Below are 109,669 nucleotides of genomic sequence, written 5' to 3' on the forward strand. Positions count from 1 at the left end.
GCGGCTGCAGACAGTCCTGCTGCCCGCGCGAAGCTGGAGAGCAAGGCAGAGGCCTGGGTCTGGGCTGTCTCCGCCCTGGCCACTGCCGCCTCGACGCTGCTGTTCGCAGCAGGCGGCTTCATGCTTCTGTCCGGTGTCTCGATCGCGCTGGCCGTACCGACGCTGGTCGCCGTGCTGACCTACCGCCCAGGCTCACCGCGAGCAGTCACTAGCCTTGCTGGATGCCAGCAACAGAAAGCTTCCGTGCCTTGCAGCCCGGACCTGTCCGGGTCGACGACGAGACCTGGACTCTGACCGTCCACGACCTCGGCGTACTGCGGGTGCCCAGCGGCAAGCTCGAGGCCAGTGACCCGTTCGTGAACCTCGGTGAGGGCCAGATCATCGACGTGCCGCCGGGCGACTACCCGGTCCGGGTGACGGTCGCGGACGTGTCCGACAAGCAGGACGGCAGCCACCTACGCGAGGCGTACCTCAGTGTCGTGCTGGCTGAGGGCGAGGTGGCGTCGGTGGGACCGGCCACGCGGGTTGCCGAGGAACTGCCGGCCGACGAGTACTGGGTCGTGCCGGTCGACGCCGGGACCGTAGGGTTCGCCGATGCCGACGCGATCCGGAGCGGGATGCCCGGGGACGACTGGTACGACGAGGTGTTCGACAACGGCAAGGACGACAGTTGGTTCGCGCTGATGGACTCCGCGGAGCACCTGCGCGCGGGGTGCGCCAACATCGTGTTGCCGGCCGCGACGGCGGGGGAGAACGTCGTACTGGCCCATTCCGGCTGGGGTGACGGGGTGTATCCGATCCTCAGCACCCTGGATGCGACCGGGCGGTCGCTCGCGATCCACATCGACCTGCTCGTGGTCGGCGGCTCGGACTCCGACGACGCGCCGGAGGCCTGAAAGCAGTCCCGCTGAGCCTGAGCAGACCTGTGGATAGTGGTCAAGAGCACGTCCGGACGCTGGTATTCTGTCAGTGTTGGCCCGGTCCTTCGACCGGGCTTACTGCTTGAGCCGACGGCGATTGTCGGCGAGAGCGCACCGCATCGCCCTCCTGCCACGGAGAGACCGTGGCCGCCAAGTCCGAAGGAGGTGGAGTTCGCGCATGCGTCGTTATGAAGTCATGGTGATCCTCGACCCTGAGCTCGAAGAGCGTACCGTCGAGCCGTCGCTGGACACGTACCTGAACATCGTCCGTAAGGAAGGTGGGACGGTCGAGAAGCTCGACATCTGGGGCCGCCGCAAGCTGGCCTACGACGTCAAGAAGAAGTCCGAAGGCATTTACGCCATCATCGACCTGACTGCCGAGCCGGCAGTGGTGAAGGAACTCGACCGTCAGCTCACGCTGAACGAGTCGATCCTCCGCACGAAGGTCATCCGTCCGGACCAGCACTGATCCCTGGGGTCGTCAAACAGCTTCAGTGTCGGTCCTGACCGCTATTGATAGCTGTAGACACAGACACACCCGAATGCAGGAGGAACGGCAATGGCAGGCGAAACCGTCGTCACACTGGTCGGCAACCTTGTCGACGACCCTGAGCTCCGGTTCACGCCGTCCGGCGCGGCCGTCGCGAACTTCCGGATCGCGTCGACCCCGCGGACGTACGACCGGCAGTCAGGTGAATGGAAGGACGGCGAGTCGCTGTTCCTGAGTTGTTCCGTCTGGCGGCAGGCCGCGGAGAACGTGGCCGAGTCGCTGCAGCGCGGGATGCGCGTGATCGTGCAGGGCCGGCTCAAGTCCCGTTCGTACGACGACCGTGAGGGCAACAAGCGCACAGTCTTCGAGATCGACGTGGACGAGGTCGGCCCGTCCCTGCGCAGCGCGACCGCCAAGGTCACCAAGGCCATGCGGTCCGGCCCTGGCGGCGGCGGTGGCGACTTCGGTGGTGGCGGTGGCGGGAACTCCGGTGGTGGTTTCGGTGGCGGCGGCGGCCAAGCCGGCGGCGCCCCGCAGAACGACCCCTGGGCGACCCCGCAGGGTGGGGGCGGCCAGTCCGCCCCGCAGAACGACCCCTGGGCAGGTCAGGGTGGCGGCGGCTCGATGGAAGAGCCTCCGTTCTGATCCGCGGCAGGACAATTTTCCGAGTGACCATTCCGGCAGTAGCCGGGCTCTAGTAGTAGGAAGAGAGCACCACAATGGCCAAGATCATTCGGAAGCCGAAGAAGAAGGTCTGCGGCTTCTGCAAGGACAAGGCAACGTACGTCGATTACAAGGACACCGCGCTGCTGCGCAAGTTCATCTCCGACCGCGGCAAGATCCGCGCGCGCCGGGTGACGGGCAACTGCGTGCAGCACCAGCGCGACGTGGCCACCGCTATCAAGAACGCTCGCGAGGTGGCTCTGCTGCCTTACACGAGCACCGCTCGCTGAGGGAGGTCTGAGACATGAAGCTCATCCTGGCGCAGGAGGTCGAGGGCCTCGGAGCCCCCGGCGACATCGTCGAGGTCAAGGACGGCTACGGCCGGAACTACCTCGTACCGCGTGGTCTGGCCATCGGCTGGACCCGTGGAGCCGAGAAGCAGATCCAGTCGATCAAGCGGGCGCGTGACGCCCGGGCGATCCAGGGCAAGGAGCACGCGAGCGAGGTCAAGAACCAGCTCGAGCAGCTCACTGTCTCGCTGGACGTGAAGGCCGGCGACACCGGCCGTCTGTTCGGCTCGGTCACCCCGGCGGACGTCGCCGGCGCGATCAAGTCGGCCGGCGGCCCGCTGCTCGAGAAGCGGGTCATCAACATCGGCTCGCCGATCAAGACCACCGGCAAGCACGCCGTGTCGGTCCAGCTGCACCCAGAGGTGGCCGCCACGGTCCGCCTCGAGGTCGTAGCAGTCTGACCCAGCACCACCAGCCCGGCCCGCTTCCTCTCCGGAAGCGGGCCGTTCTGCTGCCCTGCCCGGGCGCGTGGAAAGCAGCATCCCCCAGCGCTGGACCAGCCGGTACTACGTAACGCCAGCCACCCCGGCTGCTCGTCGTCTCGCCCGACGTCGTCCACCTCGAGCTCGCTCCCGCGATCCAGCCACCGTGCTCGCCGTCGCTCCGTCGCCTTGCTTGCCCGGCGAAAGAAGGTTGATTGCGGTCGGCGCGCGTGGGCCGCAGGATTGGGCCGGTGAGCATCGCCCCTGCTTTCGCCCAGTTGTTGCGCCGGTTCCGCTCTGACAACGGCCTGACCCAGGAACGCCTGGCTGAACTTTCCGATCTCAGTATCGAGGCCGTGAAAACCCTGGAAAGCGGTCGCCGCCGCCATCCCCGCCCCGCGACGGTCGAGCAACTGGCAGCAGCCCTCGCGCTCGACGACGCCGAAGGCGACCAACTGAGGAAAGCCGCTCGGCGTACGAAGATCGGTAAAGCTCCATCCCTCGGCGTACGACGACAGCTTCCACCCCCGATCACGGACTTCACTGGCCGGTCGCAGCATCTCGACACCTTGATCGAGCTGCTCGAGAAACCGGACCGCGAGTCTCCCGGCATCGTCGTGTCCGCGATCGGCGGTATGGGCGGAATCGGCAAGACCACCCTCGCCGTCCAGGCGGCCCATCAGGTAGCTGAGATCTTCAGAGACGGACAGCTCTACCTCAATCTGCGCGGAGCGAGCCCTGACCCGGTCAGCACAGAGCAAGCGCTGGACACGCTGTTGGAGGCCCTCGGCCTGGCGCCCGCAGCAGCAGCGGACGACCTGTCGTTCACCGCCGGCCGCTATCGCACCGCCCTTGCTGGACGAAGCATCCTCCTGATGCTCGACGACGCGGCGAGCGTCGAGCAGATCGTTCCCCTCCTGCCGGGGACCGCCGGGGCAGTCGTCATCGTGACCAGCCGTTCTCCGCTCGCGACCCTGCCCGGTGCACGCCGCCTGGCGCTGGACGTCCTGACCGAGAGCGAAGCCCTGGATCTCCTGGGAGAGGTCGTCGGCGCGGACAAAGTGGCCGCAGAGCGATCAGCTGCCATCGAGGTGGTCCAGTACTGCGGGCTGCTGCCGTTGGCGATCCGGATCGCAGCAGGGTACGCAGGGACGAGTCCGCTGTCGGCTCTGGCCGCCCGGCTGGGCGACACTGACGGGATCTCCGACGTACTGACGGGCCCGCACGGCGAAGTACGGCGTATTCTCTCGCTCTCGCTGGACCGGTTGGCCGGCAGCGATCGCCGAGGCGACCAAGACGCGGCGACGGCCTTTCCTGTCTTGGCGCTCTTCGATGGGGACCACTTTCCGCTACGCGCGGCGGCGGCCGTACTCGGCCGATCGCTGGACGACACCGAGGACCTGCTCGACCGTCTGTTCGACGCCTGTCTGCTGGAGAGCCCGGCGATCCACCAGTACCGGATGCACGATCTGGTCCGCGAGATCGGCCGAGCCCTCGCGATCACGAAACTGTCCGAGCACGATCGCCAGGAGCTCAAGCTCCGCGAGCTTGCTTGCTACAGCTCCGTGCTGTGGCGGCATACGGAGCTGCTCACCCGGGCCGATCCGTACGGGTCCCGGGCGCAACGCTGGTCCGAGGGCGCAGAGGATCTGGCCGACCCGACGCAGATGACCGGTTGGCTCGAGGCGGAGCTGCCCAACCTCCGCCGACTCGTCCACTCGTCCACCGACGACGAAGCGCTGCGGCTGCTCGCGGTCCGGATCGCCCTCGGCATGTCATCCCTCGCGGTGGCGTTGATGAGGTTCGCCGAGGCCAGATCGGCGTTGACCGCGATCGCGCTGCTCCCGATCGAACTGCCCGCCGAGATGGAGATCGGCAGGCTGTACCACACAGCCTTGATGTGCAGCAGTCTCGGTTTGACCCAGGAGTGCCTGGATTGGCTCCGTCGTGCCACCGCGGTGGCTCGCGAACGCGGCGGACCGGAGCAGCTGGCGCGCTGCCTGCTCGACCTCGGCCAAGTACTCGGCCAGACAGGCCGTCCCGACGAGGGCATGCCGTACGCCGAGGAAGGTCGCGCCCTCCTCGACCAGGTGGCCGGCGGTTCCCGGTTCTTACAGGCCGCCCAGCTCATCACCGGGATGCTGGCCGGCCAACTGGGCGACCTGGACCGGCAGCGAGAGATCTTCGACGACTTGCTGACGCGGTTGCCGGGGACCGAGGAGCGCGGCCGCGACGCCAGCCACCTGGGAACCATGGCCCAGTCGCTCCGGACGAGCGGTCGGCACCACAAGGCGTTGGAGGTACTACGGATCGCTCTGGTCGAGGTCCGCGAACTCGGCTTCGAGGTGCTCGAAGCCCAGGCCCTGATCGAGCTCGCCTCGATCCACCTGGACCTGCACGACTTCCCGCCTGCGTTGGAGGCCATCGAAGCCGGTCTCCGCATCGCCTCCCGTTACCCGGCCGAGAATCGCGAGGCGCCGCTGCTGAAACTGCTCGGCGACGTCCTCGCTGCGACCGGCGAGCCGACGGAGGCCAGGAAGGCATGGGAGCAAGCGATCGTCCGCTACGACCGCGAGGCCGACCCCCGGGCGAGCGAAGTACGAAAGCTGCTGTCAGCCGACTGAGGCTCGGTCGCGAGAGCGGTCCGAACGGTCAGCTTTCGGTGGGGGCGGGCCATTCGGTGGGTTCGGGGTCGTCGGCGTTGCCGGGGTCGGGTTGCTTGACTGTGGGCATCTCGGTGGGTTCGGGGTCGGACTGGTCGGCGCCGCCCTCGGTCGGGGCCCGGACGGTCGGCCAGTTGGTCGGCGCTGGATCCTCGTCGTCCGCCAGCGCGGGCGTCACTCCGACTCCGTTCAAAAGCACCACGGCAGTCAGTACGCCGACCAGGCGGCGCCGCCGGCGCATCATTCCGACCAAGCGCAGCCGATGCACTACACCGACCAGGCGGCGCACCAGATGCTGCGGCGCCGCGCGGCGTACCGGTTTCACTTCTTGTCCAGGGCGTAGAGGACCGAGTCGTGGACGACGATGGCGTGGTCGCCGGCGACTCCCCAGGGGCGGGCCGTGTTGGGTTGGAGCTTGACCGCCTTGCTGCCGGGGACGATCGAGTACAGGTCGCCGCTGATCTGGCCGTAGATCGTTGTCTGGTTCACCGACTGCGGCTGGAACGCCGGCTGCAGGCTGGTCTTGCCACCGGTGAAGTTGATCAGGCACTCACCGAGGGCGGCCACCTTGCCCGCGTGGTCGGGCAGCCACTTCCAGCCGTCGGCCTGGTCCGGGCTGACCTTGGGGCAGGTCGCGAGCACGGCACCGTTGGCCGTCGAGTTCACCGTCACCAGTACTTCGTTGGTCTTGCCGGTGCTCCAGTGCACGATCACCCGGCCCGCGCTCGCCGCGACGATGTGGTCGATGCTCTTGGCCCCGCTCGGCGGCTTGAGTGGCAACTCGACCAGATCCTTGCCCGGCTCGCTCCAGTACAGTGGTCCGGCGTACCGCGCCATCAGCGCCCGGTTGCCCTCGGCAAGCAAAATCGTGGACAACCGCGGCTGGTTCGGTACGGCGTGCAGCTCGCCGCCGCTGACCACGCTGGCGCCCGCCTCGTCGCCCATGTCGATCAGCGGCGAGGAGCCGAAGAACTGCACCCGCGCCGAGTCGGGCAGCTCGATCTCGGTCGGCAGCGCGCCGTCGCCGGGCCAGTAGAACAAGGAACCCGGGGCCGTTGCCGCGAGCACCGGCTTGGAATCGATTGTGGTGTAGACCGGACTGGTGGTGTCGCGCGGAACCTTGTCCTGGTAGATCACCTTGCCCGCGCTGTCGAGCACGACGAGCTTCTGGTCCGGCGTGATCACCGCGACCTCGCTGCCGTCCGGCGACACGGCCGGGTGGGTGTCCGTTTTGATGTCGACGGTCCAGGCGGCGTTGGTGCTCCAGCCGGGCGGAGCCGGCCGGGCCGCGAACTGGTCCGACTTGACCTCGGGCTTCGGCAGCTCGGGCAGCTTCGGGGACTCGGTCGACGTCGGCTTGGCCGGCCCGTGATCACGGATCACCAGCAGATACACCGCAGTACCGCCGAGCAGTACGACGGCGAGCGCGGCCGCCGCGATGATCGGCCAGATCGGCTTGTTGTTCTTGGTCGAGACCTCGACCGCCTCGACCTGGCCGTCCGGGTGGATGATCAGCGGCCAGGAGGAGCCGTCGGACTCGACCGCGGTCGCCTTCACCGCGCGGCCGAGCTGGGCCGACCGCTCGGCCACCAGCGCGATCGCCGCCTGACGGGGATCGTGGTGGTTCACCGGGTGGCTGCGCCCGGCGATCTTCACCTCGGCGTTGTGGTCGTCGTACAGCCGGATCGTGACCTTCGGCCAGGACGGGATGCCCTTGTCAGCCACGGTCGCCCCTCGTCCCAGCCACAGAACTCCCTCGGTAGTCGGCTCTCAAGCCCTACGTTCTAGCATTTCTTCCGCCCGAAGACATGCCGTCCGCCCACAGGCATGACAATTCGCGAGCCTGCCCGGCTCGTCTGACCCCGACAAGGGGGTAGAAACATCCTCGCCTGTGGATGGGTCACGCCAGTACACCCGGATAGCGAGAGAATACTGTGGGCGACAGCCCGTGACACGCCGCGAGAGGAGGGGCCATGACGCAACCGCAGCAGAACCCGTGGACTCGGCAACAACCGCCGACCCAGGCGCCGCAACCGCACCAGGGGCCCCCGCAGCCGGTGAACCTGACGCCCCGGGGGCCGTCCGCCCCGCAGCACGGTGTGACCGCCCCGGCGGAGGACCAGCGGCTGCCGAAGTTCGCGATTCCCGCCGCAGACACGCTCTGGTGGGTCGGGGTGCACGGCGGCTCGGGTGAGACCACGATGTCGCTGCTGCTCCCCGGGACCAGGGCCGCCGGTCACCGGTGGCCGATCCCGCCGCCGCCGGTGCCGACACCGGTCGTGCTGGTCGCACGCACCCATGGCGCCGGCCTCCGGGCAGCGCAGCGGGCAGCGATCGAGTGGGCCTCCGGTGTGGTCCAGGGGATCGCCGTGCTCGGGCTGGTGCTGATCGCGGACGCTCCCGGCCGGTTGCCCCGGGTGCTGGACGACTTCGCCGACATCGTCGGCGGCGGGGTGCCGAGGGTCTGGGACATCCCGTGGATCGAGGAGTGGCGAAGGGGGGAGGACCCCACGCCGGAAAATACTCCCGACGAGGTTTTCGAAGTACTTGAATCCATCTACGCTCTTCGCGCGTCGAACCCAGCGGATTACCCCGCCCCTTACTGAGAGGTCCATTCTGATGTTCGCAAAATTCGTTCCGCTTCTTGCCCCCCTGGTCGGCGTCGAGCCGCCGACCGAGGCCTCCGGCGGAATCAAGACGGTGGTCGGCTGGGTGACCTGGATCGCCTTCTCCATCTGTGTTCTCGGTGTCATCATCGCCGGCGCCATGATGGCCATCGGCCAGCGTCGCGGCGAGGGTGGCGAGCACGCCGCCCGGCTCGGCTGGGTGCTCGCGGCCTGCATCGTGATCGGTTCGGCGTCGGCGCTGGTCGGGGCGCTGCTGAAATGACCACTCCGGCCACCGCCCCGGCCGGCGTACCGGCCGGCTGATCGGTCGTGGGACTGTTCAGCGGCCGGTCCGGCGACGGCGAGGACGACGACGCGGGCGAATCCACCTCTCCGTGGGAGAACCGCGGCTTCGTCGCTTCGGCGATCGTCATCGGGGCAGTGGTCGTGTGTGTGATCGTCTTCCTCGTGCTGGGCCGGACCGGTGGCGACGATCAGCCCGGCGCCGGGCAGAGCCCTTCGCCGGGCCTCACCGAGCCGACGGACCTGCCGAGCGACGAGCCGACCGAGCCGCCGGCGACGCCCGGGGACGACCCGACCAGTACGCCGGTGGTCACCCCGCCGCCGGTGAACAACGCCGCCGGCGGCTGCAAGGCGAAGAACCCGGACCAGCGCATCCCCCGGTCGGCGCCGCCCGCGGTCTCCTGGCAGTTCGAGACGGACATGCTGATCCCGCTGCAGGCACAGGGCGGTCCGGCGAGCACCGACGCGAACGGCCTGCGGTACTGCTTCGCCCATTCGCCGACCGGCGCGGTGCTCGCCGCGATGGTGACGCTCGGCCAGATCCGCAATCCCGACCTGACCACATCGGTCCTGCAGCACCGGATCGCGCCGGGCGCCGGCCGGACCAGGGCGCTCAACGAGAACAGGTCCTCCCCGTCGCCGTCGCACGACGCCGGCGATCCGTCCCAGTTCACCGGGTTCAAGGTCGTCGACTACCTGCCCAACCGCGCCATCGTCGCGCTCGCGGTGCAGGTCGACTACCGCAGCGTCGCCTCGTTGCCGATCACCCTGGTCTGGCAGGGCGGCGACTGGAAGGTGGTCCTGCAGCCGGACGGCAGTTTCAACGGTGAGGTCGCGCCGGACATTCTCGGATCGCTGGACGGCTACGTCCGGTTCGGAGGCAGCTGATGCTCGTCCTCGGTTGTTCGCTGGCGCCCTGGAACTGGGACGACTGCGCCCGCAAGTACCTCGGTGACGCGATCCAGGCGGCCATCGGCGGCCTGTTCGGCTTCCTCTTCGACACTTTGAAGAAGCTCATCGTGGACGCCGTCGTCGCCGTACTGAAAGCGGTCGGCACGCTCTGGGTCGACATCAAGACCCCGGGCATCGGCAACAACAGCGCGATCCTGTTCGTGCAGGCGTACACCTTCTGGATCCTGGTCTTCGCGGCGACCATCTCGGTCATCATCGGCGGCGTCCGGATGGCCGTCTCGCAGCGCGGCGAGCCGCTGCGGGACATCATGAAGAGCCTGCTGACCATGGTCGTCGTCTCCGGCGCCGGCGTCGCTTTCGCCTCCACCTTGATCACCGTGTCCGACGTCTTCTCCCGCTGGATCATCCAGCAGTCGATCGGCGAGTCGAACTTCGACGAGAAGCTGACCGAGAAGATGACGAACCCGCTCAAGGACAGCGGGGTCGGGTTGATGCTGGTGATCGTGATCGGCATCCTGATGGTGATCTCCGCCCTGGTCCAACTGGGGCTGATGGTGATCCGGTACGGGATGCTCGTGCTGCTGGTCGGCGTGCTGCCACTGACGGCGGCGGCCACCAATACCGAGGCCGGGATGATGTGGTTCAAACGGGCCGTCGGCTGGCTGGCCGGCTTCATCATCTACAAACCGGTGGCCGCCCTCATCTACGCGACCGCGATCTTCCTGATCGGCGAGCCCAAGGGCGGCCCGGACTCCACTCTGAAGGTCATCACGGGCGTCACCATGATGCTGCTCGCCATCGTGGCGCTGCCGGCCATCCTGCGCTTCGTCTCGCCGCGGACGGGAGGCTGACATGATCGCGATGTTCTGCGACGACGGCTGGGTCGAGTGCATCAAGAACATGATCCTGGGCACCGTCTCCTTCGCAATCGATGGGCTGATCAAAGTGATCTTCGATCCGATTTTCGACGCGCTGGCCAAGGCCGTCGGCAGCGTGATGGCCACCATCGGAACGTTCTGGGTGTACGTCGACACGCCGTCGATCGGGAACTCCAGTACCGGTAAGCCGGACTTCGCGATCGACTGGATCTGGCAGCACACCGCGTGGATCGCGGTCTTCGCGGCCACCATCGGGGTGATCGTGGCCGGTTGCCAGATGGCCTGGTCCCAGCGTGGTGAGTCGGCCCGTGAGCTGCTCCGGTCGCTGCTCACGCTGGCGGTCGCCTCGACGATGGCGGTCAGCGTCGCGCAGGTGCTGATCACGGTCGGCGACAAGTTCTCCGAGTGCATCGTGTCGACCTCGCTGGCGGAGAACGCGCAGGGCTTCGTCTGCAACCGGCACGACGCCAACGCGGCCGGCTTCGGCCGGGCGATGCTGGTGCTGCTGGGATTGAGCGCCCCGACCGGCACGCTCGGCGTCGGGTTGATGATCGCCATCGCCATCATCGCGTTGCTCGCCTCGCTGATCCAGGTCGTCTTGATGGTGGTCCGCTACGCGATGCTCATCCTGCTCATCGGGGTGCTGCCGATCGCGGCCTCGGCGACGAACACCGAGATGGGCAAGGGCTGGTTCAAGCGCATCATCTCCTGGCTGGTCGCCTTCATCCTCTACAAACCCGTGGCGGCCCTGATCTATGCGACGGCGATCAAGCTCACCTCGGCCAACTTCGAGAAGAACAAGCCGAAGACCGGTCCGCTGGCGTTCGCCGGCCAGACCGACGGCGACAAGATCATGAACATGGTCACCGGCATCACGATGCTGGTGCTCGCCCTGTTCGCCCTGCCGGCCTTGATGCGGTTCATCGCTCCGATGGTCTCGGCGACGGCCGGGTCGGCCGGGGCGGGCATGATGGCCGCCAAGCTCCTCGGTGCGGACAAGATCGGCGAAAAGGTCCAGGACTCCACCAAGGGCCAGAGCGAGAGTGACGGTCCCACCGGCTCGGAGAATCCCGGGCCCTCGCCACAACCGACCTCCAGTCCACGCGGTTCCGATTCACCGAGCGGCGGCGGGGGTGGCCGAGGTGGCGGTGGCGGCGGTAGCGGTGGCTCTGGCGGTAGCGGTGGTTCTGGCGGTGGCGGCGGAGGAGGCGCCGGCGGCGGTGCTGGTGGAGGTGCCGGTGGTGGCGCGGGCGGTGGTGCCGGTGCCGGTGCCGGAGCCGGAGCAGGCGGCGCGGCTGGTGGCGCGGCCGGCGGTGGCGCCGCGGCAGGTGGTGGCGCGGCGGCCGGTGGTGGTGCGGCAGCAGGCGGTGCCGCGGCCGGTGCGGGAGCAGCAGCCGGACCGGTCGGGATCGCTGTCGTCGCGGCCGCGGCAGCGGTCAAGAAGGGCATCGACACGGCCAAGGAGTTCACCGAGGACGTCGGCAAGGAAATAGACGGAATGGATGAGGGACCAAGTGGCAGCGGCTGACAGCGTGCGGAGCACGCCCAGGACCTACGGCAACTGGCGCCAGCCGGCGTCGGCGGGCATCGCGGGCCTGGGCACGCTCGGCACCATGATCATGATGGGCGGCCTGGTGGTGACGCTCATCGCCACCATGGCCGGCGGACTGCTCGGCGCGGTGATCTCGATGACGATCGTCGGGATCACCCTGCTGATGCTGATGACGAAGGACAAGCACGGCCAGTCCAGCCTGCAGAGACTCTCGACCCGAATTGGATGGCAGCGAGCAAAGATGGCCAAGCACAACATCTACCGTTCCGGTCCGCTCGGCCGTACGCCGTGGGGCAAGTTCCAGCTCCCCGGACTCGCGGCCGCATCCCAGTTGAGCGAGTACCAGGACTCCTACGGCCGCCCGTTCGCCCTGCTCTTCTACCCGAGCACCCGGCACTTCACCGTCGTCATCAACGCGGAGCCGGACGGCGCCTCGCTGGTCGACGAGGACCAGGTCGACAACTGGGTCGCGCACTGGGGCCAGTGGCTCGCGTCGCTCGGTCACGAGCCGGGCGTCGTCGCCGCCTCGGTGACGGTGGAGAGCGCACCTGACACCGGGATCCGGTTGCGCCGCGAGGTCACCCACAACACCCAGGACGGTACGCCGGCGATCGCGCGGGCGATGCTGGCCGAGGTGATCCAGACGTACCCGGAGGGGTCCGCGCTGGTGTCCGCCCGGGTCGCGTTGACGTTCAAGGGCACGGACCGGCAGGGCAAGCGCCGCAAGGAAGAGGACATGGGCCGCGAGCTCGCGTCCCGGCTGCCCGCTCTCACCCAGAGCCTGAACTCGACCGGCGCCGGTGCTGCCCGGCCGGTGACCGCGCAGGAGCTCTGTGAGACGGTCCGGATCGCGTACGACCCGGCCGCCGCAGTACTGATCGACGAGGCTCGTAGTCAGGGCATGTCGCCGGAGCTGCAGTGGACCGATGTCGGTCCGGCCGGTGCGCAGTCGTTCTGGGACAAGTACCGGCACGACAGTGCGTGGTCCGTGACGTGGCAGATGACGCAGGCACCGCGCGGTGAGGTGTTCTCGTCCGTGCTGTCGCAGTTGGTTGCCCCGCATCCGGACATCGACCGCAAGCGCGTCACGCTGCTGTACCGGCCGCTGGACGCGGCCACGTCGGCGCGCATGGTGGAGGCGGACAAGCGCAACGCCTCGTTCCGCGCGACCGCCTCGGCCCGCCCGTCGGCCCGCTCGCTGGCCGAAGCAAGGGCCGCTGACCGTACTGCGATGGAAGAAGCGCGCGGAGCCGGTCTGGTGAACTTCGGCATGGTCGTCACCGGCACGGTGATGTCCGCCGAGCAACTGCCCGACATGATCGCCGCGATCGACAACCTCGGTGCCACCGCCCGGGTGCTGCTCCGGCCGGCGTACGGATCGCAGGACTCCGCCTTCGTCGCGGCGCTGCCGCTCGGCGTCGTCCTGCAGAGCCACCTGTCGGTTCCGGCCGGCATCCGGGAAGCCCTATGAGCCAGCGGGAGGCCCTGTGAGCAAGAAGAAGAAGCCGGTCGACCCGATGCGGGGCGGCAAACGCCCGATGCCGCGCGGCTGGCCCGGTATGGCCGGCGGCTACTCGACCTACCTGCAGGCCCCGGCCGAGTGGCGCGGTACGACGGTGCAGGTCTGCGGGATGTGGCCGTTCGCGGCCGGCACCGGCAGCCCGATGGTCGGCGTACCGATCGGCCGCAACATCCTCTCCGGCGCGACCATGTGCTGCGACCCGATCAGCTGGTTCATGCGCGCCAAGCTGATCTCCAACCCGTCGGTCTTCGTGCTCGGCAAGCCCGGTCTGGGCAAGTCGACGATCATCCGGCGGATGGCCCTCGGACTGGCCGGGTACGGCGTGATGCCGCTCGTGCTCGGCGACCTGAAGCCGGACTACAAGGACCTCATCGAGGCGCTGGGCGGTCAGGTGATCCAGCTCGGCCGCGGCCGTGGCCACCTGAACGTGCTCGACCCCGGCGAGTCCCGCAAGGCCGCGTTGCGGCTGACCGGCAGTGCTCGGCAAGCGATCCAGGCGGACGCGCACGGCCGCCGTTCCACCATGGTGTCCGCGCTGATCTCGATCATGCGCTCGGCGCCACCCACCGACCGCGAAGAGACCATCATCGACGAGGCCCTGAAGGTCCTCGACGAACGCCACGACGGCACCCCCGTACTGCGGGACCTCCTCAAGGTGGTCCAGGAGGCCCCGGACCGGGTCCGCGACGTCGCCCTCGACCGCGGCAGCATGGAGCGCTACCGGCAGATCACGGAAGGCCTCGAAGCCTCCCTGATCGGTCTGGTCGGCGGTGGCCGGCTCGGTGAGATCTTCTCCGAGCAGACCGACCACCCGATGGCGATGGACCGGCCGGTCGTGTTCGACGTCTCCAACATCGACGACTCCGAGACGAGCCTGCAGGCCGCGGTGCTGCTGGCCTGCTGGTCGTACGGCTTCGGTGCTGTCGCTGTCTCGCAGGCGCTGGCCGATGCCGGGCTGGAGCCACGGCGGCACTACTTCGTCATCCTGGACGAGCTGTGGCGGGTACTGCGCGCAGGCCGCGGCCTGGTTGACCGGGTCGACGCGCTGACCCGTCTGAACAGGCAGCGCGGTGTCGGGATGGCGATGATCTCGCACACCATGTCCGACCTGCTCGCGCTGGAGCACCCCGAGGACCGGATGAAGGCGAAGGGTTTCGTCGAGCGCTCCGGCATGGTGATCTGCGGCGGGCTGCCGCGCGCCGAGATGGAGAACCTGACCGCCGTCGTACCGCTGTCGGGTGAGGAGCAGAACATGCTCATCGGCTGGCAGGACCCGCCGGCCTGGGACCCGGCCACCGGTGAGGAGGCGGCGCCACCCGGACGAGGGAACTTCCTGGTCAAGGTCGGTGGCCGCCCGGGCATCCCGGTGCATGTCGCGCTGACCTCGGTCGAGCGCGAGATCAACGACACGAACAAGCTGTGGAAGACCGGCGCGGACGGCCGGCCGCTGAAGGTGGAGATCGGCGACGACGGGACCGAGGAGGTCGTCGAGGAGTACACCTTCGACGACCCGACCATGCTGCCGCCGCCCGACCCGAGCACCCGGCTGGCCCCACCGCCCGACCCTGCCACCCGGATCGTCGCGAAGGCTGGAGTTGAGGAATAGTGGCCCAGGGCAAGAAGTCCACCGGTCCGGCCGGGTTGTCGGTCGAGTCGATCCTGGTGTTCGTCGGGATCGGCCTGTTCGTGATCGTGGTCGGTGGGATCTGGTCGTCGCTGAAGATCGCCGCCGCGATCAACAACACCCGCGACGTCGGCGGGAACCCGGTCGGCGCGATCACCGACCTGATCGACGGCACCCTGGAGTGGTCGGGCGCCGCGACCGGTGTCCTGCTGCTGGAGATCGTCCTGCTCGCCGTGCTCGGCGGTGGTGGGTACTACCTCGCCGTACGGATGGGCAGGCCCGGCTCCCGGGTGGACCGGTCCGCCCAGTTGATGTCGAAGCGCACGGAGATCTACAAGCTCACCCGCGAGGGGGCTCAGGAGATCGCCAACCGGCTCGGCGCCGGGCATGCGGGTCCGGGCGTCATGATCGGCCGCACGGTCCGCGACAACCTCGAGGTGTTCGGTTCCTGGGAAGACATGCACGTCGACGTCTGGGGCCCTCGGACCGGTAAGACCACGTCGCGCGCGGTGCCGGCGATCCTGGAGGCGCCGGGCTCGGTGATCGCCACCTCCAACAAGCGGGACATCGTCGACGCCACCCGCGATCCGCGCGCGGCCAAGGGGCCGGTCTGGGTGTTCGACCCGCAGGAGGTCTGCGGCGAGGAACCCGCCTGGTGGTGGAACCCGCTCAGCTACATCACCGACGAGACGAAGGCACGCCAGTTGGCCGAGCACTTCGTCGCGTCGCAGCGGTCCGAGTCGGCCCGCACGGACGCCTTCTTCGATGCCGCCGGCACCGATCTGCTGGCCGGTCTGCTGCTGGCCGCGGCAGTGGCCAAGCGCCCGATCACCCAGATCTACAGCTGGCTGGCGGATCCCCGCAACGACGAGCCGGAGCGCATCCTGCGATCCACGCCTGGGCTGCAGCTGTCCGCGGACGCACTCGCCGGTGTGATCAGCGCACCGGACAAGCAGCGCGGCGGCATCTACGGAACCGCCCAGCAGAGCGCGCAGTTCCTGATCAACCGCAAGGTGACCCGCTGGGTCATCCCGAACGGACCGAACGACAACCGGCCGCAGTTCAACCCGTACCAGTTCGTCCGCGAAGGCGGCACGCTGTACAGCCTGTCCAAGGAAGGCGCCGGTACTGCGGGCCCGCTGGTCACCGCGTTGACGGTGGCCGTGGTCGAAGCCGCCGAGGACTACGCGAAGACCTGTGCGGGCGGCCGGATGCCGAGTCCGCTGGTCGGCGTACTGGACGAGGCAGCGAACGTCTGCCGCTGGAAGGACCTGCCGGACCTCTACAGCCACTTCGGCTCGCGCGGCATCGTGCTGATGACGATCCTGCAGTCCTGGGCCCAGGGGGTCGAGTGCTGGGGCGAGCGCGGCATGGAGAAGCTCTGGTCCGCGGCGAACATCCGCGTGTACGGCGGTGGTGTGTCCGACGCGAACTTCCTCGAGCGCCTGAGCAAGCTGATCGGCGACTACGACATCACGTCGAACTCGGTGTCGTACAACAAGGGTGAACGCGGTACCAGCAAGCAGACCCAGCGGCACCACATCATGGAGGTCTCCGACCTCGCCTCGATGCCGCCCGGGCGCGCGGTCGTGTTCCCGTCCGGGATCCCGGCCACGATGATCAAGACGGTCCCGTGGATGGCCGGCCCGTACGCGGCGGCGGTGAAGGCCTCGTTCGCGCACCACGACCCGGGTGCGTCGGCTCCTGCCATCACCCAGGGCGGCGCGGGCGCGTGGATCGCCGCCGGCCGCAACCAGCCCACTGCGCCGGTCGCTCCGAGCGGACCGCCGGCACCGGTCTGGGAGCAGACCGAGGAGCAACGCCGTGGATGGTGAAGGCGAGCTCTTCTACCCCCACGTCGCCGCGTTCGTCGAGGACCGGCTGGTCTACCTGTACTGCCGGCGCATCGGGCAGCAGTTCGTCTGGTGCCCCGAGTGGTACCGGCACGCGGAGGCGCTGAGCCGGCTGGACTCGATCTGGCGGGCATGGGAGCACCTCCGGCTCGACCCGGCGACCGGGATGTCGGTGTGGTGGCGTGACCATGCCGACCCGCACATGATGGCGTTGCTCGACCCGGACGGGCCGTTCGCGGCCTGCCGTGGTTCGCACAGTGACTACCCGATCCCGCCGCTGCCGGTGCAGGAGCCACCGGCCGGCCTCTTCTTCGACCAGCGCCAGCCGAACCTGCGCGGCGTCTGAGATTAGCGGTGCGGGGTGATGACCGAGGAGCTGGCGGCGGGTGTCGCCGCTCCTCCCTAGGCGCTGGGTGCTGGTAGGCCGAGGGATTTGCCGAGGCGGGTGAGTTGATGGTCGAGGTGGGCCGGGAACTGGGTGACGGTGTTGGTGAACTGTCCGAACAGCTCCAGGCTCACCAGGCCGCAGAGCGACGAGAAGGCCAGCAGACCGCGCGCCAAGATCTCCGGCTGGAGCTCGCCGGGCAGTGAGGGCCTCAGCCGGTCCAGCTCACGCCGGAGAGCAGCCGTCATCGGTGGGTCGTCCTGAGACGGCTCCAGCTCGGCGTCTGCGAGCAGCCCGAGCAGGAGGAGGGGAACCCTGCTCCCGGCGGCAGTGGTCCGTTCAGGAGGCGCGTGGTACCCGGGGACCGGGCTGCCGTAGAGCAGGGCCCACTCTGCCGGATTGGCGACGGCCCACCGGCGTACGGCGCGTCCGATGGTCAGCCAGCGTCGGCCCAGGTCGCCGCGGTGGCAGCGAGCCTCGGCAGCCTCCACCGCGTCACCGAACGCGTTGTACGACTCCTCGATCAGCAGGGTGAGCAACTCGTCGCGGCTCGGCACGTACCGGTAAATGGCTGACGAGACCAGGCCGAGTTCGCGGGCGATCGCGCGCAGCGAGAGACCGGCCGAGCCCTCGGTGCGGAGCTGCTGGTGCGCGATCCGGAGGATGTCGGTCATCGTCTGCTGATGCGCGCGCTGTCTCGGCGTCGTCATCTGCTGATCATCACCGGTCGGTGGAGCAGTGGCAACTTGAGAGAGCACTGCTCTTGCTTTCTGCTGGCTGATCGCCAATACTGGAAGCAAGAGAGAGCGGTGCTCTCACAAATGTGAGGAGTGGGGACGATGCAGGAGATCTGGCGCTGGAGCAACCTGGGACTGGCGTTCGCGGTCGAGCTGGCCGGGCTCGGGATCTTCGCGTGGTGGGGCTGGCGGACCGGCGGCAGTACGCCGATCAAGCTGCTGCTCGCGATCGGGCTGCCGGTGCTGGCCGCGGTCGTCTGGGGCCTCTTCGCCGCACCGACGGCGAACTACGGCAGCCCGGTCGTCACCACGATCGTCAAGATCGCCTTCTTCGGCCTGGCCGGCCTGGCCCTGTGGAGCTTGGACCACTGGCTCCTCGGCACCGTCTTCGTCCTCGTCGTAGCCGCCAACCTCCTGATCATCCGCGTCGGCCACATCACCGCCTGAGCGCGCAGCTGCACCCGCCCCGCACGCCGGCCCCCGCGTGCGGGGCGCCCGGCGTACGGGCGGGTGTTGCAGGCGGCTCGGCGTGTTACTCGCCGAGGCCGAAGTCTCGGAGTTCCTTGGTTTTGGGTTTGCGGCTTCTGAGGTTCTTGCGGGCGCGCGGCGTTCGCTGCGGCGGGTTGCGGACGGCCTCCGCGGCGGGCGGTTGCTCGAGCCTTCGAACGTCGGCCTCGCGGCGGTGTTCGCGGGCGTCGGCGCTGTAGGTGTCGGCCGTGGCGTCGTCGCGGTTCGCCCGGGCGTTCTCGATCGACCCCGAAACCCGCGCTCGCCCCGCCTCGGCACGGTCCGCCTCGGCGGCAGGGTCATCCCGCCCGGCAGCACCTGATTCCAACCCGGCCGCGCGACCGAAGTCCTGCCTGGCAAGCCGGCGCTCCGAGTCCGCGTGCGAACGGAAGTTGTCGCGCCCGCGCTCGTCCACATGCGCCAGCCGCAACGCCTCCGCCACCTCGGCCTCCGCCCGGTTCACGTCGAGCCGCCGCCGGCTGTCGAGCCGTTCGCGCTCGTCCCGGGCGTCCTGCTCGGCGTCCTCGCGATGCCGCCGCGCCTCGTCCTCGTCGGCTTCCTCGTCCAGGCCGGCGCCCTCCGCCTGCGCCAGGTCGGCACCGGCCTCCCACTCCTTGGCACGACGATCCTCGCCGGCGGCTTCCGCGCCGGGTGCGCCCTCGTCCTCACCCTTGGCGTACGCCGGGTCCAGCCCGACGCTCTGCTCGTCGTCCGTGTCGGCCATGCCGCTCCTTCCGTTCAGGGCTCCACGATGCCGCACGGACAGGTCAGCTGAACAGCAGGCATCCGGGGAAGATCGCGCCCGGAGCCGCTGTTGGAGCCGGGTATGAAGATCGGCGCGGCCGCCAAGGCCAGCGGTGTGAGCGCGAGGTCCCTGCGGTACTACGAGGACGAGGGCCTGATCGTCCCCGGCCGGTTCAGCAACGGCTACCGCGACTACTGCCAGTCGACCATCGACAGGGTCGCCGTGATCCGCTCGCTGCTCGAGTCCGGGCTTCCGGTCCGGCTGGTGCGAGAGTTGCTGCCCCACCTCGGCGCCGGCTCGGTCTGCTCCGAGTTCGTGGACGAGGTCGAGCAGTACCGCGATCGGCTCGCACGCCGAGTCGCCGTACTCACTGCACAGCAGGCGGCGCTGGACGAGTACCTGCGCGAAGTCGGCCGCATCGCTTGACCTTGACGCCTGTGTGAGAGTTCTACGTTCCGCTGCATGGAGAGCAACGAGACGATGCGGGCGCTGGTCCAGCGGTCGCACCGGGGACCTGACGACCTGATCCTGACCGACGTACGCCGACCCTCACCAGGCGCTGGGGAGTACCTCGTGCGAGTGGGAGCCGCCGGGGTCAACTTCGCCGACGTCATGCAGACGTATGGGCGCTACGGCGGAGGGCCGAAGCCGCCGTACGCAGCAGGCTTCGAGGCTGCGGGGGAGATCGTCGGGATCGGTCCAGAGGTGCCCAGTGCGTTGCCGGTCGGCACACATGTCATCGGAGCGGGCACGGGAGCCTTCTCGGAGTACGTCGTCATGCAGGCGGCCGAGGTGCTTCCGGTACCGACGGGGTGGAGCGATGCCGAGGCTCTCGGGCTGGTGTTGAACTGGGCGACTGCGTTGGCGGCGTTGAAGCCTCTGGGCGGTCTGGAGCCGGGGGAGACGGTCCTCATTCACGCTGCGGCTGGAGGCGTGGGGCAGGCTGCTGTGCGCCTCGCTCGCCACTACGGCGCCCGCGTGATTGCCACAGCTGCGTTGGCGAAGCACGACACCGTAAGAGCGCTCGGCGCCGACGAGGTGGTGGACAGTGCATGCTCCGACCTCGCAGCCGAGGTCGCCCGCCTCACTGGTGGCGTCGACCTGGTCCTGGAATCGGTCGGACGCACTACCTTCGCGGCCAGCATGTCCGCCGCCAAACCGATCACCGGACGCGTCGTCGTGTACGGCGCTTCGTCCGGCGACGCTGCTGTGACTACTCACGACCTGGTCTTCACCAGTCCGGTGCAGCTCAAAGGGCTGCACATCGGCGCGTTCGCCGCCGCTGTGCCGACTGTCTATCGGTCCATGATCACAGAGCTACAGGAACTCGTTGCCCAGGGCGTCTATCCACCAGGCCGGTCGCAGCTTCATGCACTGGCCGACGGACCGGCCGTACTGCGTGAGCTCGAAGCTGGCCGGACCACTGGCAAACACGCGCTCGATCCCTGGCGCTAGCTGCTCACTGAGGCGCGGTGGTCAGCGGACGGCGCCGGTGACCAGCCAGCCGTCCCGGCGTTCTCGGAGCGTCAGCGTGAGGAACCGCAGCAGCATGTACCCACCGAACGCCCACCACAGCGCGACGATGCCACGGTCGAACCACTGCACGCTCAGCGCGAGCGGCGCGAACAGGAGCAGCGCGATGATCCCTGCCACCGCCAGATAGGGACCGTCGCCGGCACCGATCAGTACGCCGTCCAGCACGAACACCACCCCGTTGACCGGCTGCCAGATTGCGGCAACCAGCAGGATCGCGGCCAGCGTGTGGCGCACCTCGGGGTCCTTGGTGAACAGCGGCACGTAGAGGTCGCGCAGTCCCCACAGAGCCAGGCCGCCCACCACTCCCGACGCCAGCCCCCACCACATCATCCGGCGGGTGATCGCCCGGGTGCCGACGACGTCCCCGGCGCCCAGTGAGCGGCCGGTCAGGGCTTGAGCAGCGATGGCGATCGCATCGAGCGCAAGCGCAAGGAACGACCACAGTGTGAAGGCGACCTGGTGCGCTGCGACCGACGTAGTACCGAGTGAGGTGGCTACGAAGGTGGTGAGCACGATGGCTACGCGCAGCGTGAGCGTCCGTACTACGAGCGGTACTCCGGCGTGTGCGGAAGCGAGGATTCCCGGGCGATCCGGGCGGAGCTTGGCGCCGTCTCTCCGAGCGCCGCGGACCACCACGACGACTAGTGCTGCTCCGGCGGCTGTCTGGGCGATCGCCGTACCGAGTGCTGAGCCTGCGATGTTCAAGTCGAGGCCGTAGACGAGCAGGAAGTTCAACGCGATGTTGGCGAGGTTGGCCGAGACAGCGACCACCATGGGCGTCTTGGTGTCCTGCAGACCGCGCAGTACGCCGGTAGCCGCTAGCAGCAAGAGCATGGACGGGATGCCGAGACAGGAGATCCGCAGGTAGGTCACTGCGTAGTCCGCCACGTCCGGCGAGGGGTGGAACCCAGCTATGGCGAGCGGAGCAAACAGCAGCCCGGCAACAGCCAGTACGACGCCCAGCAGCAGGGCCAGCCAGAGTCCGTCGATGCCCTGCGCGAGTGCTCCCTTGTGGTCGCCCGCACCGATGCGTCTGGCCACCGCTGAGGTCGTCCCGTACGCCAGGAAGACGCAGATCCCGACCAGCGTCTGCAGGATCGTTCCGGCGACTCCGAGTGCCGCCAGCTGCGGCGTACCGAGGTGTCCCACGATCGCCGAATCGGCCAACAGCATCAGGGGTTCGGACACCAGCGCGAAGAACGCCGGCACGGCCAGCCGGAGGATCTCCCGGTCCTGGGTCTTCCAGGTAAGGGGCATGGGGATCATTGTGCCTGGCGGTGGCTGTGCACAGAGCAGCGGACCTGTGGGTATCGAATCTTTTTCTTCTCCACAGTTGTGGGTGGGGAAAACCGCAGGTCAGAGCAGGGTTGTGGATCTCTGTGCGCAGATATCCACAGGGATATGCCCAACCTGTGCACACCTGATCGGCGGGTTATGCACGGCTTGTCCACACCCCCTGTGGACGGCTGGCTACCAGGGTTCGGGGTGTCGGGCGTACGGTCGCGGGACTGACGCCGTCCGGCCGCAGTCTCGGGGTGAGAACGCCTGCGGATGCTGTCGGTGAAATTGTCGGTGCGGCTGATTACGATTCGATCAGTTGTTCGAACGGGCCGGATCGCAGGTGTGCGGTGGGCGCGTGCGGGTGCGATGTGGTTCGGGTGGCGGACGAGGAGGTCGGACGAGTGAGCGTTGCGGAGTTCCGCGGGGGGCCTGGCGGCGGGAACGAAGAGCGCGACCCCCAGCTGGGTTTCGACCGGACCCCACCGCAGGACCTGGCCGCCGAGCAGTGTGTGCTCGGCGCGATGATGCTCAGCAAGGACGCCATCGCGGACGTCATCGAGACCCTGCGCGGAACGGACTTCTACCGGCCGGCGCACGAGATCGTCTTCGACGCGATCACCGACCTGTATGCCCGCGGCGAGCCGGCCGACGCGATCACCGTCGCGGCCGAGCTGACCAAGCGCGGCGAGATGACCCGGATCGGCGGCGCGCCGTACGTGCACACCCTGGTCGCCTCGGTCCCGCTGGCGGCGAATGCGGGGTACTACGCGCACATCGTCCGGGAGAAGGCGATCCTGCGCCGGCTGGTCGAGGCCGGCACCAAGATCGTCCAGATCGGGTACGCCGGCGAGGGTGAGGTCGACGACGTCGTCGACCAGGCGCAGGCCGAGATCTACTCGGTCACCGAGAAGCGGACCACCGAGGACTACGCGCCCCTGAAGGACATCATGGAGGGCGCCCTCGACGAGATCGAGGCGATCGACTCCCGCGGTGACGCGATGGTCGGCGTACCGACCGGCTTCACCGATCTCGACGAGCTGACCAACGGCCTGCACCCGGGCCAGATGATCATCGTCGCGGCCCGTCCGGCGATGGGGAAGGCGCTCGCGCTCGACACCCCGCTGCCGACGCCGACCGGCTGGACCACGATGGGCGAGGTCGCGGTCGGCGACGAGCTGATCGACGCCGACGGCCGGCCGACCCGGGTGGTCGCCGCCACCGAGGTGCTGGACGACCGGCCCTGTTTCGAGCTCACCTTCTCCGACGGGACCGCGTTGGTTGCTGACGGCAACCACCAGTGGGTGGTCGAGGACGGCGGCCAGTCCGTCGTGTGCACGACGCTCGACCTGCACAGCGCGATGTCGGCCGACTCCGGGCTGACCCCGCTGGTTCCGCGGTCCGCGCCACGCGAGGTCGTCGGGCACGGGGTGTCGACCGGCGTCATCGGCGACGCCGACCGCCGGCTGGAGCGGGTCGTGCCGGTCGCGAGCGTGCCGGTGCGCTGCGTGGAGGTCGACAACGCCGACCACCTGTATCTGGCCGGCAAGTCGATGATCCCCACTCACAACTCGACGCTCGGGCTGGACTTTGCCCGGTCGGCGTCGATCAAGCACGGGCTGACCTCGTGCATCTTCTCGCTGGAGATGAGCCGCAACGAGATCACCATGCGGCTGCTGTCCGCCGAGGCGAAGGTGCCGCTGCACCACATGCGCAACGGCAAGATGACCGACGAGGACTGGGCCCGGCTGGCCCGCAAGATGGGCGAGGTCTCCGAGGCCCCGCTGTTCATCGACGACTCGCCGAACCTCACGATGATGGAGATCCGCGCCAAGGCCCGCCGGCTCAAGCAGCGGCACGACCTGAAGCTGATCGTGATCGACTACCTCCAGCTGATGACATCGGGCAAGAAGGTCGAGTCCCGCCAGCTCGAGGTCTCCGAGTTCTCCCGCTCCATCAAACTCCTCGCCAAGGAACTCGAAGTCCCCGTCATCGCCATCTGCCAGCTCAACCGAGGCTCCGAACAACGCTCCGACAAACGCCCCATGGCCTCCGACCTCCGCGAGTCGGGTTGCCTGACCGCCGACACCAGGCTGATGCGGGCCGACACCGGGGCAGAGATCAGCCTGGGCGAACTGCTCGCCGCCGGTGCGCGGGACATTCCCGTCTGGTCGCTGGACGATCGGTTGAAGCTGGTGCCGCGCACGATGACGCACGTCTTCCCGAGCGGGGTCAAGGAGGTCTTCCGGCTCAAGCTCGCCTCCGGCCGCGAGATCAAGGCGACAGCGAACCACCCCTTCCTGACGTACGACGGGTGGAAGCCGCTCGGCGACCTGGTTCCGGGCACGCGCCTGGGCTCACTTCGGCATGTGCCGCCGCCGCTCGACCTCAAGCCGTGGGACGACGACGAGGTCACCCTGCTGGCTCACCTGCTGGGCGACGGGTCGTTCGTCAAGCGGCAGCCGATCCGCTACGCCAGCATCGACGAGGCGAACGTCGCGGCGGTGGGGTCCGCGGCCCAGCGACGCTTCGGCATCACGCCGATCCGCGACGAGTACGCCGCTGCCCGGGTCACCACGCTGCGCCTACCCGCGCCGTACCGGCTGGCCCGTGGCAAGCGGAACCCGATCGCCGCGTGGCTGGACGACCTCGGCCTCTTCGGACTCCGCAGCCACGAGAAGTTCATCCCGGCCGGCGTCTTCGGTCTTCCCAAGGAGCAGGTCGGCGCCTTCATCCGCCACCTCTGGTCCACCGACGGCTCAGTCCGCTGGGACGCCAAGGTCAAGCAGGGCAGGATCTACTACACCTCCACCAGCCGCCGCCTCGTCGACGACCTGGCCCGTCTCCTGCTCCGCTACAACATCTTCAGCCGGATCAAGGTGGCGAAGAAGGCCGGCTATCGCGATTCCTACCACCTGTACATCTACGGCGTAGAGAACCAACTCCGCTTCTGCGACGAGATCGGCGTTCACGGGGACCGCGGCCTCAAGGTCGTCGAGGTCGCAACCGCGCTTCGCGATGTGCGCGCCAACACGAACCTCGACACGATTCCCAAGGAAGTGTGGTCCCAGGTTCGCCAGGTGCTGAGCGAGCGCAAGGTGTCGCATCGCGAGTTCGCCGCCGCGAGGGGCACTCAGTTCTCCGGCTCCACGCTGTGGAAGCACGCGCCCAGTCGGCAGCGACTGGCGAAGGTCGCCGATGTTCTCGACAACGCCGACCTCGAGGTCCTCGCCACCAACGACATCTTCTGGGACACGATCACCTCAGTCGAAAGCCTCGGCGACCAAGAGGTCTACGACGCCACCGTCCTGGGCACCCACAACTTCGTTGCCGAAGGCATCGCCACCCACAACTCGCTGGAACAGGATGCCGACGTTGTCATTCTGCTTCACCGTGAGGACGCCTATGAGCGGGAGTCCACTCGGCCGGGTGAAGCTGACTTCATTGTTGCCAAGCACCGGAACGGGCCTACGGCGGATGTGGTCGTGGCGTTCCAAGGGCATTACTCGCGGTTTGTGGACATGGCGCACGACGGCTGATCAAGGGGTGGTTGTGCCTGTGCCAGGGGGTTGGGTCCAGCGGTGGGCCGAGGTGGATTCCTGGGACAGGAGGCGGAGGGTGGAGATGAGGGTTTCGCCGAGGATGGTGCCGATGATGACGCTTTCGGCGATCTGGTCGGGGGTGGCGCGGTCGGGGCGGGACGTGACGGCCGCGAGTTCGAGAGTGGTGAACTTCTCGACGGCGTCGGCGTAGGTCTCCAGCAGGCCGACGAGGTGGTCCTGGTCGAGGGAGCGCATGACGGCGATCGTCTCGATCAACGTGGTGAGCGCCGGGGCGTCGGGGGCGACCTTCCAGCCGCGTGAGTCGATCAAGGCCTCGACCTGAGCGGTCGCCGCGTCGGTGGCGGCTTCCGGTGGGTGCGATGCGAGTTGGCGTCGGGCGGTGATCGCCCGGTGGGCGCGGCCGATCTGGTCGTGCAGGGACAACGTGTCCGAGTCCAAGCCGTCCAACACCTCCTTCACCTGGGCGACTGGTACGCCGGCCAGGTCCACCAGAGCGCGCACGAGCCGCAACCGGCGTACGTGGAGGTCCCCGTAGCTCGCCTGGTTCGGGCTGGTCAGCTCGCCTGGGGGCAGCAGGTTCTCGCGCAGGTAGTACTTGATCGTCGGCACCGGCACTCCGGAGATCCGGCTCAACTCTGCGATCCGCATAATCACTTGCCTCTCGCTCGCTTGTGATGGATAGTATCAGTATCCATAAACGGATAGTGCGACTATCCAAAGCTGAGGAGCGTCACCGTGACACTGAGCGACCCCTCCCGCATGATCGCGGGCGTCATCCTGCTGACCATCGCCACCATCGAGTTCGGTGGCTGGTTCATGACCAAGATCGTGCGCGGTGACGTGCCGATGACCGAGTTCCAGAAGTCGTTCGCGCGGGCCGGTCACGGGCATGCCGGCGTACTGGTGATCCTCAGCCTGGTCGGCCTGCTGTACGTCGACTCGACCAGCCTCGACGGATTCTTTCTCTGGGTCGGCCGGCTCGGCGTCCCGATCGCGGCGATCCTGATGTCCGGCGGCTTCTTCGCCTCGTCGGCGGGCAAGGACCGGACCAAGCCGAACCAGTTCATCTGGATCCTCGCCGTCGGCGCGGCCAGCCTCGCGGCCGGCGTCATCACCCTCGGCATCGGCCTCCTCACCGCCTGACCGAGGTGGTCAGCGCCGAAGGCCGCTCAACGTGACTGCGACCAGGCGGTGAACGGCGGCCTTCGACGGCAGGGCATTGGCGGCGCCAAGAGCATGAAGACAGTAGGTCGCGAGCTCCGTGGCGGGTACGTCGGTGCGCAGGTCGCCGGTTGACCCCGCCTCGACGAGCAACTCGCGTATCAAGGTGTGCAGGTGCTGCCGTGCCTGGCTCACGTGAGCGGCTCGGTGCAGAGAGTCGGCCAGTTCGAATCGCGGGTGTTGGTACGACAGCACGGCGTACGCCGTCAGTACTGCGTCCAGTCGCTCAGAGGGGTCGGCGCGGTCGCGGACCTGCGTGAGCTCGTCCAGGTGGGATCGGACCTGGCGCTCGTGCCAGGCGGTGAGGATCGTGTCGACGTCGGGGAAGTACTTGTACAGCGTCGCGCGGCCGATCCCGGTCGCCTTGGCGATCTGCGACATCGTCACCGCGGCCGGCCCGTGCTCGGCGACCAGGTCCGCGGCCGCGTCCAGGGTCGCAGCACGCACCGCGTTGCGATGCGCTTCGATCGTGTCGTTCCACAGCTTCGGCACGGCGACGACTCTACTCGTAGTAGACAGATCGTCGGGTAGTAAGACACTCTGTATTGCAAAAAGGAGCTGTCGATGACGACTGCGGAGGGTCTCGTGACGACCGGGCGGGCGGACCGCTATCTGGACCAGTTCGCCAAGCACCTGGCCCATCAGCCGGGTGGAATCCAGGCACGCTCCGACCCCGACGGCAGCCTGCTGGTCGACTTCGGCGGAGCGACCTGCCGCCTGCGAGCGACAGCCGACAGCCTGATCCTGTACGCCGAGGCGGCAGCCCCCGAGGAGCTCGGCGGACTCCAGCGCCGCCTCACCGAACGACTCGAACAACTCGGCCGACGGGACGGACTCGCCGTCCGCTGGAGCCCCGACTTCATCGCAGCAGCACCATCAGAAGCCGGCGATCATCGAGGTCACGGACACCACCGATGAGACGGGTTCCTCGAAGAGGCGACCCAAGAAGACCGCCGCGATCCGCAGGTTCGCCGAGGCGACAGCAGTCAGTTCTGCAGTTGGCGGCCGACGGTCTTGATGAGATCGGCGAGGTCTGCCGACGGCTCGAGAGTGTAGGGCGCGCCGAGGGCGGCGACGCCCGCGACGTACTGGATCAGGAGCGAAGGCGAGTCGGCGGAGATCCGTAGTACGCAAGCATCCTCGGTCGTCGGCGTGAGCTGGCCCGGGATCAGGCCGAAGAACGCCGACCGCACGACCGATGCCGGTAGCTCGACAGAGATCCGGACCGAGTGCCGGTAGGAGGCGGTCGCGAAGGACTCGGCCAGGTACGACGCCGCGTCCGCGGCCGGGAGCTCACGTGCTTCGAAGTGATGCCGGGTCGGGGCGACGTCGGAGATCCGGTCCACCCGGAAGGTCCGCCAGTCGGCGCGATCCGGGTCGTACGCGAGCAGGTACCAGCGGCCGCGCAACGTCACCAGCCGATGCGGCTCGACCCGCCGTCGCGACGGCTCCCGCCGCCGGGTCGAGTAGCCGAAGGCAACGATCTCGAGATCCCGGCAACAAGCGGCCAGGACGGCGAGCAGCCCGGGATCCACCTGGGGAAGACCGTCGCGCACCATCACCTCGGTCGCGCTCACCGCGGCCACCCGTGGACGCAACCGCGCCGGCAGCACCTGCTCCAGCTTGGCGAGCGCGCTCATCGAGCTCTCCTCGATCCCCGCTACGCCACCCGCCGCGGCGCCCGCGAGTCCGATCGCCACGGCGACGGCCTCGTCCTCGTCCAGCAGCAGGGGTGGCACGTTCTTCCCCGAAGCAAGCCGGTAGCCGCCGGCGGTCCCCGTCGTACCGGTGACCGGGTAGTCGAGCGCGCGGAGTCGGTCGACGTCACGCCGTACGGTCCGGTCGGTGACGCCGAGGCGCTCGGCCAGCTCGGCGCCGGACCACTCGCGCCGGCTCTGCAATAGAGCCAGCAGCCGGAGCAGCCGTCCGGGGAGATCCTTTCTCGCGCTCACAGATCCAAGACTGGCAGATCTTTAGGACAAGATGAGTCCGGAAGGCCGTCTAGCGTCGTTCGTATGACTACCGAACTCACCAACCTCGACGGTCCGGTCTGGACCCCCGACACGGACGGATATGACGAGGCCCGGCTGGGATTCCAGCGCCTCGATCCGCATCGCCCGGCGTACGTCGTGGGCGCTGCCAGCGCGAAGGACGTCCAGTCGGCCGTGCACTTCGCGCGGGAGAACGGCCTCAAGGTGGCGGTCAAAGCCAAGGGCCACGGTCACCTCAACCCGCTCGACGGAGGCGTCCTGATCACCACGGACCGCCTGAACGACGTCGTCGTCGATCCGGACACCAAGACGGCGTGGATCGAGGCCGGCGCGACCTGGAAGCAGGTCATCGAAGCCGCCGCACCCCACGGGCTCGCCCCGCTGTCCGGCAGCTTCCCCACTCTCGGTGCCGTTCCGTACATCCTCGGCGGCGGCCTCGGCCTGATGGCGAGGCAGTACGGGTACGCCGCCGACCACGTCCGCCGGATCGAGCTCGTCACCCCCGACGGCGTACTCCGGAACGCCGAGGACGACCCCGATCTGTTCTGGGCGCTTCGCGGCGGCATCGGCAATTTCGGCATCGTTACCCGGCTCCAGATCGACCTGTTCGAGGTGACAACGCTCTACGGCGGCAGCCTGTACTACGACCTCTCGGCGAACCCGGGGGCGCTCGAAGCCTGGCGCGAGTGGACCGAGACCGTCCCCGACAACGTCACCTCGGCGGTCGCAGTACTGAGGTTCCTCGACATCCCGCACGTCCCCGAGCCGCTGCGCGGGAAGCATGTCGCCCAACTCCAGCTCAGCATCCTCGACGGCGGTGAGGAGTTGGTCCGGCCGCTCCGGAAGATCGGTGAGCCGGTCGTCGACACCGTCGGCGAGTTGCCCTACACCGAGTCGGCCAAGATCTTCGCAGAGCCGGATCGCGCCGACGCCTTCAGCTCGCGCAACGTCCTGCTGAGCGCGCTCGACCCGCAGGCGCTCGACACCGTGCGGACCGGATCGGACGCGAACAAGTGCGTGCTCGCCATCCGGCACCTCGGCGGGGCGCTCGCCAAGGAGCCCGAGATCGCCAACGCGATGGGCCACCGCGACGCGCAGTACTCCGTGACCGTGCTGTCGATCGGCGAGCAGGACCAAAGCGTGCGGCATCGCGCGGTCCTCGAGCCGTTCGCCGATCAGGTGGTCGGCCGGCTGCTCAACTTCAGCAGCGCCTCGCTCGACGAGGCCGACCTCCGGGCCGCCTTCGACGAAGGAGACTACGCCCACCTGTGGGAGCTCCGGGCGCGCTACGACCCCGACGAACTCCTGCAGCCGAACCACCCGCTCTAGAGCGCAGCGGTGACGTCGATCTCGACAAGTTGGCCGGTGAAACCGAGCTGGGCGACGCCGAGCAGGGTGCTCGCCGTACTGAACGCCGGTGCGAGCGGCGAGTCGTTCAACCGGACCCACACGGCACCGAGGACGTCCCGATCCGGACTGGCCACGTAGATGACGGTCCGTACGACGTCCTCCGGGCGGGCGCCGGCCGACTCGAGAGCGACCAGGATGTTCCGCACCACCTGGTCGGTCTGCCCGTCGAACCCGCCCTCGGCCAACTGCCCGGACTCGTCCAGTGGGCACTGCCCGGCCAGGAACACCAGCCGTTCGGCCTCGACCGTGGTCACGTGGTGGTACCCGGGCGTCGCGTGCAGGCCGGCCGGGTTGGAGCGCTCAATGGTCACGCGCCGAGCCAACGGCACCACCCGGCCACCGTCAACAGAATATTCAGGCGAACTCGGCGATCGCTTCGGCAAGCCGGCGCGGCTGGTCGAGGGGGATGAGCGTGTAACTGTCGTCCACCTCGATCAGCTTGCCCTGGGGAAGAAGGTCCGCCAGCCGCCGACCGTGCTCGGGCGGCATCACGCGATCCTGCGCGGCCCACACCACCAGAGCCGGCCGATCGAAGCCGGGCAGTGCCTCGGCGGCCTTGAGCAGAAGGCGTTTGTCGGCGAAGGCTGCTCGCAGTACCCGTACTACGTCTCGTCGGATCGCGGCGTCGCGCAGTACCGGCTTCAACCACCGGACCGTAGCGGCGTCGCCTCGCTTGGTCAGCCAGCCGAACGTGATCGGCAACCGCCGCATCGCGCGCATCCGGAGCTGCTGCAAGAAGAGGCCGAGAATGCCCGGCGAGAGCTTGCCGACCAGTGCGAGCGTCCTGCCGGTGAGTCCGGGCGGCAGCTTGTCGAACGCCTCGCAGGACACCAGGACGATCCTGCCGACCCGTTCGGTGTTTGCCCGCAGCAACAACTGGACGAGCGCTCCACCGGTGTCGTTGCCGACCAGCGTGACGTCGTCGAGGTCCAGCTGCTCGAGGAACTCCGCGACCAGCTGCGCGATCCCGGGCAGGGACAAATCGGCCTCGGGATGCATCGCCTGCCGAGCGCACCGAGCGGAAGAGTCGGTACTACGCAGCGGTGGCCGGCCGACAACTCCGCGACCGTGCCGTCCCACAACGACGAGTCCATCATCAGGCCGTGCAGCAGGACGATCGTCGGTCCGGAGCCGACGTCGTCGTACTCGATCGTCCCGGCGGACAACGCGATCTCGTTCACGCTTGCAGCCGAAGGCGCGAAACCGCTGCGGGCTGGCTGAGCACGTGCTTGCGGAGGAAGTCGAGTTCGGCTTCGACGACCGGCTCGTGCTGGTCGAGGAAGGGGGCGTAGTGGCCGCCGGGGACGCGGACGAGCTCGGCACGGGGTGCGCGGCGAGCTGCGGCGATCGAGGGGGCTGCGAGGGCGGACTGGTCCTGGTCGGCGACGACCACGAGCAGCGGCACCTTCACCTTCGACGCATACCGGCCGGGTCGGTAGAAGGTGACTCGGAGAGCTGACCGCGCGGCGACGAGTTGCAGCCAGTCGGGGTACTTGTTGCCTGGGTTCAGCGCCTCGTTGGTCTGCTGCGAGTCCGGCGTGGTGAGCAGCGCGACCGTTCCCGGCTCGGCCACCAGTGGCACCAGGCGAGGCGGTCTGCCGACGAGACTCCCGAGCGCGTCGAGGAGCGCCCGACCGGTGAACCGCAGCATGGCCGACGGCTTCTGATGGCGGGCCGCGTTCCGGGCCGCGGCCGGGCCGTCGGCGTTGGGCGTCTGCGCGATGGCAGCCGCGAGCTGTGGATTCCGCGCCGCCAGCGGGAAGATGTAGCCGCCCGAGAGCGAGAACGCCCAGATCGCGATCTCGCCCGGGTCGACCTCCGGCAGCGTTCCGGCGTACTCGATCGCGGCCTGCCAGTCGGCCAGTTGCTCACTGACGCGAGCCACCTGCCGAGGCTCGCCGGCGCTCTCGCCGAGATGCCGGTAGTCGAAGGCGAGCACGGAGAACCCGGCCGCGTGGAACCGCCGCGCGAACACGTCGGTCCCCGGCTCCTTCGTCACGGCGAAGCCGCCCGTCATGATCACGCAGCCGCCATTCGTCCCCGGGTAGTGCCAGGCCACACATCCGTCCCCGAACCGCACCCGCACCCGCTCCTCCGACATACCCCACCAGCTCCTCTCAGCCCCGACCGTGGTTAAAGTGAACCACCCGGTTCGCAAAACTGTCCAGAGGCGTACCGACGGACAGGAGGTAGTCGGCCACGACCTAGTGCGTCCAGGCGCGACTGAGCACCGGCGTACGGCGTACAGGTGGTGCACTACCTGTCGGTCGGTACGCCGATGGCTCAGTCGGCAGCGGCTTCTTCGTGGGTGAGGGCACGGTCGAGCGCGGCGAAACCGGCCTCGATGCCGTCGCCGTCGCCGCTGGTTCGCCATTCGACCAGGAAGCCGCGGAGCACGCCGAGGATCATCTCGGCGACCTCGTGTTTGCGGCGCGCGCTCCACTCGCCCGGGAGGATCGAGAGCAGTGACGGCAGGTACTGCTTCGAGGCTTCCCGTGCGAGTTGGGCATAGCGCGCCGAGTCGTACATCGCGAGGCCGATCGCCTGGTCGAGTACCCAGGCCTCCTCGCCGACGAGCACCGGCCACATCGCGCGCACCCGGCCGGCCAGCGTCCGGCTCGCGGAATCCTCGGCGGCAGCGGCCATGCTTCGGTCGATTCGTCGGGTGCGAAGCCGGAGTACCGCCTGGGTGAGCAGGTCTTCGGGACCGTCGAAGTAGTAGAGCAGCACCTTGTGCGTGGTACCGGCCGCACGGGCAGCACGCCGAAGTGAGAAGTCCACGAGTCCGTTGGTGCCGAGGTCGTCGGTCACCCGTTCGAGCAGTTCGAGGCGCCGCGCCTCGCCCCGCGCCGACCCGGCCGACCGCCGGTAGCCCGCGCGCTCCTGCTCGGCTTCACCTTCAGACACGTCGACAGTATCCAGGTCGGAGCACTCGGGACCGCGTACCGACCGGGCTCAGCCGGCGAACCGGCGTACGAACCTCTTCTGCCAGAACGTCTCGACCGCTTTCGGATCGTAGTTCGCCCGGACGAACTCCACCGCTTCAGAAGCCGGTACGCCGTCGAGCACCGCAAGGCAGGCCAGGGCGGTCCCGGTCCGCCCCCGCCCACCGGCACAGGCGAACTCGACCCGCTCCGAACCGGCCCGGTCGAGCGCCTCCGCCAGCACGGAACGCGCCTCGGCCCGGTCCTTCGGCAACCTGAAGTCGGGCCAGACGATCCAGCGAGAGTCCCACTCCACCTGAGGTGGATGCTCACCCAGCAGATAGACGCCGTACGTCGGCAATTGCCCAGCGGGCAACGGATTCCGCAGGCCTCGGCCCCGCACCAACCGTCCCGACGGAAGCCGCAACACGCCGGCCCCAGCCTGGTCCCACTCGTCCGTCATCGGGCCACGGTAGCTCGGCAGCTAGAAGGCGGCGCCGGGACGGATCGAATCGCTCATCAGGTCGAGCAAGGCGGTCACCGCCCGGCTCGGACGCTTGCCGCTGAGCGTGATCGCAGACAACGTCCAGGTCAGGTCGATGTCGGTCAGCCGCAACCGGGCCACCCCAGGTTGGTTGCCGAGGTCAACCTCCGGTACGACGGCGACCCCGAGTCCGGCCCGCACGTACTCCGGGACGGTGCTCAGGTCGGGGACCTCCACCTGCACCCGGCGCGGGATTCCGGCGTTGTCGAAGGCGTGGTCGACGGTGGTCCGGTTGCCGAACCCGCGCAGTTGATCGATGAACCGCTCGCCGGCCATGTCGCGCAGTTCGATCCCGTCCCGGCCGGCCAGCCGATGAGCCGACGGCACCATCACCACGAACGGGACGGTGGCCAACTCGCGCGCTTCCAAGCCGGTCAACTCGGTGGGATTCAGACCGACCAGGGAGATGTCGAGCCGGCCGTGGCGGACGTCGTCGGCGAGCCCACTCGAACCGGTCGGCGAAGTGGTCACCTGCACCTCGACCAAGGGGTAGCGCTGGTAGAACGCTCCGAGCAGCGCGGCCAGGTCGACCAGCCCCAACCGGGTCATCGTGCCGATCCGGATGTTGCCACGCAGTCCGGTCGACGCCTCCTCGACCACCGCGCGTGCCCGGTCGAGCGCTTCCAGGGCCGCCTTCGCCTCCGGCAACAGCGCCTCGCCCGCGGCCGACAAGGTCACCCGCCGCGTCGAGCGATCGAACAGCGTCGTCTTGAGGTCGGACTCCAGCGCGCGGATGGCCGCCGACACGGTCGACTGGACCGCGAACTTCCGCTGCGCTGCCCGGGTGAAGCTCAGCTCCTCGGCCACCGCGACGAAGTACTCCAGCTGTCTCGAGTCCACAGCAGCGATTATCGGTCTGCTCGATAAGTGCATGCAAGAAGATTCGTTGGACTCGATAGATCAACCGAGACACCCTGAAGACATGACAACTCTGACCGACCGCCCCGGGCACCAGGTCGGCTCGCGCGTGCGCTTCGCTCATGGCACCGGCTTCTGGGTGATCGCCGCCGCCTTCCTGATCACGATGGCGTTCTCCACCGTGCCGACGCCGCTCTACGCGATCTACCAGCGCCGGGACGGCTTCCCGACCTTCATGATCACGGTCATCTTCGCCACCTACGCGGTCGGCGTGATGGCCAGCCTGTACCTCGCCGGTCACGTCAGCGACTGGCTCGGTCGGCGCCGGGTCGCGCTGCTCGCCGTACTGGCCGAGGCGGTGTCCGCGGCGATCTTCCTGATCTGGCCGGACGTCCCCGGGCTGCTGCTGGCCAGGTTCATCTCGGGAGTCGGTGTCGGCGCACTGACCGCGACGGCGACAGCGCACATCTCGGAGCTGCGCCAGATCGCCCGGCCGGACCAGGATCCGAGCCGGTCGGCGCTGATCTCCTCGATGGTCAACCTCGGCGGGCTCGCCTTCGGTCCGCTGGTCGGCGGCATCCTGGCGCAGTACGTGTCGGCGCCGTTGGAGCGCCCGTACGAGGTGTTCCTGGTTCTGCTGCTGCTCAGTGCGGTCGGGATCACGCTGGTGCCCGAGACCGTCGAGCGGCTGGAGGAGCGGCCGGCCTATCGCCCGCAGAAGGTGGCTCTGCCGAGTGCTGCGAAGCCGCAGTTCTTCGCGACGGCAGCGGGAGCGTTCGCCGCCTTCGCGATCTTCGGGCTCTTCACCTCGTTGGCCCCGACGTTCCTGGCCGGAACCCTGCACCACACTTCGCGGCTGCTCGCCGGAGTGGTGACCTTCGCGGTGTTCGTCGCGGGCGCGCTCAGTCAGGTCGTCTTCGTGCGACTCAGCAGGCAGCGGCAGTTGCAACTCGGTCTGGTGCTGATGTCGACCGGCCTGCTCGGTGTCGCCGTCGGCGGACTGGCCCCCAGCCTGTGGGTGTTCGTCACCGGCGGAGTCGTCGCCGGTGCGGGCGTCGGCCTGGTCTTCCGCGGGGCGGTCGCGACCGCGGCCTCGCTCGCGGACGCCGGTTCGCGCGGCGAGGTGCTCGCCGCACTGTTCCTGATCGCGTACGCCGGCCTGGCGGTCCCCGTGCTCTCCATCGGAGTCGGGATCGCCTTCCTCCCCGATCAGGTCGCGCTGCTGATCTTCTCCGCGATCATCCTGGTGATGGTGAACGTCGCCGGCGTACGGATGCTGAAGGCGAATCAGCACCAGGGATAGCCTCGCGGACATGAGTATCGAAACGTCGACTGTTTCCGTTGGGGATCTCACCGCTTATCTGGCCCGCCCGGCTTCGGCCGGTGCCGGGCCAGGGCTGTTGTTGCTGCCGATGATCACCGGGATCGGTGAGCAGGTCAGGGACTGGGCGGACGAACTGGCCGGCCGTGGCGTCACCGCGCTGGTCTGGGATCCGTTCAAGGGGCGCAGTACGGACAACTCGACCAGGGAAGAGCTGAGCGAGTTGCTGGCCGAACTCGACGACGACACCGCGATCGCTGAGCAGGTGGCGCTGCTCGACCATCTGCTGGGCGAACTCGGCTGTCCGAAGGCCGGGGTGATCGGCTGGTGCCTCGGTGGCCGGTTCGCTTTGTTGCTGGCGGCAAGGGATCACCGGCCGGCGAGCGTCACGGCGTACCACCCCACCACGCCGTCGGAGCTGCGGCCGAACCACTCGTACGACGCGATCGCCGAAGCAGCCGCGATCACCGCGCCGGTGATGGTGATCTACCCGGGCAACGACGCTGCCGTACCGGTGGCCGACTTCGAGGCACTGCAGACCTCGTTGCAGGGAAGGTCGACTGGCGCGACCATCACCCAGTTCTATCCGGGCGCCGAGCACGGCTTCTCCGACCGCTCACGGCAGGACAAGCAGGTCAACGCCGACGCCTTCACCCTTTCCTGGCCGCAAGCCCTCGACTTCATCCACACGACCACGACCTAACTGAGGCGTCAGGCCGACTGCAGGGTTGTGCGGCGGTGGGTGGTAGGGCTGGTGCCGCGGAGGCGTTTGAAGGCGACTGACAGGGCGAAGGCGTTCGCGTAGCCGACCCGGCGGGCGATCGCCTCGACCGTGTCGGTCGTCTCCCGCAGCATGTCGGCGGCCAACGCGATCCGCCAGCCGGTGAGGTACGCCATCGGTGCCTCACCGACCAGCGCACTGAATCGCCGGGCCAGACTCGCCCGGGACACTCCGGTGCGATCGGCCAGTTCGACAACACTCCACGGGTACGCCGGGTCTTCGTGCAGCAGCCGGAGCGCCAAACCGACGACCGGATCGCTCTGCGCCTGGTACCACCCGGGCGCATGCGACTCCGGCCGGGCGAACCATGCGCGCAACGTGGTGATCAACGCCAGGTCGAGCCATCTGTCCAGCACACTCTGCTGACCGGGCTCGTCGCGCTGGATCTCACCGAGCACCATCGACATCACATGGCCGGCCACCGCGTCAGCCGGTACGACCAGCACCGAAGGCAGGGCGGTCAGCAGCCGTCTGCTGACATCCCCCTCCAGCAGATAGGTGCCGCTGACAAGCATCGCGTCCCCGTCGAGACGGCCGCCGTACGTCCGTACGCCGAGGCGCGCGCTGTAGTCGACAGGTGCCCCAGGCAACGGTTCGCAGATGCCGCCCGGGTGGATCCGCAGTTGGGGCTCGGTGGCCGGGTCGTCGGCCACGACGTACGGCTCGGGACCGTTGAAGATCGCCACGTCGCCGGTCTCCATCCGGGTCGGCTCGATCCCGTCCCGGACGATCCAGGCGGAGCCCCGCACCAGCGTCGCCAGTGCCAGTTGTGCCCCGTCGCGGATGTCGAGCGCCCAGGGCGTGTCCATGATCGTCAGGTTGAACACGCCGCCCCGCGCGCGGGTGCCGGCGAGCAGATCGTCGAGCACGTCCATGGCGGCGAGCCTACCTCGGGGTGCTGAGACGCACGGACATGGAACTGCGCGGGACAACCATGGTTTGTCTCAGCGATCACCGATGAACTTGAGCCATGACCAACACACTGAACTTCACCAAGCTGCTCACCCTCACCGGCCTGGTCGGTACCGCCTTGATGGGCGGCGTCTTCTACGCGTTCGGGACGGCCGTGATGGGTTCGCTGCAGCGGATGCCGGCCGGTCAAGGGGCCGCCGCGATGAACCTGATCAACGTGCGGATCCAGAACCCACTGTTCCTGTTGATCTTCATGGGCACGGCGCTGGTGTGCGTCGCGCTCGGGATCATCGCGCTGGTCAAGGACGCGCCCGGCAAGTGGTGGCTGGTCGCGGGGGCGGCGCTCTACCTGGTCGGCGTGATCGTGGTCAGCTTTGCCGTCAACATCCCGCTGAACGACAAGCTGGCCACCTTCGACCCGAACTCGGCCGCCGGTGCCGCGGAGTGGCTGAACTACCTGGCCAAGTGGAACCCGGCCAACAACCTCCGCGCCGTCTCCTGTGCCCTGGGCGTCGTCGCCTTCGGCCTCGCCCTCGCCTCCGGCGCCGGCTCGAAGACGACCGCCGCCCCGGCGATCGGCGCCGGCTCGATCGCCCGCGCCGACGGGGCTCACCAAGGCGCCCGGCCCGCCGGCGCACCGCAGTACGGCTCGACGCAGGGCCACCAGTTCCAGCTGCCTAACCCGGGCTGGCAGACGCCGCAGCAGGTAGCTCCCCGCCCGCAGTCCTGGCAGTAGCCGTCCGTGCCCACAACCCACTGCCAGGCCGTCGCTCGCCGACCGGCCTGGCAGAGCCCTGTCTACAGTGGATCCACATCCACCGTGGGTACCGTCAGCGCTTCCCTGCTGAGGAGATGGTGATGGAGCAACTGCTGAAGGTGCGTGGCGTCGAGTTGTGTGTCGAGACCTTCGGGACGAAGGACGACCCGGCGATTCTGCTGATCCACGGCGCCTCCGCCTCGATGGATTTCTGGGAGACGCCGTTCTGTGAGCGACTCGCGGCAGCCGGCCGCTTCGTCATCCGCTACGACCACCGCGACACCGGCCGCTCGGTCAGCTACGAGCCCGGCAAACCGCAGTACACCGCGGCCGACCTCAGGGAGGATCCGATCGGCATCCTCGACGCTCTCCACCTCGGGCGCGCGAACATCGTCGGCCTCTCGATGGGCGGCGGCATCTCCCAGGCGCTGGTCCTCGACCACCCCGACCGGGTCGCATCCGCCACCTTCATCGCCACCAGCCCGATCGCCACCTCGACCCCGGTGGACCTCCCGCCGATGGCAGCTCACCTGCAGGAGGCGTTCGCGGCCGATCAGCCGCCGACCGACTGGTCCGATCCCGACGCAGCCCTCGACGCGTTCATCCAGGAAGAGCAGCTGTACGCCGGAACTTTCCCGTACGACGAACCGGCTCGCCGTGAGCTCGTCGCGCGGATGATCGCCCGCACGACCGACCTCGCCTCCGCCATGACCAACCCGTGGATCCTCGACGACGGCGACTCCAAGGACCGCGACCTCGCCGGCATCGCCGTACCGACGCTCGTCATGCACGGCACCGAGGACCCGATGTTCCGGCCGGCACACGCCGAGGCGCTCGCTCGGGAGATCCCGGGTGCGCGGTTGGTGCTGCTGGAAGGCGCCGGTCACGAGCTGCCTCAGCAGGTCTGGGACCAGGCGATTCCGGAGCTCGTCGGGATCAGTCGGCGCTGAGAAACCTCTGCCGGGACACGATCGAAATCTATGCTGACCGGAGTAGACATTCTCTGGAGGGCTGTGTAGTGTTCCTCGTGTTGACAGAGAAGAAGAGCGAAGCTGACGTGGACAGCTAACGACCTGTCCAAAAGTGTTTGTGCAGTGAGTGGGACGGCGGATCCCGCCGGGCCGATCAGTGAAGGGGCTCGGGTTTCACGCCAGGGTCAGAGTCGCGGAGCCGGTGGTAGGAAAGGGTTCCGGGCTTGACGAAGGAAGTAGTAGTTCGCAGTGCTGTAGTAGCAGTTCGTAGTTGTAGTTCGCGGTAAGAGCAGTTGTAGTTCGCAGTTTGTAGTTGCAGTGCAGCAGTTGTCAGATGCAGTAGTAGTTCGAGACAAGAAGGGGAGGGATTACACCGTCGGATCGCCCGCCAGTGCCAGTACTTCGCCGGGCGGGTGCCGTAGTTCCATCAGTAAGGAAGGTGGTCTTCGGTTACGCATTCAGCGATCCCCGTAGTGGCAGCCTTCACGTGGCGCGCTACGGACAGGTAAGTCCGGCCTCACGGCCGGTAGATGGTGGAATATTCCCGACCCTGGGCCCCGGTGCTACGGCACCGGGGCCCGTCGGCATGGAGGCGCGATGACCCCAGATGTCCACACGGAGACACCGATGAGTTCAACCCCGACGACCGGCCCCGCCAACTTCGACGACGACGACTATCCCGCCTTCACGATGGGCCGGGCCGCGGAGATGCTCGGGACCACGCCGGGATTCCTGCGCAGCCTGGACGAGGCGAAGCTGATCACCCCGCAACGGTCCGAGGGTGGTCACCGTCGCTATTCCCGGTACCAGTTGCGGCTGGCCGCTCGCGCTCGCGAGCTGGTCGACCAGGGCACCGCGCTCGAGGCCGCCTGTCGGATCATCATCTTGGAAGACCAGTTGGCCGAAGCGCTGCGCATCAACGAGGAGATGCGCGAGAAGGGCTAGCTACCTGCATAAGATTTGCCCAACCCTGATGGACCCGGCCGGTAGCGTGGCCGGGTGATCACCATTGAACGTGCCGTCACCGTGGAGAAGCCCGTCGAGACAGTGTTCGCCTACCTGTCCGACTTCGAGACCACCGTCGACTGGGATCCCGGGACGGTGTCGACGGTGCGGCTGGCGGGCGACGGCGGCGTCGGCACGAAGTACCGGAACAGGTCCTCGTTCGCCGGCCGCGAGACCGAACTGGAGTACGTCGTACAGCGGTTCGAGCCCGGCCGGATCTTCCAGGTGCGCGGCGAGAACAAGACCGTGGTCGCGCTCGACACGATGACGTTCCGCGAGACCGGCAGCGGTACCGAGGTCACCTACCGGGCCGAGTTCGAGTTCAAGGGCGTTGCCCGGGTGATCGAGCCGCTGTTCCGCGGCCAGTTCAAGAAGCTCGGCGACGAAGCCGAATCCGGACTTCGCGCCGCGCTCCTCGAACTGTAGGTCGTTGACGATCTAGCCGGCCGACCGCACCATCGTCCGGATGCCCACCGTCAGCCCGGCCGCCGCGGTGACGAGCGCGGCCAGCCAACCCCACAGCACAGCCGTCGAGCTCACATCACCCGCGAAGAGCGCGCGCTCGGCGTCGACCAGGTAGGCCAGCGGGTTGAACTTCGAGGCCACCTGCATCCATCCCGGTCCGGTCTCCAGCGGCAGCAGCATTCCCGACAGGATCATCAGCGGGAACAGGAAGGTCTGCTGCACCACCCAGAACAACCAGTCCTGCTTGCGTACCGCGATCGCCAGCGCATAACTGAAGGCGCCCAGCCCGATCCCGAACACGGCCAGCAACGCGAGCCCGACGACCGCGCCGCCGACATGCAGGTCGAAACCGAACGGCGTCATCACCGCGATCACGATCAGCGCCTGCCCGAACAGCGGCACCATCTCCTTCAGCGCCCGGCCGATCAGCAGCGACGAGCGGGACAGCGGCGTCACCATCATCCGTTCGTGCGCACCGGTCTGGAACTCGGACAACAGGTTCGCGCCGGTCGTCGAGGTTCCGAACAGCGTCGTCATCACCAGGATCGACGGCACGAACCACTGCCAGACGCCGTCGCCGAACGCCGCGCCCATCGAGCCGCGGAGCAACGGCCCGAACAGGCCGAGGAACACCAAGGGCTGGATCATCCCGAACAGCAGCGAGAACGGATCCCGCAGTACCGGCTTGAGTTCTCGTGTCATCACGATCCGGATGTCGCGCAGGAGGTTCCGCTGCGCCGGTGAGGCGGCCGGACGGGAGACGGTGGGGACGGTGAGGGTGGTCATGCCGCTGCCTTTCCGTTGGCACCGGTCTCGCGCAGGCTGCGGCCGGTGAGGGTGAGGAACACGTCGTCGAGGGTCGGGCGATGCACTTGTGCCGCGGCCACCGGTACGCCGAGTTGCTGGGCGCCACCGAGGAGGACGGGCAACGCGGCCGGCCCGTTGGTCACACGAACCGAGATCTCGTCGCCCTCGACCACGAGGTCGCGCGCACCGGGCAACTGCCCCGCGAGCCGGCGTACCGCCGAGTGGTTGCCGGGGGCAACAGTGAGGGCGAGCCGGTCGCCGGCGAGGTCGGCTTTCAGGGCGTCGGCGGTGTCGTCCGCGATCACCTGTCCGTGGTCGACCACGACGACCCGCTCGGCCATCGAGTCCGCCTCGTCGAGGTAGTGCGTGGTGAGCACGATCGTCATCTCGTACTGCGCGCGCATCCGCAGGATGTGATCCCACAGGTTTGCCCGGTTCTGCGGATCGAGGCCGGTCGACGGCTCATCCAGGAACAGCAGCTTCGGCGCGTGCACCAGGCCCATCGCGACGTCGAGGCGCCGGCGCTGGCCACCGGACAGCTCGGAGACCTTGCGCCGGGCGAGGTCCTTCAGTTCGAGCGATTCGAGCAGTTCCCCGGCGCGCAGTTTCGCCGCTCGCCGGTCGAGCCCGTAGATGACGCCCTGCCCGGCGAGTTCGTCGGCGACGCGTTGCGCATGGCCGGCGCCGTTGCCCTGGCCGACGTACCCGATCTGCCGGCGGACCTGGTCCGGCCGCGCGACGACGTCGTACCCGGCGACCTCGGCGGTGCCGGCGGTCGGGGCGATCAGGGTGGTGAGCATCCGCAGCGTGGTCGTCTTGCCGGCGCCGTTCGGGCCGAGGACGGCGACGAGTTCGCCGGGGTCGACCGTCAGGCTGATGCCGCGGACCGCGTGCACGGTCTCGGTGCGGCTCACCTCGAAGTCCTTGGTGAGCTCTCGGGTGCTGATCACGATGTCTCCTCTGTCGGGGTCACTTGCCGACGACATTTCCAGTAGTAGCGGCCAGGTTCTGGCCGGTACTCGTGGCAATCTGAGGTCATGTCCGAAACCTCGGCTCGACTTCTCTCGCTGCTGTCCCTGCTCCAGGCGCGCCGCGACTGGCCGGGCGCACTGCTGGCCGAACGCCTCGAGGTCAGTCCGCGCACGGTCCGCCGTGACGTCGACCGGCTCCGCGATCTCGGCTACCCGGTCCGTGCGACCAAAGGCCCGGACGGCGGCTACCGCCTCGACGCGGGCGCCGACCTGCCTCCGCTGCTGTTCGACGACGACCAGGCGATCGCGGTCGCCGTCGCGCTGCAGACCGCCACCACGACCGTCACCGGGATCGAGGAAGGCGCCCTTCGCGCGCTGGCCACGGTTCGCCAGGTGATGCCGGCCCGGCTGCGCCAGCGGGTCGACGCGCTGCAGGTGACGACCGTCGACAAGTACGCCGACTCACGCCGTACGAAGGTGGATTCGGAACACCTGATCGCGATCGGGACCGCGCTGCGCGCCCACGAAGTACTGCGCTTCGACTACGCGTCGCCGGGAGCGACCGAATGGGTCCCGCCGCGCAAGGTGGAGCCGCATCACCTGGTCACCTGGGGCGGCCGCTGGTACCTGGTCGCGTGGGACCTGGACCGCAACGACTGGCGCACCTTCCGGGTGGACCGGATGTTGCCCAAGACGCCGACCGGGCCGCGCTTCACCCCGCGCGAACTGCCCGCGCCCGACGTCTCGACGTACATCTCGGGCAAGTTCACCGGGCAGAACCAATGGCCGTGCCGCGGCGAGGCGATCCTGCAGGCGAAGGCGGCGGACATCGCCCGCTGGGCCGGCCGCGACGCGATCGTCGAGGAGATCACCGAGACCAGTTGCCGGCTGATCCTGAACGGCTGGTCGTGGACCGGACTGGCCGCGACCTTCGGGATGTTCGAGTGCGAACTGGAGTTCGTGGGCCCGGCTGAGCTGAAGACCGCGGCTGCTCAGCTGGCCGTCCGGTATTCCAAGGCAGCTTCTTGAGTAAAGGACAGAACCTGGCCGCTACCTTCGAGAGGCTGGGAGCATGACGACAGAGCGGAAGTACCCAGGTGGCAAGGGAACTGTGACGCCGTACGTGGCCGTTCGGGGCGCGGCGGACTGGCTGAAATTCGTGGAGCGGGCCTTCGAGACCAAGGCGTCGTTCGCCGTACCCAACGAGGACGGCACCATCGGGCACGCGGAGATCACCATCGGCGACTCGGTCGTGATGGCCTTCGACGCCCAGCCGGACTGGCCGGACCTGCCGAGCCTGCTGAGTGTGTACGTCGACGATGCGGACGCCGCCGTCGCGCGAGCCGTCGAAGCGGGCGCCACGGTGATCACGCCACTGATCACCTCGAAGATCGTGGGCGACCGCGGGGCGCGGATCAGGGATCCGTTCGGCAACATCTGGTGGATCCAGGCGCACCTGTACGACGTGAACCCGGCGGACCTGCCGGCTCTGTTCGCCGACCCGGCCGAAGCCGCCGCGATGAAACAGCTCCAGGAGTCCTTCGCCGCCGAGATGCGCTCGCGCCGGGGTTAGTACAGAACGGGGTTCAGCGGCGAGGAGATACGGTCGCCGGGCCGGTTGCCGGGCATCCAGGTGGCCAGGTCGGCCTGCTGGAACGTGTTCACCGGTTCGACGATCTCCATCTCGGCGTCCACATAGATGATGGTCATCACGCGGCGCGGTACGTCGGTCTCGTTCGGCGCCGCGTGGTGGAAGGTCCAGCCCCGGTGGTAGCTGACCTCGCCCAACTCGAACGGCTCTGCCACTTCGGGGAATTCCTGCTCGGCCAGCGCCGCCTGCAGGACGCGCTCCGACTCGTCGCTGATCGGCAGATCCCGGCCGTGGTCGAACGACTGGCTCCCGGCGGCGAACGCGAGCGGGCCCATCGCCAACGGCGTTGCCTGCAACGGGATCCACGCGGTCACGCATCGATCGGTCGCGAACGGCCAGTAGTACTGGTCCGCATGCCACGGTGTCACCCCACCACCGGACTCCTTGTAGAGCGCCTGATCGTGGTACAGCCGAACCGACCGTACGCCGAGCAGTTGCGCCGCGATCCGGGCGAGCCGCGGCGACGACACGAACTCCAGCATCAGTTCGCTGTCCTGCCACAGGTTCATCACCTGCAGGAACGCCTTGCCGTACGTGTCCCGCTCCGCCAACGGGAGGTGCTGGGTGTTGAGTTCGATGACCTTGCCGGTGATCTCCGGCTCGTACGCCGCGATCGTCGCCGGGCTCAGCACGTTCCGGAGTTTGACGAAGCCGTGGTCGGCGAAGTGGGCGATCGAGGCCCGGTCCAGGGCGTAGTCGATCTCGAGCTCAGCGCGGGTAAGCGTCATCCCAACAGGGTGGGCGTGTCATCCATCGTTGTAAAGCGGTCGAGTGCCCGTCGTTCACGCGGCGTCGTGGAAGACCAGGCCCAGGGTGTGGCGGATGCCTGAGCGGACCGTGCTGACTCCGTGGCGTACGGGGGCCGCCGACCAGCCGCGGGCGGACTCCACCGGGCGGTCCCGGGTCGTGAAGATGAGCCCTTGGCCCTGCGGCAAAGGCGTGACGGTACCGCGGGACTGGGCGCGCGGGCGCTGCTCGACGAGCAGGAACTCACCGCCGACGTGGTCCACACCCGGCCGATCCAGGCCGATCACCACCTGCAGCGGGAACACCAGATCGCCGTACAGATCGCGATGGAGCGCGTTCCAGTCGCCCGCTTGGTACCGCAGGAGGATCGGCGTCGGCCGGGTCTGGCCCGCGTGATGGCAGTCGTCGAGCCATTCGTCCAACGTGTCCGGCCAAGGCGCGGGCTTGCCCAATCGATCGGCCCACTCGCGCGCGATCGGCAACAGGTGTGGATAGAACGCCGCCCGGAGCGCCGCGACCAACTCCGGCAGCGGGTGGTCGAAGTACCGGTACTGCCCGGAGCCGAACCGGTAGCGCTGCATGTCGATCGTCGCCCGGAACCGCTCGACCTCGTCGTACAGGCCCGAGATCTCCGCGCACTGGGCCGGCGTGAGCAGCTGCGGTGTCAACGCGCAGCCGACCGAGTCGAGTTCCGCCGTCAGTTGCTTCCAGTCGAAGTCCATACCGATAGAACGCGCTCGGTCGCGGTCGTGTGAGGGCTCAGATGATGCCGACGTAGGTGAGCGCGAAGGCGACGCAGGGCGACAGGAACAGCGAGGCCACGACGACCACGCCCTTGAAGGTCTGGCCGGGCCCGATGAACCGCCGGTACGCCGCGATCAGCACCGGCACCATCACGATTTCCAGGGCGAGCATGCTCCGCGGAATCACCAGGTCGGCGGCCGCCAGGACGACAGACAGCCCGGCAGCCGCGATCCACGCAGCGAACCCCAGCCGGTACGTCGTACTCGCGCCAAGGCGAACCGCGATCGTCCGGTACCCGGCGGCCCGGTCCGCCTCCAGGTCGGCCAGCGTGGTCGGCAAATAGAGGCCAACGGCAACCAAGGTGCCCTGCAAGGCCATCAGCCAGGGGAATCCGCTCAGGTCATTCGTCACGGCGGCCCAGCCGGTCAGTGGTCCGAAGGTGCCCAGGGCAAGCGAATTCACGGCGACATCGAAACCGGCCCGGGTCTTCAGCCGCACCGGCGGAACGCTGTAGGCGTAGCCGAGAACGACGGCAAGCAGGACGCCGAGCGCGAAGACCACTCCGACCGCGAAACCGGCTGCCAGGGAGGCGGTTCCGGCGATCGCCGCGATCCCTTTCGCCGTCCGGACGGAAACGCGTCCGTCGAGCAACGGAGACTTCGACTTCCGCGGATTCAGCAGGTCGCCGGGCAGGTCGTGCGCGTCGTTGATCGCGAGCACCGACAGCCACAGCAACGGCCCCATCACCAGGGCTCCGAGCAACAGCCGCGCCCACTCGGAAGGTGCCGGGATCAAGCGATGGGTGGCGAGCAGAACACCAACGTAATAAGGGACTACGGAAACCGCCCAGAACGCCGGCCGCCCCACGGCCAGGACATCGCGGACCCTTGGACGATGGTGAACGACGAGCGGCCCGCGGCCGGCCGAGCGTAGAACGGCGTGGGTCTGGCTGCTCTGCTCCACCCCTGTGGTCACGTCACCACAGTGCTCCCGAGTTGGCCGATCGCACCTCCCTCCTCGGAGTGAGTCCCCTCACTCCGAGGAGGGCTCAGGCGTGAATGTGAGCAAGAGAACCCGACTCGAGCGCCACCCAGACCGACCCGTCGGTCGCCACCGCGAGCCCGTGTGGTTCGGTGCCCTCGCCGAACGAGACCTCGTCGACAACCGCACCCTCGGAGTCCAGACGGACCGCGGAACCCGAACCCCACAAGGTGATCCAGCAACCCCCGTCGGCGGTCGCAACCACCGCGTGCGGCTTGGAAGTCCGGTCCGGCAGCGGATACTCGGTGATCTTGCCGTCCGCGGTGATGCGCCCCACCTGACCGGCGAGGAGTTCCACGAACCACACCCCGTCGCGACCCGCGCTGATCCCGACCGGCCCGGCGCCCTCGGTCGGCAGGGGATAGGTCGTCACCTCGCCGTCGACCGTCATCCGGCCGATCGCGTTGCCCTGGTTGAGCGCGAACCACAGCTCGTCGGCAGCGGTGATCATCGCCGGGAAGGCGCCCGCAGTACCGATCGGGTACTGCGTGACCTCGCCGTCCACCGTGACCCGCCCGATCCGGTCCACGGACATCAACGTGCTCCACAAGGCGCCGTCGGGCCCGACACACAACCCGTACGGCGAACCGCCGAGTTCGACAGCGCTCACCGTGCCGTCCGGGCCGATCCGCCCGATCCGGTCGTCGCCGTTCCGGCTGAACCAGACCCCACCATCAGGACCGGCCACGATCACACTCGGCTTGCTTCCCGTCGCCTGCAACTCGAACCGCTCCACCGCTGCGTTGTCAGTAGGCCCGGTCGCTGCCGCAAGCCGAGCGATGGCGTCGGCGTGGACCAGCGTGGTCCAGACCGCGTCGCCCGCCACCGTCACGCCGTACGGGCCGTCGCCGGCAGCGCCGACCCTGATTTCCGTCCACCGACTCACGGAGCCTCCTGTTAATGCGACCGATGTTGCATTAGGATCGTGCCATGATCCAGCGCGACGACGCAAGCCCGATTCCCCGCCCCGGCGGCCGAACGGCCCGGGTGCGCGCCGACGTCCTCGCCGCGGTCGAACGCGAACTCGCCGCGAGCGGCTACGACAACCTCACGATCGAAATGGTCGCGGCATCGTCCGGCGTTCACCGGACGACGATCTACCGCCGCTGGGGAAGCGTCGCCGGCCTGCTGGTCGACCTGCTCGCGTCCGGTGCCGACGACGACTGGCAGCCGGCCGACACGGGATCACTGGAAGCCGACCTGATCCGCCTCAACCGGGAGGTCCGCGACGCGCTCGCTCAGCAGCCCTCACTCACCGGGGCCGTGATCGCCGCCTCGTTCCGCACCGCCGAAGCGGCCGAGGCGCTCACGTCGTTCTGGCAGGATCGCTATGTCCGCAGCGAGGTCGTGGTCAGCCGTGCGATCGATCGCGGCGAGATCCCCTCGGACACCGACGCGCAGCGCTTGCTGATCGCGTGCACCGCGCCGGTCTACCACCAACTCGTCCTGCTCCGGCAGCCGATGACCCGCGCAGCCGCGGATCGCGCGGCCAAAGACGCTGCCGCTGCAGCTCGCGCCGGCGTGTATGTGCGCTAGCCGTCAGGAGCAAGTCGGTGCTAGCAGCCGCAGGAGCTGCGATGGACCAAGGTGGGGTCGAGCCGGATGCTGCGGGCCGGTTGATCAGGGTCGTCGATGCGCGACGTGATCAGCTCGACCGCTGTGGCGGCCAGTTCGTGATGCGGCTGTGCGATCGTCGTCAGGCGCGGCTCGAACAGGTCCGCCCAGGCGAAGTCGTCGAACGCCGCCAGCGCGATGTCCGCCGGCACCGACAAGCCGGCGTCGCGCAGCGCCCGCATCGCGCCGATCGTCATCTTGTTGTTCGCCACGACCAACGCGGTCGGCGGATCCGGCAGCTGAAGCAGTTGCGCCGTCGCCCCGCGGGCCGGCTCGGCATCCGAGGAGCCGCCCCGCAGCAGCTCCTCGTCGTACCGGAGGTTCGCCCGGTCGAGTCCGAGCCGGTAGCCCGCGACCCGCTCCTTCGTGGTCGCCAGTCCGGCCAACCCGCTGACCATCCCGATCCTGCGGTGACCGCGGCCGGCCAGGTGCTCGACCAGGTGCGACGTCGCCTCGACATTCTCCGTGCCGACCTCATCGAGTCCCGACCCGATCAACCGGTCGACCAGCACCACGGGAACCCGGCTGCGGTGCAGATACTCCAGCGTCCGCTCCGGGGCCGGTGACGCCGCCAGGATGATCCCGTCGGCCCGGCGCTCGTGCAGATCCCTGGCCACCTTGAGTTCGTGCTCCGGATCGTCGTGGGTGTCGGCGATCAGGATCGAGTACCCGCGCCGTTCGGCCTCCGCCTGGAGATGGTGGGCCAGCTCCCCGAAGTACGGATTGGAGATCGACGACAGCGCCAGCCCGATCGTGTCCGTCTTCGACATCACCAGCGACCGCGCGACGGTGTTCGGCACGTACCCCGTCTCGCGGACCGCGGTGAGCACGGCCTCCCGGGTGTCCGGCGCCACGAACCGCGTCTCGTTCAGCACATGAGAAACCGTCGTCACCGAAACCCTGGCCCGCCTGGCCACATCCGCCATCTTCACCACAGGCCCATTCTCCTCTCGGGCCTGGTACTTCGGGCGCTACTGCGGGTCGTAGGCGCAGGAGCTCTCCAGGTCGCCGGCCTCGGTACCGGGCTTCCGCGGGGTGACCTTCCCGGTCGGCTTGCCGGTGGGCCGGTTGGTGGATCTGGCGACCGGATTCGTCTTCGGCGCCAGCGCGGTGGCAACGATCTCACGCATGGCCGCGTAGTTGGGGTTGCGGCCGTTCGGGAAGTTCTTCTGCTTGTCCAGGTCGACGTTGCTGATCTTGGCCGACTTGACCCGCTGGCCGAGGCCGACGAACTGGGGCAGCAGATTCTGTGGGATGTCGGTACGGATCAGCTTCTCGCCGGCCTTGGCGATCGACTGGTAGTTGGCGAGGACGTTCTGCGGGGTGGCTCGTTCCACCAGCGCCTTGATGGTGCAGTGCTGGCGGGCCTGCCGGGCGAGGTCCGCGCCGGGCACCTGGTACCGGCCGCGGGCGAACCAGAGCGCGTCGAAGCCGTTCAGGTGGCGGTTGGGACCCGGCTTCAGATAGCGCCCCGGCGGGATGTGCTTGTCGTCGTCGCCACCGACCGGGACCGGGTAGTTGATGTTCACGGTGATCCCGCCGAGCGCCTCGACCATCTGCTCGAAGCCGGACAGGTTGATCTGCAGGTAGTAGTGCAGTTTCAGCCCGAGTGCCTCACCGACCGACACCTTCAGGATGTCGGCGCCCTGGTTGTCGGACGGTCCGAGAATCCCGTCGTGCAGTTTCGGGATGTTCCGGTACATCGCGTCCAGATAGAACGCGTCCTGCTCGACATCGCCCTTCTTCGGGTCCCAGAAGCCGGTCGGGTAGAACTTGTGCAGCGGCGAATCCTTCGGGAACGGCATCCGCATGAAGTTCCTGGTCAGCGAGATCAGCTTCGTGTCGCCGGTCCTGGTGTCGATGCTGGCGACCATCACCGTGTCGGTCCGGGTGCCTTGCCGCCCCGCCCCGTCGTCGGCGCCGAGCAGCAACAGGTTGAGCCGCGGCAGTTGCGCCCACGGGTCCTTCTTGTTCGCGATCGTCGGCCGGGTGGCGCTCTTGGAATTGCCGTCGGCGAACACGTGCGTCACCAGGTCGCGCTGGGCGAGCAGATTCTGCGCGCCCAGCGCTGTCCCGGACGCGATCGTGCAACACACCAGCCCGATCACGAACGACCCACCCAGCCGCGCCCCGAGCCCGGACCCCAACGGCCGCAGCATCTTGTACGACGTGACGACGATCGTCACCCACAAGAGCGCGACGACGGCGAGTCCGGCGATGATCCAGAGCAACAGGTTCGGGTCGAGCGCCCACTTGATCACATCGTCGCGCCGGGCCAACCCGACGTACGCGGCAGTGCCGAGAAACGCGACGGTGAGACCGGTGACGAAGACACCGAGCCGCGTCCGCCCGGCCACCAAGTACGCAGTACCAGGCACTGCGGCACCCAAGACGGCGAGCACCAGTGCACCGAGCGCGGACCGTTGCCGGCCGCTCGGTGCGGCCCGGCGGGCGGCTCGTGGCTTGGCCCGCCGCGCTCTGGTCGCCCTGCTGCTTTCGTGAATTCTGCTGCCTCTTGGGGACATGGCTCCACTCGGTGGCCGGGAACAGGACGGTCGGACGCGTCCCCTGTTCGCGTCCACCCCCTCTGACTCGTTGTCGCGGCAGAAAGTTCGGCGCGATTTCCGGCGCGCTCATGCGCTCGCACCGAGCCAGGCCTGGTTGGGAACTGCTCGGGGTGGGCACAAAGGCTGCGGTTCGGCGCTCGGGTGGGAGAAGGGTTTTGGGCCCGGCTGGCAAGTACGGGTGAGGACGCGCTCTTCCGAAGAGTGCGGCGTGAGGAGTTCTGGGATGCGGATGACGAGGATCGCCATGCTCGGGATCGTGGTGGCGGTCGCGGGAGTGGCCCTGTACGGAGTACCGGCCAGTCCGTTCGACCACAAGGACGTTCCGATCCGGCCGGCCGCTCACTCGTCGGTCGATCCGGACGACTCCGCCGGCAAGAACAGCCCCGACGGCACGGACGCCAGCGGCGAGCAGGACCCAGGCACGCCGGATCCAGATGCACAGTCAGGCGACCAGAAGCCGGGCTACCAGACGTCGGCGTCGACGCCGGGCGACGACTCGCGGATCACCTATCCGGATCGCGGCACCGTCTCGTACTCGGTCCTCCCCGGCGACCCCACAACCATCGGTAGCTCCGGTCGGCTGATGAAGTTCCAGATCGCCATCGAGGGTGGGATCCAGGGGGTCGACGGGCCGGCGTTCGCCAAGTTCATCCGCGACACGTACGGCGCCCCGCAGGGCTGGGCGTCAGCCGGCCGATGGCGATTCCGCCAGGTCGGCCCGGGACAGCCCGCCGACTTCAAGCTCCTGCTCGTCACGCCCGATACCCGCGACACCCTCTGCGGCGGCGGCCCGGACCGCTACACGAGCTGCCGGATCGCCGATCGCGTCGTACTGAACGTCGCGCGGTGGGCCCACGCAGTACCGAACTACGGCGCCTCGCTGACGGCGTACCGCCAGTACATGGTCAACCACGAAACCGGCCACCGCCTCGGCAACCACCACGAACTCTGCCGCGGCCCGGGTCAGCCGGCGCCTGTGATGGAACAGCAGACGCTCGGCTTACACGGGTGCGTCGCAAACTCGTGGCCCTACCTCAACGGCACCCGCTACAAGGGCCGCGCCGGGCAGTACAACGACCCCATTCCGACCAGCTAGTTACTCCTGGATGATCGAGAGGATGTTGCCCGCCGGGTCCTTGAACCAGGCGATCAACGGGCCGCCACCGCGGACGATCCCCACCTCGTCGTGCTTGTCGTTGTAGCGCTCGAACACGATGCCGCGAGCGATGAGTTCCTTCGCGGCGGCGTCGATGTCGTCCACCGGGAAGTTGAGAATCGTGTACTCCGCGGGAACGTGCTCCGACTTCGGGTAGACCAGGACCGGGATGCCGCCGGCGATCCGCAGCCGCAGCATCCCGTGCTGCTCGCTCACGTCCAGCCCGAGCGTCTCGCCGTAGAACTTCTTCGCCGCCGCGATGTCGTCCACCGCGAACCCGCTGAAAGCCTTCGTCTCCTTGAACATCGCGCCCTCCACTCCCGAGGCGCCCCAGCGGTGCCTCTCACCCGAACGTCGAGACCACCACCAGAACTTCGACACGTTCCGGCCCGTCGCCTCGGTGCCGGTCAGTTCGGCTGCTGGGGTGGTCAGTTGTTGAGAGCGGTGGGATGTGTGACGGCCGCGGTGACCGCGGCGGATTCGAGGCCGTCGGCGACCGTGTGGAGGAGGCGGGCCAGCTGGGCGGCGTCCGCCGGGCCGAGGATGCCGGTGATGACGTCGAGGACGCGGACGGTCAGGGCGTCGAGCTGGGACAGCCGCGCCTGGCCGAGGCCGGTGACGGCGAGCTGCGGCGTCGTACGGACCAGGCCGAGGGCCGCGAGCTCCGCGATCGCCAGCTCCGCCTCGCCTGCGGTGGTGCCGACCTGCTCGGCGACTCCCGCGGCGGAGTCGCGGCCGTTGGAGATCGCGCTCAGCACCAGCGCGGCCGGCATCTTCATCCCGACGGCGTCCTGGAGGCCGAGGATCAGGGGGTGGGCGTGTCCACGGACCCGCTCCACCGCGTCGAGCAGCCGGAGCGCGTCACCGACGTCGCCGATCAGGTGCTCGGTCTGAACTGTGGCGATCCCGGTGGCCTGCACGATCCGGTCAGGGACCGCCAGAGCCTTGGTTCCAGCGTCTTCGATGGTCACGCCTTCCAGCCTACGGAGTCGTTCCGACAGCCCGGCGTGTCGAAGCTGAGGAAACGCTGTGAATTGCCGATGAATCTGCATCCGAAAAGACGTTCGAAAGGGATCGGAAAGAGTTTCAGATTTTCTGGACAACTGCCCAAAAAACGTCCGTGACTTACCGTCCGCGTCGTCCGTTGGACCTAACGTGACGGTGAACACACGGCGCACCGACACCGCGCTCGCCCGCGAATCCAGGCCGACCACCAAGAGACACCAGCCAGGAGGACCAGTGACAACCGCCACCGCCATCCAGACGTCTGAGCGCCGACGTGTACGCGTCTGGTTCGGTGAGCACGTGATCGCCGACTACAACGCCGAGCCGGCGTTGGCCGAGCGGTACGCCCACGCCATGAGCCGTCGTTTCGCCGGACTGCGGGTCACCAACGACCCGATGCCCGCCGTCGACCGGCTCCCCGACCCCCTGCCCGGCGAGCGCATGTGGGATGTAGCCCCCCGCTAGTCCAATGATCGGCGGCAAGCGAGTGCGGGCGCTCTGCCCCTCGCTTGCCGCCCTCAATCCCCTGATGCGCCTGATCCCCTGTCCCCACGATCGACGTCCGCACCGCCTCCAGCATGAAGCGGTGCGGACGTTCTTTTTCGTACTGCGGCAGCCGGCTCCTGCCCCCGGGCATGTCGAGCCGCGTCGTGCGGCTCCGACGTCCAGCGCGTGAGCTGATCGTCAGCTCTCGTGACGGAGGAGATCGAGATGGACAAGCCTGTGCTGAACAGTCTGCTGCTGGGCAGTACCGATCCGGAGCGGTTGAAGAAGTGGTACGTCGACGGGTTCCACGCCGAGGTGAACGGTTACGGCAACCTTGACCTCGGCGGCTTCGTCATGGTGATCGAGAAGCGCGACGACGTAGCCGCCGCGACCGTCGAGCCCGGGCGGGTCGTGCTCAACTTCGCCGTCGAGGACATCGAGGCAGCCGCCGCCCACCTGCGGACCCTCGCCGTCGACTGGCTGGTCGAACCCGAGGACCGCGGCGTCGGCTGGTTCGCCACGCTGGTCGACCCTGACGGCAACTACGTCCAGTTGATCCAGATGAAACCCGAGTACTACGCCAACCTCTGACCGGCCGGCCGGCCGGCTCACCCACCAGGTGAGCCGGCCCACCGAGTTCAGTACACCTCGATGTCGTCCAGGAAGACGCCGTCGGCGCTGGCGGTGAAGGTGCGGGTGAAGGCCACCTTCACGTACCGGGCCTGCACCGGCGCGAAGCGAACTTCGTACCGGTTGCCCGAGGCATCGTTCGGCCGGGTCACTCCACCCCGGTCGGTCCACGTCTGGCCGTCGTCACTGGTCAGCACGCGCATGGTGTCGGGGCGGTAGCCGGAGTACTCGACATACCCCTGCATGTCCGCCTCGCGCACCACCTTCGAGGCACCCAGATCGAACGAGACGTCGAACGCCTTCGTCTCACCCGGTCCGCCCTGGATGACGTACGGGCGGCCGTCGCCCCAGTTGTCGGAGATCACGCCGTCCGTCGACTCCAGCCCGGTCGCGTCCGGGAACCGGTCCGGCGGCGTCCACGACTTCGTGTACGTCCTCCCGCCGACCAGGTTCGGCCGCGGCAACGCGAAGCCGGCCACCTTGAAGCCGACCAGGTCCGGCGCCGCCTCCTTGAGCCGCACGTAGCGAGCCTTCGCGTTGATCCCGACGAAGTCCTCACCCCCGTCGGTCGCCGTACGCCGGGCCGCGTCGACCCAGTTCACGCCGTCGTACGACGTCTGGATCGTGTACGCCGTGGGATGCGTGGCGCCCCAGCGAAGGGAGACACCGTCGACCTGGTGCTGCGAGCCGAGATCCGCGGCCGCGCCGGTCTTGATCGTCGCCGCGAGGTCACGGGCTGCCAGCGGCTTCCCCGCGGCCGCGTCGAGGACGAGCGACCGGATCCGGTCGAGGAAGGTGACGTCGCCGGTGAACGTGCCCGGCTTGCTGGCCAGCGCCAGGGCCAGGTCCGTGGCGAGGTCCGGGTGGGTCTTCTTCAGGATCGTCACCACCTCCCAGTCCTCGATGCCGTCCCGCAGCGACTCCAGCCGGAGCGTGCGCTCGAGCAGGTTGTGCTCGCGGTCGGGATTGACCACCCAGTAGTCGCCCTTGACGTCCTGGTCGTCCATCGAGATGTTCCAGTTGTTGAAGGCCCACTGCAGATGGCCGTTCGCGTTCCGGGCGGCCGCGAGCCAGCCGATCAGCCGCTGGTAGTACTCCGGCTGGTCGATGAAGCGGTTGAGGTAGCCCAGCGTCGGGATGTTGCAGTTGTAGAGCCACAGGTCCTTGCCCTCAGCCCGGGCCTGGTCGAAGGGGCCGGGGTTCCACTCGTAGTTGAGCAGGTTGGGAATGGTGATGTCCTCGCGCTTGCTCACCTCGCTGGCGACCGGGTCGGAGAAGGTGGCGTCACCGATCTTCACGTCCGGCCAGATCGCCTTCACCTCGTCGAAGATGCCGTTCCAGCCGTTGCGGCCGGCGTCACCCTGCGGCTCGTCGCCGATGTGCATCCACCACAGCTTCTCCCAGCCCATCGCCTTCACGTGATCACGCAGCGCGGCGACGTACTGATCGACCCAGCTGGTGCCATCGGGTGAGTCCCACGGGACGAGCTTCTTCACCGCTTTGCCGTCCGGCCCGGCGGCCAGCGTCTCCATGTCCCAGTGGGTGCCGGAGTTCGGGCCGCCGTTCACCCAGAAGCCTTCGAGCCGGCTGACCGTGCCACGGTCGCGGAAGAACTTCACCACCTGGTCGATGGCGCTCCAGTCGAAATGAACCTTGCCGTCGGCATCGACCGTCGTCCCGCCCTGCAGCAACAAAGTTGCCATCGGCAACGTGAGGTCGTTGTTCCGGTACTCCTTGCGGACCTTGGCGTAGTCCTCCATCAACTGCCACCACTTCGGGGTGAACGGGGAGTAGCCGTAGTTCGCGAGCATCGTCTCGACCGGCGGTTCCTGGTACGACACGGTGCCGAAGAACAGCGTCCACTCGACGTCGGTGAAGCCGCTGTCCTTCGCGTCGGGAATGGTGACCGGCCGGACGTTCACCGACAGCGGGACGACCATGGTGCCCTGGTCGGTCTCGACCCGGACCGAGCCGCGGTAGACACCGCCGGCTGCGGACTTGGGGACGTGGACCCGCACCCAGATCGGCTGGGTGGTGTTCGCGGCGACCGTGGTACTGGGGGAGTTCGACAGGCCGTCGGGGAAGTTGTCCGGGGCCGGGCGGCTCGGCGCGTACACGTACTGGTTCCCGCCGAACACCGAGTTGTGGTTGAGCGCGGTGAACTTGACGAAGTTGTAGGTCAGGTTCGACGCGGGGATCTCGCGGAGCCCGGCCCGGAGTGGGCCGAAGCTGACGCGCTTGATCGTGAACGCCTTCGACCGGCGGACGGCGACCTGCCCGGCCTCGAACTCGTTCCGGGCGGTGTCGAGCGAGACCCCGGCGGTTGCTCCACTGTCGGACGGCAGCGAGTCGGGGAACAGGTGGGTCGAGGCCCTTGCGGCCCACACCTGGGTCTGTACTGCGGCTTCCGCGGCGGCGGCGCCGTTGGACCGATAGGTGGTCAGAGCGGTGATGCTGGCCGTCGCCACCAGGGCGGCGAGCACCTTACGACCGGTTGGATTCATCGGAGGAACCTCCTGCTGACGGTCAGGAATCCTCATTCTTGAAGCTGGGCACCAGCACGTCGACCAACCCGACTAGACCACTCAAGGGGAGCGGCAGATGGAAGAGTTCAGGATTAGCGTCCCGCAGGCGGACCTGGACGACCTGCGCGACCGGCTCCGGCGCATCCGCTGGCCACGCGCTCTCCCCACGACCGGCTCCGCCTGGGATCGCGGCGTACCGGTCGACTACCTGCGGTCGGTGGTCGACCGCTGGCTGGCCTACGACTGGCGCGAGTGGGAGGAGCGCCTGAACACATTCCCGCAGTACGTGACCCGCATCGACGAGCAGACGATCCACTTCCTGCACGTCCGCTCGCCCGAGCCGGACGCGATGCCGTTGATCCTCACGCACGGCTGGCCGGGGTCCGTCGCGGAGTTCCTCGACATCCTCGGCCCGCTCACCGATCCGCGCTCGTACGGCGCCGACCCGGCCGACGCCTTCCACGTGGTCGCACCGTCCGTCCCGGGCCACGGCTTCTCGGTCCCGCTCGAACAACCCGGCTGGAACCATGAGCGGATCGCTCGCGCCTGGGCGGTGCTGATGAGTCGCCTCGGCTACAGCCGGTACGGCGCGCAGGGCGGCGACACCGGGTCGGTGGTGTCACCCCTGGTTGGTGGCGTCGACCCCGACCACGTCGTCGGAGTACACATCAACGGGGGACTCGCTTTCCCGAAGGCGCGACCGGGCGATCTCGACGACCTCGGTCCGCGCGACCGAGCGAAGCTGGAGTTGGCCGAGCACATCCGCCGTACGGGGACCGGATACGCCGAACAGCAGTCGACCAAACCGCAGACCGTCTCCTTTGCCCTGAGTGATTCGCCGGTCGGGCAACTGGCCTGGGTCCTGGAGAAGTTCCACGACTGGAGCGACCCGACCCGAGCCCTCCCCGAAGATGCCGTTGCTCTCGGCCACCTTCTGACCGACGTCTCGATCTACTGGTTCACCAACACCAGCGCGACCAGCGCGAACCTGTACTACGAGAACCGACTGGTTGCCGAGGGCACCGGTCGCTCCGGCGTGCCCACCGGCGTCGCGGTGTTTCCGACGGATCCGGCGATCAGGCACATCCTCGAGCGTGAGCACACGATCACGCACTGGCAGGAGTACGACCGGGGCGGCCACTTCGCCGCCCTGGAGGCGCCCGACCTGCTGGTCGACGACATCCGGACCTTCTTCCGCACCCTCCGTTAGTTCATCGGGACAACACCTGGCGGTCACCAGGAACGGCGATGATTCCGCGGGAATCCGCCGTCCGAGAGGGAACACGATGGGACACTCCCACGCCGGTCACCGCCACGACCACGACCACGGGGCCGGTCACGGCAACGGTCACGGGGCCGGTCACGGCCACGGGCATGGTCATGGGCACGACCACGAGCACCACCACCCGAACACCGAGCTGGACGCGGCGACGACGGCCGCGCTGGACGAGTCGATCCCGGACAGCGACCTCTCACCGACCGAGGTGTCCCGCCGTACGCTGCTCCGCTCGGCCGGCGTCCTCGGTGGAACCGCCGCGCTCGCCGTCAGCGGCGCAGGTGTCGCAGCCGCTGCGCCGAAGGGCGACTCGGTCCTCTTCAAGCACGGCAACAAGCCGCGGGTGTGGCTCGCCGGCGACCACCACATCCACACCCAGCTGAGCTCCGACGGCCTGTACCGCGTGATCGACCAGGCGCGCCACGCCGCCGCGTTCGGTCTCGACTGGCTCGTCATCACCGACCACGGTGGCGCCACCCACGCCCGGATCGGCGTCGACCTGGTCAACCCGCAGATCAAGGCGGCCCGGACCGAACTGAAGGACACGCTGATCTTCCAGGGCCTGGAGTGGAACATCCCGGCCGCCGAACACGGCACGGTCTTCGTCGCACCCGGTTCGCGCGAGGTCGAAGTACTGAAGCAGTTCGAGAACAGCTACGACGGCAGCGTCAACAACGCTGGGGCGAACTCGCCGGCCAACGAGCAGCTCGCGCTCGACGGCATCCACTGGCTCGGGCAGCAGGTGGATCGGCGTCGGGTCCAGGACGCGCTGTTCCTGGCGAACCACCCAGCCCGCAACGGCATCGACAGCCCGCACGAGATCCGGAACTGGCGCGACGCCGATCCGCGCATCGCGATCGGCTTCGAGGGTGCGCCCGGTCACCAGGCCGGCGGCCTGCCGAAGGGCATCGGCTCCGGCGGCGCCCGTGGTCTCTACGGCAACGCGCCGAACGCGAACTCGTTCCCCGGCTACCCGGCGGAGAGCTACCGCACCTGGGGCGGCTTCGACTGGATGACCGCGACCGTCGGTGGGCTGTGGGACAGCTTGCTCGCCGAGGGCAAGCCCTGGTGGGTCAGCGCGAACTCCGACTCGCACCAGAACTGGAACGAGACCTCGCGTCGCCCCGACGGTTCGGACCAGGCGCAGTTCGATCGCGACGGCCGCTACATGGATCCGGTCTACGGCAACACCGTCAACGCGCTCAACAACGACTTCTGGCCGGGCTTCTACAGCCGCACGCATGTCGGCGCCGAGCGACGCGACTACCTGTCGGTGATGGAAGGCATGCGCAGCGGCCGCATGTGGATCGACCACGGCATGCTCGCCAAGGGCGTCGAACTGGAGGTCCGCGAGGTCGGCCACCGGTACGGCGAACCGCTCGGTGGCGCGCTGGTCGTTCGGCGCGGCCGGCCGGTGGAGCTGGTCGTACGGATCACCACCCAGACGATGCCGAACTGGGCCAACTTCGTACCGCTCCTCAACCGGGTGGACGTGATCCGTGGCGCGGTGAAGGGTGCGGTCAGCGACCGGGACACCTTCACAGCGCCCGACACCAAGGTCGTCCGGCAGTGGGACACGTCCGGCAAGCGCGGCACCTTCGAACTCGTCCTGCCGCTGGGTAAGGCGGAGGAGCCGTACTACGTGCGCGTCCGCGGCACCGACGGCAACCGTAGTCAGCCCGGCTACTTGGGCGCGGCGATCGACCCGCAGGGCCCGGCGCTCGACGTAGTCGGCGACGCCGATCCCTGGACCGACCTGTGGTTCTACACGAACCCGATCTGGGTCCTGCCGACCAAGTGATCATCGCCATCGACGCGGCCAGCCGCGACACCACCGAAGCCGAACACCTCCTCCACGAGCTGCTCGGCCCACTCCCCGGCGAGGTCGTCGCCTGCACCCACACAATCTCAACCGGCGACCACCCCCACCTCGCCATCTCCCTCACCATCCCACCCGACCCCTCCACCACCTTCACCGGTTCGACCGCCTTCACCGGTTCGACCGCCTTCACCGGTTCGACCGCCTTCACCGGTTCGACCGCCTTCACCGGTTCGACCGCCTTCACCGGTTCCACCGCCTTCACCGGTTCCACCGCCTCCACCGGTTCCACCGCCTCCACCGGTTCCACCGCTTTCACCGGTTCCGGCGGTTCCCGCGCCCTCACCACCTCCACCGGCTCGGCTGGTTCCGCCACCTCCGCCACCTCCGCCGGCTCGGCCGGTTCGGGGGTTGGGGGCGAGGGGGTGGTGGCTCGGGTGCGGGGGTGGTTGGGGGAGCGGGCGGTGGGGTCGGCGATCACGTGGAGTGGCGCCTCCGAGCCGGAGTTGTCGGGGCCGAGTCAACTGGTTCGCGGCGCCTACGCGGCTGCGGTTGAGAGTGCGCTCGGGACGGCTGGACGCTTGGTGCGCTTCCCCGGCTCCGAGCACGTCCGCGGAGTGATGACCGCACTGCAACTACGCGACCTCTGCGGCATCGACCACATCGAAGCCTTGGGTGGACTACCTGTCGACGACTACACGGTGATCGACACGCTCGACTTCATCCGTCCGATCCGCCGCGACGGCCGGGTGGTCCTGCTCGTCCAGCCGGCCGCAGGCGACGTACTGATCCCCTTCGAAGTCGAACACCAGCAGAAGTGCTGTGCCGATCACTGACCTCGGACATCCCAGCCGTCCGCGTCCCGTAGTACCGGCGGGAGCGGACCGATGACGCCGAGGCGCTGCGTGCAGCGAGTCAGGGCGACGTAGAGATCGCGTAGTCCGCGCGGGGACTCCACCATGATGCCCTCCGGGTCGACGACCAGGACGGAGTCGAACTCGAGGCCCTTGGCACCGGCCACGGTCAGCACGGTGATGTCGGCGTGTTCGCCGATCGCCTCCTGGACCAGTTCGAGCCGCGACCGCGAGGTGATCACGCCGACCTGGCCGTGGTGCACCTCCTCGCGCGCCACCTTCCCGACGTACTGCGCCTGGTCGGTCGGTCCGACCTCTTCGTACCAAGGCCGGACGCCGGTCGACCGCACCGACTCGGGCGCTTTCGCGTCCGGATCGACCTCGGTCAGCACGTGGGCCGCGAGGTCCATCACCTCGGCCGGGGTGCGGTAGTTGACCGTCAGCTCCGCCAGCCGCCAGCGATCTCCGAACGTCGGCGCGAGCGCCCGCCGCCAACTCGTCCCCCCACCGGCGGCACCGGTCTGGGCGACATCGCCGACCAGCGTCATCGACCGCAGCGGGCACCGCCGTCCGATCGCGCGCCACGCCATCGGCGACAACTCCTGCGCCTCGTCCACGATCACGTGCCCGTACGTCCAGCGGCGATCGGCCGCGGCCCGGTCGGCCAAGGTGCGATCGTCGTCGGCCTCGTACCGCTCGGCGAGCGCCTCGGCGTCGAGAATGTCCTTGGCCGAAAGGACTTCCGCCTCGTCGTCATCGTCGTAGTCGGTCGATCCGGAACCGCTCAGCACGTCCAAAGAGCCTTGTGCATAAGCGATTGCGCGGGCCCGCTCCGCCTTGCGGCGGGCAAGGTCCTTGTCGTCCTCACCGAGCAGCTCGGCCGCCTCGTCGAGCAACGGCACATCGGCGGGGCTCCAGTCGTCGCCGTACCGGAGCAGGTGTTCGCGGTCGAGCTCGCTCAGTTGCGGTGCCGCCGACGCGAGGCGCTTCTCGTCGCCGAAGAGATCGACCAGCAGATCCTGGGGGCTGAGCATCGGCCAGAGCAGGTCGAGCAGCCTGCGGATCGCGGGCTCGGCGAGGATCTCCTTGCGGAGCTCGGCCAGGTCGTACTCGTCGAGCAGGTTCTCCCCGTCGAGCGGATCGGTGCCGATCAGGTCGGCGTACTGATCGGTGAGATGGTCGACGACGTCCTTCAGGAAGAACGGCCGGGCCTGGTTGTGGGTGGTCTGGCGAGCCCTCGCGCTGCCGCGCGCGTCCTGGACGACGGCGGGGTCCAACCGCAGTACGGTCCGGTCGACCGTCACCTCGATGGGTTCGCTCGGCACCCACTGGCGATCCGCGACGGCCTTCGCGATCACGTCGGCCATCACGGCGCGGCCCTTCACCTCGGTGACCTCGGCGGGCTCGGGGCGGGTCGCGGTGAGACCCGGGTACAGCTCTGCGAGCGTGACCAGGCGGACACCGTCCTCGCCGAGCGACGGCAGCACCTGACCGATGAACTTCAAGAACGTCGGATTCGGCCCGACGACGAGAATTCCGCGCTTTTCCAGTTGGGCCCGATGGGTGTACAGCAGAAATGCCGCCCGGTGCAATGCGATCGCCGTTTTGCCGGTCCCCGGGCCGCCCTGGACGACCAGGATTCCGGCCAGGTCGGAGCGGATGATCCGGTCCTGGTCGGCCTGGATCGTCCGCACGATCGACTCCATCGTGCCGGTCCGTCGCGCGTTCAGCGCGCCCAGCAGGATCTGCTCGCCGACGACGCCGCGGCCAGGCTGCGAGGCCCCGGCCGCCGATCGCGTGTAGTCGAGCTGCTCGTCCTGTACGTCGAGCACTCGGCGCAACCGGGTCTGGATGTGCCGGCGCCGGACGACGCCGTGATTCTCGACCGCGGTGGCGATATAGAACGGCCGGGCGGCAGGCGCCCGCCAGTCGGTGAGCAGTGGTTCGTAGTCCTCGTCGTGCAGGCTGAGCCGGCCGATGTGCAGGACCTCGCCGTCGGCGTCGTCGAGCCGGCCGAAGCAGAGACCCTCCTCGGCCGCGTTCAGCCGGGAGAGCCGGGCGTTCAGGTCACGGACCCGGCCGTCGCGCTGGTGCAAGGCCTGCCGGTTCCGGGTGCCGGCGACCTGTTCGTCCGCCCGGCGGCGCTCGGTCAGCGCGCGCTCGTGGTCGAGCGTCGCGTAGAAAGCCGTCAGATGAACCTGTTCATCCTGGACTGGATTCAGCAATTCCAACCCCTTGTGATAAAATTCCAACCCCTTGTGATAGACTGCGTGCGCAGGAGCCCGGGAAATACTTGAGGGTGGATTCCTTGGTGGGCCACAAATGCGAAAGTTTAACGCATTTCACCTTTGCTGGGCAGACCGCCGATGACCTTGGCCGGTGCCGGGTTTGACCTCAAGTCTTGTTGAGGTACTAGCGTCCAGGACGTGACTGTCCATCCGCTCGTCGTGGCCGTGGTGGTGCGTTCGACCGAGCCCGGGCGGTTCGGGACGGTCGCGACCGCGTGGTTCGCGCGGCAGGTGGAGCGCCGCGACGACTTCAAGCTCGATCTGATCGACCTCGCGACCACGTCGCCCGACTCGCTGCGAGAGCGGATCGACACTGCCGACGCGGCCGTGATCGTCTGTCCGGAGTACAACCACTCCTTCCCCGGCGAACTGAAGACCGCGATCGACTCCGTCCGCCGGCCCTGGTACGCGAAGCCGGTCGCGTTCATCGTGTACGGCGGTCGCTCGGGTGGACTCCGTGCCGCTGAGCAACTCCGCCTGGTCTTCGCCGAACTCCACGCGGTACCGATCCGCGAGACGCTCAGCTTCCACCAGGTGCCCGACTGCTTCACCGCCGAAGGTGAACCGCTCGAGCCCGGTACGACGGAGGCGGCCGCCACCTTGCTCGACCACCTCGCCTGGTGGGCCCGAGCGTTGCGGGACGCCCGCGCGAGTACGCCGTACCCGGGTTGAATCTTCGATCGAAGCTGAGCGATCGGTGGAATAGGTGGCGATGGGTGTGGGTTGGCTTTGGAAGTGAGCCCTGAACCGATGCCCCTGTCCGTGCTCGACCTGTCGCCGGTGCCGACCGGGACGCGACCGTCGGAGGCGCTGCACGAGACACTGGAACTTGCCCGTACGGCGGAAGCCGCGGGCTATCAGCGCTTCTGGCTCGCCGAGCACCACAACATCCCCAGCGTCGTGAGTTCGAGCCCTGAGGTGATGATCGCGGCCGTCGCGGCCGCCACCTCGACCATTCGCGTCGGCTCGGGCGGCATCATGTTGCCGAACCACTCGCCGCTCAAGGTCGCCGAGTGGTTCCGCGTTCTCGGTGGTCTCTATCCCGACCGGATCGACCTCGGCCTCGGTCGCGCGCCCGGCACCGACCAGCGGACCGCGCTCGCCTTGCGGCGCAGCCGTGAGACGCTCAGCGCCGACGACTTCCCCGAGCAGTACGCCGAGCTTCGCGGGTACGCCGAGGGCTTCCCGGCCGGCCACCCGTTCGCGCCGATCTCCGCGCAACCGGCGGACGTCCCGTTGCCGCCGGTGTGGATCCTCGGTTCCAGCACGTACGGCGGTCAGGCGGCCGCTGCCCTCGGGACCGGCTTCGCCTACGCCGGCCACTTCGGCACGCTGGACCCGGCCGAGGTGATGGCGACCTACCGGACACTCTTCCAGCCGTCGCCCCAGCAGGCCGAGCCGCACGCGATCCTCGCGCTCGCCGCGATCGTGGCCGAGACCGAGGAGCGCGCCCAGGAACTCGCCCTCGCGAACGCCTTGTCGATGCTCCGCCTGCGCTCCGGCCGCCCCGGTCCGCTCCCGTCGCCAGAGGAAGCCGCGGCCTACCCGTGGTCCGACGGCGAACGCGCCGCCGTCGAAGAGTGGACCGGCCTCGTCTCGGTCGGCACCCCCGACCAGGTCGCCGCCGACCTCCACCACCGCGCCCGATCCGCCGGCGCCGACGAACTCATCATCACCACCTCCATCCACAACCCCACCGAACGTCGCCACTCCTACACCCTCCTAGCCGAAGCCTGGGGCCTCAAACCGCGCTGAACCCCCGCCCTCACCACCGCGTGAACCGCGCAGGTAGAGCCCCGTCGTCTGGAAGGTATCCGGATGGGGTCAGGGGCTGGCGGGGTTTTCCACAGGGGTGCCTCGGAGGTGTTCGAAGATGAGACTGGTTTCGGCGTGGATGACGGCGGGGTCCGCGGTGAGGTGGTCCAGCACGAAGTCGCGAAGAGCGTCGGGCGAGGCGGCGGCGACGTGGAGCAGGTAGTCGTTGGCGCCGCTCACGTGGTACAGGGCCAGTACGCCGGGTAGGCGCGGCGCCTTCGTGCGGAAGCGGTCGATCTCGTCGCGGGAGTGGGCGCCGATCCGGATCGCGACCATCGCCTGCAGCGGCAGGCCGAGTGCGCCGAGATTCACGTCGGCGTGGAAGCCGCGGATGACGCCGCGGTCGCGGAGCGCGCGGACCCGGGTCAGGCAGGTCGACGGCGCGATCCCGGTCGCCTCGGCCAGCGCGTTGTTCGGCATCCGCCCGTCGGCGGTCAGCAGCCGGACCAGCTCCTGATCGACCTCGTCGAGCGCTGCCGGTACCGGCCGGGGGGCCGGTCCGGGCGTCCGGCGATCCTTCGGCATGTCCCCACTGTAAGTCCCATCCACAGAATCCACAGCGTGTGGACAAGCCTGTGGACGAATTTTCTTCGGAACTATTGCCCTCGATCAGCACAAGATTCCATTCTCGGTCCCAACCGAGGAGGCTTGATGACCCGACTGGACACCCGTTCCGTGCACGCCGGCCGCGACGACCTGACCGCGCTGGGCGTGCACGTCCCGCCGATCGACTTGTCCACGACCTACCCGCTCCCGGGCGTGGAGGCCGGCGGAGCGTCGTACGACGAACTGGCGCTCGGCAACGGCCCCGACGGCGGCAGCCTGGTCTACCAGCGGCTGTGGAATCCCACAGTTGCCCGCCTGGAAGAGGCGCTCGCCGAGCTCGAGCACTGCGACGGCGCGGTCGCGTTCGGCAGTGGCATGGCCGCGCTCACGGCCTGCCTGCTCGCGACCGTCGCGGCCGGCAAACCGCACGTGGTCGCCGTCCGCCCGCTGTACGGCGGCTCGGACCACCTGTTGTCCACAGGCCTACTCGGTACGTCGGTCAGCTGGGCGACCCCGAGTGGTGTCGCCGCGGCGATCCGGCCGGACACCGGTCTGGTACTCGTGGAAACTCCGGCCAACCCGACCGTGGAGCTTGTGGATATCGCGCAGGTGGTTCGCCAGGCCGGCCCGGAGGTTCCGGTGCTTGTGGACAACACCTTCGCGACTCCGGTGCTTCAGCAGCCGGTGGACCACGGCGCGACGCTGGTGTTGCACTCGGCAACGAAGTACCTCGGCGGTCATGGCGATGTGATGGGCGGACTCGTCGCCGGGACGACCGAGTGGGTCGCGCGACTCCGGCAGGTGCGTGCAGTGACCGGCGGCCTGCTGCACCCGCTGGCGGCGTACGAACTGCACAGAGGGCTGCAGACCTTGCCGGTGCGCGTCCGGGCGCAGCAGTCGGTGGCGTCCAAGGTTGCCGGTTGGCTGTGCGATCACCCGGCTGTGGACAAGGTGTTCTACCCCGGTCTGCCCGAGTGCGACCCGCTAGGACTCGTCGGGCGGCAGCAGGCCGGGCCGGGCGCAGTACTGGCGTTCACTACGAAGGAAGCGGCGCGGGTGGCGGCGTCGCTGCGGTTGATCACTCATGCGGTGTCGCTGGGCGGCGTGGACACTCTGATCCAGCACCCGGCAGGTTTGACGCATCGGCTCGTAGCGGCCGAGGCCCGGCCGGATCAGGACCTGCTGCGCCTCAGCGTCGGGCTCGAGGACGCAGAAGACCTGATCAGCGATCTGGCCCAGGCACTCGAGCGCGCCTGACAACCGCAGTACGGCGACCCGTAGTACCGGTCAGCTCACAGGCACCGGCGCGGTCAGGACCTTGTCGACGATGCCGTACTCGAGTGCTTGGTCGGCGGTGAACCAGCGGTCGCGGTCGAAGTCGGTCTCGATCCGGTCCAGCGGCTGGCCGGTGCGCTCGCTGATCAGCTTGGCCAGGTTCTGCCGGGCCAGGATCGCCTGCTCGGCCTGGATCTTGATGTCGGTCGCGGTACCGCCCATGCCGCCGGTCGGCTGGTGCATCATGATCCGGGCGTGCGGCAGCGAGAAGCGCTTGCCGGGAGCGCCGCAGGTCAGCAGTACCTGCCCCATCGACGCGACCAGACCCATCGCGTACGTCGCCACGTCGTTGCTGATGAAGCTCATCGTGTCGTAGATCGCCAGCCCGGCCGAGACCGAGCCGCCCGGTGAGTTGATGTAGAGCGAGATGTCCGCCTTCGGGTCCTCGGCGTTCAGCAGCAGGAGCTGGGCGCAGAGGGCGTTCGCGTTCTCGTCCTTGATCTCGTCGCCGAGCACCAGGATCCGCTGCCAGAGCAGCCGCTGGTAGATGTGGTTGTCGAGGGCATTCGGGAGGTTCGTCTCGCTCATGCTCTCCAGCGTGACCCCGGCCGGCGCCGGAGTCGCGGGAATCTGCCCGTGGCAGATCTGCCCACCGCAGACCCGGCGGGGATGGCACACTCGGTACAGGACCAGAGACCAGGAGGGCCAGACGTGTTGCTACGCCAGGTGATCGGGAACGTCTTCCGCCGGCTGCGGCGCGAGCGGGGGATCACCCTGCGCGAGCTCGCCGAGCAGGCCCAGGTGTCGGTGCCGTACCTCTCCGAGATCGAGCGCGGTCGCAAGGAGCCCTCGTCGGAGATCCTGGCGGCCATCTGCCGGGCGCTCGACCTGGAGCTGGCCGACCTGCTGCACGAGGTCCAGTACGACCTGGCCACGGTCGCGCGTACGGCGCTGCCGATCCGCCTGCAGACCGCGGCGATCCAGGTGCGCGAGTCGGAGTCGGTCCGGGTCTCGTCGTCCGTGTCGAACTCGTACTCCACGACCGCACAGGCGTTCGCGCTGGTCGCCTAGGTGCTCTGGTACCACCACCCTGCCGCCCGGGACTGGCGGTGTTCGGCCGCGCCTACCGAAGTACAGGCGTTTCATCACAGGCTGGCTGACTACGCGCCGACGCCGTTGACCGACGTGCCTTCGTTGGCGGCGGAGCTGGGGGTTGGCCGGGTCCTGGTGAAGGACGAGTCCGAGCGATTCGGACTGGGAGCCTTCAAGGCGCTCGGAGCGTGGTGGGCGATTCACTGCGCGGTCGAGGAACACGACGGACCTCTGGAGCTCGTCACTGCCACCGACGGCAATCACGGCCGGGCGGTAGCCAGGATGGCGGCGATGCTCGGCCTGCCGGCGCACGTGTTCGTGCCAGACGTCATCAGCGACCGAGCTGTCGACGCGATCCGCGCAGAGGGCGCGACCGTCACGGTCGTACCTGAGTCGTACGACGCTGCGGTGGCTGCCGCGGCCGACTCTGCAACGGGTAGCCGGGTGCTCATCCAGGACGCGGCCTGGCCGGGGTACGAGGTTGTGCCACAGCGCATCGTCGACGGCTACTCGACTTTGTTCCGGGAGATCGACGTGGAGCCGGATCTCGTCGTGGTGCCGATGGGAGTCGGCTCTGTCGCGCAGGCGGCGGTGACGTACTACCGAAGCGGCGCGGCGGCGCCCGTAGTACTGGGTGTCGAGCCGGAACGCGCTGCGTGTGTCACTGCGAGCCTGCTGGCCGGAGAGCTCGTCTCTGTCAGCACGAGCACGACTGTGATGGCCGGACTCAACTGCGGTACGCCGTCCAGCCTCGCTTGGCCTGTACTACGTGCAGGGCTGAGCGCGGCAGTAACGGTCGAGGAGGACGAAGCGCTGAGGGCCGAGCGAGACCTTGGGGCAGCAGGGATCTCGTCTGGCCCCAGTGGAGCCGCCACCTTGGCCGGTCTTCGTGCCGCGTTGGCTGCGGGTCATCGTGAAGACCTCGAGCTCACTGAAGCCAGCACTGTCGTTTTGATCAGCACCGAAGCCTCACCTGGACACGTCGCGAGCTGACCAGGCAGGCTCGTAACCGTGGAGATCAGAGTTCGGTTTGCTGTGGACGACCGCGAACTGTCGCGACTGCACGCGCTCGCGTTCGGGTCGGCCGTCGAGGTGCAGCCGTGGGCCGCTCGGCTCGAACGGCACGCCCTCACGTGGGTCGGTGCCTTCGACAACGACTTGCTGATCGGGTTCGTCCAGGTGTGTTGGGACGGCGGCGCCCACGCGTTCGTGCTCGACACCGCTGTGCATCCGGAGTACGGCCGTCAGGGCATCGGCAAGCGGCTGGTGTGGGCCGCGGCCGCGGAGGCGAGAGCTGCGGGATGCGAGTGGTTGCACGTGGACTTCGAGCCGCACCTCGCTGACTTCTACCTGAAGGCCTGCGGCTTCTCGCACACCGACGCGGGGCTGCTCAAGCTGCGTTGAGTGCGGTCAGCCGTTCCGTCGAGACGCACGAGATCAGGCATCGCTCCTTGGCGTCGCCGAGCAGGTCGGCGGTCCAGCGAGTGAAGCCGCCGTCGCCGAGCTCGGCTCCGGCCTGGCCGATCCCGAGCGCGATGCCGGCGTAGTAGTTCGACCCCTTGGTCCGCTCCGGATCCTCCACGAAGTCCACCTTCAGCTCAGGCCGCACAGTGTCGTCGATGCGCTCCCGTACTGCGGTCGGCGCGAGCGTGGTGAAGGTCAGCTCCGCCCTGTCGCCGAGGACCTCGGCCCAGAAGCCGAGGTGATCGAGCAGCATCTCGGCCTCGGCCCGGCCGGACCCGGTGTCCCGGGTGCTCGACACCAGCGCGAACAGCTCGAAGTGCGCGAACATGCCGGGTGCGTCGACCGCCTGGGCTCGCACGACCCGCTGGCAGGTGGCCAGATCCACCCGCGCCAGGCCGGCCTTCCGGCGTACGGCGGCTTCGATCGCGAGCTCGTTGGTGGGGTCGCTGGCCACCTCCGTACCGCGGTTGGTCGTCACCACCTTGTTCTGGTCGACCGTCGCGATGGCGGAGCACGTTCCGAGCGGGGTCAGCGGGGACAGCTCCACGCCGGCGAACTTGTCCGGCAGTCGATCCCACAGCATCGTCTGGGTCTTCACCAGCTGCCGGGGGTCGACAGTGGACAGCTGGACGAAGCGGTCCTGGCGCCAGCGCTGCATGACTCGGGCCGGCGTCACCTTCGCGGCCCTTGCGCGGCTCACGTCCAGGAGGGCGCTCTGTAGCTCCGACTGGCTCAGACCGTCGATCAGTGCCTCACGGCTTCCTGTCGGCAGCCGTCGCCAGATCCGCTCGGTCACGTCACTCATCACCCAAGCTTGCCGGGTGTTGCTGCTCTCCGCCTGCTATTTGTTGCCTTCGAGGGCTCTGTACCTACTAGTATGTATGGCGACGCCCGACGCAGAGGAGTGGCCGTGTACGCGATGCAGTACGAGATCAATCTGCCGACCGATTACGACATGGGGATCATCCGGCACCGGGTGGAGACGCTGGGAAATCGCACGGACGACTTCGACGGTCTGGGGATCAAGGCGTATCTGGTGCAGGACCGGGCGAACGGCGCGATGGTGAACCAGTACGCGCCGTTCTACCTGTGGAACGATCCGGCCGGGATGAGCCGGTTCCTGTGGGGAGGCGGGTTCTTCACCGGCATCTGCAAGTCGTTCGGGCGTCCTCTCGTTTCGCACTGGACCGGTGTGGAGGTCCGGCCGGGTGAGGCGGTTGACCAGCCGGCGCTGGCGGCGACGAAGCACGTCCAGTTGCTGCCGCCCGATGTGGATCCGGCGGAGCCGGTTGCGGCGGCGGTCTCGCTGTTGGAGAAGACCGTCGGTCTGGAGGGCGTCCACAGCTCGGCGATCGCCGTGGATCCGAGCCGGTGGGAGCTGGTGCACTTCACCTTGTGGAGCGGCGAACCGGGAATCGTGCCCGGCACGCGGTACCAGGTGCTGCACTTGTCCACACCCGGCACAAAAACTCTGTTGAGCCGGTGACTTCGCGGATATCTTCTAAGGCATGAGATATCCGAGCCCACATCTTTGACGTCCTGACCGCCTGACTCTCCGCATCGTCGCCTATGCGGCGCTGCAGGACTTCATCCCGTTGTATCCGCTGTACCAGTTGCTGTTCACGGATCACGGGCTGTCGGCATCGCAAGTGTCGACGCTGTTCATCATCTGGTCGACGACCGCGTTCCTGTTCGAGGTGCCGTCCGGTGCCTGGGCGGACACGTTCTCGCGCCGCAAACTGCTGATGCTCGGTTCAGCGCTGAGTGGCCTCGGCTACGCCAGCTGGATCGTGCTGCCCACGTACGCCGGGTTCGCGCTCGGCTTCGTCCTCTGGGGCATCAGCTCCGCGCTGATCTCCGGAACTTTCGAAGCCCTCGTGTACGACGAGTTGGCCGCGCGTGGGCGCACCGGCACCTACGCCGGACTGATCGGCCGGTCCAAGGCGGCCGCGCTGGTCATGAATCTCGCGGCGACCGCGCTGGCAGCTCCGCTGTTCAAGCTCGGTGGGTATTCCCTGGCGGGTGCGGTCAGCGTGCTCAGCTGCGTCGCCCACCTGTTGGTGGCACTGTCCTTACCCGAGGCGGCTCCCGTCGCCACGGCCGACGAAACGGAGGAGGTGGAGCCTGGCGCCAGGCACGGTGCCCTCGGACGGTACCGGTTGATGCTGCTCTCGGGATTGGCCGAGGCAGGGACCAGCCGGACGGTTCGCAAGGCTGTTGCCCTGGTCGCGTTGCTGGCTGGCTTCCTGGCATTCGACGAGTATTTTCCCTTGCTGGCCAGGGATGTCGGCGCGTCGACGACCCTGGTGCCGTTGCTCATCGCGGGCACGGTGGCCGCGCAGGCGATCGGCGGTGCGCTCGCGGGAGCGGCGTACAAGGTGCGTGCTTCGGTGTTCGCGGTCGGGTTGGCGGCGACGGCCGTGCTGATCGCCTGGGGATCGTTGAGTGGGACGGCGCTCGGGTTCGTGCCGATCGCGGTGGGCTACGGGGTGATGCAGTTGGTCATCATCGTTGCCGAGGCGCGGTTGCAGGACGCGATCACCGGACCGGCCCGGGCGACGGTGATCTCGGTGTCGGGGCTGTTCGCCGAGGTGTTCGCTGTCGCTGTGTACGCCGGCTTCGCGGTCGGGTCGGTCTGGTTCACGCTGCCGGTGCTGGTCGCGGGTCTGACCGTGCCGGTGCTGCTGACCGCCTTCCTGACCCCGTTCGCCCTACCGGCACCTGCTGGTGAGGACGCGGGGGTCGGTGGGGAGGTGGGCTCAGAGCGCGAGTAGGTCGGTCAGTGACTGGGCCATGCGCTGGACGAAGCGGGTGCGGGTCGTGTCGTCGGTGAGTTCGAGGGACAGGAAGGGGTTGAGGTCTTCGAGTTCGACCAGGAGGAGTTCGCCGGTGGCGGTCCGGCAGGCGTCCACGCGCTGGATGCCGTGGTCGATCGTGTTCCAGTCGACGAACCGCTGGGCGAACGCCCGGTCGGCGTCGGTGGGTTCGTAGCGTTCGAGTTCCCAGCGCTGGGCGGGATCCGGCACGTACAAGGCGTACTGGAAGTCGTGATCGATGAAGTAGAACGACACCTCGTAACGGAAGTCGATCAAGGGCTGGGCGAGCAGGCCGTCCAGAGAAAGGTGGGTGAGTTCGTCGCGGGAGACTTTCCGAAGTCCGATCGAGTCGGAGCCCAGCTTCGGCTTGACGACATAGCTGGTTGCCTCGGGCAATGAGTCTGGCGTGCTGTCGGTCGTCGGTATGACCGGATAGCCGGCTTCGCTCAGGTCCACCAGGTACTGCTTGCCGATCATGTCCGCCTTGCCGGTCAGCTGGGTGAACACGCGGGTCCCCCGGTCGATCGCGGCTGCCCGGAATTCGTCGTACCCGGTCTGGTAGTGGATGACCGGTCCGCTGTTCCGCACGACGACGGCGTCGAAGGCGTCCATCAGCGCGGCGGCGTCGAGCGGGTGGCAGAGCGCGAGGTCGAAGTGTTCACGGAGTCGGCCGGTGAGGTAGACGTCCTCGTCGCCGTACCGCCTGCCCTTGGCGGGGTAGCTGAGGTCGGTGACGTACAGGATCTTCGCGCGCATACACGCCTCCGGTCCGGTGCGGTGCGGGGTGGTGGACGGTGGGAGGACTGATTATTCGGTGTCGGCCGAAGTGACCGGCGCATACGGTCGGCTGGTGATCAGGACTGAGAAGCGGCAAGGCGTGCTGGCTGCGGGTGCGGCGGCAGTGACGGTAGTGCTCTGGGCTTCGGCGTTCGTGGCGATCAGGCATGTCGGTGAGGAGTTCTCGGCCGGTGCACTCTCACTCGGGCGACTGCTTGTCGGCAGCCTGGTGCTGGGCCTGTTCGTCTTCGTCCGGCCGGGCAGCTCTGGCGACCGTCTGGCCGGCTCGGCTTCCCGGCGGTCGCGGATTCGTCGTACGCCGCAGTGGCCGGTCAAGAGCGATTGGAAGCTGCTGCTGGTCTGCGGTCTGCTGTGGTTCGGCGTCTACAACGTCGCGTTGAACGCCGCCGAGCAGCGGCTCGATGCCGGTACGGCGGCCATGCTCGTGAACATCGGCCCACTGTTGATCGCGTTGCTCGCCGGCCTGCTGCTCGGCGAGGGGTTTCCGCGGCAACTGGTGATCGGCAGCATTGCCGCGTTCGGTGGCGTCGTCGTGATCGGCATGTCGTCGTCGGAGGGCGAGGCCGAGACCTGGGGAGTGGTCCTCTGTTTGGTCGCCGCGGTCGCCTACGCGATCGGGGTGGTGGCGCAGAAGCCGTTGCTCGGTCGCCTTCCGGCGCTCGAGGTGACCTGGCTGGCCTGCACCATCGGCGCGGTGGCCTGCCTGCCGTTCGCTCCAGCCCTGATCCGCGAGGCCGGTGCGGCCCGGCCGTCGACGATCTGGTGGGTCGTGTTCCTGGGTGCCTTTCCGACCGCGCTGGCGTTCACCACCTGGGCGTATGCGCTGGCCAGGACGAGCGCGGGGAAGATGGGCGCGACGACGTACCTGGTGCCGCCGTTGGCGATCTTCCTCGGCTGGCTGCTCCTCGGCGAGACGCCGGCGCCGCTGGCCTTCGCCGGTGGAGCGTTGTGCCTGCTCGGGGTTGCCGTGTCCCGCTACAAGCCGAAGCGCGCGGCGATGCCGTCGGCGAACAAGCTCAGCCCGGTCTCGAAGCCGTCGTCGAACTCGTAGTGCAACCCGTCCGCGCCGAGGATCCCGACGATCTTCGCCAGTGTCGGGGCCTGCCCGGGCTGCAGCTTGCTCACTCGCTCCAGCAGGTCGGGCGCGAGTTCGAAGGTCTCCGAGCGCACTGACGCCTCACCGAGGCTGAAGCCGTGGATGAAGTCGATCAACGTGTTCACGGCTTCGAAGATCTGCCGCGGTGTCAGGCCGGCCCGATCGAGTGCGCGGTAGAACGGCTCGACCGTCACCACGACGACCTCCGACACGCCCGCGGCATCTGCCAGCACCTGCAACGCCAGATTCGGATGCGCTCGCAAGGCGTTCCGGTAGGCGTGGGCCGCGCCCGTCAGTTCGGTTCGCCAGTCGACTTCGTCGTCGGCGGCAGCGGAGTTACCCATGCCGGCGAAGACGAGTTCGACGAGGCCGGCGAAGACCGCGGCCTTGTTCGGGAGGTGGTGGTAGAGCGACATCGGGTTCACGCCGAGGGTGGTGGCGAGGCGGCGCATGGTCATCGCTTCGAGTCCTTCGGCGTCGACGATCCGCAGCGCGGCCTCGAGAATCGCCTGCCGGCTCAACCGCTCCTCGCCCGCCCGTGGCCGTCCCGACCGCCCGGCTCCCGGCTTGCCTGCATTAACCATACGCCGTATGGTAGCCAAATCATACAGCGTATGGATCACCGGGAGGCGGGATGAAGTCGTTGGCGGGGAAGGTGGCCCTGGTGGCGGGGGGCACGCGGGCGGCTGGGCGCGGGGTGGCGGTGCAGTTGGGCGCCGCGGGGGCGACGGTGTACGTGACCGGGCGGAGCACTCGGGCGGAGCGGTCCGAGATGGATCGGCCGGAAACGATCGAGGAGACGGCAGAGCTTGTCGACGCGGCCGGCGGGCGCGGCATCGCCGTACGGGTTGATCACACGGATCCGGAGCAGGTTCGGGCACTGGTCGAGCGGATCGAGCAGGAGCAGGGTGAGCTGCACATCCTGGTGAACGACATCTGGGGTCAGACCGGAGAGCCCGACTGGGACAAAACGGTCTGGGAGTCGTCACTCGACAGCGGGCTGCGCCTGCTGCGGCTGGGCGTGGAGACGCACGCGATCACCAGCCACTTCGCGTTGCCCTTGCTGCTCAAGACTCCGGGCGGACTGGTCGTCGAGATGACCGACGGCACCGACGAGTACAACGCGTCCAACTACCGCGTCTCGTTCTTCTACGACGTCGCGAAGGGCGCGGTGAGCCGGATGGCGTTCGCGCTGGCACACGAGGTCGGTCCGCGCGGCGCGACGGCCGTCCTGCTCACGCCGGGCTGGCTGCGCTCGGAGGCGATGCTCGACGGCTTCGGCGTCACCGAGGAGAACTGGCGGGACGCGACGAAGAGCATCCCGCACTTCGCCATCTCGGAAAGCCCTTCGTACGTTGGACGTGCGGTCGCCGCCCTCGCCGCGGATCCCGACCTCCCGCGCTGGAACGGCAAGTCCACCTCCAGCGGCGAACTCGCGAAGCTCTACGGCTTCACCGACCTCGACGGCAGTCAGCCGGATGCCTGGCGCTACCTCGTCGAAGTAGAAGGCCGCGGCAAGCCGGCTGACACCACCGGCTACCGCTGACCCAGCCGACAGTGCAGGTTGGACAGGTCCTGCGCACTCGCAGTACCGGTCAAAGCAGTGTGGGGATGGGCGGCGGCGAGGGGAAGGCCGGTCGCAGCGGCGAGGGCCAGTACGTCGCGACGGGAAGTGACGGCGACAGCTGGGTCGCGTTCGTAGACGTAGACGAGCTCCGGCCAGCGGGCCTGGGCGGGGTGGACCAGGACGTCTCCCCCGAGGATCGCCACGGCAGTGACCACGCACTGGTGACCGGGAGTATGTCCAGGAGTCAGTAGTAGTCGGAGGTCACCCAGAGCGCCGGAGCCCCGCATAGCGCGAAGCTGACCGGCCGCGGCGATCGGCTTCAGGTAGCGCTCGTACGCCGGCCCGTCGCCGAGGTGGTCCAGTTCGGCCTGCTGCACGACGTACGTCGCGTTCGCAAAGCGCGGTCGGCCGGACTCGGTGGTGTTCCAGCCTGCATGGTCCAGGTGAACGTGGGTCAGGATCACCGTGTCGATGTCGTCAGCACCCACCCCAGCCGCGGCGAGCAGCGTCGGCAGCCTTCCCGCAGTGCCAAGCCACTGGGCTGCATCACTGCCGGCGGGCCCGATTCCTGTGTCGACCAGGACCGCGCCGCGTTCCGAGGTCACCAGATAGCAGTGGAAGTGCAGTAGCCATCCACCGTCTGCGGCCACGTTCCCTGGGAGGTTCGCTGCCGTCCATTCCTGGTGTTCAGCAGACCACCCAGGCAGCGCCGTCTCCACGGGCTCCGGGAACACAGCAACGGCATCGCACAACACCGTGACGTCCATCCCCACAGTGTGCTGCGGCAGCCGGTCAGGCGGGGATGACCATCCAGGTCGCGAGGGTCGCCATCACCAGTGCGATCCCGCCGTCCAGGAACTGCCAGGCGCGCGGCCGGGCGAAGATCGGCCCCAGCTTGCGAGCGAGAAACCCCAGCGCGAAGAACCATCCGAAGCTCGCGGCGACCGCACCGAGTCCGTAGAGCCACCGCCCGTCGGCACCGCGCTGGTTGGCCAGCGATCCGAGCAGTACGACGGTGTCGAGGTACACATGCGGATTGAGATACGTGAACCCCAGACAGGTCAGTACTACGCTCCGCAGCGCCGCCGGCGCATGATCCGCGGGCCGCATCGCCTCCGGATGAAACGCCCGCCGGGCGGCGATCGCGGCGTAGGTGAAGAGAAAGGCGGCACCGCCGTACTTCGCGATGTTCAGTGCGAGCGGGCTGCTCTCTATCAGGGCGCCGAGGCCGGCGATGCCACCGGAGATGAGCAACGCGTCCGAGAGTGCGCAGGTCAGCACCACCGGCAGGATGTGCTCGCGACGCAGCCCCTGCCGCAGTACGAAGGCGTTCTGCGCTCCGATCGCGACGATCAGGGAAAGTGATGTGGCAAAGCCTGCTAGCAGGGGCATGCCTCGACGGTAGGTCTCTGCCGTCGAACAAACCAGCTAAAGATTCTTCAGCAGGATTAGCATTGCTTCATCATGCAGATCGACTCGGCACAGCTCGACACCTTCGCCGCCGTGATCGACGAGGGCAGCTTCGACGCGGCCGCCCGGCGGCTGCGGATCACTCCGTCCGCGGTGAGCCAGCGGATCAAGGCGCTGGAGAGCCGGCTCGGTCAGGTCTTGATCCAGCGGACGAAGCCGACCCGCAGTACGGAGGCGGGGGAGGCGTTGTTGCGGCTGGCCCGGCAGGTGGACCTCCTCGAGGTCGAGGCGATCGCCGCGGTCAAGGGCAAGGTGGAGGGACTCCGGCTGCCGGTCGCGGTGAACGCGGACTCGTTGAACGGCTGGTTCCTGCCGGCCCTGCTCGACGTGCCGCCGGAGTTGGTGACGGCTTTCGACCTGCGCCAGGAGGACCAGGATCATTCCGCCGAGTTGCTCCGCAACGGGACCGTCCTCGCGGCGGTGACGGCTGACCCGCGGCCGGTGCAGGGCTGTCGCGTCCGAGCGCTGGGGAAGATGCGGTACCTGTCGATCACCACGCCCGAGTTCGCCGAGCGCTGGCTGACCGGGCGCCCGCTTGCCGAGGCACTCGCAACCGCTCCGATGATGGCCTTCAACTCCAAGGACAAGTTGCAGGAACGGCTGATCCGCAAGGTGACCCGGCGCCGCCTCGATCCGCCGGTGCACTCGATCCCGGCATCGGGGCCGTTCGTGCGGGCGATCCGGCTCGGCCTCGGCTGGGGCATGATCGAGGAGGACGCCGTCGAGGCGGATCTGGCCTCCGGCCGCCTGGTAGAAGTTGCCCCCGGCAAGCATGTCGACGTACCGCTGTACTGGCAGCACTGGAAGCTCGACTCCGCCGTTCTCGACGCACTCACCGCTGCCGTACTGCGGGCTGCCGCGGCGGGGCTGCGTAGTCCCTGAGATCGACCTTGTTGCCGACCTTCAGCGGCAGTTCCTCGATCACCTTGCGCCACGGCAGGTAGGGCAGCAGCCGGAAGTTCAGGTTCCGGAACGCCGCGAACCAGCGGCTCGCCGGGATGAACCACTTCGCCCCGTCCGCTCCTTGCTTCTGGCAGGCCTCGACGAACTCGCGCATCACCGCGTCGTACTCGCCGAACGCCCGGACGTGGTCACCGTCGGCCGCGTGGAGTTCACCGGCCAGGACGTAAGCGCCGACCGTCGGCTCGGTCATCTCGAACTCCTCACTCGTTGTCGGGTGAGCACGACTGTACGACAGTCTTAGACATTTGTACAAGACGTTTGTGTCAGACGACCGCTAGGCTGACGGGCATGGGAAATCGCGAGGCTTTGATCGAGGGTGCCAAGACCTGCCTGATGGAGAAGGGCTACCACCGCACGACCGCCCGGGACATCGCGACCGCGGCCGGCGTCAGCCTCGCCGCCATCGGCTACCACTTCGGGTCGAAGGACGACCTGATGAACGAGGCGATGCGGGCGGCCCTGGACGAGTGGGGCGCAGAAGTCGGTACGGCGATGGCTGCCGGGCTCGGCGCCGATGCGACCGCTCGCGAGCGCTTCGTCGAGACGTGGCGGCTGGCAGTGGGCACGCTGTCGACGCCCAGCACGCGGGCGTTGTGGGTCACCCAGTTCGAGGTACTCAGTGCAGGCGCGCCGGAACTGCTGAAGGAGCTGTCGAACCTGCAAGGAGAAGCGCGCGAGGGCGTAGCGACCTTGTTCGGTGCCGTGGGTCCAGAGACTCCGCAGGACGAGGTGCAGTTGGTCGGGTCGTTCCTGCAAGCGCTACTGCTGGGCGTTGTCGTGCAGTGGTTGTTCGACCCCGCCAAGGCTCCCAGCGGCGAGGACCTGGCCAAAGCCCTGGAGCTGGTCTCCGCTGGAATCCAGGAGCGCTAGTGTCAGCAGGGTCTGCCGAAGGGGACTGGGATGAAGAAGGCCGTACTGATCGCGCTCGGCGTGCTGTTGACCGTCGCCGGAGTGGTGTGGGCACTGCAGGGGCTCGGGTACGTCGGTGGGAGCTCGATGACCGGCAAGAGCTTCTGGGCGATCGTCGGCCCGCTGGTCGCGGCGCTGGGCGTCTCGCTCCTCTACGTGACGTTGCGCGGCCCGCAGCAACGCCGCTAGTGCGGTAGCTCGTCCTTCTCCCAGCGCAGGGCCATCGGGTTGTCGGCCGGAACCAGGCCGGACGCCATGATCGCGCCGCTGATCGGGCGAACTAGGCGGTCGAGCTCCTCGGTCGCGGCGTCGCCGAGCTTCGCCCAGCCCTGCTCAGCCAGCGCGTCCGTGGTGTCCTCAACCTGCCGGCGCAGTGCCCAGCCCTTCTCGGTCAGCGTGCCATCGGCCGCCAGTAGTCCACGGCTCCTGAGGTCTTCCTCGGCTTCGGCCCATTCGTCGTCACTCCAGCGTCGGCTGGCCTGGTAGACCGCCTTGGACGGACCGCCTGCCGCAGAGATGGTGACGTTCGCCTGGCACGGGCTGAGGCCGGCAGTGACCAGCGCGGACACGTGCCCGTCGCCCCTGGACTCCCTGAGGATCGTCGTCGCGTGCCACAGAACCAGGTGAGGCTCGTCGGGCCAGTCCAGCGCAGCGTTGGCCGCTGCGATCGGCCGGCCGCCGAGAGGCGCCACCTCGGCGGCTTGGCGCGCCAGCTCCGCAGTACGGCGTACTGGCGCGCCCGTCTCGGGCAACATCCGGCGTACTGCGTCGTCTACGGCCTGCAGCCTCGTTGCGACGAGTTGCTCGGGTGTGGCGAAGGTCCAAGCGTCGGGAAGTGCTCTGGCGACCATGGACGGGTGGAAGTTGTAGAAAACGGCGGTGACGAGGTCAGGGCCGACCGGACCGAGCGGAGCGGCGCGGCAGGCGAAGTAGCTCATCCAGCCACCGCGCAGGCCGAGCGCGTCGGTCGCCTGCCGGGTCTCCGGGGCGAAGTAGGTGATCGCGTGGTACGGCTCGAGGACTTTCCACATCCGGCGTGCGCGGGTCTGCGACATACCCCGAGTTAATCAAAGGGTCGGTGCATGACGTGCAGACCGACATAACCGTGGGTCGGGTGCAGGAACGCCTCCGGCACCGTGCCGATGATGGTGAAGCCCAGGTCCTGCCAGAGCTTGACCGCGCGCTCGTTGGTCTCCACCACCGCGTTGAACTGGATCGCCCGGAACCCGGAAGCGGCCGCCCAGTCGATCATGTCCTGGCAGAGCGCCCGGCCGACACCGCGGCCGCGGTGGGAGGAGTCGACCATGAAGCTCGCGCTGGCGACGTGCGAGCCAGGACCCGGCCGGTTCGGGTACATGTTGGCGCTGCCGAGAACGGTGCCGTCGGCATCGACCGCGACCGTGGTCCGGCTCAGCTCCGACCCCGACGGCGACATCCACAGGGCGCGCGCCTGGTCGAAGGTCAGCTCCGGATCGTAGGTGTAGGTCTCCTGCGCGGTGACGATCTCGTGGAAGAACGGCCAGATCGCGGCCCAGTCGTCCGCGACGGCATCTTTGATCCTCAAGGTCTGCATGATGCGAAAAGCATCTCCCCCACCGCCGCCGATGCCAACCGAATTGCCGGCGGCCGAATAGACTCGCTGGGGATGACAGACACGGTTGTCCATGGGTTGCCGCGCTGGAGTCTGGCCGTGCCCCCGCTCGCTCTCGTCGTACTGGTGCTGTCCTGGGGTCGCGACCTGGGTGCCCTGCTGCTGATCCTGGTCTGCGCCGGTCTCGGCGCCGCCGTGATCGCGGCCGTCCATCATGCCGAGGTGGTCGCGCACCGGGTCGGTGAACCGTTCGGCACGCTGATCCTCGCGCTCGCGGTGACCGTCATCGAGGTCGCGCTGATCGTCACGCTGATGGCCTCGGGCGGTGACAAGGCCGCGTCGCTGGCGCGCGACACGGTGTTCGCCGCGGTGATGATCACCTGCAACGGGATCCTCGGTCTCGCACTGGTCGCCGGGTCGCTGCGGCACAAGTCGCAGGCGTTCCGGGTGCACGCGTCCGGAAGTGCGCTCGCGGTGATGACCGCACTGGTGACGCTGAGCCTCGTGCTGCCCACCTTCACGACCAGTACGCCGGGAGCCACCTTCAGCTCGGCGCAGCTCGCGTTCGCCGGCGTGACATCGCTGGTGATGTACGGCGTGTTCGTGTTCGTCCAGACCATCCGGCATCGCGACTACTTCCTGCCGGTCGGCACTGAAGAGGTTCCGGTCCAGCCGGCCGACGATGACGAGGAGAGCGTCGTGCACGCGGCCGCGCCGAGCGTGCGGGTCGCGCTGACGAGTCTCGGTCTGTTGTTCGTCTGCTTGATCGCAGTGGTCGGGCTGGCGAAGACGGTGTCGCCCAAGCTGGAGTCGGCGGTCGAGTCCGCTGGTGCGCCGCTGGCGGTCGTCGGGGTGGTGATCGCGCTGCTGGTGCTGCTGCCGGAGACGGTCGCCGCAGTACGGGCTGCACTGCGGGACCGCCTGCAGACCAGCCTGAACCTCGCGCTGGGTTCGGCACTGGCGAGCATCGGGCTGACCATCCCTGCGATCGCGGTGGCATCGATCTGGCTCGACGGACCACTCGTGCTCGGCCTGGGCAGCAAGGAACTGGTGCTGTTCATCCTGACCGTCGTGGTGAGCATGCTGACCCTCGCGACCGGCCGTGCCACGTTGCTGCAGGGCGCAGTACACCTGATGATCTTCGGCTCGTTCCTGTTCCTCACGGTCAGCCCGTGATCGACTCCTCCAGCGTGTCGAGGTAGTCCACGACGTCCTGGTGGTGGCTGTGCTGCGCCCAGCCGCGTGGGGTGGCGTGGTACTGCGGGTCCTCGGCCGTCGGGTCCGCGCCCAGCTCGATCAGCTTCCGCACGGTGTCGAGATGACCGTTCACCGCGGCCAAGTGCAACGGCGTCCTGAACCGGCCGACGTTGAGGTCGAAACCCAGCTTCTGCAGGGGTTCCAGAGCATGGGTGGCGCCGATCTCGGCGACCCGGATCGGCAGCATCGGGTTGCGCGCGACGGCGCGGGCGGCGAGTTCTGGATCCGCGTCGACGCGGTCGCCACGCAGTACGGCGGCGTAGAGCTCGTTCACGTCGTCGAGTGGGGCCGCACCCTTGGCCAGCAGGAGTTCGGCGATCTCGGTGTGCCCTTGGATCGCGGCCAGTTCGTAGGCGCGGTGACCGCCGAAGCCGGGGTGTTGCGTGCCCCGGCCGTCCGGGTCGACGTCTTGTGCCAGGACCAGTTCGACCCGGTGGAGTAGTCCTTCGTGCGAGGCGAAGACCAGCTCGTCCTCGAGGAGCTGGCGGGGAGTCGGATGGGCCGTCGTCATCCGCTCGTGCCACGGGCCGCCGTCGCCCTTGCCGAGCCCGAACTCCAGCAGCAGTTCGAGATGCACATCGTCGTACGGCGGGGGACAGCCGGGACCGCAGTTGTACATGGTCTGGCTGTCGTTGGGGTCGGCACCGGCTTCGAGCAGCAGCCGGGCGAGTTCCAAGCGGTTCTGATGTGGGGGCTGGTCGTTCTCGCCGCGGCCGAAGGCGCCGGTGAGCGCGGTGAACGGCGACGGCATCCCTTGCCAGAGGTAGCCGGAGTTGGGGTCTGCCCCGTTGTCCAGCAGGAGTTTCGCGACCGCCACCCGGTCATCGGCCTCGAGCCGCGAGTAGGTGAGATAGAGCAACGGCTCCCAGCGATAGGGACCGCCTTCCCGCGCGGCCGCTGCCGGATCGGCCGCCAGCGCGGCGGCGACGACATCCGGCGGCGCGGCGATCACCATCGTATAGATGTTGCTCCGAGCAACATCTGGGAACTCGTCGAGCAACTGCCGGGCGGTGGTCTGCCGCGCCGAATCGTCTTGCCCGTAATGCAGGGTGGCCAGTTTGAGGAACTCGTCGGCGCGTTGCTCGGGAGTGTCCAGTGGGCCGCCGATCGTTTGCCGGTGTGGCGAGCGGCTGTAGCGGTCGACCAGTTCGAGGTGATGCACAAGCCGGGCCCAGCTGGCGAAACCGTAGCTGCGGGCGAGCACCAACTGCGCTCCGGCGAGATTGCCGACGTCGGCCGGGGAGAACTCGGCGACCAGGGCGAGGGCCTCGGGATCGGCTGCCTGGACCTGCTTGAGCAGGGTCTTGGCCTGCTTCTTGAGGTGCTCGAGGCTCGGGTCGTTGGGGAGATTTCGGGTCGGCATGGCGACCTCCTCTCTACGTGCCTGCTGTCCGCGTCGTCAGGCGAGAAAGGAGGTGGGTGATACCGCACAACCTTGATTTCAGGTGGGCTGAGCCCTTCCCGCGGACCGGTGGCACCCTGCGTGCCTGCGTCCGACTGTACTCCGGCCCGTCGACAGTTGTCAGTCCCCTGAACCCTTCGCGAGGCAGGATGCCCGGTATGACGCGCTGGGTGTTCGAGGGGATCGGCCTACCGGCGGGGGATGCGGTCCACCTCGAAGCCGGAGTCGGCGATGCCGAGGTGCTGCCGGGCCGATTCGCCCTTCCAGGGCTGGTGGATTCGCATTGCCACCTGACCGTCGGGATGGGCGAGCGCGGTCTGGTGCCGCTCGGCGAAGGCGCCGCCCGGACGATGCTCGACGAACTCGGGCAGGCCGGCGTCCGCGCAGTACGGGATGTCGGTGGGGATCGCTCGATCACGTTGAAGCTTGCGGCGAATCCGGAGGACGGGAAGCCGTTGATCCTTGCCGCCGGCCGGTTCTTCGCGCCTGAGGGATCGTATTTTCCAGGTCTCTACGAGCCGGTGTCCGCTGAGCAACTGCTGGCCGCGGTCGCGGCGCACGTCCAGACGGACCTGGTCAGCGAGCTGATCCGGGTCGGCATCGACTCGGTCGAGCACGGCGAGGTGATCACCGCCGACGACCTCGCAGTACTGGGTGCTTGTGGTGGCGCCTGGACGCCGACGCTGTCCGCCTACGGCCCGCCTGATCCGAACGACACCCCGGAGCGACTCGAGCGGCGTCGACGGCGCGAGGAGCACATGGCGACAATGCTCCCGCTGGCGCGACAGTACGGCGTACGGGTGCTCACCGGGTCTGACGTGTTCGGCACTGTCGCCAGTGAGATCGACCAGCTCGTCAAGTACGGGCTGACGGTCACCGAGGCGCTCGAGGCGGCCACTACGTCCGCCAGTGAGTTCCTCGGGCTGACAGGCACCGAGGATGTCGTCACGTACGACGCGGATCCTCGCGAGCATCCCGAGATCCTCGGTGCCCCGGCTGCCGTCGTACTGCGGGGCTCGCGCATCCGCTGACCTCGGCGCGCACTGAGACGCGGGTCACCAGGGCCGTCTCTTGAACATGTTCAAAAACCGGTCTTACGATCGTCGTGACCAAGAATTGAACATGTTCAAGAGTGAGGGTGTGGGTGCGATGACAGTGCTGGCCTATCTGGTCTACCTGGCGATCTCGGTACCGCTGACGATCTGGGTGGCGCGGACGCTCAGCCACAACGGCCGGGTGTTCCTGGTCGACGTGTTCGACGGCAACGACGAGTTCGCGGACGCGGTGAACCGGCTGCTGGTGGTCGGGTTCTACCTGGTCAACCTCGGATTCGTCACGCTGTTCCTGCGCAGTCGCGACACCGTGGCCGACGCCCGCGGCGCGATCGAGCAGCTGAGTATGAAACTCGGCACGGTCCTGGTGGTGCTCGGCGTCCTGCACCTGCTGAACGTGTGGATCTTCAACGCGATCCGCCGCCGCAGCCAGCAGGTGGAGATGGCCACACCGCCGGTCCCGCCGAACAACGTCATCCCGCAGGACGGCCCGTTCCAGCCGGTGCCGGGCATGCCGTTCACCGGCACCCAGCCTCCGATGCCGAGCGGCTACTGAGCCATGCAGGAGCTGGTGGTGCTGTACGACGCACAGTGCGGGCTGTGCCGGCGGTTCAAGGAGTGGCTGGCTGCGCAACGTCCAGCCAGGAACGGCCGGGGTGGTGTGGTGCAGCTCGGGTTTGTCGCGGCGGGGTCGGCAGACGCGAGAAGGCTGTACCCGGCCCTGGATCATGCGGCCACACTGCGCGAGGTGACAGTGGTCGCCGACGACGGTTCGGTGTACGTCGGCGACCGGGCGTGGATCGTCTGCCTCTGGGCGACCGCGGAGCACCGGCATACCGCAGTACGGCTGTCGCGACCGGCGCTGCGGCCAGTGGCCAAGGCGATGGTGCAAGCCGCTGCTGGGCTGCGGAGCTGGACCAGTGTGCGCAGTGCTCGGCAGGGAGGTGACTACGCTGACGGATGTGACGGACAGTGCGACCGCCAAGGGTGAGCAGACCCGTGAGCTGATCCTGTCGACCGCGCTGCGGCTGTTCCGCGAGCAGGGGTACGGCAAGACCACCATGCGAGTGATCGCCGCCGAAGCGGGCGTCTCGGTCGGCAACGCGTACTACTACTACAGCTCCAAAGAACACCTCATGCAGGCGTATTACGACCACCTGCAGACCCAGCACCGCGAAGCCACCACGGACATCCTCGCGGTGGAGAAGACCTTCACCAAGCGGCTGGGTGGAGTACTGCACAGCTGGCTGGAGGTGTCCGAGCCGTACCACGAGTTCGCCGGCACCTTCTTCAAGAACGCGGCCGAACCGAAGAGCCCGTTGTCACCGTTCAGCGAGGAGTCCCGCCCCGCCCGGGAGGCCAGTGTCGAGGTCTTCCGGCGGGTGGTCGAGGGATCGGACCTGAAGCTCGCCCCGGACCTGAAGGCGGAGCTGCCCGAGCTGTTGTGGCTCATGCAGATGGGCATCGTCTTGTTCTGGGTCCACGACGACAGCGACGACCTTCGCCGAACGAAGGCGCTGATCGACCGCTCTGTGCCGCTCGTCGACAAGCTGCTCCGGCTGACGCGCATCCCCGGCGTCCGCGGCGTCACCAACGACATCGTCGGCCTGATCCGCTCGATCAAGCCCTGAGCGCTCTTGGCCTGCTCGGCTATTCGCCGGTCAGGCCGTCGGTGCGTTCGCGCAGCAGGTCGGCGTGACCGTTGTGGCGCGCGTACTCCTCGATCAGGTGGATGTAGAGATAGCGCACGGAGTGTTGCTCGTCGCCCCTCGGCCGCCGGAAGGTGTCGTCGAGGGAGTAGCCGGCGGCCAGTTCGTCGGAGAGCCGGATCATCTCGCGCAGATCGGCCAGGTCCTCCTCGGCGCGCGCCGGATCGACCAGGTCGAAGTCGCCGTCGGGGTGCTCCTCCGTCCACAGCGCCAACTCGACCGGGCGCCCGGCCAGGCAGAGCTGGAACCAGTACCGCTCGACCTCCGCCAAGTGCCGGACCAGCCCGAGCAGGGTCATCGTGGACGGCTCGATCTTCGCCTGCACGAGTTGCTCGCCGGTGAGCCCGGCCGTCTTCCACAAGAAGGTGCCGCGCTGGAAGTCGAGGAACCCCTGCAGGAGCTCGCGTTCACCCGCGGCGGTGGGCGGATCCACCCGGAAATCGGCTTCGGTAGGCATCGGCCGAAGATACCCAGGCCGGTGACTCTCTGCCAATGGTCCAGCGGTGCCGTACACTGAATGTGACGGCGCGCCCAGTTCTGCCTCGCGCCGATCCAGTGCATACGCTGCGCTAGCAGTCGACCACCACGCGCCGCGGCCACCTGGCTGCGCCGGGCAGGACGACCCCCGAGCTTTTGGAGTACTTCATGGCGGCCAGCCGCCCCAGTAGCACCACGCCCACTTCTGTCCCTTCTACTTCCGCACGGCCTGTGCGCGCCCAGGGTGAGGCCCCGGCGCGTCCCCGCCGCCGGCGCCGTACCGGTGCCGCAAGCAACAACCCCGGCAGCGCTCAGGCGAGCCCCGGCGCTCAGTCGAGCACCGGCTCGCGCGCCGAGTCGCGTCCGAATAGCGGCGCGCGGCAGCTTGCCGAGAGCAAGCAGGCGGAGACCTTCGTCGAAGCCGCCGCGACGCCGGTCGACGAGAACCTGACCTTCGACGAGCTCGGCGTACCGCCCGGCCTGGTGAAGGCGCTGGCCGCGGCCGGCATCCTCAAGCCGTTCCCGATCCAGGCGGCGACGCTGCCGGATTCGCTGGCCGGCAAGGACGTTCTCGGTCGCGGCCGGACCGGTTCCGGCAAGACCTACGCGTTCGTCCTGCCCGTGCTCGCCCGGCTCACCACCAGCACCAGCAAGCGCCGGCCGAACCATCCGCGCGCGCTGATCCTGGCGCCGACCCGCGAGCTCGCGACCCAGATCCAGGCCTCGATCACGCCGCTGACCGACGCGCTCGACCTGCGCACGATGACCATCTTCGGTGGCGTCGGCGCCGGTCCGCAGATCAGTGCGCTGCGCCGTGGCGTCGACATCGTGATCGCCTGCCCCGGTCGGCTCGAGGACCACGTCAAGACCGGGCACGCCAAGCTCGACCAGGTCGAGATCACCGTGCTCGACGAGGCGGACCACATGGCCGACCTGGGCTTCCTGCCCGCAGTACGGCGAATCCTCGAAGCGACTCCGGGTGACGCGCAGCGGTTGCTGTTCTCCGCCACGCTGGACGCCGGTGTCGACGTACTGGTCAAGCGGTTCATGAAGTCGCCGGTGACGCACAGTGTCGACTCGGCGCAGTCGCCGGTCGCCAAGATGACCCACCACGTGCTGCACGTCCAGGCCGACACCCGGTTGCCGGTGCTCGTCGACCTGACCGCGGCACCCGGCCGCACGCTCGTCTTCACCAGGACGAAGTACGGCGCGAAGTCGCTCACCAAGAAGCTCATCGCGCAGGGTGTCCCGGCCGTCGAACTGCACGGCAACCTGTCCCAAGGCGCCCGGACGCGGAACCTGGAGGCCTTCTCCGACGGTTCCGCCAAGACGCTGGTCGCGACCGACATCGCGGCGCGCGGCATCCACGTCGACGACGTCACGCTGGTGATCCACGCGGACCCGCCGATCGAGCACAAGGCGTACCTGCACCGCTCCGGTCGTACGGCGCGCGCCGGTGCCGAGGGCACCGTCGTCACCCTGATGACCGACGAGCAGGTCCGCGACGTCCGCGACCTGACCCGCAAGGCCGGCATCGCCGCGACGGTCACCAAGCTCCGCGTCGGCGACCCGCTGCTCGCCAAGCTGGCCCCCGGCGAACGCACCTTCGTCGAGCCGACCCTGAGGGTCGTCGAGGACGACTCGGTACGCCGTACTGGCGGTGGCTCGGGTAGCGGCCGAGGTGCAGGCGGCGGCCGGGGCCGCACCGGCCGCGGTCGCGGTGCAGCCGGCGGTCGTGCTGCCGGCAACGGTCGTGGATCAGCCGGTGGCGCAAGCTCCAACGGCCAGTCGAGCCGCGGTGCGAGCACGGGTGGGGCCAAGCCGCGCTCCAAGGGACGCGGTGGCTCAGCAGCCCCGAAGACCTACAGCACCACCACCCCCGGTGCCAACAGTCGCCCCGCCGGCGCCGCAGCCTTCTCCGCAGGCACCCGCGCAGGCGGCTCCCGCCGAGCCCGCTGACAACAAGCACGGCCCGCGGTGAGCCCCGCTGGCAACATGCAAGTGAGCTCGTCGTAGCCGCTGGATAACGGCAGCATTTGAGAGGGCCCGGTCAGTCTGACCGGGCCCTCTCGTCATCGTCCGAGTCTTTGTCGCCAGTCGCGCCAGTGGTTGCGGGAGGCGCGGAGTTGGGAGATCTTGCGGACGGTGCCGACGATGAAGGTCACTCCGCCGACGACCGCGATCCCGAGGAAGAGCGCCGGGAGCACGCTGTTCGCATCGTCGCCATGGCGGTGGCCGATGTCGGTGGCGAGCTGGGTGAGCTCGAACCCGTCCGTGCCGTCGATATCGCCGTCCGCCGCCAGTTTCGCGGCGTGCCCGAGGATCTCCTGCCGTTCGGCGACGGTGAACCCTTCGACCGGCGTACCGGCACAGGCAAGCTCGGCGCCGGTCTTGCGATCGACGATGACCATCGTCGGCCTGCAAGCCGGCAAGTGCCCGGCCGTGGACTGCTCGGTGACCACGACGTCATAACTCAGCTGATTGGCCGACTTCGCCACCCCGGCACCGACCAACCCGAACACCGCGGCGAGCGCACCACCCACCAACAGCCACCCGGTAGTCCGCCTCCGCCGCAGATCCATCTCCGGAGCGTCTCACCCAACCCCACCCACTGACGAGCACCCAACAGACTTCAGGCGGCGTGGGTGGAAACAAAATTGCATATCGCGATGGTTTGTTTCCAGCGAACGGCTAGCTGCCCACACCGGACGCCTCACCTGGGAAACAATGGGGTGGTGAAGGTGCGGACGGTGTTGGGGGATCTGGCGGCTGGTGAGTTGGGGGTTACCGACTCGCATGACCATCTGTTCTTTCGGAGTGCGTTGCTGCCTGGGCAGGAGCTTGATGATGCCGAGGCGGCGTTGCAGGAGGCGAAGGACTTTGTAGCCGCGGGTGGGCGGACCATCGTGCAGTGGACGCCGTACGGGTTGGGGCGCGGGGCGGAGTGGTTGCCGAAGATCGCTGCGGCCGCTGGGGTGCACGTCGTTGCGGCTACCGGGTTTCATCGGGCGGAGCACTACCCGGCCGAAGTGCTTGAGGCCACGAGGCCGAAGTTGGCGGAGGTGTTCGTCCGGGAGTTGACGGAGGGGATCGGGGATACCGGTGTGAAGGCCGGGATGATCAAGGTGGCCGGGGGTTTCCATGTGCTCGATCAGCATGCGCGGCACACCCTCAGCGCGGCGGCCGAGGCGCATCACGCGACCGGGGCGCCGATCGGGATCCATCACGAGTTGGGGAGTGGCGCGGACGCAGTACTGGCGTTGCTGGTGGATGAGCGAGGTGTGCCGCCGACGAGTGTGATTCTTGGGCATCTGAACAGATTCCCGGATCACGAGTTGCACCTGGAGTTGGCTGCTCGCGGGGCGTTCCTGGCGTTCGACGGGCCGTCGCGGGGGAACAACGCGACCGATCCGCACTTGTTCGAGTGCCTGGCGGCGCTGGTCGATGGCGGGTACGCCGGTCAGTTGCTGCTCGGCGGCGACACGACGACGGCGCGGGCGCGGGCTGCGACCGGTGAAGGGCCGGGCATGCCGTACCTGCTCACCGGGCTCCGGCCGCGGTTGATCCGCCGGTTCGGGCAGGAGGTCGTCGACAGGCTGTTCGTCGAGAACCCAGCTTCCGCTTTCGCGGCGCCGTGGGGCGGTACGGTTCGCTCGTGAATACGATCGCGCAGATCTTCGTCGGCCTGGCCGGCGCCTTCCATCTGGCCGTTTTCGTGATGGAGAGCCTGCTGTTCACCAAGCCGAGCACCTACCGGCGTTTCCTGGTGCCGAACGAGACCGAGGCGGCGATCGCCCGGCCGTGGGCGTTCAACCAGGGCTTCTACAACCTGTTCCTGGCGCTCGGTGCCATCGGCGGCCTGATCGCGGGTGGCGAGAAGGGTCACGCGATCGCCTTGTTCGCTTGTGCCTGCACGGCCGGAGCCGGACTCGTCCTGGTTGCCTCGAACCGGAAGATGGTCCGCTCGGCCGTCCTGCAGGCAGGTCCGCCGATCATTGCCCTGGTGCTCGCCGCCGTCCTCTGATCTTGAAGTGCACTTGAAGCAAAGCTTGACTTCAAGTGCACTTCAACACCGAAGCTGCTCAGCATGACCACGACAGCCGAAGTCCCTACCGACCGCAGAGACCCCGCGACGGATCAGCGCAAACCACCAGGTGTGCTTGCGCCGCAGTACCGGGCTCTCACGATCGGAATGGTTGCGCTGATCACGTTGGTCGCGTTCGAGGCGCTCGCGGTCACCACCGCGATGCCCACGGTCGCCCAGGCGCTCGACGGATTGCCCTTGTACGCCTTGGCTTTCGGCGGTCCGCTGGCATCCGGCGTCGTCGCCATGGTGGTGTCCGGCACCTGGAGCGATCTCAAAGGCCCGGCCCGCCCGTTGTGGCACGGCACCGGCTGGTTCCTGGCCGGGCTGGTCATCGCCGGACTCGCGCCGTCGATGGAGATTCTCGTCGCCGGCCGCATCATTCAGGGCTTCGGAGGCGGCCTGCTGACGGTTGCCCTGTACGTCGTGGTCGGTCATCTCTATCCCGCAGAACTCCGGCCCAAGATCTTCGCCGCCTTCGCGACGGGCTGGGTCGTGCCGTCCCTGGTCGGTCCGGCGATCGCCGGCCTGATCGTCGAACACGCCAGTTGGCGAATCGTATTCCTCGCCGTACCGGCGATGGCGATCCCCGCGGCGCTCGTGATGCGGCCGGGTCTCGCCCACGCGGGGACCGTGACCGATCGGCCTGGCCAGAAGCTCTGGGGCAAGCGCGCGCTGTGGGCGATCGCCGCGGCTGTCGGTGTCGGCATGCTCAGCTACGGCGGGCAGCAGCACGGCGTTCTGCAGGTTGCCCTGTTGGTGGTCGGGCTGGCCGGAGTCGCCGGGTTCGCGCCGAAGTTGTTGCCGCGCGGGACGTTCCGGTTGGCGCACGGCCTTCCTTCGGTGATCGCACTGCGGGGATTGGTGGCTGCGGCTGGGTTCGGTGCCGAGGTCTTCCTGCCGCTCATGCTGACGCGTGAACGGGGACTGTCGCCGGCGTTCGCGGGAATGGTCCTGACCGTCAGCGCACTCAGCTGGACCTCCGCCTCCTGGTACCGCGGCCGGCCGCGGCAGCCGTTCTCGCACGCCGTGTTCCTGCAGGCCGGGATGATCTCGATCGTCCTCGGGATCGCCACCGCGACACTGACCTTGAGTCCTCAGGTGCCGGTACTCGTCGGCGTGCTCGGCTGGGGTCTGACCGGACTCGGGATGGGCACGGTGTTTCCGACGGTGTCGGTGCTGATCCTGGAGTACTCCAGTCTCGAGGAGCAGGGCGCGAACAGCTCGGCTCTGTCGCTCAGTGATTCGTTGGCGACGGCAACTGTGCTGGCCATCGGCGGCTCACTCTTCGCCGCCATCGAGCCGCACTGGCCGATCCCGGCCTACTTGACCGCCTTCGGTCTGCCGGCAGTGCTCGCTCTGGTCGGCGTCGTCGCGGCCCGCCGTACGGCGCAGTAGGCGCTACTCCTTCGAGCCGGTGACCGCGATGCTGGCGCCCAGGCCGATGATCATCAGGCCGCCCGTGCCGCCGACGAGTTCGAGGCGGCGCGGGGAACTGGCGAACCACTCCCGCGCAGTACCGGCGAGCACGGCCCACAGGCCGTCGGAGCAGAGCGCGATGGTGATGAAGATCAGGCCGAGGAGCAGGATCTGCAGGCTCGCGGAGCCGGCGTCCTTGTCGACGAACTGCGGCAGCACGGCGGCGAAGAAGACGGCGGTCTTCGCGTTCGTGACGCCGACCAGGAAGCCCTGCCGCAGTACGCGCTTGGTGTTGCCCGCTTTCACTCCACTGGCCAGTGCCGCGGCAAGTGACTTGCGGGTGCGGACCGCGTGCACGCCGAGATAGATCAGGTACGCCGCGCCGGCCAGCTTCACGACGGTCAGCACGACCGCGCTGGCGGCGATCAGCGTGCCGAGCCCGAGCGAGACGGCGACCAGCAAGACGGACGCGCCGGCGGTGTTGCCGAGCATGGTGAGTACCGCCTCGCGCCGGCCGACGGCGAGCGCCCGGCCGACGATGAACAGCACGCTTGGCCCGGGCACGATGATGATGACCAGGGCGGTGATCGCGAAGGCGATCAGATGATGAGCGGACGGCATCCCCCCACTGTAAGCTCCGTCACCCCCCAACGCAGCTGGATTCCAGCAGCCTCGAAACGCTTTTCCGGCCTAGTCCGGAGTGAAATTGTGAGGGTCCCGACTCTCCGAGCCCGAAGGACCTCACTCATGCCTACGCACACCAGGCGTTCCGTACTGGGCTTCGCTGCCGCCGCCCTTCTCGCTCCGGCCGTGCTGTCCACCGAACCGGCCAACGCCTCCGGCACGCTGACCTTCGGGCAGTACGCCGATGAGTGGACCATGATCAACCAGGCTCAGCCGGGTACGTCGTACTGGGCCTACGACCGGGACCGGGCCAAGGTCGGCCTCGAGTACGGCGCGGTACCGGTCTGGCGGTCGGTCTTCCGGATCGACGTCGCCCAACTGGCCGGCGCCGTGATCGCCGAGGCAGCCTTCGCGATCACCCTCGACCACACGCCGACCGGCAGTCCGACGCCGGTCGACCTGTGGACGACCGAACCGATCGACCCCGGGTCGCCGGTGACCTGGAACAACTTCGCCGGCTCCTGGCTCAGTCGCGTCGGTACGGCGTTCGGTAGCGCTTGGACCGGTGGCGAACAGCCCGACCAGGAGCTGCGGTTCTCCGGCCTGGCCGCCGTCGTCCAGCGGGCCGTCGACAAGCAGGAGCGGTACGTGACGCTCGGACTCCGGGCGCCGGAGGAGACCAGCAAGACCCAGTGGAAGAAGTTCTACGGCGAGACCGCCCACCTCGCGGTCACTTACCAGCGCTGAGCCCGAAGCCTTGGCCCAGGTGGGAAAGATCACCCGCCACACCGGGTTCCGTTGACCGTGACGGAACGCGACGGCTACGGTTCGGGGGACAACCTGCGGTGCCATGAGGGAAACCGGTGAAAGTCCGGTACGGCCGCGCCACTGTGAGCGAGCTCCGGCTCGTGAGTCAGGACGCTCGGGCACCAGCAGCCTTTCGAAGGGGACGCGCACTTCCCTAGGAGGTTCCAGATGACCGCACCTGTTTCCACTTCATCGGTCGCCGTACCGGCTCTTTCGCCGCGGCTGCTGGCGTTCGCCCTGCTCACCGTCGGCCTCGCGCTGATGCTGGCCTACCTGGTGGCGTTCGACCAGGGCGCGCTGTCCCGCTCGGGGATGTACCTGCACGAGCTGATGCACGACGGCCGTCACCTGCTCGGCGTGCCCTGCCACTAGCAGTCCCGTCTTCCCTTTCTCACCACACCAGGCCCCGACCAGGGCCTTCGGAAAGACAGGTCTGCCATGCGTACCTTCGGCTCTCTTCTGGTGCGCGGACTGATCGTCGGACTCCTCGCCGGCCTGCTGGCCGGAACCTTCGCCTTCGTCACAGGTGAGCCGCGGATCGACTCGGCGATCGCGATCGAAGAGGCCAACGCGTCCGCGCACTCCCACGACGCCGGCTCGGGTCACCACGAGCACGCGGCCGAGGAGGAACCCCTCGTCAGCCGGGACGGCCAGCGCTTCGGGCTCTTCCTCGCCGCCTCCCTGTACGGCGTAGCGCTCGGCGGCATCTTCGCTGTCGGCTTCACCCTGCTGCGCCGTCGGCTGCGGACCAGCAGCGACTCGTACGCCGCCCTCGGGCTGGCCGCCGCTGGGTACGTCGGCATTGTGCTCGTGCCGTTCTTCAAGTACCCGCCGAACCCACCGGCGGTCGGCGATCCCGACACGATCACCCAGCGAACGGTGACGTACCTGCTCACACTGGTGATCGGTCTGCTCGCAGTCTGGGCCGGGGTCGCGGCGTCCCGCTGGGTGCAGCGGTTCGGCGACCTGCCGTGGATTCGGTTGGCCGGTGGCGGCGCCGCCCTGGTGTTGACTGTCGTCGTGGCCTATCTGATCCTGCCGAAGATCAACGAGGTGCCCGGCACCTTCCCTGCGACGCTGCTCTGGCAGTTCCGGCTCGCCTCGCTCGGGACCCAGACGGTGTTGTGGACGCTGCTCGGCATCGGGTACGCCGCGGCGATCGACCGCCGTACTCCGGTGGCCGCTTCGTCGAAGGTGGTTGCCGCTTGACCACGTTGACTCTGGTCGCACATACGCTCACCCCGGCGCTGCGAGGACTCGTCCTCGGTGGCCCTGCCGAACCGGACGCGGCCGGTCTCGCAGCGGCTCGCGAGCTGAAGCTGGAGGCCGACGAGGCGTACGCCGGGCCGGAACCCGCTGCGGTGAAGACTGCGGAGGCGCTCGGCCTGACTGCGCGGGTCGAGCTGGCGCTACGCGATCGCGAGTACGGCGACTGGGCCGGGCGGAGTCTGGAGGAGCTGCTGACCGCGGAGCCCCAGCAAGTCGCAGGCTGGCTGGAGCACCCGCACACCGCGCCGCCTGGTGGTGAGAGTGCGAACGACGTACTCACCCGGGTCGCGGACTGGCTGGGCGACCTGGCCGGGGCTGGAACTGACGACCGCCGGAACGTGGTCGCGGTGGTGCACCCGGCCGTCGTACGGGCTGCTGTGCTGTATGTGCTCGACGCGCCGGTGGAATCGCTCCGGCACGTCGACGTGCGGCCGCTTTCGGTGATCCGGTTGTCCGCCCACGTCGGGTCCTGGTCACTCGTCTTCGGATAATCGGGGCTTCCCGTCAGAGAGTTCCGATGTCAGACTGCGGGGACCCTTGGGTCACCGGATGCTGACGGGGAGTCGCGATGGCGGACGAGTTCGAGCTGCTGGTCCGGCGGGTGCAGGAGCTGCCCGCCGAAGTAGCGGCGTACGAGGTGCGTTCGTACTTCGATTCGCTCGCGCCCGGCGATGGGTTGCGGCTCGCGGAGCAGCGGCCGGACGAGGTCGGCTCGCTCGACGGGGCGCCGGCTGCGCTTCGGTACCGCGCGAACCACCTGCGGCTGGTCGCGGCTCGGGACCGGCTGCGCGCGGCGGGTTCGCTCGGGGAGCATGAGCGGAAGCGACTGGAGACGCTCGACGAGCTGCTGACGCCGGTCGCGCAGACCGAGGCAGATGCCTCCGGCAACGTTGTGAAGGTGCTTCGGGATCGTCAGTTCCTCGCGGTCGAACCGGACGGGCGGGGGCGCGCGGTCGAGGTGCTGGGGCAGCTCGATCGGGCTCGCAACATCGCCGTACTGGTTCCCGGGATGGGGAACAGCCTGGAAACGCTGCGTGGGCAGGTGGATCGGGCCGAGCTGATCCGGCACGAGGCCGGACCCGGGACGGCCGCGGTGCTGTGGCTCGATTACGACTCGCCACAAGGGCTGCGGGAGGCGGCGAGCAAGCGGGCGGCGATCGAGGCCGGCCCGGCGCTGCGGCGGTTCATGGCCGGCCTCGAGACGGAGAGGTTGCCGGAGGCAAGTGTCACGCTGGTCGGGCACAGCTACGGTAGCGATGTGGTCGGTCAGGGGATGCTGCAAGGTGTCCGGGTGGATCGGGTGGTGCTCACCGGTAGCCCGGGAATCACCAAATTCGTCAACCAGGCTTCGGACTTCGTGCCTCCCCCGACCAGACTGTACGTCGAGCGCGCGCCTGGTGACTACGTGTCCTACAGCGAGTGGCACGGGCCGGACCCGGCGACCTTCCCGGACGCGATCCGGATGGCGACGAACGACGAGACGGTCTCGGTGCACTGGCACAACGAGTACTACCGGCAGAACAGCGAGGCGCTTCGGAACATCGGCCGAGTGGTGCGCGGCGACCTCGCGCACATCACCACCACCGACACCACGCGCGCGCAAGAGTCGAAGCTCGCACTCGGCATCTCCTGGGCCGACCCGTTGAACAACGCAGCCGCAGTCGCCAGCAAGGTGTATGACGGAGTCGTGTCCCTCACCAAACGCCCCCGCAACCCAGCCGCCGGGGTCGCGACAGACGGCAGCCGCCCAGCTCGAGCAGCCGCCGACGGGAGCCGCCCGGGGCGAGCTGCGTCTGGGACGGTCGCCCCTGGCGCGGCTCGTCGTAGCGAGGGGCGAGGCCGATGACGCTATCGGAAGCGCGTGAGGTCTTGCGGGCGGAGTTGTTGGCGGCGGCGGTCGTGCCGGGTCGGGCTCCTGTCGTCACGCACGACCCCGGGCCGGTTGTTGCCGGTGCTGTCCGTCGTAGCGAGGGGCAGGGCCGATGACGCTGACGGAAGCGCGTGAGGTTTTGCGGGCGGAGTTGCTGGCGGTGGCGGCGGCGGTCGTGCCGGGGCAGACTCCTGTTGTCACTCACGACCCCGGGCCCGTTAATCCCGGTGCGCTGTTCGACGGGCGCGCGCCGGCGACTATTTGCTCGATCACTGTCGAGACGGGTGAGCCGGCCGCCGTGCCGGATCCGGAAGCGGCCGTCTCCACCGCAGCCGCCATCCTCACCGCTCGCGGCTGGACGGCCTCGATCGCAGCGCCGGAGGACGGGCATCACCGCGTCTCGGCGTCTCGCGACGGCTACGAGATCGCCGTTCACGCCTGGCCCACCGACTGGCGCATCACCTTCAGCGGCGACACCCCGGCGATCGGCTAGGACCGACTAGCTGGTTGCGGCGCGTTCGGCGGCGCTGCGGAGGACGCAGAACTCGTGCGCCTCGGGGTCGAGCATGACGACGAAGCCGGTGCCGTCGGGCTCGCGGTGGTCGTGGGCGATGGTGGCGCCGAGGGCGAGCAGGCGTTCGACCTCCTCGTCGCGGGTGCCGTCGGGTTCGAGGTCGAGATGGACGCGGTTCTTCGCGGCCTTGGTGTCGTTGTTCTGCTCGAACAGCAGCGTCACCGAGTCCGTCACGACCGCGGCGTACGGATCGCCCGGGTGGTCGTCGTCGGGCCGGTCGACCCCGAACACCTGGAGCCAGAAACCGGCCAGCTGGTAAGGATCGCGGGCGTCGAACGTGACAGTGCGTACTTTGGATGTCATCCGCTGAGCTTCCTGTAGATGGTCAGCTTTCCGCCACCGAATTGTCCGGCTTGGCGAAGAACAGGCAGGCACCCTGACGTTCGCTGTCCAGAGCGGTGACGAAGCTGGAGTGGACGGTGAAGCCGGCGGCGGTGCCGACGGCTGAGAGCTCGTCCGGCGTACGGCGGTAGACGTCCAGTGACATCGGATGGCCGCCGTAGCCCGAGGTCTTGTGGGTGCTTCCGGTGCCGACGTGGAAGCCGACGAGCAGTTGGCCGCCTGGTCTCAGCACGCGGTGGAACTCGGCGAAGGCCGTCGCCAGCTCATCCGCCGGGAGATGGACGGTGGACCACCAGGAGACGATGCCGCCGAGCTTGTCGTCCGGAAGGTCGAGGGCCGTCATCGAGCCAACCTCGAAGCGCACTCCCGGGAAGTCCCGGCGGGCGACCTCGACCATGCCCGGCGACAGGTCGATGCCGAAGGCGGACAGCCCGAGCGACCGCAGCAGCGCGGTCACCCGCCCGGGTCCGCAGCCGACGTCGAGCACCTCGCCACCCGCGCCGACCAGCGAGCCGAAGTACGTCAGCAGCGGGACCTCCGACGGACCGCCGCTGACGACGAGTTTCGCGTAGTCAGCGGCGACGGTGTCGTAGGAGACCCGGACGCCATCCATATAGGTGTCGTCCACAGCTGCGATGTTGCCGGAGGAGATAGTCACCCGGCCGAGAGTAGAGCCCGGCTCGGACAGTTTTTCTAAGCTTTGCCGAGAGCCTGCTTCTGCCTGCCGAGGCCGTCGATCTCGCACTCGACGACGTCGCCCGGCGACAGGTACGGGAACCGGCCCGACAGGGCGACACCTTCCGGCGTACCGGTGTTGAGCAGGTCGCCCGGATCCAGCGTCATGTACTGCGACAGGTCGCGGATCAGCGCCGCGACCGAGAAGATCATGTCGCGGGTGTTGGAGTCCTGCCGGATCTCACCGTTGACCCACGACCTGAGGCCGAGGTTGAACGGGTCCACCTCGTCGGCCGGGACCAGAGAAGGACCGAGCGGGTTGAAGGTCTCGCAGCACTTGCCCTTGGACCACTGGCCGCCCGACACCTCGAGCTGGAAGGCGCGCTCGGACACGTCGTTGGAGACCGTGTACCCCGCGATGCAGGCGAGCGCCTCCTCATCGGTCTCGACGTACCGGGCGGTCTTGCCGATCACGACGGCGAGCTCGACCTCCCAGTCGGTCTTGGTGCTCCCGCGCGGAACCAGGACTTCGTCGTACGGGCCGACGACCGTGTTCGGGTGCTTGAAGAAGACGATCGGGTTGGCCGGCGGCTCGGAGCCGGACTCGGCGGCGTGGGCCGCGTAGTTCTGGCCGATGCAGACCACCGCGGCCGGCTTCGCGATCGGGGCGCCGATCCGCAGGCCGTCGACGGACGCCGGTGACAGCGAGCCGTCCGCCAGGGCTGCCCGAACGCGGGCGATGCCGTCCGAGGCGAGGAAGGCGCCGTCGATCTCGGCGGTGACGGAGCTCAGGTCGTAGACGGTGCCATCGGCGTCGCGCACGTACGGGCGCTCCTCACCGACCGCGCCGAGGCGCAGCAGTTCCACAGACTTCTCCCTAGGGAATCTTCACTCTTTGTCGAACACGGGACGCAGGCGCGCCCGTGAGGCTTCGATGTGCGACCGCATCGCCGCGGCCGCTTCGCTCGGCTCGCCCTTGCGGACCGCCGCGACGACCGTCTTGTGCTCGCGGAGCGCCTTGGTGGCGATCCCGCCGCCGTAGTACAGCCGGAACAGGTGCAGGTGGCAGTGGGTGCGGGCGAAGGACTGCCGGGCGGTGTCGTTGCCGGAGAGCTCCAGCACCAGGTCGTGGAAGCGCTGGTCGTGCGCGGCCATCGCCTTGTAGCTGTCGTAGTCGGGACGGTCCGGTACGTCGGTGTAGCTGAGCATCTCGTTCTTCAGGCGGGCCAGGTCGTCCGCCCCGGCCCGCTCGGCGGCGCGGGCCGCTGCCCACGGCTCGATGACCAACCGGTACTCGAAGAGGTCCTCGAACTCCGCCCGGGTCAGCCGCGAGGACACGCGGTACCCGCGCAGCGGTTCCTTGATCACCAGCCCGTCGGACTCCAGCCTGGCCAGCGACTCGCGGATGGGAGTCTGCGAGATGCCCAGCTCCCGGGTCAGCGCGTCGATGTTCAGCCGGGTCCCCGGCTCGACCACGCTGTCCATGATCAGGCCCTTGACCGTCTCGTAGACGTCGTCACTCAGCACCTGGCGTTGGGGCAGGCGGCTGAGCTGCCCCGCCAGACCCACATGAGCATCTGTCACAGTCGCTCCTCCCGAAGCCCCTCATTCTGCCCGACTCCCAGTTTTGCGGGTATACACAGTCGTTGCCCGCGCAACCCTTGACGGCACCAGTGTGAAGCGGCACCATCAGCTACGCAATATCCTATAGGATCTTTGAGGAGTCGGGCCCATGAGCACCCCATCGTCGCTGTACCGCAGGACCGCCGTCGGCCTGGCCCTCGTTGCGCTGGTCGCAACAGGCTGCAGCACCAAGAACTCGGGTGACAACGCCGGTGGTACGAGCGGTGACGACGCCTCGACCGGTACTTCGACCGGGCCGGTGACCCTGAAGGACGGCTCCAAGGTGAAGCTGGCGCTGGTCCCGGGTGGCGCGCACCCCTATTTCCAGCCGTGGAAGACGACCGCCGCGCAGGACAAGACCGAGTTCAAGCTGGCCGACGCCACCTTCAACGAGACCGGCGAGTGGGACCAGGGCAAGCAGAACAACGTGCTCAACTCGCTGGCCGCCCAGGGCTACAACGCGTTCGGCATCTTCGGCGTGTCGCCGACCGACATCAACTCCACCTTCGAGGACCTGAAGGCGAAGGGGTTCGCGGTCGGATCGCTCGCGTCCTGTCCGGCCGGTGACACCAACTCGGCCGACTTCTGCCTGTCCACGGATGTCGAGGCAGCGGCGTACAAGGCGGCCAAGGCGGCGATCGAGGCGATGGGCGGCGAGGGCGGCCTGGTCCACCTGACCGGTAACAACGTCGACTCCAACACCCAGCGCCGGATCGCCGGTGTCCGCAAGGCGATCGCCGAGACCAACGGCAAGGTGACCGAGCTGTCCGTGATCACCGACATCGACGAGGACCTGCAGACCGCGCAGAAGGCGGTCGCCGACCTGCTCGCGTCGAAGGGGAAGGACATCAAGGGCATCGTCACCACCGCCTACAACCCGGCCGTCGCCGCGGCCGACGGCGTCGCCAGCAGCAAACTGCCGATCAAGGTGGTCGCGATCGACGACGACGCCAAGATCCTGGCCGGCATCAAGAGCGGCGGCGTGGCCGCCACGGTGGCGCAGAACCCGGTCGGCCAGGCGTACGTCGGTGGCTGGCTGCTCGCGCTGCTCGGTTCCAAGCAGTGCACGATGAAGACCCCTGGCGTGACCGTCGACTCCGGCTCCTTCATCGTCACCAAGGCCAACGTCGACAGCTACGACACCGAGCGGAAGGCGAAGACGGTCGAGCTGCAGAAGGAGTTCGCCGCGCAGCTGAGCTGCCAGTAGATCGCGGCCGACCCCGCCTGCCGCCACACACCTCGCTTTCCTTCCCTCGTTCTTTAGGCTGATGAACGGACCGATGAGCTTGCCCAAGACAACCATCACCCGAGCCGAGGCCTCCCTGGTCGACCTGGAGGTCGAGACCGTCCGGACCGACGCGGTCCAGGCGTTCCTCAAGCAGGAAACGGTTTTCGTCGAACTGGAGACCACCGAGGGACTGACCGGACTCGGCTACTCGTACACGATCGGGACCGGCGGCAGCGCAGTACTGGCGATGCTGCGCGATCACCTGCTGCCGCGCCTGGTCGGCGCGGACGCCCGCAACATCGAGGCGATCTGGTTCGACCTGTTCGCCTCCACTCGGGCGACCACGGTCGGTGCCATCACCTCGCTGGCGCTGGCCGCGGTCGACACCGCCCTGTGGGACTTGCGCTGCCTGCGAGCCGGGGAGCCCCTGTGGCGACTGGCCGGTGGCTATCGCCGGAACGTGCCGCTGTACGACACCGAGGGCGGTTGGTTGCACCTGACAACGGATCAGCTGGTGGCGGGCGCGCTCGCGTCGCAGAAAACCGGCTGGCCCGGCGTGAAGCTGAAGGTCGGCAAGCCCCGCGTGCACGAGGACGTCGAGCGACTGACCGCAGTACGGGATGCTGTCGGGCCTTCGCTGGACATCATGGTCGATGCCAATCAGTCGATGACGTATGCCGAGGCCAAGCGGCGGGCGCGTGCTTTCGAACCGATCGACCTGACCTGGTTCGAGGAGCCGCTGCCGGCCGACGATCTGACCGGCCATGTCCGGCTGGCCGAGTCGACGTCGATCCCGATCGCGGTCGGTGAATCGCTGTACTCGATCTCGCAGTTCCGCGAGTACGTCGCGTCCGGTGCGGCCGGGATCGTCCAGGTCGACGTGGCCCGGGTCGGCGGCATCACCCCGTGGCTGAAGGTCGCCCATCTGGCCGAGACCTTCAACCTCCAGGTCTGCCCGCACTTCCTGATGGAACTCCACGTCAGCCTGACCGCCGCCGTACCGAACGGCCGGTACGTCGAGCACATCCCGCAGTTGCGCGCGATCACGCGCACCGAGATGGAGATCGTCGACGGGCACGCGGTCGCGCCGGACGAGCCCGGCCTCGGCATCGACTGGGACCGCGATGCCATCGACAACCGGCGGGTCTCATGAGCGCGCCTGTCTCCGAGACCGCGACCGCGGCGCTGCAGGAGCCGGACGCCCCGGTCGAGGCACCACAGGGCGGCCGGACACCTTGGTGGGCGAACCAGCGGATCGGCCTGCTGATCCTGGTGGTCGCCCTGTCGGCCCTGTTCGGCGTACTGCGACCAGCCTTCTTCAACCAGCAGTTGGTGGTCTTCCCCCTGCTGCGCGACATCGCGATGTTCACCGTCGTCGGGCTGGCTCAGCTGTGTGTGCTGTCGATCGGCCACATGAACCTCGCGGTCGGCCGGATGGCCGCCTTCTCGATGATGATCACCGGCATCTCGTACGACCTGTGGCACTTCAGCCTGTACGCCGGGTTGCTGGTCGGCCTCGTCGCCGGGGCGGCGATCGGTGCGCTCGCCGGCTGGGTGATCGCACGGACCGGCGTGAACTCCTTCGTCGTCACGCTCGCCCTGGACTTCCTGCTGCTCGGCCTGATCCCGCTGGTCTACACGGCGCTGACCGATAACGCGGCCTTCGTGACGAAGCCTCCCGGAATGCGTGAACTGCGCAACTACTCGCTGGGGGACGTCTGCATCGGCAACGTCTGCGGGTCGCCGGCAGTACCGCAGCTGACCCTTTTCGCGGTGATCGCGATGGCCGTGGTCGGCTGGATCTACAGCCGGACCAAGCTCGGCCGGGAGTTGTTGATGACGGGCACGTCGGTGAAGGCCGCCGAGTTGTCCGGTATCCCGACCGCCCGGCGCGTGATCACGGCGCACGCGATGTCCGGCTGTCTGGCCGCGCTGGCCGGTTTCATGCTGGCCGTCAGCACCGGCTCGATCAAGGCGACCATTGGTGAGGAGTTCATGCTGCCGTCGTTCCTCGGCCCGATCCTGGGCGGCACTTTGCTGGCCGGTGGCTTCATCTCGGTCTGGGGCACCCTGCTCGGGACCGCGCTGACGTCGGTGATCCGCAAGGGTCTCGACCTGCTCGGCGTCGGGCTGGAGAGTCTGAACATCTATCTGGGCCTGATCCTCCTGGTCGCGTTGTCCACCGACCGGATCCGAACGGTGCTGTCCGACCGGCAGGGGGTGCGAAAACGATGAAACGGTTCGCTGTGCGATTCGCCCGGACCACCGAGATGACCTTGCTGGTGATCTGCGTGGTGTTCTTCGTCGGGCTGGTGATCGCCTCCGACGGTGACCTGCTCGCTGCGAATTCCTTGCGAGTGCTGCTGCAGTTCCTGGCGGTGCCGGTCCTGATCGGGTTGGCTCAGATGGTGGTTCTGGCGGTGGGACAACTCAACCTGGCCGTCGGCGCGATCGGTGGATTCGCCGCGGTCTCCATGGGCGTGCTGATGGCCGAGCACGGAGTGCCTGTTTTCGTAGCGCTGCTGATCGGCTTCCTGCTGGCCACGGTCGCCGGGTTGGTGAACGGGCTGCTCGTCGTCCTGACCCGGATCAACGGATTCATCGTCACGCTCGCGACGATGACAGTCCTGCTCGGCGTTCAGTACCGCGTGGTCGGCACCCGCACGGTCGACGACTACCCGCAGAGTGTGAAGAGCTTCGGCTCGCACGCCGTGTTCGGAGTGCTGCCGTTGATCTTCCTGGTCGCTCTCGTCGTCGCGGCTCTGCTCGCGGTGATGCTCCGGCGTACGGTGCCGGGCCGGCAGTTGCTCGCATCGGGCGGGAATCCCATCGCCGCAAGGCTTTCCGGGATCTCGAACGACCGATCCGTGATCATCGCGCACACCCTGTCCGGCGCGATCCTCGGTGTGGCCGCGATCCTGACGGTCGCGTCCTCGCCGGGAGTCAACAAGAGCATCGGTGGGGACTGGCTGCTGCCGAGCTTCGCCGCCCCGATCATCGGGGGTGCCTTGCTCACCGGTGGATCTGCCGTCGTCCTTGGCACCGTGCTGGCCGCTTTCATCGTGCGCTTCGTCGACACGGCCCGCGCGGAGTTCTCCCTCGAGCCCAGCTGGGTGAACTTCGTGGTCGGTGCGGTGGTGCTCGGATCGGTGGTGCTCGGGCAACTGCGGAGTCGCAGGCAGGAACGCCGTACGGTCTTGAAAGCGCCGGACGCGGCGGTTGCCGGAGGTGTGTCATGACGCTGTTCCTGGCAGACAAGGTCGACAAGCTGTTCCCCGGCGTGCGCGCGCTCGATGGGGTGACGCTGAAGCTGGAAGCCGGGTCGGTGCACGCACTGCTCGGTGAGAACGGTGCGGGGAAGTCGACGCTGATCAAGGTGATCACCGGGCTGTACAAGCCGGATGGTGGACGGCTGGTGCTCGATGGTTCCGAGGTGCAGTTCGGGTCGCCGCACGAGTCGGCGTCGGCGGGGATCGGCGTGGTGCACCAGGAGCGGAACCTGATCCCCGGGTTCACGGTCGGCGAGAACATCCTGTTGCAGAAGCTGCCGACCTCGCGAGGCCTGGTGGATCGGAGCGCCATTCGTACCGAGGCGGCGCGCTGGCTGGCCGAGCTGGACCTCGATCTCGACCCGGACCAGCCGGTGACCGAGCTGTCGGTCGCGCAGGCGCAGTTGGTCGAGATCGCGAAGGCGCTCTCGGTGGAGAGCCGGGTGCTGTTGCTGGACGAGCCGACCGCCTCGATCACGCCGAACGAGGCCGAGCGCCTGTTCCGGGTGGTGGCGAAGCTGAAGAACGACGGCCGCGCGGTGCTCTTCGTGAGCCACAAGCTCGAAGAGGTCTTCCAGATCTGCGACACGGTGACGGTACTGCGCGACGGCGCCTCGGTGCTCGAGTCCGGTCCACTGGGGGACCTGACTCGTGACCAGGTCGTCGACCTCATGGTCGGCCGCGTGCACGAGGCGCTCGCGCTCCCGGCGCGAACCGTCCCCGCGGCCGACCCGCTGCTGGAGCTGTCCGGAGTCGGTACTGCGAGCGGCCACGCCGATGTGGATCTCAGCGTCCGGCCGGGAGAGATCGTCGGGCTCTACGGACTCGTCGGTGCTGGTCGCAGTGAGCTCGCCAAGGCCTTGCTCGGGCTGGACCGGATCACGGCCGGTGAGGTCCGGGTGCGCGGGCAAGCGGTGCGGATCCGGAATGTGCGCGACGCTCTGCGCAACCACAAAATCGGCTATGTCACCGAGAACCGGAAAGAGGAAGGCGTCTTCCTCGAACAGTCGGTCAGCCGCAACATCGCGGTGACCGTCTGGGACCGGCTCCGCAAGGTCCTCGGCTATGTGCCGGCCAAGGCCGAAGCGGCGATGGTCGCGGAGTACGTCGAACAGCTCGGCATCCGGATCGCCTCGCCCGCCCAGCTGACCGGGACGTTGTCGGGCGGGAACCAGCAGAAGGTGTCGCTGGCGAAGTGGCTGGCGGCGAAGACGGAGATCCTGATCATCGACGAGCCGACCGTCGGCATCGACGTACGGACCAAGGACGCCTTCCACACCCTGATCTGGGATCTGGCGGCGAACGGCCTGGCGATCCTGCTGATCACTTCGGACCTGCCGGAGATGATCACGCTGGCCGACCGCGTCGTGGTGATGCGGGACCATCGCGTCCAGGGTGAAGTGGCGAACGACCACGACTACGACACGATGAGTCAACGGGTGATCCGGCTCATCCATGCAGAAGGGACGACCGCGGCATGACTGTGGCTGGGCGGGTTGACGCGCATCACCACCTGTGGGATCTGTCGGTTCGTGAGCAGGCCTGGATGGTCGGGCCGGAGCTGGACCCGATCCGGCGGAACTTCTCGGTCGACGAGCTGGCGCCGCTGGCGGCCGCGGCCGGTGTGAGCGCGACGGTGGTGGTGCAGACCGTCGGCGTGCCGGCGGAGACGCCGGAGTTGCTTTCGATTGCCGATGGCAACGAATTGATCGCGGGGGTGGTCGGTTGGGTCGATCTCACCTCGGCGCGGGTGGTGGGGGCGCTCGCCGAGTTGCGGGAACGCGCGGACGGCTCGTGGCTGAAGGGGATCCGGCACCAGGTGCACGACGAGGCAGATCCACGGTGGCTCTGCCGGGACGACGTACGGGCGGGTTTGAAGGCGGTTGCCGAGGCTGGACTGGTTTACGACCTGCTGACGAAGACGCCGCACCTGCCGGCTGCGGTGGAGACAGCGGCCGCGTTGCCCGAGCTGACGTTCGTCGTCGACCACATCTCGAAGCCGGTCATCGGTGCCGATCCGGAGCCCTGGGCAACAGAACTGCGTTCCCTGGCTGCCCTTCCGAACGTGTTCTGCAAACTGTCCGGCATGGTCACGGAGGCTTCCTGGACGGACTGGAAGGTCTCAGACCTCAAGCCGTATGTCGACATCGTGCTCGACGCGTTCGGCCCGTCCCGAGTCATGTTCGGCTCCGACTGGCCGGTCTGTCTCCTGGCCGCGTCCTACGCCGAGGTGGTCGAGACCGCCGAATCCCTCACAGCCGACCTAACCACCGCGGAGCAGAACGCCATCTTCGCCGACACAGCTCGCCGTACCTACAAGCTCTAGCCACAGGCCCCCCGTACCGCGACCTCCCCCAGGTCGCGGCCCCCCGACCTGTGACCGAGCTGCAGATCCCCCCGGCTCAGTTACGGCAGGCGGACGTAGTCGCGGGTGGCCGCGTTGACTGCTGTCTCCAGGCCGGCGCGGTCCTGGGGGCGGCCGCCGGCGGAGAGTTCGAACTCCTGGGTGTCGGCGTAGGTGGAGACGATCCGCTCGGCGACCAGGCGGGTGCCGCGGGCGCCGTCGGGGTAGCCGTAGACGATGGTGGTGAAGGTGTAGGTCTCGCCCTCCATGTACGGGCTGGTCGCCCTGACCTTGCCGTTCGTTTGCGAGATCAGCTTGAAGCCCTTGACCGCGTGGAGCTGCTTGAGCTTCGCGGCGACCGCCTTCTTCATCGGCGTCGCCGCGGCATTGCCGTGGATCCGCACGTTCCACACCTTGTTCGGGCTGGTGAACTTCGCCTCGAACGTCGACAGCTTCACCATGGTCCAGCCCTTCGGCGTCAGCGTGATCACGCCGACGTCGGTTTTCGGGTCGCCCCAGCTCTTCTCGACAAAGCTGAGTTGAGTCGGCTTCAGCGCAGGCACGGCCGCCTGCGCGTTCGCGACGGTGGCGTTGGCGTGGTTGGTGGTGCCGGCGACGGCCGCGGTCGCGAGCCCCCCACCGGCGAGTACGGCGACGGCCGCGGCGAGGCCGGCGGTGCGGGTGAGGTGGAACTTCATGGTGATCTGCCCCCAAGGCTTGGAACTCTCGCGCAATCGGTCGACTACGTGGGCTTGGATGCCTTGCCCGCAACGAAAGTTCGACACATTCCGGCAGCAACTTTCCGGCTCCACCCGGCGTCAAAGGCTCTTCCGGACCCGGCGAGGTCGTTGCTGGAAGCAACGCAAACCGTCAGGACCGGGTGAACTCGACACGTACCCCGAGCAGACGCACCGGACGGCGGAACTCGAACTTCGCCAGGACGTCGAGCGCTGCCGCCGCCACCACCTCGGGATCCTGCGTACTCTCCTTCAGCTTGCGGCTCTTGATCGGCGTGTAGAACGAGATGAACCGCACCTTCACGTGCACCCGCTGGACCGACCGATCCTCGGCGACCACCTCGCGCGTCAGCGTCAGCGCCATCTCCCGCACCTTGTCCGCGATCTCGACCGGGTCCGACAGATCCGACGGATAGGTCACCTCATGACTGCGCGACACCGGCTCACGCGGTACGTCGGTCACCTCGGTGTCGCCCAGTCCACGCCCGAGCGCGAGATACCAGGAACCCATCTTCGGCCCGAACCGCTTCCGCAGTACGTCGAGATCGGCGGCCCCCAGCTCGGCCACGGTCTGCAGACCGAGCTCGGCGAGATTCGCCGACATCCGGCTCCCGATACCCCACAGCTCCCGGACCGGACGGTGGTTCATCACCTCGGCCCAGTTCTCCGCGGTCAACCGGAAGAGCGCGACATCGTCGGGCGTCGGCGGCCCCTCCGGTTTCGCGAACCCGGTCGCCAGCTTCGCCCGAACCTTGTTGTCACCGATCCCGATCGAGCAGGTCAGCCCGGTCCGCGCCAGCACTGCCGCACGCAACCGCGAGGCGAGCTGCTCGGGCTCGTCGACCGAAGCACCGACGAAACACTCGTCCCAGCCCCACACCTCGACCACCACCGGGAACTCCCGCAGCGTGTCCATCACCTCGGCCGACGCCGCGTCGTACGCCGCGGGGTCCGTCGGCAGGAACACCGCCTGCGGGCACTTGCGCGCAGCCGCCTTCAGCGGCATCCCCGAATGCACGCCGAACGCACGAGCCTCGTACGACGCCGTCGCGACCACCTGCCGCGCCTGACTCGGATCGCCCGAGCCGCCGACGACCACCGGCAGCCCGCGGAGCTCCGGACGACGCCGTACCTCGACCGCGGCGATGAACTGGTCCATGTCCACGTGCAGGACCCACCAGCGGCTCATACCTCAGAGGTATCACAGCCGCCCGAACAGGTCTTGGACCGCGCGCTGTCACCGGCGCCAGGGTGGAGGTGTCGAAAGGAGACCGAAAACCATGAAGGTATTTCTGACCGGAGGATCCGGTTACATCGGCCAGGCAACGATCGAGGCGCTGGTCCGGCACGGCCACGAGGTGACCGCCCTGGCCCGCAGCGACCGGGCCACCGCGACTCTCACCGGCCTCGGCGCCAAGGCCGTCACCGGCGACCTGACCGACCTGCCCGTACTACGGGACGCCGCGGCCGCGTCGGAAGGCGTGCTCCACCTCGGCTGGTCCGGCGAGCGGAGCGCCGAGGTCGATCTCGCGGCTGCGGAGGCGCTGCTCGCGGCACTCGGTGACCGCGGCCCCTATGTCCACACCGGTGGCGTCTGGGTCTACGGCGACACCGAAGGCGTCGTCGACGAGGACGCGCCGAAGAATCCGCCGCAGGTGACCGCTTGGCGACTCGAGAACGAGGCCCGGGTGCTCGCATCGAAGGAGTCCGGATCGCACCCGGTGCTGGTGATGCCCGGCGTCGTGTACGGCCGGGGGAGCGGGTTGCTCGAGTACTTCTTCGTCGAGCCGGCGCGCGCGGCAGGCGTCGTACGGGTGATCGGTGACGGTACGAATCACGTCACGCTGGTGCACGTGGACGACATCGCGGAGCTGTACGTGCTGGCGCTCGGTGCGCCCGCCGGATCGGCGTACGTCGGAGTGACCGAGAACCAGACCTTCGCCGCTATCGCTCCGGCGCTGGCGACGGCGGCCGGGGTGCCGGGCAAGGTGGAGCACCTCAGCCTCGCAGCGGCGTACGACCAGATGGGCGTGATCGCCGGCGCCTACGCGTTGGATCAGCAACTCACCGGCGACCGGGCCAGGCGGGAACTCGGCTGGGAGCCCAAGCACCTGGACGCCGTCGCCGATATCGCGGCAGGACGCTAGAGCTCCTTGCGCATCTGCTGCGAGATCACGACGTAGCCGAGGGAGTCGTACAGGGAGATCGCCGTGGTGTTGTAGCCGAACACGTTGAGGTCGAGCCGGTCGAACCCGCGCTGTCGGCACTCCTCCTCGCCGGCGAGCATGATCGCGCGGCCGTAGCCGTGCCCGCGCTGGTCCTCCCGCACCTCGATGTCGTAGATGAACGGGACCGGCTTGCGGGCATGGATCCACAGGTCGCCGACCAAGGTTCCGTCGGCGGCGCAGGCCGACCAGAGCAGGTGACCCTCGGTCGCCAGTCCGTCGGGCAGCAACTGCCGCATTTCCTTGTGCGACTGTTCGAGTGCTTGCTCCGGGGTCAGCGCCCGGGCCGGCCCGATCGCGGCCGCATAGCCGACGCCGATGCGCTCGTGCCAGCTGGTGAACTCGTCCTCGGTCATCGGGCGCAGGGTGATCTGCGGTGCGGTGCTCATCGGCCGACGATAACCCGCGACCGCGGCCAACATGGAGGTTT

Annotated in this window: 122 protein-coding genes and 1 riboswitch (1 of these 123 running past the window's edge); of the genes, 74 read left to right on the forward strand and 48 right to left on the reverse strand. The window is 68.3% G+C overall.

The window, feature by feature from the left end; translation table 11 throughout:
- From EV138_RS17380 to EV138_RS17410, 7 genes are all read left to right on the forward strand, one after another.
- Nucleotides 1–294, forward strand: the 3' end of a protein-coding gene (locus EV138_RS17380) for an MFS transporter (protein WP_133979948.1). The gene continues 1,068 nt to the left of window position 1, outside the view; only the last 294 of its 1,362 coding nucleotides appear in the window; its start codon lies beyond the left edge, outside the window; the stop codon is at nt 292–294.
- On the forward strand, nt 222–896 hold the full coding sequence (locus EV138_RS17385) for a DUF4241 domain-containing protein (RefSeq protein ID WP_133979949.1): 675 nt from the start codon (nt 222–224) through the stop codon (nt 894–896). The genes EV138_RS17380 and EV138_RS17385 overlap by 73 nt, the downstream gene beginning before the upstream one ends.
- A 202-nt stretch (nt 897–1,098) precedes the next feature.
- Complete coding sequence (gene rpsF / locus EV138_RS17390; RefSeq protein ID WP_112245171.1) at nt 1,099–1,389, forward strand: 30S ribosomal protein S6; 291 nt, start codon at nt 1,099–1,101, stop codon at nt 1,387–1,389.
- 90 nt (nt 1,390–1,479) lie between these two features.
- Nucleotides 1,480–2,055 (forward strand): single-stranded DNA-binding protein, encoded by a 576-nt coding sequence (locus EV138_RS17395; RefSeq protein WP_133979950.1) that lies wholly within the window; start codon nt 1,480–1,482, stop codon nt 2,053–2,055.
- Between the two features lie 74 nt (nt 2,056–2,129).
- Nucleotides 2,130–2,363, forward strand: coding sequence for a 30S ribosomal protein S18 (gene rpsR / locus EV138_RS17400; protein ID WP_012924539.1), 234 nt, complete (start codon nt 2,130–2,132; stop codon nt 2,361–2,363).
- A 14-nt stretch (nt 2,364–2,377) separates the two neighbouring features.
- A complete protein-coding gene (rplI, locus tag EV138_RS17405) occupies nt 2,378–2,824 on the forward strand; it encodes a 50S ribosomal protein L9 (protein ID WP_112245175.1) in 447 nt (148 codons plus the stop codon).
- Nucleotides 2,825–3,096: 272 nt separating this feature from the next.
- A complete protein-coding gene (locus EV138_RS17410) occupies nt 3,097–5,469 on the forward strand; it encodes an XRE family transcriptional regulator (protein ID WP_166678624.1) in 2,373 nt (790 codons plus the stop codon).
- Between the two features lie 28 nt (nt 5,470–5,497).
- On the opposite strand, the gene EV138_RS17415 is transcribed toward EV138_RS17410, so the two are convergent.
- Both EV138_RS17415 and EV138_RS17420 read right to left on the reverse strand, forming a co-directional pair.
- Entirely contained in the window at nt 5,498–5,833 is a 336-nt protein-coding gene (locus tag EV138_RS17415; RefSeq protein ID WP_133979952.1) for a hypothetical protein, read from the reverse strand.
- Entirely contained in the window at nt 5,830–7,233 is a 1,404-nt protein-coding gene (locus EV138_RS17420) for a hypothetical protein (RefSeq protein WP_133979953.1), read from the reverse strand. The genes EV138_RS17415 and EV138_RS17420 overlap by 4 nt, the downstream gene beginning before the upstream one ends.
- 248 nt (nt 7,234–7,481) lie before the next feature.
- Here EV138_RS17420 and EV138_RS17425 point away from each other — a divergent pair, with 248 nt between their 5' ends.
- The 9 genes from EV138_RS17425 to EV138_RS17465 are packed head-to-tail and all read left to right on the forward strand — an operon-like array spanning nt 7,482 to nt 17,104.
- Entirely contained in the window at nt 7,482–8,114 is a 633-nt protein-coding gene (locus EV138_RS17425; RefSeq protein WP_133979954.1) for a DUF6668 family protein, read from the forward strand.
- A gap of 13 nt (nt 8,115–8,127) precedes the next feature.
- A complete protein-coding gene (locus EV138_RS17430; protein ID WP_133979955.1) occupies nt 8,128–8,397 on the forward strand; it encodes a TrbC/VirB2 family protein in 270 nt (89 codons plus the stop codon).
- A 47-nt stretch (nt 8,398–8,444) separates the two neighbouring features.
- The gene (locus EV138_RS17435) at nt 8,445–9,305 is read left to right on the forward strand and encodes a DUF8175 domain-containg protein (RefSeq protein WP_133979956.1); all 861 of its coding nucleotides are present in this window, start codon (nt 8,445–8,447) and stop codon (nt 9,303–9,305) included.
- The gene (locus tag EV138_RS17440) at nt 9,305–10,180 is read left to right on the forward strand and encodes a TrbL/VirB6 family protein (protein WP_133979957.1); all 876 of its coding nucleotides are present in this window, start codon (nt 9,305–9,307) and stop codon (nt 10,178–10,180) included. The genes EV138_RS17435 and EV138_RS17440 overlap by 1 nt, the downstream gene beginning before the upstream one ends.
- Nucleotide 10,181: 1 nt before the next feature.
- Nucleotides 10,182–11,735 carry a TrbL/VirB6 family protein gene (locus EV138_RS17445; protein ID WP_133979958.1) on the forward strand — a complete coding sequence of 518 codons (1,554 nt, stop codon included), beginning with the start codon at nt 10,182–10,184 and terminating at the stop codon, nt 11,733–11,735.
- On the forward strand, nt 11,710–13,230 hold the full coding sequence (locus EV138_RS17450; RefSeq protein WP_238158191.1) for an SCO6880 family protein: 1,521 nt from the start codon (nt 11,710–11,712) through the stop codon (nt 13,228–13,230). Before EV138_RS17445 ends, EV138_RS17450 begins: the two co-directional genes overlap by 26 nt.
- Before the next feature lie 16 nt (nt 13,231–13,246).
- Complete coding sequence (locus EV138_RS17455) at nt 13,247–14,887, forward strand: putative type IV secretion/conjugal transfer ATPase (RefSeq protein ID WP_238158192.1); 1,641 nt, start codon at nt 13,247–13,249, stop codon at nt 14,885–14,887.
- Nucleotides 14,887–16,740: a type IV secretory system conjugative DNA transfer family protein gene (locus EV138_RS17460; RefSeq protein ID WP_202866745.1), complete on the forward strand. Its 1,854-nt coding sequence runs from the start codon at nt 14,887–14,889 to the stop codon at nt 16,738–16,740. Before EV138_RS17455 ends, EV138_RS17460 begins: the two co-directional genes overlap by 1 nt.
- Nucleotides 16,730–17,104 (forward strand): DUF4913 domain-containing protein, encoded by a 375-nt coding sequence (locus EV138_RS17465; RefSeq protein WP_112245189.1) that lies wholly within the window; start codon nt 16,730–16,732, stop codon nt 17,102–17,104. The genes EV138_RS17460 and EV138_RS17465 overlap by 11 nt, the downstream gene beginning before the upstream one ends.
- Before the next feature lie 56 nt (nt 17,105–17,160).
- Here the strand turns inward: EV138_RS17465 and EV138_RS17470 are convergent, their stop codons facing one another.
- Nucleotides 17,161–17,853 carry a TetR/AcrR family transcriptional regulator gene (locus EV138_RS17470; protein ID WP_133979959.1) on the reverse strand — a complete coding sequence of 231 codons (693 nt, stop codon included), beginning with the start codon at nt 17,851–17,853 and terminating at the stop codon, nt 17,161–17,163.
- A 129-nt stretch (nt 17,854–17,982) separates the two neighbouring features.
- Here EV138_RS17470 and EV138_RS17475 point away from each other — a divergent pair, with 129 nt between their 5' ends.
- On the forward strand, nt 17,983–18,327 hold the full coding sequence (locus EV138_RS17475) for a YrdB family protein (protein ID WP_133979960.1): 345 nt from the start codon (nt 17,983–17,985) through the stop codon (nt 18,325–18,327).
- Nucleotides 18,328–18,412: 85 nt separating this feature from the next.
- Here the strand turns inward: EV138_RS17475 and EV138_RS17480 are convergent, their stop codons facing one another.
- Nucleotides 18,413–19,111: a hypothetical protein gene (locus tag EV138_RS17480; protein ID WP_133979961.1), complete on the reverse strand. Its 699-nt coding sequence runs from the start codon at nt 19,109–19,111 to the stop codon at nt 18,413–18,415.
- A 102-nt stretch (nt 19,112–19,213) separates the two neighbouring features.
- Here EV138_RS17480 and EV138_RS17485 point away from each other — a divergent pair, with 102 nt between their 5' ends.
- The gene (locus EV138_RS17485; RefSeq protein ID WP_133979962.1) at nt 19,214–19,558 is read left to right on the forward strand and encodes a MerR family transcriptional regulator; all 345 of its coding nucleotides are present in this window, start codon (nt 19,214–19,216) and stop codon (nt 19,556–19,558) included.
- Between the two features lie 36 nt (nt 19,559–19,594).
- Complete coding sequence (locus EV138_RS17490; protein WP_133979963.1) at nt 19,595–20,587, forward strand: zinc-binding dehydrogenase; 993 nt, start codon at nt 19,595–19,597, stop codon at nt 20,585–20,587.
- 21 nt (nt 20,588–20,608) lie between these two features.
- Here the strand turns inward: EV138_RS17490 and EV138_RS17495 are convergent, their stop codons facing one another.
- Entirely contained in the window at nt 20,609–21,925 is a 1,317-nt protein-coding gene (locus EV138_RS17495) for an MATE family efflux transporter (protein ID WP_133979964.1), read from the reverse strand.
- Nucleotides 21,926–22,350: 425 nt separating this feature from the next.
- Here EV138_RS17495 and EV138_RS17500 point away from each other — a divergent pair, with 425 nt between their 5' ends.
- Nucleotides 22,351–25,485: a replicative DNA helicase gene (locus tag EV138_RS17500; RefSeq protein WP_133979965.1), complete on the forward strand. Its 3,135-nt coding sequence runs from the start codon at nt 22,351–22,353 to the stop codon at nt 25,483–25,485.
- Here EV138_RS17500 and EV138_RS17505 read toward each other — a convergent pair whose 3' ends face one another.
- Nucleotides 25,486–26,157: a MerR family transcriptional regulator gene (locus EV138_RS17505; RefSeq protein ID WP_133979966.1), complete on the reverse strand. Its 672-nt coding sequence runs from the start codon at nt 26,155–26,157 to the stop codon at nt 25,486–25,488.
- Between the two features lie 87 nt (nt 26,158–26,244).
- Between EV138_RS17505 and EV138_RS17510 the strand changes: the two genes are divergently transcribed.
- Nucleotides 26,245–26,652, forward strand: a complete 408-nt coding sequence (locus EV138_RS17510) for a hypothetical protein (RefSeq protein ID WP_202866746.1) — start codon at nt 26,245–26,247, stop codon at nt 26,650–26,652.
- Between the two features lie 9 nt (nt 26,653–26,661).
- On the opposite strand, the gene EV138_RS17515 is transcribed toward EV138_RS17510, so the two are convergent.
- Nucleotides 26,662–27,222 carry a TetR/AcrR family transcriptional regulator gene (locus EV138_RS17515; RefSeq protein WP_133979967.1) on the reverse strand — a complete coding sequence of 187 codons (561 nt, stop codon included), beginning with the start codon at nt 27,220–27,222 and terminating at the stop codon, nt 26,662–26,664.
- A gap of 72 nt (nt 27,223–27,294) precedes the next feature.
- On the opposite strand from EV138_RS17515, the gene EV138_RS17520 reads away from it, so the two are divergent.
- Nucleotides 27,295–27,648, forward strand: coding sequence for a DUF2218 domain-containing protein (locus EV138_RS17520; protein ID WP_133979968.1), 354 nt, complete (start codon nt 27,295–27,297; stop codon nt 27,646–27,648).
- 68 nt (nt 27,649–27,716) lie between these two features.
- On the opposite strand, the gene EV138_RS17525 is transcribed toward EV138_RS17520, so the two are convergent.
- The gene (locus EV138_RS17525; RefSeq protein ID WP_133979969.1) at nt 27,717–28,682 is read right to left on the reverse strand and encodes a helix-turn-helix transcriptional regulator; all 966 of its coding nucleotides are present in this window, start codon (nt 28,680–28,682) and stop codon (nt 27,717–27,719) included.
- A 63-nt stretch (nt 28,683–28,745) separates the two neighbouring features.
- Between EV138_RS17525 and EV138_RS17530 the strand changes: the two genes are divergently transcribed.
- On the forward strand, nt 28,746–30,050 hold the full coding sequence (locus EV138_RS17530) for an FAD-binding oxidoreductase (RefSeq protein ID WP_133979970.1): 1,305 nt from the start codon (nt 28,746–28,748) through the stop codon (nt 30,048–30,050).
- On the opposite strand, the gene EV138_RS17535 is transcribed toward EV138_RS17530, so the two are convergent.
- Nucleotides 30,047–30,442, reverse strand: a complete 396-nt coding sequence (locus tag EV138_RS17535) for a RidA family protein (RefSeq protein WP_133979971.1) — start codon at nt 30,440–30,442, stop codon at nt 30,047–30,049. The genes EV138_RS17530 and EV138_RS17535 overlap by 4 nt on opposite strands.
- A gap of 43 nt (nt 30,443–30,485) precedes the next feature.
- A complete protein-coding gene (locus EV138_RS17540) occupies nt 30,486–31,130 on the reverse strand; it encodes an alpha/beta fold hydrolase (RefSeq protein WP_202866747.1) in 645 nt (214 codons plus the stop codon).
- On the opposite strand from EV138_RS17540, the gene EV138_RS37655 reads away from it, so the two are divergent.
- The gene (locus EV138_RS37655) at nt 31,125–31,352 is read left to right on the forward strand and encodes a hypothetical protein (protein WP_202866748.1); all 228 of its coding nucleotides are present in this window, start codon (nt 31,125–31,127) and stop codon (nt 31,350–31,352) included. The two genes, EV138_RS17540 and EV138_RS37655, sit on opposite strands and share 6 nt — an antisense overlap.
- Here EV138_RS37655 and EV138_RS17545 read toward each other — a convergent pair.
- The 4 genes from EV138_RS17545 to EV138_RS17560 form a co-directional block, all read right to left on the reverse strand.
- Entirely contained in the window at nt 31,309–32,232 is a 924-nt protein-coding gene (locus tag EV138_RS17545) for an alpha/beta hydrolase (RefSeq protein WP_133979972.1), read from the reverse strand. The genes EV138_RS37655 and EV138_RS17545 overlap by 44 nt on opposite strands.
- A gap of 182 nt (nt 32,233–32,414) precedes the next feature.
- Nucleotides 32,415–33,038: a TetR/AcrR family transcriptional regulator gene (locus tag EV138_RS17550; RefSeq protein WP_133979973.1), complete on the reverse strand. Its 624-nt coding sequence runs from the start codon at nt 33,036–33,038 to the stop codon at nt 32,415–32,417.
- Between the two features lie 48 nt (nt 33,039–33,086).
- A complete protein-coding gene (locus EV138_RS17555) occupies nt 33,087–33,518 on the reverse strand; it encodes a protein-tyrosine phosphatase family protein (RefSeq protein WP_133979974.1) in 432 nt (143 codons plus the stop codon).
- A 21-nt stretch (nt 33,519–33,539) separates the two neighbouring features.
- Nucleotides 33,540–34,439, reverse strand: coding sequence for a LysR family transcriptional regulator (locus tag EV138_RS17560; protein ID WP_133979975.1), 900 nt, complete (start codon nt 34,437–34,439; stop codon nt 33,540–33,542).
- Nucleotides 34,440–34,521: 82 nt separating this feature from the next.
- Here EV138_RS17560 and EV138_RS17565 point away from each other — a divergent pair, with 82 nt between their 5' ends.
- Together EV138_RS17565 and EV138_RS17570 are read left to right on the forward strand one after the other, a co-directional pair.
- Nucleotides 34,522–35,760, forward strand: a complete 1,239-nt coding sequence (locus tag EV138_RS17565; protein ID WP_133979976.1) for an MFS transporter — start codon at nt 34,522–34,524, stop codon at nt 35,758–35,760.
- A gap of 10 nt (nt 35,761–35,770) precedes the next feature.
- Nucleotides 35,771–36,481 carry a dienelactone hydrolase family protein gene (locus EV138_RS17570; protein WP_133979977.1) on the forward strand — a complete coding sequence of 237 codons (711 nt, stop codon included), beginning with the start codon at nt 35,771–35,773 and terminating at the stop codon, nt 36,479–36,481.
- Between the two features lie 8 nt (nt 36,482–36,489).
- On the opposite strand, the gene EV138_RS17575 is transcribed toward EV138_RS17570, so the two are convergent.
- The gene (locus EV138_RS17575; protein ID WP_133979978.1) at nt 36,490–37,434 is read right to left on the reverse strand and encodes an AraC family transcriptional regulator; all 945 of its coding nucleotides are present in this window, start codon (nt 37,432–37,434) and stop codon (nt 36,490–36,492) included.
- A gap of 95 nt (nt 37,435–37,529) precedes the next feature.
- Between EV138_RS17575 and EV138_RS17580 the strand changes: the two genes are divergently transcribed.
- From EV138_RS17580 to EV138_RS17595, 4 genes are all read left to right on the forward strand, one after another.
- The gene (locus EV138_RS17580) at nt 37,530–38,207 is read left to right on the forward strand and encodes an anthrone oxygenase family protein (RefSeq protein WP_238158193.1); all 678 of its coding nucleotides are present in this window, start codon (nt 37,530–37,532) and stop codon (nt 38,205–38,207) included.
- Nucleotides 38,208–38,329: 122 nt separating this feature from the next.
- A complete protein-coding gene (locus EV138_RS17585; RefSeq protein WP_238158194.1) occupies nt 38,330–39,178 on the forward strand; it encodes an alpha/beta fold hydrolase in 849 nt (282 codons plus the stop codon).
- Nucleotides 39,179–39,826: 648 nt separating this feature from the next.
- On the forward strand, nt 39,827–40,144 hold the full coding sequence (locus EV138_RS17590) for a MerR family transcriptional regulator (protein ID WP_133979980.1): 318 nt from the start codon (nt 39,827–39,829) through the stop codon (nt 40,142–40,144).
- A 54-nt stretch (nt 40,145–40,198) separates the two neighbouring features.
- Complete coding sequence (locus tag EV138_RS17595; RefSeq protein ID WP_202866749.1) at nt 40,199–40,630, forward strand: SRPBCC family protein; 432 nt, start codon at nt 40,199–40,201, stop codon at nt 40,628–40,630.
- Between the two features lie 12 nt (nt 40,631–40,642).
- On the opposite strand, the gene EV138_RS17600 is transcribed toward EV138_RS17595, so the two are convergent.
- Together EV138_RS17600 and EV138_RS17605 are read right to left on the reverse strand one after the other, a co-directional pair.
- Nucleotides 40,643–41,455 carry an ABC transporter permease gene (locus EV138_RS17600; RefSeq protein WP_133979981.1) on the reverse strand — a complete coding sequence of 271 codons (813 nt, stop codon included), beginning with the start codon at nt 41,453–41,455 and terminating at the stop codon, nt 40,643–40,645.
- Nucleotides 41,452–42,426 carry an ATP-binding cassette domain-containing protein gene (locus tag EV138_RS17605; RefSeq protein ID WP_202866750.1) on the reverse strand — a complete coding sequence of 325 codons (975 nt, stop codon included), beginning with the start codon at nt 42,424–42,426 and terminating at the stop codon, nt 41,452–41,454. The genes EV138_RS17600 and EV138_RS17605 overlap by 4 nt, the downstream gene beginning before the upstream one ends.
- Before the next feature lie 87 nt (nt 42,427–42,513).
- Here EV138_RS17605 and EV138_RS17610 point away from each other — a divergent pair, with 87 nt between their 5' ends.
- Nucleotides 42,514–43,476, forward strand: a complete 963-nt coding sequence (locus EV138_RS17610) for a helix-turn-helix transcriptional regulator (protein ID WP_133979983.1) — start codon at nt 42,514–42,516, stop codon at nt 43,474–43,476.
- A 43-nt stretch (nt 43,477–43,519) separates the two neighbouring features.
- A complete protein-coding gene (locus EV138_RS17615) occupies nt 43,520–44,020 on the forward strand; it encodes a VOC family protein (RefSeq protein ID WP_133979984.1) in 501 nt (166 codons plus the stop codon).
- On the opposite strand, the gene EV138_RS17620 is transcribed toward EV138_RS17615, so the two are convergent.
- From EV138_RS17620 to EV138_RS17635, 4 genes are all read right to left on the reverse strand, one after another.
- On the reverse strand, nt 44,017–44,826 hold the full coding sequence (locus EV138_RS17620) for a phytanoyl-CoA dioxygenase family protein (RefSeq protein WP_133979985.1): 810 nt from the start codon (nt 44,824–44,826) through the stop codon (nt 44,017–44,019). The two genes, EV138_RS17615 and EV138_RS17620, sit on opposite strands and share 4 nt — an antisense overlap.
- 54 nt (nt 44,827–44,880) lie before the next feature.
- A complete protein-coding gene (locus EV138_RS17625) occupies nt 44,881–45,567 on the reverse strand; it encodes a 2OG-Fe(II) oxygenase (RefSeq protein WP_133979986.1) in 687 nt (228 codons plus the stop codon).
- Between the two features lie 37 nt (nt 45,568–45,604).
- Entirely contained in the window at nt 45,605–46,564 is a 960-nt protein-coding gene (locus EV138_RS17630) for a UbiA prenyltransferase family protein (protein ID WP_238158195.1), read from the reverse strand.
- Between the two features lie 73 nt (nt 46,565–46,637).
- Nucleotides 46,638–47,516 carry a Vgb family protein gene (locus EV138_RS17635; protein WP_133979987.1) on the reverse strand — a complete coding sequence of 293 codons (879 nt, stop codon included), beginning with the start codon at nt 47,514–47,516 and terminating at the stop codon, nt 46,638–46,640.
- A gap of 44 nt (nt 47,517–47,560) precedes the next feature.
- Between EV138_RS17635 and EV138_RS17640 the strand changes: the two genes are divergently transcribed.
- Nucleotides 47,561–48,166, forward strand: a complete 606-nt coding sequence (locus tag EV138_RS17640; RefSeq protein WP_133979988.1) for a TetR/AcrR family transcriptional regulator — start codon at nt 47,561–47,563, stop codon at nt 48,164–48,166.
- A 20-nt stretch (nt 48,167–48,186) separates the two neighbouring features.
- On the opposite strand, the gene EV138_RS17645 is transcribed toward EV138_RS17640, so the two are convergent.
- Nucleotides 48,187–49,170, reverse strand: coding sequence for a LacI family DNA-binding transcriptional regulator (locus tag EV138_RS17645; RefSeq protein ID WP_238158434.1), 984 nt, complete (start codon nt 49,168–49,170; stop codon nt 48,187–48,189).
- Nucleotides 49,171–49,215: 45 nt separating this feature from the next.
- Entirely contained in the window at nt 49,216–50,646 is a 1,431-nt protein-coding gene (locus EV138_RS17650; protein ID WP_238158196.1) for an LCP family protein, read from the reverse strand.
- A 388-nt stretch (nt 50,647–51,034) separates the two neighbouring features.
- Between EV138_RS17650 and EV138_RS17655 the strand changes: the two genes are divergently transcribed.
- Nucleotides 51,035–51,907, forward strand: a complete 873-nt coding sequence (locus tag EV138_RS17655; RefSeq protein ID WP_238158197.1) for a DUF3152 domain-containing protein — start codon at nt 51,035–51,037, stop codon at nt 51,905–51,907.
- On the opposite strand, the gene EV138_RS17660 is transcribed toward EV138_RS17655, so the two are convergent.
- Both EV138_RS17660 and EV138_RS17665 read right to left on the reverse strand, forming a co-directional pair.
- On the reverse strand, nt 51,908–52,273 hold the full coding sequence (locus EV138_RS17660) for a VOC family protein (RefSeq protein WP_133979991.1): 366 nt from the start codon (nt 52,271–52,273) through the stop codon (nt 51,908–51,910).
- Nucleotides 52,274–52,395: 122 nt separating this feature from the next.
- Nucleotides 52,396–52,938 (reverse strand): MarR family transcriptional regulator, encoded by a 543-nt coding sequence (locus tag EV138_RS17665; RefSeq protein ID WP_133979992.1) that lies wholly within the window; start codon nt 52,936–52,938, stop codon nt 52,396–52,398.
- Nucleotides 52,939–53,206: 268 nt separating this feature from the next.
- Here EV138_RS17665 and EV138_RS17670 point away from each other — a divergent pair, with 268 nt between their 5' ends.
- Together EV138_RS17670 and EV138_RS17675 are read left to right on the forward strand one after the other, a co-directional pair.
- Entirely contained in the window at nt 53,207–53,437 is a 231-nt protein-coding gene (locus EV138_RS17670) for a hypothetical protein (RefSeq protein WP_112245252.1), read from the forward strand.
- Between the two features lie 246 nt (nt 53,438–53,683).
- Nucleotides 53,684–54,049 (forward strand): VOC family protein, encoded by a 366-nt coding sequence (locus EV138_RS17675; RefSeq protein ID WP_133979993.1) that lies wholly within the window; start codon nt 53,684–53,686, stop codon nt 54,047–54,049.
- A gap of 47 nt (nt 54,050–54,096) precedes the next feature.
- Here the strand turns inward: EV138_RS17675 and EV138_RS17680 are convergent, their stop codons facing one another.
- Complete coding sequence (locus tag EV138_RS17680; protein WP_166678625.1) at nt 54,097–56,592, reverse strand: glycoside hydrolase domain-containing protein; 2,496 nt, start codon at nt 56,590–56,592, stop codon at nt 54,097–54,099.
- 97 nt (nt 56,593–56,689) lie between these two features.
- On the opposite strand from EV138_RS17680, the gene EV138_RS17685 reads away from it, so the two are divergent.
- The 3 genes from EV138_RS17685 (at nt 56,690) to EV138_RS38085 (ending at nt 60,544) form a co-directional block, all read left to right on the forward strand.
- Nucleotides 56,690–57,823, forward strand: coding sequence for an epoxide hydrolase family protein (locus tag EV138_RS17685; RefSeq protein WP_133979995.1), 1,134 nt, complete (start codon nt 56,690–56,692; stop codon nt 57,821–57,823).
- A 76-nt stretch (nt 57,824–57,899) separates the two neighbouring features.
- Nucleotides 57,900–59,690: a histidinol-phosphatase gene (locus EV138_RS17690; protein WP_133979996.1), complete on the forward strand. Its 1,791-nt coding sequence runs from the start codon at nt 57,900–57,902 to the stop codon at nt 59,688–59,690.
- The gene (locus EV138_RS38085) at nt 59,687–60,544 is read left to right on the forward strand and encodes a hypothetical protein (RefSeq protein WP_238158198.1); all 858 of its coding nucleotides are present in this window, start codon (nt 59,687–59,689) and stop codon (nt 60,542–60,544) included. Before EV138_RS17690 ends, EV138_RS38085 begins: the two co-directional genes overlap by 4 nt.
- Here the strand turns inward: EV138_RS38085 and EV138_RS17705 are convergent.
- Nucleotides 60,538–62,787 (reverse strand): HelD family protein, encoded by a 2,250-nt coding sequence (locus EV138_RS17705; protein ID WP_133979997.1) that lies wholly within the window; start codon nt 62,785–62,787, stop codon nt 60,538–60,540. The genes EV138_RS38085 and EV138_RS17705 overlap by 7 nt on opposite strands.
- A 201-nt stretch (nt 62,788–62,988) precedes the next feature.
- Between EV138_RS17705 and EV138_RS17710 the strand changes: the two genes are divergently transcribed.
- Nucleotides 62,989–63,522, forward strand: coding sequence for an NADPH-dependent FMN reductase (locus EV138_RS17710; RefSeq protein WP_133979998.1), 534 nt, complete (start codon nt 62,989–62,991; stop codon nt 63,520–63,522).
- Between the two features lie 63 nt (nt 63,523–63,585).
- Complete coding sequence (locus EV138_RS17715) at nt 63,586–64,605, forward strand: LLM class flavin-dependent oxidoreductase (RefSeq protein WP_238158199.1); 1,020 nt, start codon at nt 63,586–63,588, stop codon at nt 64,603–64,605.
- A gap of 69 nt (nt 64,606–64,674) precedes the next feature.
- Here EV138_RS17715 and EV138_RS17720 read toward each other — a convergent pair whose 3' ends face one another.
- The gene (locus tag EV138_RS17720; RefSeq protein ID WP_133979999.1) at nt 64,675–65,190 is read right to left on the reverse strand and encodes an Lrp/AsnC family transcriptional regulator; all 516 of its coding nucleotides are present in this window, start codon (nt 65,188–65,190) and stop codon (nt 64,675–64,677) included.
- Nucleotides 65,191–65,316: 126 nt separating this feature from the next.
- Here EV138_RS17720 and EV138_RS17725 point away from each other — a divergent pair, with 126 nt between their 5' ends.
- The gene (locus EV138_RS17725; protein WP_133980000.1) at nt 65,317–66,468 is read left to right on the forward strand and encodes a trans-sulfuration enzyme family protein; all 1,152 of its coding nucleotides are present in this window, start codon (nt 65,317–65,319) and stop codon (nt 66,466–66,468) included.
- Between the two features lie 30 nt (nt 66,469–66,498).
- Here EV138_RS17725 and EV138_RS17730 read toward each other — a convergent pair whose 3' ends face one another.
- Entirely contained in the window at nt 66,499–67,074 is a 576-nt protein-coding gene (locus EV138_RS17730; RefSeq protein ID WP_112245272.1) for a ClpP family protease, read from the reverse strand.
- Nucleotides 67,075–67,197: 123 nt separating this feature from the next.
- Here EV138_RS17730 and EV138_RS17735 point away from each other — a divergent pair, with 123 nt between their 5' ends.
- The 3 genes from EV138_RS17735 to EV138_RS17745 are packed head-to-tail and all read left to right on the forward strand — an operon-like array spanning nt 67,198 to nt 68,982.
- Nucleotides 67,198–67,557 (forward strand): helix-turn-helix domain-containing protein, encoded by a 360-nt coding sequence (locus EV138_RS17735; RefSeq protein WP_112245274.1) that lies wholly within the window; start codon nt 67,198–67,200, stop codon nt 67,555–67,557.
- Nucleotides 67,558–68,571, forward strand: a complete 1,014-nt coding sequence (locus tag EV138_RS17740; RefSeq protein ID WP_133980001.1) for a pyridoxal-phosphate dependent enzyme — start codon at nt 67,558–67,560, stop codon at nt 68,569–68,571.
- 18 nt (nt 68,572–68,589) lie between these two features.
- The gene (locus EV138_RS17745) at nt 68,590–68,982 is read left to right on the forward strand and encodes a GNAT family N-acetyltransferase (RefSeq protein WP_133980002.1); all 393 of its coding nucleotides are present in this window, start codon (nt 68,590–68,592) and stop codon (nt 68,980–68,982) included.
- Here the strand turns inward: EV138_RS17745 and EV138_RS17750 are convergent.
- Entirely contained in the window at nt 68,969–69,847 is an 879-nt protein-coding gene (locus EV138_RS17750) for a hypothetical protein (RefSeq protein ID WP_133980003.1), read from the reverse strand. The genes EV138_RS17745 and EV138_RS17750 overlap by 14 nt on opposite strands.
- A 114-nt stretch (nt 69,848–69,961) precedes the next feature.
- Here EV138_RS17750 and EV138_RS17755 point away from each other — a divergent pair, with 114 nt between their 5' ends.
- Both EV138_RS17755 and EV138_RS17760 read left to right on the forward strand, forming a co-directional pair.
- Nucleotides 69,962–70,528: a DUF4865 family protein gene (locus tag EV138_RS17755; RefSeq protein WP_202866910.1), complete on the forward strand. Its 567-nt coding sequence runs from the start codon at nt 69,962–69,964 to the stop codon at nt 70,526–70,528.
- Nucleotides 70,529–70,637: 109 nt separating this feature from the next.
- Entirely contained in the window at nt 70,638–71,816 is a 1,179-nt protein-coding gene (locus tag EV138_RS17760; protein ID WP_238158200.1) for an MFS transporter, read from the forward strand.
- Here EV138_RS17760 and EV138_RS17765 read toward each other — a convergent pair.
- Nucleotides 71,802–72,614 (reverse strand): ATP-grasp domain-containing protein, encoded by an 813-nt coding sequence (locus EV138_RS17765; protein WP_133980006.1) that lies wholly within the window; start codon nt 72,612–72,614, stop codon nt 71,802–71,804. The two genes, EV138_RS17760 and EV138_RS17765, sit on opposite strands and share 15 nt — an antisense overlap.
- Nucleotides 72,615–72,708: 94 nt before the next feature.
- Here EV138_RS17765 and EV138_RS17770 point away from each other — a divergent pair, with 94 nt between their 5' ends.
- Entirely contained in the window at nt 72,709–73,707 is a 999-nt protein-coding gene (locus EV138_RS17770; RefSeq protein ID WP_238158201.1) for a DMT family transporter, read from the forward strand.
- Here the strand turns inward: EV138_RS17770 and EV138_RS17775 are convergent.
- Entirely contained in the window at nt 73,632–74,336 is a 705-nt protein-coding gene (locus EV138_RS17775) for a TetR/AcrR family transcriptional regulator (protein ID WP_133980008.1), read from the reverse strand. The genes EV138_RS17770 and EV138_RS17775 overlap by 76 nt on opposite strands.
- A gap of 50 nt (nt 74,337–74,386) precedes the next feature.
- Here EV138_RS17775 and EV138_RS17780 point away from each other — a divergent pair, with 50 nt between their 5' ends.
- Entirely contained in the window at nt 74,387–75,298 is a 912-nt protein-coding gene (locus EV138_RS17780; protein WP_133980009.1) for an SDR family oxidoreductase, read from the forward strand.
- On the opposite strand, the gene EV138_RS17785 is transcribed toward EV138_RS17780, so the two are convergent.
- Nucleotides 75,289–76,086, reverse strand: coding sequence for an MBL fold metallo-hydrolase (locus EV138_RS17785; protein WP_133980010.1), 798 nt, complete (start codon nt 76,084–76,086; stop codon nt 75,289–75,291). The two genes, EV138_RS17780 and EV138_RS17785, sit on opposite strands and share 10 nt — an antisense overlap.
- 25 nt (nt 76,087–76,111) lie before the next feature.
- Complete coding sequence (locus EV138_RS17790) at nt 76,112–76,711, reverse strand: LysE/ArgO family amino acid transporter (RefSeq protein WP_133980011.1); 600 nt, start codon at nt 76,709–76,711, stop codon at nt 76,112–76,114.
- Between the two features lie 72 nt (nt 76,712–76,783).
- Between EV138_RS17790 and EV138_RS17795 the strand changes: the two genes are divergently transcribed.
- Nucleotides 76,784–77,671, forward strand: a complete 888-nt coding sequence (locus EV138_RS17795; RefSeq protein WP_133980012.1) for a LysR family transcriptional regulator ArgP — start codon at nt 76,784–76,786, stop codon at nt 77,669–77,671.
- Here EV138_RS17795 and EV138_RS17800 read toward each other — a convergent pair.
- Nucleotides 77,622–77,942, reverse strand: a complete 321-nt coding sequence (locus tag EV138_RS17800) for a Rossmann-fold NAD(P)-binding domain-containing protein (protein WP_133980013.1) — start codon at nt 77,940–77,942, stop codon at nt 77,622–77,624. The two genes, EV138_RS17795 and EV138_RS17800, sit on opposite strands and share 50 nt — an antisense overlap.
- 98 nt (nt 77,943–78,040) lie before the next feature.
- Between EV138_RS17800 and EV138_RS17805 the strand changes: the two genes are divergently transcribed.
- Together EV138_RS17805 and EV138_RS17810 are read left to right on the forward strand one after the other, a co-directional pair.
- Nucleotides 78,041–78,622, forward strand: a complete 582-nt coding sequence (locus tag EV138_RS17805; protein WP_133980014.1) for a TetR/AcrR family transcriptional regulator — start codon at nt 78,041–78,043, stop codon at nt 78,620–78,622.
- 30 nt (nt 78,623–78,652) lie between these two features.
- The gene (locus EV138_RS17810; RefSeq protein WP_133980015.1) at nt 78,653–78,850 is read left to right on the forward strand and encodes a hypothetical protein; all 198 of its coding nucleotides are present in this window, start codon (nt 78,653–78,655) and stop codon (nt 78,848–78,850) included.
- On the opposite strand, the gene EV138_RS17815 is transcribed toward EV138_RS17810, so the two are convergent.
- Nucleotides 78,847–79,716, reverse strand: coding sequence for an SCO6745 family protein (locus EV138_RS17815; RefSeq protein WP_133980016.1), 870 nt, complete (start codon nt 79,714–79,716; stop codon nt 78,847–78,849). The two genes, EV138_RS17810 and EV138_RS17815, sit on opposite strands and share 4 nt — an antisense overlap.
- Before the next feature lie 8 nt (nt 79,717–79,724).
- Nucleotides 79,725–80,234, reverse strand: coding sequence for a GNAT family N-acetyltransferase (locus EV138_RS17820; protein WP_202866751.1), 510 nt, complete (start codon nt 80,232–80,234; stop codon nt 79,725–79,727).
- A gap of 72 nt (nt 80,235–80,306) precedes the next feature.
- Between EV138_RS17820 and EV138_RS17825 the strand changes: the two genes are divergently transcribed.
- Nucleotides 80,307–81,428 carry a calcium:cation antiporter gene (locus tag EV138_RS17825; protein WP_133980017.1) on the forward strand — a complete coding sequence of 374 codons (1,122 nt, stop codon included), beginning with the start codon at nt 80,307–80,309 and terminating at the stop codon, nt 81,426–81,428.
- Here the strand turns inward: EV138_RS17825 and EV138_RS17830 are convergent.
- Nucleotides 81,418–82,872 (reverse strand): ankyrin repeat domain-containing protein, encoded by a 1,455-nt coding sequence (locus EV138_RS17830; RefSeq protein WP_133980018.1) that lies wholly within the window; start codon nt 82,870–82,872, stop codon nt 81,418–81,420. The two genes, EV138_RS17825 and EV138_RS17830, sit on opposite strands and share 11 nt — an antisense overlap.
- A gap of 197 nt (nt 82,873–83,069) precedes the next feature.
- Between EV138_RS17830 and EV138_RS17835 the strand changes: the two genes are divergently transcribed.
- From EV138_RS17835 to EV138_RS17850, 4 genes are all read left to right on the forward strand, one after another.
- Entirely contained in the window at nt 83,070–83,942 is an 873-nt protein-coding gene (locus EV138_RS17835) for an amidohydrolase family protein (RefSeq protein ID WP_133980019.1), read from the forward strand.
- 91 nt (nt 83,943–84,033) lie between these two features.
- Nucleotides 84,034–84,519: a hypothetical protein gene (locus tag EV138_RS17840; RefSeq protein WP_202866752.1), complete on the forward strand. Its 486-nt coding sequence runs from the start codon at nt 84,034–84,036 to the stop codon at nt 84,517–84,519.
- Nucleotides 84,520–84,522: 3 nt separating this feature from the next.
- Nucleotides 84,523–84,954, forward strand: a complete 432-nt coding sequence (locus EV138_RS17845; RefSeq protein WP_112245308.1) for a thiol-disulfide oxidoreductase DCC family protein — start codon at nt 84,523–84,525, stop codon at nt 84,952–84,954.
- Nucleotides 84,926–85,594, forward strand: a complete 669-nt coding sequence (locus EV138_RS17850; RefSeq protein ID WP_133980020.1) for a TetR family transcriptional regulator — start codon at nt 84,926–84,928, stop codon at nt 85,592–85,594. The genes EV138_RS17845 and EV138_RS17850 overlap by 29 nt, the downstream gene beginning before the upstream one ends.
- 19 nt (nt 85,595–85,613) lie before the next feature.
- On the opposite strand, the gene EV138_RS17855 is transcribed toward EV138_RS17850, so the two are convergent.
- The gene (locus EV138_RS17855) at nt 85,614–86,129 is read right to left on the reverse strand and encodes a DinB family protein (protein ID WP_133980021.1); all 516 of its coding nucleotides are present in this window, start codon (nt 86,127–86,129) and stop codon (nt 85,614–85,616) included.
- Between the two features lie 251 nt (nt 86,130–86,380).
- On the opposite strand from EV138_RS17855, the gene EV138_RS17860 reads away from it, so the two are divergent.
- Nucleotides 86,381–88,108 carry a DEAD/DEAH box helicase gene (locus EV138_RS17860; protein ID WP_238158202.1) on the forward strand — a complete coding sequence of 576 codons (1,728 nt, stop codon included), beginning with the start codon at nt 86,381–86,383 and terminating at the stop codon, nt 88,106–88,108.
- A 113-nt stretch (nt 88,109–88,221) separates the two neighbouring features.
- Here EV138_RS17860 and EV138_RS17865 read toward each other — a convergent pair whose 3' ends face one another.
- Entirely contained in the window at nt 88,222–88,731 is a 510-nt protein-coding gene (locus EV138_RS17865; RefSeq protein WP_133980022.1) for a hypothetical protein, read from the reverse strand.
- 153 nt (nt 88,732–88,884) lie between these two features.
- On the opposite strand from EV138_RS17865, the gene EV138_RS17870 reads away from it, so the two are divergent.
- From EV138_RS17870 to EV138_RS17880, 3 genes are all read left to right on the forward strand, one after another.
- Complete coding sequence (locus tag EV138_RS17870) at nt 88,885–89,808, forward strand: phosphotriesterase family protein (RefSeq protein ID WP_202866753.1); 924 nt, start codon at nt 88,885–88,887, stop codon at nt 89,806–89,808.
- On the forward strand, nt 89,805–90,173 hold the full coding sequence (locus tag EV138_RS17875; protein ID WP_133980023.1) for a DUF1304 domain-containing protein: 369 nt from the start codon (nt 89,805–89,807) through the stop codon (nt 90,171–90,173). The genes EV138_RS17870 and EV138_RS17875 overlap by 4 nt, the downstream gene beginning before the upstream one ends.
- A gap of 63 nt (nt 90,174–90,236) precedes the next feature.
- Nucleotides 90,237–91,631, forward strand: coding sequence for an MFS transporter (locus EV138_RS17880; protein ID WP_133980024.1), 1,395 nt, complete (start codon nt 90,237–90,239; stop codon nt 91,629–91,631).
- Nucleotides 91,632–91,634: 3 nt separating this feature from the next.
- On the opposite strand, the gene EV138_RS17885 is transcribed toward EV138_RS17880, so the two are convergent.
- Nucleotides 91,635–92,273, reverse strand: coding sequence for a LysE family translocator (locus tag EV138_RS17885; RefSeq protein WP_133980025.1), 639 nt, complete (start codon nt 92,271–92,273; stop codon nt 91,635–91,637).
- A 126-nt stretch (nt 92,274–92,399) separates the two neighbouring features.
- Between EV138_RS17885 and EV138_RS17890 the strand changes: the two genes are divergently transcribed.
- From EV138_RS17890 to EV138_RS17915, 6 genes are all read left to right on the forward strand, one after another.
- Complete coding sequence (locus EV138_RS17890; protein WP_133980026.1) at nt 92,400–93,023, forward strand: hypothetical protein; 624 nt, start codon at nt 92,400–92,402, stop codon at nt 93,021–93,023.
- 108 nt (nt 93,024–93,131) lie between these two features.
- Nucleotides 93,132–93,198: riboswitch (cobalamin riboswitch) on the forward strand.
- Nucleotides 93,199–93,251: 53 nt separating this feature from the next.
- Nucleotides 93,252–93,455, forward strand: a complete 204-nt coding sequence (locus EV138_RS17895) for a CbtB domain-containing protein (RefSeq protein ID WP_202866754.1) — start codon at nt 93,252–93,254, stop codon at nt 93,453–93,455.
- Nucleotides 93,456–93,521: 66 nt separating this feature from the next.
- Nucleotides 93,522–94,292 carry a CbtA family protein gene (locus EV138_RS17900; protein ID WP_133980027.1) on the forward strand — a complete coding sequence of 257 codons (771 nt, stop codon included), beginning with the start codon at nt 93,522–93,524 and terminating at the stop codon, nt 94,290–94,292.
- The gene (locus EV138_RS17905; RefSeq protein WP_133980028.1) at nt 94,289–94,843 is read left to right on the forward strand and encodes a histidine phosphatase family protein; all 555 of its coding nucleotides are present in this window, start codon (nt 94,289–94,291) and stop codon (nt 94,841–94,843) included. Before EV138_RS17900 ends, EV138_RS17905 begins: the two co-directional genes overlap by 4 nt.
- A 77-nt stretch (nt 94,844–94,920) precedes the next feature.
- The gene (locus tag EV138_RS17910; RefSeq protein WP_133980029.1) at nt 94,921–96,198 is read left to right on the forward strand and encodes an alpha/beta hydrolase; all 1,278 of its coding nucleotides are present in this window, start codon (nt 94,921–94,923) and stop codon (nt 96,196–96,198) included.
- A gap of 136 nt (nt 96,199–96,334) precedes the next feature.
- A complete protein-coding gene (locus EV138_RS17915) occupies nt 96,335–96,715 on the forward strand; it encodes a hypothetical protein (protein WP_238158203.1) in 381 nt (126 codons plus the stop codon).
- Between the two features lie 6 nt (nt 96,716–96,721).
- Here EV138_RS17915 and EV138_RS17920 read toward each other — a convergent pair whose 3' ends face one another.
- Genes EV138_RS17920 through EV138_RS17935 form a run of 4 tightly spaced genes read right to left on the reverse strand, consistent with a single transcriptional unit; the run spans nt 96,722 to nt 99,397 of the window.
- Complete coding sequence (locus tag EV138_RS17920) at nt 96,722–97,099, reverse strand: VOC family protein (protein ID WP_133980030.1); 378 nt, start codon at nt 97,097–97,099, stop codon at nt 96,722–96,724.
- 22 nt (nt 97,100–97,121) lie between these two features.
- Nucleotides 97,122–97,796, reverse strand: a complete 675-nt coding sequence (locus tag EV138_RS17925; protein WP_238158204.1) for a class I SAM-dependent methyltransferase — start codon at nt 97,794–97,796, stop codon at nt 97,122–97,124.
- 35 nt (nt 97,797–97,831) lie between these two features.
- A complete protein-coding gene (locus tag EV138_RS17930) occupies nt 97,832–98,680 on the reverse strand; it encodes a fumarylacetoacetate hydrolase family protein (RefSeq protein ID WP_133980031.1) in 849 nt (282 codons plus the stop codon).
- 21 nt (nt 98,681–98,701) lie between these two features.
- Nucleotides 98,702–99,397: a GntR family transcriptional regulator gene (locus tag EV138_RS17935; RefSeq protein WP_166678626.1), complete on the reverse strand. Its 696-nt coding sequence runs from the start codon at nt 99,395–99,397 to the stop codon at nt 98,702–98,704.
- A gap of 148 nt (nt 99,398–99,545) precedes the next feature.
- Between EV138_RS17935 and EV138_RS17940 the strand changes: the two genes are divergently transcribed.
- The 6 genes from EV138_RS17940 (at nt 99,546) to EV138_RS17965 (ending at nt 106,259) form a co-directional block, all read left to right on the forward strand.
- Complete coding sequence (locus tag EV138_RS17940; protein WP_202866755.1) at nt 99,546–100,643, forward strand: sugar ABC transporter substrate-binding protein; 1,098 nt, start codon at nt 99,546–99,548, stop codon at nt 100,641–100,643.
- A 73-nt stretch (nt 100,644–100,716) separates the two neighbouring features.
- Nucleotides 100,717–101,817, forward strand: a complete 1,101-nt coding sequence (locus EV138_RS17945) for a mandelate racemase/muconate lactonizing enzyme family protein (protein ID WP_238158205.1) — start codon at nt 100,717–100,719, stop codon at nt 101,815–101,817.
- Nucleotides 101,814–102,899: an ABC transporter permease gene (locus tag EV138_RS17950; RefSeq protein WP_202866756.1), complete on the forward strand. Its 1,086-nt coding sequence runs from the start codon at nt 101,814–101,816 to the stop codon at nt 102,897–102,899. Before EV138_RS17945 ends, EV138_RS17950 begins: the two co-directional genes overlap by 4 nt.
- A complete protein-coding gene (locus EV138_RS17955) occupies nt 102,896–103,903 on the forward strand; it encodes an ABC transporter permease (RefSeq protein WP_133980033.1) in 1,008 nt (335 codons plus the stop codon). The genes EV138_RS17950 and EV138_RS17955 overlap by 4 nt, the downstream gene beginning before the upstream one ends.
- Nucleotides 103,900–105,414, forward strand: coding sequence for a sugar ABC transporter ATP-binding protein (locus tag EV138_RS17960; protein WP_133980034.1), 1,515 nt, complete (start codon nt 103,900–103,902; stop codon nt 105,412–105,414). The genes EV138_RS17955 and EV138_RS17960 overlap by 4 nt, the downstream gene beginning before the upstream one ends.
- A complete protein-coding gene (locus EV138_RS17965) occupies nt 105,411–106,259 on the forward strand; it encodes an amidohydrolase family protein (protein ID WP_133980035.1) in 849 nt (282 codons plus the stop codon). Before EV138_RS17960 ends, EV138_RS17965 begins: the two co-directional genes overlap by 4 nt.
- Nucleotides 106,260–106,339: 80 nt before the next feature.
- Here EV138_RS17965 and EV138_RS17970 read toward each other — a convergent pair whose 3' ends face one another.
- Complete coding sequence (locus EV138_RS17970; RefSeq protein WP_133980036.1) at nt 106,340–106,975, reverse strand: hypothetical protein; 636 nt, start codon at nt 106,973–106,975, stop codon at nt 106,340–106,342.
- A 172-nt stretch (nt 106,976–107,147) separates the two neighbouring features.
- A complete protein-coding gene (locus EV138_RS17975; RefSeq protein ID WP_133980037.1) occupies nt 107,148–108,203 on the reverse strand; it encodes a DNA polymerase IV in 1,056 nt (351 codons plus the stop codon).
- A gap of 91 nt (nt 108,204–108,294) precedes the next feature.
- On the opposite strand from EV138_RS17975, the gene EV138_RS17980 reads away from it, so the two are divergent.
- Nucleotides 108,295–109,161, forward strand: a complete 867-nt coding sequence (locus EV138_RS17980) for an NAD-dependent epimerase/dehydratase family protein (protein WP_133980038.1) — start codon at nt 108,295–108,297, stop codon at nt 109,159–109,161.
- Here the strand turns inward: EV138_RS17980 and EV138_RS17985 are convergent.
- A complete protein-coding gene (locus EV138_RS17985; protein ID WP_133980039.1) occupies nt 109,158–109,628 on the reverse strand; it encodes a GNAT family N-acetyltransferase in 471 nt (156 codons plus the stop codon). The two genes, EV138_RS17980 and EV138_RS17985, sit on opposite strands and share 4 nt — an antisense overlap.
- Nucleotides 109,629–109,669 lie beyond the last annotated feature (41 nt).

The sequence above is a fragment of the Kribbella voronezhensis genome (assembly GCF_004365175.1).
GTDB lineage: Bacteria > Actinomycetota > Actinomycetes > Propionibacteriales > Kribbellaceae > Kribbella > Kribbella voronezhensis.

Excerpts from the sequence above, each read along its gene's own strand:
- EV138_RS17385 (WP_133979949.1), top strand. The coding sequence starts at position 222 with ATGCCAGCAACAGAAAGCTTCCGTGCCTTGCAGCCCGGACCTGTCCGG.
- rpsF (WP_112245171.1), top strand. The coding sequence starts at position 1,099 with ATGCGTCGTTATGAAGTCATGGTGATCCTCGACCCTGAGCTCGAAGAG.
- EV138_RS17395 (WP_133979950.1), top strand. The coding sequence starts at position 1,480 with ATGGCAGGCGAAACCGTCGTCACACTGGTCGGCAACCTTGTCGACGAC.
- rpsR (WP_012924539.1), top strand. The coding sequence starts at position 2,130 with ATGGCCAAGATCATTCGGAAGCCGAAGAAGAAGGTCTGCGGCTTCTGC.
- rplI (WP_112245175.1), top strand. The coding sequence starts at position 2,378 with ATGAAGCTCATCCTGGCGCAGGAGGTCGAGGGCCTCGGAGCCCCCGGC.
- EV138_RS17425 (WP_133979954.1), top strand. The coding sequence starts at position 7,482 with ATGACGCAACCGCAGCAGAACCCGTGGACTCGGCAACAACCGCCGACC.
- EV138_RS17430 (WP_133979955.1), top strand. The coding sequence starts at position 8,128 with ATGTTCGCAAAATTCGTTCCGCTTCTTGCCCCCCTGGTCGGCGTCGAG.
- EV138_RS17440 (WP_133979957.1), top strand. The coding sequence starts at position 9,305 with ATGCTCGTCCTCGGTTGTTCGCTGGCGCCCTGGAACTGGGACGACTGC.
- EV138_RS17445 (WP_133979958.1), top strand. The coding sequence starts at position 10,182 with ATGATCGCGATGTTCTGCGACGACGGCTGGGTCGAGTGCATCAAGAAC.
- EV138_RS17450 (WP_238158191.1), top strand. The coding sequence starts at position 11,710 with ATGAGGGACCAAGTGGCAGCGGCTGACAGCGTGCGGAGCACGCCCAGG.
- EV138_RS17470 (WP_133979959.1), bottom strand. The coding sequence starts at position 17,853 with ATGACGACGCCGAGACAGCGCGCGCATCAGCAGACGATGACCGACATC.
- EV138_RS17475 (WP_133979960.1), top strand. The coding sequence starts at position 17,983 with ATGCAGGAGATCTGGCGCTGGAGCAACCTGGGACTGGCGTTCGCGGTC.
- EV138_RS17480 (WP_133979961.1), bottom strand. The coding sequence starts at position 19,111 with ATGGCCGACACGGACGACGAGCAGAGCGTCGGGCTGGACCCGGCGTAC.
- EV138_RS17485 (WP_133979962.1), top strand. The coding sequence starts at position 19,214 with ATGAAGATCGGCGCGGCCGCCAAGGCCAGCGGTGTGAGCGCGAGGTCC.
- EV138_RS17490 (WP_133979963.1), top strand. The coding sequence starts at position 19,595 with ATGGAGAGCAACGAGACGATGCGGGCGCTGGTCCAGCGGTCGCACCGG.
- EV138_RS17495 (WP_133979964.1), bottom strand. The coding sequence starts at position 21,925 with ATGCCCCTTACCTGGAAGACCCAGGACCGGGAGATCCTCCGGCTGGCC.
- EV138_RS17505 (WP_133979966.1), bottom strand. The coding sequence starts at position 26,157 with ATGCGGATCGCAGAGTTGAGCCGGATCTCCGGAGTGCCGGTGCCGACG.
- EV138_RS17520 (WP_133979968.1), top strand. The coding sequence starts at position 27,295 with ATGACGACTGCGGAGGGTCTCGTGACGACCGGGCGGGCGGACCGCTAT.
- EV138_RS17530 (WP_133979970.1), top strand. The coding sequence starts at position 28,746 with ATGACTACCGAACTCACCAACCTCGACGGTCCGGTCTGGACCCCCGAC.
- EV138_RS37655 (WP_202866748.1), top strand. The coding sequence starts at position 31,125 with ATGCATCGCCTGCCGAGCGCACCGAGCGGAAGAGTCGGTACTACGCAG.
- EV138_RS17540 (WP_202866747.1), bottom strand. The coding sequence starts at position 31,130 with ATGCATCCCGAGGCCGATTTGTCCCTGCCCGGGATCGCGCAGCTGGTC.
- EV138_RS17545 (WP_133979972.1), bottom strand. The coding sequence starts at position 32,232 with ATGTCGGAGGAGCGGGTGCGGGTGCGGTTCGGGGACGGATGTGTGGCC.
- EV138_RS17555 (WP_133979974.1), bottom strand. The coding sequence starts at position 33,518 with ATGACGGACGAGTGGGACCAGGCTGGGGCCGGCGTGTTGCGGCTTCCG.
- EV138_RS17565 (WP_133979976.1), top strand. The coding sequence starts at position 34,522 with ATGACAACTCTGACCGACCGCCCCGGGCACCAGGTCGGCTCGCGCGTG.
- EV138_RS17570 (WP_133979977.1), top strand. The coding sequence starts at position 35,771 with ATGAGTATCGAAACGTCGACTGTTTCCGTTGGGGATCTCACCGCTTAT.
- EV138_RS17575 (WP_133979978.1), bottom strand. The coding sequence starts at position 37,434 with ATGGACGTGCTCGACGATCTGCTCGCCGGCACCCGCGCGCGGGGCGGC.
- EV138_RS17580 (WP_238158193.1), top strand. The coding sequence starts at position 37,530 with ATGACCAACACACTGAACTTCACCAAGCTGCTCACCCTCACCGGCCTG.
- EV138_RS17585 (WP_238158194.1), top strand. The coding sequence starts at position 38,330 with ATGGAGCAACTGCTGAAGGTGCGTGGCGTCGAGTTGTGTGTCGAGACC.
- EV138_RS17590 (WP_133979980.1), top strand. The coding sequence starts at position 39,827 with ATGAGTTCAACCCCGACGACCGGCCCCGCCAACTTCGACGACGACGAC.
- EV138_RS17600 (WP_133979981.1), bottom strand. The coding sequence starts at position 41,455 with ATGACCACCCTCACCGTCCCCACCGTCTCCCGTCCGGCCGCCTCACCG.
- EV138_RS17610 (WP_133979983.1), top strand. The coding sequence starts at position 42,514 with ATGTCCGAAACCTCGGCTCGACTTCTCTCGCTGCTGTCCCTGCTCCAG.
- EV138_RS17615 (WP_133979984.1), top strand. The coding sequence starts at position 43,520 with ATGACGACAGAGCGGAAGTACCCAGGTGGCAAGGGAACTGTGACGCCG.
- EV138_RS17620 (WP_133979985.1), bottom strand. The coding sequence starts at position 44,826 with ATGACGCTTACCCGCGCTGAGCTCGAGATCGACTACGCCCTGGACCGG.
- EV138_RS17625 (WP_133979986.1), bottom strand. The coding sequence starts at position 45,567 with ATGGACTTCGACTGGAAGCAACTGACGGCGGAACTCGACTCGGTCGGC.
- EV138_RS17640 (WP_133979988.1), top strand. The coding sequence starts at position 47,561 with ATGATCCAGCGCGACGACGCAAGCCCGATTCCCCGCCCCGGCGGCCGA.
- EV138_RS17645 (WP_238158434.1), bottom strand. The coding sequence starts at position 49,170 with ATGGCGGATGTGGCCAGGCGGGCCAGGGTTTCGGTGACGACGGTTTCT.
- EV138_RS17655 (WP_238158197.1), top strand. The coding sequence starts at position 51,035 with ATGCGGATGACGAGGATCGCCATGCTCGGGATCGTGGTGGCGGTCGCG.
- EV138_RS17660 (WP_133979991.1), bottom strand. The coding sequence starts at position 52,273 with ATGTTCAAGGAGACGAAGGCTTTCAGCGGGTTCGCGGTGGACGACATC.
- EV138_RS17675 (WP_133979993.1), top strand. The coding sequence starts at position 53,684 with ATGGACAAGCCTGTGCTGAACAGTCTGCTGCTGGGCAGTACCGATCCG.
- EV138_RS17680 (WP_166678625.1), bottom strand. The coding sequence starts at position 56,592 with ATGAATCCAACCGGTCGTAAGGTGCTCGCCGCCCTGGTGGCGACGGCC.
- EV138_RS17685 (WP_133979995.1), top strand. The coding sequence starts at position 56,690 with ATGGAAGAGTTCAGGATTAGCGTCCCGCAGGCGGACCTGGACGACCTG.
- EV138_RS17690 (WP_133979996.1), top strand. The coding sequence starts at position 57,900 with ATGGGACACTCCCACGCCGGTCACCGCCACGACCACGACCACGGGGCC.
- EV138_RS17720 (WP_133979999.1), bottom strand. The coding sequence starts at position 65,190 with ATGCCGAAGGATCGCCGGACGCCCGGACCGGCCCCCCGGCCGGTACCG.
- EV138_RS17725 (WP_133980000.1), top strand. The coding sequence starts at position 65,317 with ATGACCCGACTGGACACCCGTTCCGTGCACGCCGGCCGCGACGACCTG.
- EV138_RS17730 (WP_112245272.1), bottom strand. The coding sequence starts at position 67,074 with ATGAGCGAGACGAACCTCCCGAATGCCCTCGACAACCACATCTACCAG.
- EV138_RS17750 (WP_133980003.1), bottom strand. The coding sequence starts at position 69,847 with ATGAGTGACGTGACCGAGCGGATCTGGCGACGGCTGCCGACAGGAAGC.
- EV138_RS17755 (WP_202866910.1), top strand. The coding sequence starts at position 69,962 with ATGCAGTACGAGATCAATCTGCCGACCGATTACGACATGGGGATCATC.
- EV138_RS17765 (WP_133980006.1), bottom strand. The coding sequence starts at position 72,614 with ATGCGCGCGAAGATCCTGTACGTCACCGACCTCAGCTACCCCGCCAAG.
- EV138_RS17775 (WP_133980008.1), bottom strand. The coding sequence starts at position 74,336 with ATGGTTAATGCAGGCAAGCCGGGAGCCGGGCGGTCGGGACGGCCACGG.
- EV138_RS17780 (WP_133980009.1), top strand. The coding sequence starts at position 74,387 with ATGAAGTCGTTGGCGGGGAAGGTGGCCCTGGTGGCGGGGGGCACGCGG.
- EV138_RS17785 (WP_133980010.1), bottom strand. The coding sequence starts at position 76,086 with ATGGACGTCACGGTGTTGTGCGATGCCGTTGCTGTGTTCCCGGAGCCC.
- EV138_RS17790 (WP_133980011.1), bottom strand. The coding sequence starts at position 76,711 with ATGCCCCTGCTAGCAGGCTTTGCCACATCACTTTCCCTGATCGTCGCG.
- EV138_RS17795 (WP_133980012.1), top strand. The coding sequence starts at position 76,784 with ATGCAGATCGACTCGGCACAGCTCGACACCTTCGCCGCCGTGATCGAC.
- EV138_RS17800 (WP_133980013.1), bottom strand. The coding sequence starts at position 77,942 with ATGACCGAGCCGACGGTCGGCGCTTACGTCCTGGCCGGTGAACTCCAC.
- EV138_RS17805 (WP_133980014.1), top strand. The coding sequence starts at position 78,041 with ATGGGAAATCGCGAGGCTTTGATCGAGGGTGCCAAGACCTGCCTGATG.
- EV138_RS17810 (WP_133980015.1), top strand. The coding sequence starts at position 78,653 with ATGAAGAAGGCCGTACTGATCGCGCTCGGCGTGCTGTTGACCGTCGCC.
- EV138_RS17815 (WP_133980016.1), bottom strand. The coding sequence starts at position 79,716 with ATGTCGCAGACCCGCGCACGCCGGATGTGGAAAGTCCTCGAGCCGTAC.
- EV138_RS17820 (WP_202866751.1), bottom strand. The coding sequence starts at position 80,234 with ATGCAGACCTTGAGGATCAAAGATGCCGTCGCGGACGACTGGGCCGCG.
- EV138_RS17825 (WP_133980017.1), top strand. The coding sequence starts at position 80,307 with ATGACAGACACGGTTGTCCATGGGTTGCCGCGCTGGAGTCTGGCCGTG.
- EV138_RS17830 (WP_133980018.1), bottom strand. The coding sequence starts at position 82,872 with ATGCCGACCCGAAATCTCCCCAACGACCCGAGCCTCGAGCACCTCAAG.
- EV138_RS17835 (WP_133980019.1), top strand. The coding sequence starts at position 83,070 with ATGACGCGCTGGGTGTTCGAGGGGATCGGCCTACCGGCGGGGGATGCG.
- EV138_RS17840 (WP_202866752.1), top strand. The coding sequence starts at position 84,034 with ATGTTCAAGAGTGAGGGTGTGGGTGCGATGACAGTGCTGGCCTATCTG.
- EV138_RS17845 (WP_112245308.1), top strand. The coding sequence starts at position 84,523 with ATGCAGGAGCTGGTGGTGCTGTACGACGCACAGTGCGGGCTGTGCCGG.
- EV138_RS17855 (WP_133980021.1), bottom strand. The coding sequence starts at position 86,129 with ATGCCTACCGAAGCCGATTTCCGGGTGGATCCGCCCACCGCCGCGGGT.
- EV138_RS17865 (WP_133980022.1), bottom strand. The coding sequence starts at position 88,731 with ATGGATCTGCGGCGGAGGCGGACTACCGGGTGGCTGTTGGTGGGTGGT.
- EV138_RS17880 (WP_133980024.1), top strand. The coding sequence starts at position 90,237 with ATGACCACGACAGCCGAAGTCCCTACCGACCGCAGAGACCCCGCGACG.
- EV138_RS17885 (WP_133980025.1), bottom strand. The coding sequence starts at position 92,273 with ATGCCGTCCGCTCATCATCTGATCGCCTTCGCGATCACCGCCCTGGTC.
- EV138_RS17890 (WP_133980026.1), top strand. The coding sequence starts at position 92,400 with ATGCCTACGCACACCAGGCGTTCCGTACTGGGCTTCGCTGCCGCCGCC.
- EV138_RS17895 (WP_202866754.1), top strand. The coding sequence starts at position 93,252 with ATGACCGCACCTGTTTCCACTTCATCGGTCGCCGTACCGGCTCTTTCG.
- EV138_RS17900 (WP_133980027.1), top strand. The coding sequence starts at position 93,522 with ATGCGTACCTTCGGCTCTCTTCTGGTGCGCGGACTGATCGTCGGACTC.
- EV138_RS17910 (WP_133980029.1), top strand. The coding sequence starts at position 94,921 with ATGGCGGACGAGTTCGAGCTGCTGGTCCGGCGGGTGCAGGAGCTGCCC.
- EV138_RS17915 (WP_238158203.1), top strand. The coding sequence starts at position 96,335 with ATGACGCTGACGGAAGCGCGTGAGGTTTTGCGGGCGGAGTTGCTGGCG.
- EV138_RS17920 (WP_133980030.1), bottom strand. The coding sequence starts at position 97,099 with ATGACATCCAAAGTACGCACTGTCACGTTCGACGCCCGCGATCCTTAC.
- EV138_RS17940 (WP_202866755.1), top strand. The coding sequence starts at position 99,546 with ATGAGCACCCCATCGTCGCTGTACCGCAGGACCGCCGTCGGCCTGGCC.
- EV138_RS17945 (WP_238158205.1), top strand. The coding sequence starts at position 100,717 with ATGAGCTTGCCCAAGACAACCATCACCCGAGCCGAGGCCTCCCTGGTC.
- EV138_RS17950 (WP_202866756.1), top strand. The coding sequence starts at position 101,814 with ATGAGCGCGCCTGTCTCCGAGACCGCGACCGCGGCGCTGCAGGAGCCG.
- EV138_RS17955 (WP_133980033.1), top strand. The coding sequence starts at position 102,896 with ATGAAACGGTTCGCTGTGCGATTCGCCCGGACCACCGAGATGACCTTG.
- EV138_RS17960 (WP_133980034.1), top strand. The coding sequence starts at position 103,900 with ATGACGCTGTTCCTGGCAGACAAGGTCGACAAGCTGTTCCCCGGCGTG.
- EV138_RS17965 (WP_133980035.1), top strand. The coding sequence starts at position 105,411 with ATGACTGTGGCTGGGCGGGTTGACGCGCATCACCACCTGTGGGATCTG.
- EV138_RS17970 (WP_133980036.1), bottom strand. The coding sequence starts at position 106,975 with ATGAAGTTCCACCTCACCCGCACCGCCGGCCTCGCCGCGGCCGTCGCC.
- EV138_RS17975 (WP_133980037.1), bottom strand. The coding sequence starts at position 108,203 with ATGAGCCGCTGGTGGGTCCTGCACGTGGACATGGACCAGTTCATCGCC.
- EV138_RS17980 (WP_133980038.1), top strand. The coding sequence starts at position 108,295 with ATGAAGGTATTTCTGACCGGAGGATCCGGTTACATCGGCCAGGCAACG.
- EV138_RS17985 (WP_133980039.1), bottom strand. The coding sequence starts at position 109,628 with ATGAGCACCGCACCGCAGATCACCCTGCGCCCGATGACCGAGGACGAG.